Source organism: Leeia oryzae DSM 17879, assembly GCF_000376945.1.
Classification (GTDB): Bacteria; Pseudomonadota; Gammaproteobacteria; order Burkholderiales; family Leeiaceae; genus Leeia; species Leeia oryzae.
Genome location: NZ_AQXU01000025.1, coordinates 630726 through 746068, shown reverse-complemented (window position 1 = coordinate 746068; position 115343 = coordinate 630726). Strand labels below are relative to the sequence as shown.

Here is a 115343-nt window from a genome sequence, read left to right as displayed (position 1 = left end):
TGCTTGCCTAGTCGCCAGGGAAAACATTGTGTCTCAAAAAAAATCCATGGTAAACCTGGCGGCGGCAGAGTATTCGGCTGGAAATTATCGCCGTGCCCTGCACCTTTATCGGCAACTGTCTGAAAAAATTGGTCAGAAATTCTTTAATGCGAATATTCAAATCTGTGAGCTTAGACTGTCAGCGCTAGGCCGCCGGGATTGCCAAAGCATGCCGCTGAAAGAGATGAAGGTTGCATGCGTTATGGACGAATTTACCTTCCATAGCTATAACCCTGAATGTAATCTGTTTCAGCTTAGCCCTGATCATGTTATCAGAGAGCTGGAGGCATTTAACCCGGATTTACTGTTTATCGAGTCTGCATGGCGCGGCAAGGATAATGCCTGGGATCGTAAAATTGGTACGTTAAGCGAGGAGCTTCGGTCTGCCCTGCTGTGGTGTAAGCAACGCAGTATACCAACTGTCTTTTGGAACAAAGAAGACCCCATTCATTTTGAAACCTTCCTGACAACTGCGCAGCAGTTTGATTATGTGTTTACTACCGATATCGACTGTATCGCCCGCTACAAGGCTGCGTTGGGACACGAGCGTGTTTATCTGCTTCCATTTGCTTGCCAGCCAGAAACACATAATCCGATTGAGTGCTATTCGCGCAAGGATGCGTTCAGCTTTGCTGGTGCTTACTATGTCCGTTATCCAGAACGCACCAGAGATCTGGAAAACTATATTAAAGAGTTCCCCGGGTTCAAGCCGCTGGAGATATATGACCGGAACTTCGGAAAAGACGATGTTAATTATCAATTCCCTGCCGAGTATCAGCCATTTATTGTAGGCACACTGCCATTCAATGAAATTGACAAGGCCTACAAAGGCTACCGCTACGCAATTAATCTTAATTCGATCAAGCAGTCGCAGACCATGTTTGCTCGCCGTGTTTACGAGCTGCTAGGTTCCAACACGGTTACAGTGAGCAATTTCTCGCGGGGTGTACGCACCCTGTTTGGGGATTTGGTTGTATGTAGTGATAGTGGTAAAGAAATCATCAAGCAGTTGCAGGCCATGGACGGGGAGGCAGAGCAAAAATTCCGTTTGGCTGGTTTACGTAAGGTCATGCTTGAGCACACCTACCGGCATCGGTTGGCCTATATTGCAGGTATTGCGCTGGGCAGCCGCCCGTCAGATGACTGCCCGCAATTACTAGCACTTGCAGAAGTTAATTCGCTTGTACAGTACCAGTGTATTTTGGATAACTTCAAGCGACAGACCTACCCGAAACGACAACTTCTCTTGGTCACTTCCATTGATTTATCGGTTGAGTTGCCTGACGGGCAGGATGAAGGTCAAGTCCGAGTGCTTAGCGCCACGGATGCAAGCCAACTTAATCTTGGCGATGTTGCTGATGCAGATCAATGGCTGGCGCCACTTAGCGCCGCAGATTACTACGGCAAGAACTATCTGCTTGATCTTGCCATTGCTACTTGCTATGCCAAAGCAGATGTTATTGGCAAGGCCGCACAGTACTGCTTACAGGCATCCGGCATCACGCTGGAAGGCGAAGGTCAGACCTATCAGCACGGGGTGAAGATTCCCCGCCGAGGAAGTCTGGTGCGAGCAACACAGCAAATGCTGGATACACCGCTGCCAGATTGGCTCGCTCAGGCTGGACAGGGTAACTGGGATACCCTCGGGTTGGCGATCGACCCTTTCAATTATTGTCGCGATGGGCAGCAAGCAAGCATGCTGGAAAGCGTGACAGACCGGGTAGATGATTTACCTTTGGATCAGGGGCTGAGCATTGTTGAAATCTTGCAGGCGGCAGAGCAGATTGCCCCGGCTGAATTTGATGAAGCCCGTCTGCCCAAATGGAGTGCCAGCAAACTTCATGCATTATGCACACTATCTAACCATCCTCACCTGTCTTTTAGACTGGAAGCAAGCGGACTAATAATAGAGTCTAACTTACCGGATGGTAAGCATGAGTATGTCTATGCGCGTGAGGATATACCAGTCAAACAGTTGCCGGCTGTAGGTACACTGGAGACCTTTCTTGATACTACCCCCGGTTTGAATATCCAATATGTGTTCCTGTGCCTGGATGCTGACAAGAAGAAGCTTGGCCATAGTATACATACGGCCAATCGCAACCATGCCGCAAAACTAGCAGATGGCACTGCATATGTACGTTTTGGCTGGCGAGTCTATGGCAGCGGAGTGGCAACGGTCAGAAACCTGCTGTGGGGGCATCGCAAACAGGCGCCTGCAAGGCTGCTGGGGCGAAGCAATACCCTGCTACTGACCAATCATTACCCAAGCTATGAAGACCTGTACCGTAACGGTTTTGTCCATAGCAGGGTGAAAGCCTATGCCGAGCATGGTGTGCAGGTGGATGTCTTCCGCTTGCGCCCGGATGACTCAGTCAGCTATCACGAATTTCAGAATATAGATGTAGTAACCGGCAACCAGCAAGCGTTACGCATGCAGCTGGCGACGGGCAAATATCGCAATATCCTGGTGCATTTTCTGTCGCCAGACATGTGGCAGGTACTGAAAGAATTCCCCCATATCAAGAAAACTATCTGGCTACATGGTGCGGAGATTCAGCCTTGGCATCGTCGCGACTTTAATTTTGAGAGTGAGCAGAATCGCAATAAACGGGCTCGGGAGAGTGAACTGCGGATGGCCTTTTGGCGCGAAATGCTGCAACCCTTCCCTGAGAATGTGAAACTGGTATTCGTATCAAAATATCTTGCTGAGACAGTCTTTAAAGACCTGGGCCTTTGTATACCTGAAGACCACTACACCATCATTCATAACCCAATAGATACCGATCTATTTTCGTACCTGCCAAAGCCGGTAGAACAACGTAAGAAAATTCTTTCCATTCGACCTTATGCTTCAAAGATATATGCCAATGATTTGAGCGTAGCCGCCATCTTGCAACTGGCCAAGCAGCCCTTTTTTAATGAGCTGGAGTTTAGGCTGATTGGGGATGGCAAACTGTTTGAAGAAACCCTGGCTCCTTTGCGGGAGTTCTCAAATGTCATCATTGAGCGTCGTTTTTTGAGCCAGACTGAAATTGCCGATCTGCACAAAGAATATGGCATATTTTTGGTCCCTTCCCGCACCGATACGCAAGGGGTTTCTCGTGATGAAGCAATGGCCTCCGGGTTGGTGCCTGTGACCAATGCGGTAGCAGCAATTCCGGAGTTTGTAGATGATAGTTGTGGAGTACTTGCAGCAGGTGAAGATGCTACAGGTTTGGCAAATGGAATTGTTGATCTTCATGCTGATCCAGGATTATTTTCGGCTATGTCAAATAAGGCTTTTAAACGAGTTACGAGTCAAAGTGAGAAGAAGTACATTATTTCAAAAGAATTGATGCTCATTGCAAAACATTAATAATGCTTGCCAATAAAGCGAGATGCAAAATGAATTTTGATTTTCCATGGCTTACCAAAATTCCTAATGAAGGTAAAATGCTATTCTCATTAGAGGTTCAAAGAAATTGTGAGTTGGATATTAGCTTTGACTGTACTTGGTCTGATTCAACTCTTGGTTCAAATCTATTGTTGGTAATTAGAGGTGGCGAACTTAACCATGAAGAAGCAAAAAATCTTGGTTTTTTACCATCAAATTATGGATATTACAAATATATAAAACAGAATATTATTAATGGTCATGTTTGTGTAAATTTTCAAATATCATCTGCCGTTAAAGAAATATGGCTTGTCCCTTTTTGTACCAAAGAGCCTGTTTATATAAAAGAACTGAAATCAAAATATAATCAATATGTAAATATTAAAGTACAGTTAGTATCTTTGATAGATAAGAAGCAAGTTCTAGTGATGGCACCTGATGAATTTATAGCGATTAATGCAAATTTATTGAAATATGGATGTAGTGCGGATTGTTGTATTCACTTCAATAAATGGTTTAACTCAATGGATGGTTTTGCGTCACGCTGGGGTGAACATTTGGGGCGGGATAGCATAATGCTGCAAAGTGCGGAGGAGTCTTTTCCAGCCATATTACATAGAGGTCAACCTGCATTATTAAAGATACCAAAAGATATTTCTGAATGGATGTATGAGATAGGCGATAAATCAAGAAATATGATCTCTAAAGCAAGGCGGTTTGGTTATTATTATAAAGATGTTGATCCATCGGATGTTGGACAAGGTATTTATGAAGTAAGAACTTCTGACCCAATGCGACAAGGTAGGAGTATTCCAGAGTATTTTTATACTAACCCTCCAAAGTTTGTTATTGACAGAAGTAAGGTTTCTTGTAGGCATCATGATGAATTATTTATAGGGATTTTTTTGGGTGAACAACTAGTCTCTTATATAACTATATTTGTTTTTGGCCAGTTGGCCGAGGTAAATCATATTCTTTGTCATAGTGATCACCTAGGCAAAGGCGTGATGAATTACAATTTGTATTGCGCTGTAAACTGTTTGATTAAAAATAATCCAGAAGTGAAGTATCTAAATTATTTGTATGTTAGCAATTCAAAAAAAAATGGCGTTGATCTTTTTAAGAAAAGCATGGGTTTTAAATCTCAAAAATTATTTATTTATGATGGAAGGTTTGATCTGGCAGGATTTGAGACATCGGTTACCCATTTGAATGTTAATGCAGCCAATAAAGAGCAGAAAGCATATAAAAAAGAAATAATAAAAAAATATAAACCTAATGCAACCTATCCGGTGGTATCTGGCGAAATTACATCAATTAATGAGATATCTGAAAAGCTAACTATAGATGCTAGTCATATCATATTTCTGGAAAATCCAGCTCCTAGTGATTTTGTAAAATTCTGGTCGTCAGGAATTCGAAATATAGCTAGCGAAATTTCTGTAGGTGCTTTCATTGCTATACACTTTCCAAAGGAAATTCCATTGAATGATAAACATGGGATAGCAGACTATCTAACTCGTAGGTTTAAAGCTAATCCAAATATTGAGATCGAAGGTTTGCGTTGTGGTTTCAAAGGGAGTGCATTCCGCTTGGTAGCTCTTTTTGATTGTGTAGGATGGGGTGATGATAACAGTTTGCTTGTGCTTGAAAAAGTATAAGTGTGATTGTTCTTGAATTTATGTGCTTCATAAGTTTATAAAGTGCATAGATTATTAAAAATTTAATTTTCTAGAGATGCTATGATAGGCCGCCTTGATAATGATTTCTTAGATAAGATTGATGATTTATTTAAAAAAGTTGATTTTTTAAATGAAACTGATGAATTTATTTTTGATGTGATAGTGAAAGCATATGAGTATTGCTTTTTGAATGGTGGAGGGAGTACTTATCTATTTAAAATATGCCAGATCTATACTAGAAGATATAAAGGAATACATAAGGATGTTGAAAGAATTTCTTTAATAGCGCTGCGTAATAATGATCACCCTGATGCTGTAGTATATTATTGCCTGGCGGTAATTCATAATTATGGCCGCGAAGAGGCCATGGAGAAATTGGCTGAGGCGCAAAATTATTGCACCAATAAAAACACTAAGGCTTTGATATTGGTTTTTGAGGCTACATTGTATTGGCGTAATGGGGATTTTGGAAAATATGTGTCATTACTGAAAACTTTCTTTAATGAAAAAGACCAAAATTTTAATCCTTATATGGCAATACCTTGCTCCACTGTTTGGTTGAATGGAGAGTCACCAAAGAATTTGGTAATTGATAAGAGTGGGAAATTGTATCAATGTTTTGAAAATTCTAATCATAAAGAAATTATAAATTGTAATGATAGTGTCGACTATATCGTCTCTATTTCTTGTGATTCGAAGTATTTTGAGATATATAATAAATATATCATTGAATCGTTAAGTTTTACTGGTGATAATTTTATTTGCTTTGTTACTATATCTGATACTCTTTCGTCTGTTCCAAATGGTTATGACAATCGTTTTGTGTTTAATCAATTGGATTTGGAGCGTTCAGGTAATATTGGTCCTATTTCTTCTGCCTTGAGATATTTAGCAGCTAGCAAAGTGAGGAATTTTTCTGATAAACCGATTGTAGTAATGGATTTCGATTGTGTCATTAAGGGTTCACTTATTCCCTTGATTGAGGCTCATAAAGATAAGACTATGGCATTGCGCTTTTTAGAGAAGCAACAATGTTTGCCTTGGCAGCACATAACGGCTGGATTTGGGATTTTTTACTGTAATGAAATTTCTAATGAATTTCTTTCAACTATAGAAGCTTTTCTTTATCATAGTTTAACATTAGATGGTGAGCAATGGTGGGTTGACCAGAACTCTCTAGAAGTAGCGGGACGCTTTGTTAGCATGAATAAGGTTTCTAATTTATTTCATGACCTTCCTATGTATACTGTAATACCAACTGGTAGTCAAAACTCAAAATTGACACGTTTATCAAATGCACTTCAATCTATTAAATTTGAAAATTGATAGTATATGAAATATTTTGTTAAGATTAAATAATTTAAATTTGGGTGTTTTTTAATTTATTAAAATAGATGTATATAGGCTATTGACGAAAATTCCTATAAATATCTTTTGTTAAGATTTCTTGATTATATACATATACCCTGCCCTAGGATTTTTTTGGTTTGAAGAATAAATATGCACTCCTCACGGTTGATACTGAGGCATTGCCTAGTCGGGCAACTGATGATTATGTCAAACGTTTAATGTGGGGCGAGTTTTCTCTTGGAAGTGCTGGAGTGCGCGAGTTAGTTACTATTGGCACCGAATTCAATATTAAGCATGTGTTCTTTGTTGATTTTTGTGGGGTGTATGATCGCATTGAGGAAGTCGCCAGTGTTGTACGCTGGCTTGGAAAGAATGATCAGGATGTGCAACTCCATGCCCATCCTGAAGTACTACCAGCCGAGTTTTGGTTGACTCATGGTTATTCTTTTTATACAGAATATTTTGGTAATTCAGCAGATATTGAAAGAACAGCATTTTTTTTAAAATATTTTGGAAATGTGATTAGTGCAATCACGGGCAAGCCAGTGACGTCGTTTCGGGCGGGTTCATTTCGCTGGAATGGCGCAACAATTGCTGCCATGGCTAAGTCTGGATTTTTGCTCTCATTCAATAATTCAATGCGTGCCTTTACTAATAAGCGCAGTCCTTTTGCTCTGCCGAGCAATTCGCCTTATATATGGTCAAACGGCATTATTGAGGTACCGGTAAGCGAGCATTTTTTGCCTGCTGTTGAAGGTAAACCTGAAAAATGGGTTAGCTTGACTTACCCGGAGTCAGCCTATTTTCGTTATGCAGATTACCGTGGTAACGCGATAGACAGGCTGTTGGGTCGCATGCCTGATTATGCCGTATTCCTGTTGCACTCTTGGTCCATGCTGCATAGGGATGAAAACGGCCATGCATATTATAAAGATGACCAGCGGCTAGAGGGCTATCGCAAGCTGCTGGCAAAAGTAAGCAAGGATTATGATGTGATTACAACCCGTGAATTTCTCGATTTGCATGCGAGGGGGAAAATCAAGACCTGTCAAACAGTGGATATTGCACAGGCAGAATGGCCAGCATGAAACAACGCTATGCAATGATTACCATCGATACCGAAGCGTTACCGAAGCGCGCGGCAGCGGACCATGTTACCCGCTTGATGTGGGGGAAACATGCTAACGGTACAGCGGGCATTGGCGAGATGTGCGCTATTGGGGATGAGTTTAGTATCAAGCAGGTATTTTTTGTTGACCAGTGCGGTGCCTATGATCATCTGGATGAAACTACTGAGGTTGTGCGCTGGCTGGATGAGGCAGGACAGGATGTGCAGCTGCACACGCATCCGGAATATCTGCCGGATAGTTTCTGGGCGGGGCATGGGCTGGAAAATCGCCCTTCTTACATGAATCAATATGCGGACGACGGTCGGGCAGATTTTGTGATCCGGCATTTTGCCGGCTTGATCCAGCAAGTGACGGGTAAGCCGCTATTGGCGCACAGGGCCGGGTCTTTTCGTTGGAATGCGAGTGCTATCCGTGCCTTGAAGACTGCCGGGATCCCGCTGTCTTTCAATAATTCGATGTGCGCGGTGCATGCAGGGCAGTGCGGCTTTAGCGTACCTACCAACTTGCCGTTCTGCTGGTCTAACGGGGTGATTGAAATCCCGATGACGGAGAAGAAGATTTTGCCCAAGGTGGGTAAACCAGAGTGGTGGGCACGATTAACGTATCCCGAATCCAGCTATTTCCGCTTCCGCCCCTGGTGGGGCAAGTTATTGCTGGATACCTTGAGCGGCAGCCCCGGGTTTGCCGTGTTTCTGCTGCATTCGTGGTCATTGCTGCATTGGGATGAGCACGGCCATGCCATGTACAAGGATGACGAACGGCTGGAAGGGTATCGCAAACTGTTGGCGCGGCTGAGCAAAGACTACGATGTGATAACCAGCGCCGATTTCCTGGATTTGCAAGCGCGTGGACGTATCCAGTTGGCTACGACGGTTGATTTGGCACTCGCGGAGCTGAGTGCGACAGGCGGCATCGGGGGGTGAGGGTGGTGACCAGGTTTCTGTATTCCTTGTTTGGCGAGCCGTGGCTGGCCTTTAGCCGCGTACTGACTGTGAAACTGCTGGACTGGCGCCTGCGGCGTCCGGCGCCGCGCACCCCGATGCAGGCTACGGCGGGCAGCATACTGTATGTGCCGGCCAGTGCCTTGCCTTACCACATCAGTGGCTATACCACGCGTACACATGAGGTAATTCGTGCTTTGCGTGCCGCCGGGGCGACGGTGCATGTACTGACCAGGCCAGGCTACCCCTGGGACCGCAAGGACCGTCTGCGTGATGCGTCGGGTTGCTGTACCGAGAGGGATGATGTGTCGTATCAGCATGCTGCGGCGCCTCTGAATAACCGTCCCGTGCTGCAGTATGCACTACAGGCGTCGAAAGTGATTGCCGAGTTTGCCTTGAAACACCGTGTTGCGGTTATCCATGCAGCCTCCAATCATGTGAATGCTTTGCCTGCACTGCTAGCAGCACGCCGGTTGGGGCTTCCTTTTCAGTATGAAATGCGTGGTTTGTGGGAGCTGAGCCGCATCTCGCGTACACCCGCGTATGAGGGGTCTCAGGCGTATTTACAAGGCTTGCAGCTTGAGGGTTTGGTGGCTTGTCATGCAGATCGGCTATTTGTGATTTCAGAGCAACTGGGCAAGTTTGCACAGGAAAACTGGGGGGTTGACCCTGCACGCATGGCATTGCTGCCCAACTGTGTTGATCCGCAGCGGTTTCGGCCAAGTGATACGGATAAAGTGGTCCCATACACGCTGGCGTATGCCGGGTCTTTGCTGGGTTATGAGGGGCTGGATACCTTGATTGATGCGGTTGCGCTTGTGCTGCGTGCTGGTTGTCCAGTTAGCCTGGAGATAATGGGGGATGGCGAGGTACGTGGGCAGCTGGAGGCCCAGGTGCAGCGGTTGGGTTTGACGCAGCAGGTTCGCTTTTTGGGCAAGCTGCCGCCAGAAGCCAGTCGTAAGCGTCTGGAGCAGTGCGCTGTAGTTTGCATTCCTCGTAAGCCTTTCAAAGTGTGCCAGATTGTTACCCCAATCAAGCTGGTCGAAGCGCTTGCTATCGGCAAACCGGTTATCGTACCGGATTTACCTGTGTTCCGTGACGAGATGGGGCACCATCCGGCTGGCTGGTTTTTTCGGGCCGGAGACGCAGAAGACCTGGCCCGGGTTATTTTGTCTGCATTTTCTGACCCTGCTGCGCTAAGAGACCTAGGGAACTTGGCGCGTGATAATGCGCTGAAACGACGATGTTGGCATGAATTTGTGGCAAGTCTATTGCCAGTAAAACAAGGTGAAGAAGCATGATTGGCAGCGCTATACGTAAACTGGGTTCTTGGGTGTATGCGTTCCCGCAGTTGACTGAGGATGTGGCACAGCCAGGCCGATATGGTCAGTTAAAAATTGCGTTGGTGACAGACTATTTTACAGCGGACTGTTTGTCTGCCGAATGTCGGGTTCGTGTGATGACGCCGTCCAATTTCCGTACGGTGCTGGATGAGTGGCAACCGGATCTGGTGTTTGTAGAGTCTACTTTTCATGGCGTGAGCGGGGAGTGGCGCTATGAATTGGCCAGGCAATCGAAGCTGATGCGGCTAAGTCAGCCCAAAGCAATTTTTCATTTGATCGAATACGCCAAAAACAAAGGTATTCCCACGGTATTCTGGAACAAGGATGATGGGGCATTTTTTGAGGCGTTTATCGATGTAGCCAAGGCATTTGATTTTGTTTTTACAACTGACCAAGCGTGCATTTTGCGTTATCGGCAGCAATTACCTGCGCATGTACCGGTAGATACGCTGGCCATGCCATATCAGCCGGCTTTTCATCAGTTTACCGGCTTTAATTTCACTCGGAACGAGGTGTGTTTTACCGGTAGTTATTACCGGAGAATCCTCAATGAGCGACGCCGATTTCTGGATATGGTATTTGATACTTGTGCAGCAGCAGATGTATGGCTGAATGTGTTTGACAGGAATCATCATCGCTTGTCGCGCCATTTTGAGTTCCGCTTTCCTAAAAGTACGCGCCTGCGTTTGCATTCTAGTGTGGCGCATCGTGATACCGCCCAAGTGTACAAGACGCATACGATGTCGCTGAATGTCAATTCGGTGACAGATTCCGATACCATGTGCTCGCGGCGCTTGCTGGAGATTCTGGCCTGTGGCGGTATTGCGGTGACTAACCCTGGCCTTGCGGTAGAAAAGCACTTTGGCGATTTTTGCCATGTTATCCGTAATCACGCCGAAGCACTGGAACTATTTTCCCGCTTGCGGCACGGTCCGTCCCCCATTGATCTGGAACGTGCGGCAGCCGGTGCTGCGTATGTAAAGCAGCATCACACATGGTCCCATCGGCTGGAACAAATTTGTGCCGCCGTTAACATTTAGCACTTTAGGCTGAAATGCTCTTATTCATTTCTTATTTGTCTCAAGGGGTATTCCTTGTTGTCGTCGCGTATTTTGCTGTCTACGTGTTGCTGGAGCTGCGTGTCCTGCTGATTTCTAGAAAAGTCGAAAAGCGCCAGCTCACTGAGATATCAATGGCCTCAGTGGATGTTGCCAGCAATGTTTTACCTCGAGTCAGTGTATTGTTGCCAATTTGCAATGAAGCGGATGTTGTCGAGCGTTTAATAGATGCGGCCTGCCGGTTGCGGTATCCGGCGGGCTTGCTGGAAATACTGGTACTGGATGATTCCAGCGATACAACGTCCATCCTTGCCGATGCCAAGGTCGCGGCTTATGCCCGTGAGAGGGGCAATATTCGTCTGATCCGGCGGCAGAATCGGGAAGGATATAAGGCTGGCAATCTGGTCCATGGCATTCAGCAAGCCACCGGAGATTTTTATGCCATTTTTGATGCGGATTTTGTGCCGCCGGCAGATTTCCTGCTGAAAACCATTCCATGCTTTGCTGATTCGAGTCTGGGTTTTCTTCAGACCGGTATTGGTTATGAAAACAGCGATGTATCTTTCCTGACACGCTTTCAGGCCATGGAAATGGGACATCAGCAATATGTCACTGTTGGTCTTTGCGAGGATGGTGACATGGCTTCGCTCAGTGGTAGTTCGTGTGTATGGCGTAAAACCTGTGTCGAACAACTGGGGGGCTGGAATGCATCAACCATTACCGAAGATGTGGATCTGGGGTATCGGGCCCAGTTAGAAAAGTGGAAGTATGCCTATCTGCGTACAGTGATTTCCATGTCGGTCCTGCCAGAAACCATCAGTGCATTCCGTATTCAGCGAGAGCGATGGGGGCGCGGTCTGATTCATAGCGCGTTCAAGCATGTACGGCAGATGTTCAGGCAGGAAATGCCGCTGCTAAAGCGCCTGCATGCTATCTCGATGATGTTTTCTGCTGCGTTGCTGGCTTCAATTTATGTCCTCATTGTGCTGAGTTTACCTTTGAGTTATCTGGTGCATGTAGAAGGTGCTGGCTTGCATTGGCTGATGCTGGTGTTCTCGGTGCTGGTTGCTGTGTGGGCGCTGGATAATGTCTTTGCGGCGCAAAAAAGTGCCAGTATCAAGCGCAGGCGGCGTATTTGGCATACTTTTTGGGATACTTATCGTTATGTAGCCATGTTTTTACCCATGGCTTGGTATTATTTTGTGGGTGGCGTGCGTGCGCTTTTAGGCGTCTACGATGAGTTCAATCGAACACCAAAAGGCAAAACGGCTTACCGTGCAGCAATGCCGGCCATCAATACGGTATTACTGGCTGGGGAGGCTATTACGTTCTGTTATTCATTACTGGCAATAGCTGTTGCTACATGGAAAAAGAACTATTTGTTTATTCCATTTAACATCAATGCATGCCTGGGTTTTGCAATGGTTCTTTACTGGTCTTGGCAAGAAAGGCTGCGGCATGAAGAAGACTGACCGTTCACATCGTACCATTTTGATTACCGGAGCGACGAGTGCGATCGGATCTGCCTTGGCTCAGGAGTATGCGCAAGCAGGAGTGATGCTGCATCTGCAGGGGCGTAACGGTGTCAAGCTAGCCGAGGTTGCTGATCGCTGTCGCTTACAAGGTGCGCAGGTTGCTACGCGGCAATTGGATGTTAGGGATTTTCCGGCTCTGGGAGAATGGTTGCAATCTCTGGATGCGCTGGATCTTGCCATTATCAATGCCGGAGTCAATACGCATATCGGTCCTGGCAGTGAGCCGGAGCCATGGGATGCAGTCGAGGTGTTGCTGGAAGTAAATTTGAAGGCTGCCATGTTTACTGCACAGGCTGTAATACCTGCCATGCGCCGCCGAGGGGTTGGGCAAATTGCATTTCTGAGTTCGCTAGCGGGTTATTTTGGCCTGCCGGTAACGCCAGCGTATTCTGCCAGCAAGGCCGGGGTGAAGGCCTATGGAGAAGCCTTGCGTGGCTGGCTGGCGCCAGATGGGATATTCGTCAATGTAATCATGCCGGGCTATGTAAAGTCTCCCATGTGCGATGCCATGCCGGGCCCTAAACCATTTTTGTGGACGCCACAGCGTGCGGCACGCACTATCCGACTTGGTTTACGGCGTAATCAGGCGCGTATCAGTTTTCCTTTTCCCTTGAATCTTGGATCGTGGTTTCTGGCTGTGCTGCCTGCTGGGTTGTCGTCCAGGATTGTACGGATGGTGGGTTATGGTCATTGAAGCATCTCTTGGGGGGGTGATTGCCGCTGCTTTCACATTGTTGCTGGCATCCTTTGCTATTGAGCAGCTACTTGTACCGCGTCCGACACTACTTAGGCCCTGGCCTGCTTATGGTCTGCATGCAGGGTTGATCATGTTGGCACAGGCACTACTTGTATTGTTGCTGGGTCGTCCATGGTTTGCTGCTGCAGCTGTTGCGGCGTTTATTCTGCTGCTGGTGCAGGTGAATAATGCCAAGATGCACTCATTGCGCGAAGCTTTTGTGTTTCAGGACTATGAATACTTTACCGATGCCATTTTGCACCCACGACTTTATATTCCGTTTCTGGGCTGGTGGAAGTTTCTTGCCGCCGTTGTTGGTTTCGCTCTGGCGGTTGTGGTAGGTCTGTATGGGGAGGATGTGCCCGCACATCGTTTTGACTGGCATGGACAGTTGGGGGGTGTTGCATTGCTGCTGCTAAGCAGTATGCTGTTGTTGTGGCTGGGCAAGCGTCAGCACCTGCCGGTAAGTTTGCAGCCTGAGCAGGATATTTTTGCCCTTGGATTTCTTGCCTGTTTGTGGCGTTACGCCGAGGCTGAGCGAGTACCACCACAAGCCTCTTCGCCATTCAGTAAGCTTGAGCAACCAACGGGCAATACCGTGTTGCCCCATTTGGTTGCAGTACAAAGCGAGTCTTTTTTTGATGCTCGACGGTTATTTTCTGGTATACGGGCGGATGTCTTGCAGGCATATGACCTCCTTAAGCAGGATGCGGCCTCACATGGTGCCTTGCAAGTACCTGCCTGGGGGGCCAATACAGTGCGCTCTGAATTTGCTTTTCTGAGTGGTATTGAGGCTGAGCAATTGGGTGTGCATCGCTTCAATCCCTATCGAACAGTTGCTGCTGGCTGGGGTGTGGCATCGCTAGCCAGTTACCTGAAGCAGCTGGGGTATCGTACGGTATGTATTCACCCTTATCCAGCCAGTTTTTATCGTCGTGATCGTGTGTATCCGCGTTTTGGCTTTGATGAGTTCCTGGATATCCGCCATTTTGACGAATCCATGCGCGCTGGCCCTTATACCGGGGATATGGCAGTTGCGGACAGAATTGCAGCCATTTTAGGTGAGGCTAAGCAGCCTGTGTTCATATTTGCGATTACCATGGAAAACCATGGACCATTGCATCTTGAGCAGCAAACCGAGGCTGATATTTCTGCCTTATATCATGCAGCGCCACCTGCCGGGTGTGAGGACCTTACCATTTATCTACGCCATTTACGCAATGCAGACCGCATGATCCACTCTCTCCGGCAAACATTGGCGCAATGTCCGCAACCGGCCAGCCTCTGCTGGTATGGAGACCATGTTCCTATCATGCCTGCCGTGTATCAGGTTTTCGGTGTGCCAGACGGGGCGGTAGAGTATGTGTTGTGGGCAAATCGTACTGTGCAGTGTCAAAAAGTGGAAGCAGAAGGGAAAACAGCCCAATCGCTTGCGCGGGACTGGCTGCAAATGCTTGGATTGGCCTAATGAAGCGATTTGTTTTGAGCGGGTCGTTAGTTATTGAGTTCGCATTTCCCAACTGATTCAGCGGATCATGTTGTTGATAGTGTGAGATGGATGGCTCAGCATGATATATGTTGAGTGTAGGTAAAATATCCATTTGAAAACGTGTTTAAAGCCAGCTGATAAACTGGGCTGCTTGTTAATTTTTGAATGCCAATTGCATATGAAGAAATCGTTTGTTGACATCGTAAAGCGTCGTGTAGATCTTAAGTTTGACGCAGGGCATGCGCTTGGCTGGCTTCCAGGAGAAGGTATTGTCGAGATATTTCTGAATGCTATCTCTTTTTACTTTCCATCAGGAGAGAAGTTCTTTATCGATTCTGTTTCTCATTATAAGCACAAAATCCATGATCCTGTTTTGAAGGATCAGGTACATCGGTTTATTTATCAAGAAGCGATGCATACCAGTGTACATAATCGTTGCAACAAAGTACTACTTGAAATATATCCAAATGGAACTAAATTGGATCGTATTGGGACATTTGTTCTAAATAAATTCAGGTTTTTTTTACCACGCTCATTTCAACTGGCCATTAGCTGCGCTATAGAGCATTACACTGCCATATTGGCTGACAGTTTGTTCCATTATCTTGATTACATCATCGAGAGAGCTCAACCCGAGTTTACGAAACTCTGGGCGTGGCATGCAGTAGAAGAAACTGAACACAAAGCGGTGTGTTTTGATGTATATAGTCATCATGTTGGCCGTGGCTTTTTTGCATATCTAATGCGCGTCATTGCGATGCTGCTGGTGACCTTTTTGGGCACGATTGTTGTGGCCACAGGCGTTATCTTGATTAAGCGTGGTCGCACTGTATCGCCGGCTCCTCTCTCTCATAGCGTTGAACCCGCCCCCAATGTAAAGCCAAATACGGTTTCATTAGTGAAGTCATTGATTCCTTGGCGGCTGTGGCTAGACTATTTTAGGCCATCATTTCATCCGTGGGATCACGATAACAGCCACTATATTGAACTCTGGAAGCAGCGTTTTCCGGGTTTTGGCATTGTTTCTAGCTTGCGGGTTGATGAGAAGTAGACAACTATCTGCGGTCGTTGGCTTTTAGTTCACAATCGAAGGATTTTGATTGTTCCAAGGTTTGGCATATAGGGTCTAAAATCAGCTTATGTGCTTTCCTGACTTCTGACTTTAGGTGAAATTAAAGGTACTGCGTTTTTTACATATCTCAAAAGGCGCTCAAGACTTTGCTCAACACTTTCAGTATTAGTATGTAGTACCAGGTCAGGCGAAAGCGGCTCCTCATAAGGGGCATTGACTCCTGTAAAGTTTGATAGAGTCCCTTCCCTTGATTTACGGTAAAGTCCTTTAGGGTCACGTGTTTCGCATGTCTGTAGGTCTGCGGCAACATAAATTTCATGAAAGCTTGTTTGTTGCGCTGCCTGCCTTGCCAAAAGGCGATGGTGACGATATGGTGAAATAAATGAGGTAATGCAGACCAGTCCAGCATCAGCAAACAGTGCTGCTACCTCGCCTACACGGCGTATATTCTCAGCCCGATCTGTAGGCGAAAAGCCAAGATTAGCATTTAGCCCATGTCGTATATTGTCACCATCTAGCGTGTAACAAGCATAGCCTTGTGCCAGCAGATGCGCTTCCAGGCCCATTGCTAGGGTTGATTTACCAGAGGCAGAAAGACCTGTTAGCCAAATAACTGCGCCAGAATGGCCATAGCGGCGTTGTCTATCATCGTAGCTTACATTGTGGTTTACCTGAGTAAGGTCAGACAGTAGACGGGTTTCAGTATCAGAACTTGGCGTCAACATTTCCATTTCCTTATAAAACTGAGCTTATCAGTATGGAAGCAGACTGTATAACACTGGTTGCTGAATGATTGTCGATCCTGGTATATTAATTTTTTTTAAAACATTACCTGATTTTTTATCTATCTCTAATATATGAGAAGGAGGCGTTTGGAGTTCTTCATTTAAACGATCCTGAAATTGGCTACAACCTACAAACACCTTGGTATCTGTGACATATAATCCACGACACCAGAATTTATCCGTTTCATTGACATGACTCGATAGATCAATTGTGCGATAACCTTCGCGTTGAAAGTCTTCGATTTTACTGATATTTGAGTAGAGGCGTAATTTGTAAGCCGAGGTTTCTGTAATCCAGAACTCATCATTCCAAAACACTCCATCATGAGGACGATCGAGGTTCTCAATTACAAACCGGCCTGTCTCTAGGTGAAGTACGGCACCTTTGCCACTGGCATTTAGATTACCCAAGGTCAAAAAGGTTTGACCAAAAGCCATTGATATGTGATTGAAATGACATAGATCTGGCGCATTTGGATTACGGACTTTTACAAGATCAAGTACGCGATCAGATGTTTCCCACAAGAACTTTCTACCAAGAAATCGACCATCAAGAGAAATTTCATCAAGCGAATCCATAAATGAATTTGCTAAAAGCAAAATATTACGAGAAGTATCGAAGTGAAGGGCATGAAGATCTGCATTTGCTGCTTTGCCTAATAGCCATTCTGGTTGCTGTAGTTGCCAAATTTCAAAAAAATTAAATTTATCAGCAGAGTTTTCAACCCTGTATGCTTTGACAGAAAATGAGTTACAGACATAAATGCACCCATCATGGATGACACCACCACGAAAGCCTCGCCTGCTGAATGGAAAAGATTCTTGCGTTGGATACTCTTGTTGATCGCCACTAATTAAGTTAACCAGAATAAACCCTTGGGTATTTTTAACGCGCGAATCAACGGGAAGGATTATTCGCATTTTAAAGTCATTCTAAAAATACTTTAATAAAATAAATTCTATTTGCTATAAAGTTTTAAAACTTGACTCTGAACATAATAAGATTATTGGAGTCAGTATCAAAATTATGCCACTGTTTCTGAAATTTATCCTTAAACAAATTTTGCATTTTAGGTTACAAGTTGTTGAGTGTATCACCAGGGTCAAATAATCATGTGTGTATCGCAGCTCACGCAAGCGATGGTGATGAAAAAAAAGGGACAGAAGGCGCTGACAGCCAACTGTCCCTCTGAGGAGATCACAGCCAAAAGTAAATAACGTCTTTCCGGATCACTACCTGCCGGATCAGTGTTTGCGCGGTTTCAGATGCGCCAGCCAGCGGCGCTCTGCCAGCTTGAACAAGCCCAGCACGGCAAACGTCAGTACCAGATAGATCAGTCCGGTAAAAATGAAGGCCTCGAACGGGGCGTAGTAGCGGGCATACACGGCCCGGCCCACGCCGGTCAGGTCTACCAGTGTCACGGCACTGGCAATGGCAGAGCCTTGCAGCATCAGGATTACTTCGTTGCTGTAGGACTGCAGGATGCGGCGCATGGCGGCAGGCAGAATGACAAAGCGCATGCGGGTGATCCACGACATGCCCATGGCCTTGGCAGCCTCGATTTCACCGGTCGAGGTGTTCTTGATGGCGCCGGAGATGATCTCGGTGGTGTAGGCGCAGGTATTGAGGGTAAATGCAAAGCAGGCGCAGAAGTAGGGTTCACGGAACAGCAGCCAGAAGCTGTTGCCGGCGTTCCACTGGTCTTGCATCCATTTGAACTGGCCAAAGCCGTAATAGGTAACCAGCAGCTGGACCAGCATGGGCGTGCTGCGGAAGAAATAGGTATACCCGCCGATCAGCTGGGTCAGGTAAGGGACATTGACCGCACGGATGATGCCCAAGGGCAGGGCAAAGATCATGCCGAACAGCAGTGCAATGCCTACCAGTTCCAGTGTGACCCATAATCCGTCCAGGAACATGGGCAGGCTGGCGAGAATGATGCCTGGCTGAAAATCCATTTTATAGGGCTCCGAAAATGACACCGGCGCTGTAACGTTTTTCCAGCTTCTTGAGCAGGACGCCCGAGGCGTACGATAACAGCATGTATAGCAGGCAGACGATCATGTAAAAGATGAACGGCTGGCGGGTAGAGCGCCCGGCCTGATCGGCCAGCCAGGTCATGTCGGTAAGACCGATCATCGACACGATGGCGGTGCTTTTCAGCAAGACCAGCCAGTTGTTCGATAGGCCCGGCAAGGCAAACCGCAGCATTTGCGGGGTGAGAATGCGGAAAAACACCCGGGTGCGTGACAGGCCATAGGCAATGCCGGCTTCGATCTGGCCTGCCGGGACGGCCATGAAGGCGCCGCGGAAGGTTTCGCCAAAGTAGGCGCCAAAGATGAATCCGATGGTCACGATACCCGCCCAGAACGGACTGAACTCGAACGGGGCCAACCCGGCCTTGACGGCCAGATGGTTGATGAGGATCTGCCCGCCAAAGAAGACCAGCAGCATCAGGACAATATCCGGAATGCCCCGGATAATGGTGGTATAGCAGGTGGCTGCCCAACGTAACGGTGCGATTGGCGACAGCTTGGCAGAAGCCGTCATCAGCCCGAAAATGATGGCACACGTTAACGACAGCAACGACAGTTGCAGTGTCAGTATTGCGCCGGTAAGGATGGAGCCTAGATAGTCATACCACATTGTGGTTTCCGTTTATGCGTGGGTGGAACAGATAGCCAGCGACGGGGCGGGTGTGATGGCCAGCCTGTGGCGATCACACCCGCAAGGCCGTATTAGCCTTTTGGCCAGATGTCGTAAGAGAAGTATTTCTTGCGGATCTTGTCGTAGGTTCCGTTTTTGTGCAGGGCTTCTACGGCAGCGTCCAGCTGTTTGCGCAGGTCTTCGTCATCCTTGCGCACGGCAATGGCAGCGCCTTCGCCAAACCATTTCGGATCCAGCAATGGCTTGCCGGCCATCTTGTAACCGGCACCGTCTTTGGATTTCAGGAAGGTGTCATGCTCGATAGACCCGAACAGCACGGCGTCCAGACGGCCGGAAGTCAGATCCATGTAAACCTGGTCCAGGGTCTGGTACGGTGTCACGGTAGCGCCGGCCGGTTTGTAGAAGGCATCGGCATAGTTCTGGAAGATGGTGGCTGACTGTACCCCGATGCGCTTGCCTTTCATGGCGGCAGGGGAATCCACGTTCATGTTGGAATCTTTGCGTACCAGGAAGAACGCTGGCGTGTTGTAGTAAGGACGTGTGAACGATACCTTCTGCTTGCGCTCTTCGGTAGATGACATGGAGGAGATGATGGTGTCAAAGCGCTGCGCCAGGAGGCCAGGAATCATGCCGTCCCAGTCCTGGATGACATAGGTACAGTTGGCTTTCAGGTACGAGCAGATCGCATCGGATAGATCTTTGTCGAAACCGACGATTTTCTTGTCTGCCGTCAGTTCATTGAACGGAGGGTAAGCGGCTTCGATCCCCACGCGGATGTTTTTCCAGTCTTTTGCATTGGCAGAGCCACTGACGACAGCCATAGCCAGTAACGATAGGGTTAACAGTTTCTTCACGACACTCTCTCCTGGTTGTTGATGAAACATAAAACGCTACATGTTGCAGTTGTGAAGCGAGTTGCTTAAGCGCTCAGCAGGTAGCCCGAGCGCTTAATTTCCATTCCGGTGACCATGGCAATGGTGCTGCCTTTGCGAACAAAGCGATTGTTCTCGCGGGAGTACAGCATGCCGCTGTTGCTGGTCTTGATCGTGACCCGCTCGCCGGTGGCCGGGTTGACCAGATCGGCGATGATGTCGCCGGGAGACAGCACGTCGCCCGGATTGGCCTTGAAGGCCAGAATGCCGCCCATCGGCGCGATGATGTCTTCTGCGCCTGCCAGTGGCGTGCTGAGTGGCGCCGGGTGCGAGCCTTGGGCCGCATGTCCTTCGATAACACCGATTTCACGGAACCAGCCCATCAGCCCGGTGGCGTCGGCACTGGCCACGTCGTCGTACACATCGGCTTGTCCGCGCAGTTCGACGGTGGTGGCAAAGCAGCCTTCCGGTAGCGGGAACTGCTGGCCATAGCGTTGCTGCAGGCGGTCCCACGGGATGTTGCAGGCCTCGTCGAAGGACTGTCCGCCGCTGTCTTCGGCCAGCAGGAGCAGCTGGGCGCCAATATGGCGGGACAGCGCAGCGGCTTTGACTTCGCCGGACGGCGTGGTGTAGAGGTGGACCACGGCTTCCAGATCGCAGTGCAGATCCAGCACGATGTCGGCATCAAACGCCAGTGACATCAGGGTATGGCGCAAGGCATCGAGCTCAGTGACCGGCGGTTTGGCATTCAGGGCCGCCTGCATGGCCTCGCGGATGATGCGCTGGTTGGCTTTGGCATCCTGCCCCAGCTTGTTCGCCAGTGCGTCCGCAATCTGGCTGTAGAGGTCCGGATAGTGGCGGTTGAAGTTCTGGCCGCTGTTGATCTCGAAACGCCCTACGCCGCCATGCAGCAAACCCTGTGACAGCCCGATCGGGTTGGCGCTGGGTACCACGATGATCTCGCCACGGATGGCGCCTTGCTGCTCAGCCTGTTGCAGCTGTTCGATCAGGTGCCAGGACACCAGCTGTCCGGGGAGTTCGTCGGCATGCAAGCCGGCCTGCACGTACACTTTCAACCCTAGTCCTGGCTGGCCGAAGTGATAGCTCGTCACCTGGCGTTGGGTGCCTGGGGTATCACTGAGCAGCGGGTGATTTTTCTGTTCCATGAACGAACTATCCTTTGCGCTACCAACGTGCAAAATGCAACAAACGGTAACTTGTAAATATCAATGGTACAGATGTTCTATTTTTTATGTAAATTTGTCAAATGGTAAATTCACAAAGAAATAAAAACAAATGTATCGGCTTAGAACACGCGGGTAATCGTTTGGTCTCGTGCCAGCACTGGCAGGGGGTAGACCGTGGCGGGTGATACTGAACAGGGGTGATTCGCGCTGGTCGGAGCGTGCTTAAGCCCCCATGCCAGCCGGAGGCCGGCATGGGGGACAAGCGGGGTTATACCCGTTCGATGATCATGGCAATGCCCTGACCCACCCCAATACACATGGTACACAGGGCGTAGCGGCCCTTGACCCGGTGCAGCTGATTGACGGCGGTGATGACCAGACGTGCCCCGCTGGCCCCCAGCGGGTGGCCAATGGCGATGGCGCCGCCATTGGGGTTTACGCGCGGGTCGTTATCCGCCAGCCCATGGTCACGCGTCACGGCCAGTGCCTGGGCGGCAAAGGCCTCGTTCAGCTCGATGACGTCCATCTGCGCCAGCGACAAGCGTGCCTTGGCCAGGACCTTGTGGATGGCGGGCGCCGGCCCAAAACCCATGAACCGTGGCGCGACCCCCGCCGTGGCAGTCGCGAGGATACGTGCCTTGGGCGTCAGCGCGTGCATTTGCAATGCCCCTTCGGAACACAGCAGCAGTGCAGCAGCCCCGTCATTGATGCCGGAGGCGTTACCGGCTGTCACGGTACCGTCCGGGCGGACTACGCCTTTGAGTTTGGCCAGCCCGGCCAGCTGGGTATCGTGGCGCGGGTGTTCGTCTTCCTGCAACACAAGCGGGTCGCCCTTGGGGCGATGGACCTGTACCGGGATTAGCTCTTCCTTGAAGAATCCGGCCCGATGGGCGGCAGCCGTCTTTTGCTGGCTGCGCAGGGCAAACAGGTCCTGGTCTTCGCGGCTGATCTGAAAACGGGCCGCGACATGCTCGGCGGTTTCCGGCATGGTATCTACCCCGAACATCTCCTTGAATGCCGGGTTGATGAAACGCCACCCCATGGTGGTGTCTTCCAGCTTCTGGCTGCGGGCAAACGGCGTGTCGGCTTTGCCCATGACGAACGGCGCGCGCGACATGCTTTCAACACCGCCGGCAATCATCAGGCTGGCGTCGCCACACTTGATCTGCCGCGCGGCGATGCTGATGGCGTCCAGGCTGGAGCCGCACAGGCGGTTGATCGTGGTGGCGGTGACGCTGTCCGGCAGACCTGCCAATAGCAGCGACATGCGGGCGACATTGCGGTTGTCTTCGCCCGCCTGGTTGGCGCAGCCGTAGACCACGTCTTCAACCTGGGTCCAGTCCACTTGCGGGTGGCGCTCCATCAGCGCCATCAGCGGCAGGGCACCCAGGTCATCTGCACGGATACCCGCCAGTGCGCCGCCATAGCGGCCAAACGGGGTACGGATGCCATCGACAATATATGCGTTTTCCATGGGGAGTCTCAGTGTGCGGGTTGGTACGTCAGGGTGACGCCGGTCAGGCGCTGCAGGTCGTCAAAGGTCAGGCCGTCGGCCAGTTCCCGGACGAGCAGTTGGCCCTGATGGATATCGATGATCGCCAGGTCGGTATACAGGCGGTCCACACAGCCGATGCCGGTCAGCGGGTACTCGCAGGTGTCGACCAGTTTGCAGTCGCCGGTCTTGGTCAGAAAATCCATCATCACATAGACTTTTTTGGCACCGATGGCCAGGTCCATGGCGCCGCCCACGGCCGGAATGGCATCCGGAGCACCGGTATGCCAGTTGGCCAGATCACCGCGCCGCGATACCTGGAAGGCCCCCAGCACGCAGATGTCCAGATGGCCACCGCGCATCATGGCAAACGAGTCGCCGTGATGAAAATAACAACCCCCCGGTTGCAGGGTAACCGGTTCTTTGCCGGCGTTGATCAGGTCCGGGTCAATGTCTGCCGGCAAGGGGGCTGGCCCCATGCCCAGAATGCCGTTTTCGCTGTGCAGGATGATTTCCCGGTCGGGCGGCAGGAAGTTGGCGACCCGGGTCGGCAAGCCGATACCCAGGTTCACATAGGCCCCTTCTGGAATATCCAGGGCCACTTTTTGGGCGATCTGATCGCGATTCCATTTGTTCATGATGTTCCTCACGCAGCAGATGCGGCTGGCTGGTGCTGGATGCGTACCAGCCGTTGCACAAAGATGCCCGGGGTGACAACGCTCTCCGGGTCCAGCTCGCCCAAGGAGACAATCTGGTTTACCTGGGCAATGGTGCAGTCTGCGGCCATGGCCATGATGGGGCCAAAGTTGCGCGCCGCCTTGCGATAGGTGAGGTTGCCCCAGCGGTCTCCCTTGTGGGCCTTGATCAGCGCAAAATCGGCCTTGATGGGGTACTCCAGCACGTAATCCTTGCCGTCGATATGACGGGTTTCTTTGCCCTCGGCCAGCAGCGTGCCAAACCCGGTCGGGGTAAAAATGGCGCCCAGCCCGGCCCCGGCAGCCTGGATGCGCACGGCCAGATTGCCCTGTGGCACCAGTTCCAGCTCGATCTGGCCAGCGCGGTACAGGCTGTCAAACACGTGCGAATCGCTTTGCCGCGGAAAAGAGCAGATGATCTTGCGCACACGGCCTGCCTTTAGCAGGGCGGCCAGCCCGATGTCGCCATTGCCGGCATTGTTGTTGACGATGGTCAGGTCACGGGCCCCCTGATGGATCAGGGCATCAATCAGCTCGGCCGGCTGGCCGGCGGTCCCGAACCCGCCAATCATCACCGTGGCCCCATCAAAAATGCCGGCGACGCTTTCTTCGAGGGTCGCGACTGTCTTGTTGATCATGTCGAATGCACCTTGCCGGAAGTTATTTCAGGGAACCGCTCAGGAACTGGCCCAGGCGTCCGCTTTTGGTTTGGGTAAACATCTCGGCTGGCGTGCCGCGGTCATCTACCACCCCTTGGTGCAGGAAGACCACTTCGGAAGACACCTCGCGGGCAAACCCCATCTCGTGGGTGACCACCAGCATGGTGCGGCCGGCCTTGGCCAGATCCTTCATCACCGCCAAGACTTCGCCGACCAGTTCCGGGTCCAGCGCTGAGGTGGGTTCATCAAACAGCAGGGCATCGGGCTGGACTGCCAGGGCACGGGCAATGGCGACCCGCTGTTGTTGCCCGCCCGACAGATGTGCCGGGTAGGCATTGGCCACCCGCGCCGGGTCCAGCTTGACCTGTTCCAGCATCTCGATGGCCATGGCGTGCGCTTCTTCCTTGCTGCGGTTTTGGACCCGCATCGGTGCCAGCATGATGTTTTCCAGCACCGTCAGGTGCGACCAGAGGTTGAAGTGCTGGAACACCATCGCCAGTTTGGTGCGCATGCGCTCCAGCTGCTTGCGGTCGGCCGACTGCTGCCCCACGTGTGACGGAACCAGACGCATCTGTTCGCCGTTAACACGGATATGGCCGGACTGCGGGTTTTCCAGCAGGTTGGTACAGCGCAGCAAGGTGCTTTTGCCAGAGCCGCTGGAGCCGATGATGCTGATCACATCGCCACGCTTGGCGGACAGGGAAATGCCTTTCAGCACCTCGTGCTGGCCGTAGCTTTTGTGGATGTCTTCAAGTTCTAGAACGTGCATGGGGATTCCTGTACCGGAGAAAAAGGTCACTGGACGGCATGGATGCCCCCTTGGCCGTGGACGGCACAAGGAGGCTGGGGTGCGATTACAGCAGTTCTTTCAGGGATTCTTCCAGAATGTGCAGCGCTTCGTCAGCGATGGCCTTGTCGACCGTCAATGGCGGCATCAGGCGCAGGGTACTGCTGCCGCAAGACAGCAGGATCAGGCCATTCTGATACGCCTGGTTCAGCAGGCGATCGATGAGTTCTTTGGCCGGTTTGCGGCTGTGGCGGTCTTCAATCAGCTCGATGCCGATCATTAGCCCCTTGCCGCGGATTTCGCCAATCACGTCCGGATGACGCGCCTGCATCTCGCGCAGTTTGCCCATCAGGTATTCGCCCATCTCGGCGGCGTTTTTCACCAGACCGTTGCGGATCAGGTTCAGGGTGGTCGATGCCGCAGCGCAGCTGATCGGGTTGCCGCCATAGGTGTTGCCGTGCGCACCGCGTTGCCATTTTTCCATGATGGCGCGTTTGGCCACCACCAGACCGATCGGCAGGCCGGAGCCCATGCCTTTGGCCATGGTGACGATGTCCGGTTTCACGCCCCAGTGTTCGCAGGCAAACATTTTGCCGGTACGGCCGGCACCAGACTGCACTTCGTCAGCAATCAGCAGGATGCCGTACTTGTCGCACAGGGCACGCAAGCCAGGCAGGAAGCTCTCTGGCGGTACCAGATAACCGCCTTCACCCTGAATCGGCTCGACCAGAATGCCGGCCACTTCGGTCGGCGGCACATTGCTCTGGAACAGCACGTTTTCGATATAGTCCAGCACGGCCTTACCCTGATCTTCACCGGCCAGCAATGGGCGGTACTGGTTTGGATACGGGACGTGCGTCACGCCGGGCATGCCCGGGAAGAACCCTTTTTGCTGGGTGTATTTGCTGGCGGTAAACATCAGCGATCCCATGGTACGGCCATGGAACCCCCCCAGAAAACCGATAAAGCGCTGACGGCCGGTGACGTAACGGGCCAGTTTCAGGGCGCCTTCCACGGCTTCGGTACCGGAGTTGCAGAAGAAAGACATGGCCGGCTCGCCAAAAGGTGCAATTTCGGCCACGATCTCGCCCAGACGTACCTGTTCTTCGTGCCAGTAGTCAGACGAAATGTGCAGGAACTTCTCGCTGGTGGACTTGATGGCGTTGACCACGTCCGGATGGCTATGGCCGGTAGAGCACACGGCAATGCCGGCGGCAAAGTCGATAAACCGGTTGCCATCCACGTCCCAGATTTCCACGTCCTTGCCGTGGCTCATCACGAACGGATAATCACGCGGGTAGGATGGAGACACCACTTGTTTGTCACGTTCGATCAGGGCCAGTGCTTTCGGGCCTGGCAAGGCGGTTTTGATGTGTTCGCTTTTCATGTGTTTCTCGCTTTTGGAGGTGGCAGGCCTTGGCGGCCTGCCTTGTCATGGTGATGAAGTATCCGGATCAGGGCGCAATATGGGTTTGTGACTGTTCACGCATGTATTGCGGCAGGTAATAGAAAGACGCAATCGCCTTGCCGGTATTGCCGGACCCTTTCCAGCCGCCAAACGGCTGGTAGCCTGGCCAGGCTCCTGTGGTGGCCCCTTGCGGCCGGTTGGCGTAGGTCACCCCGGCTTCGACGTTGTCAAAGAACCAGCTGACTTCATCGTCGCCGCCAAAGAAGCCGGCGGTCAGGCCAAAGTCACTGTCGTTCATTTGTGCCATGGCCTCGTCACGGTTGGCTACGCGGCCCAGCATCACCACCGGCAGGAACATCTCTTCTTTCCATAGCGGGTGGTCCAGCGGTGCTTCCGCCAGGGTCGGGGCGCAGAACAGCCCGTTGGCAAACTCCCCGTGTTTCAGCTGCTCGCCACCGGCCAGAACCTTGCTGCCGTGCTGGTTCAGCTGGTCGCTGTAGCGGGCATAGTTGGCATAGCCGCCACGGGTGGTCACCGGGCCGATCCAGGTTTCCTGCTGCTGCGGGCTGCCGATCTTGATGTTTGCCATCGCCGCCTTGATCTTGTCGATCAGGGCATCAGCAACCGAATCTTCAACGTAAACACGGGAGAGAGCCGAGCACTTCTGGCCAGACATGCCAAAGGCCGAGCGGATGATCCCTTGTGCGGCGACGTCCAGATTCGCTTTGGCGGTGACCATGGCGGCATTCTTGCCCCCCATTTCGGCAATGCACGGGCGAGGGACGGCACGGGCCAACTGCATTCTGGCGATATGCATGCCGACCTTGTAAGAGCCGGTAAAGGTCACGCCATCCACGTCCTTGTGGCCGGTCAGTGCGTCGCCGATCTGGCTGCCATGGCCGACCAGGTAGTTGAATACCCCGGCGGGGATGCCGGCATCGCGAATGCACTCGGCCAGCAGCACGCCGGACCACGGGGTTTCCACGGAACCCTTCAGGACCACGGTATTGCCGGTGGCCAGTGCCGCGGCAGTCGGGCCACCAGCCAGCGCAAACGGGAAGTTGAACGGCGCTACCACGGCCCAGACGCCGTAAGGCTTCATGACGCTCCGGTTATGGCTCTTGAAGTCCGGCAACGGGTCGTCCGGCAGTTTGCGGTCGTAACCCTGGTGCGACTCCATGTCTGCTGCGTACAGGTCAAAGAACTCGGCGACTTCGGCGACTTCGCCCAGGGCTTCCATACGGTTCTTGCCGACTTCATAAGAAACTGCGGCGGCAATTTCGTACAGGCGGTTTTCTACATTGCGCGCCACTTTGCGCAGCAGTTCCACCCGTACTTGCCAAGGCGTATTGCGCCAGGTTCTGGAGGCCTTTTTGGCCGCAGCCACGGCGGCGTCTACGTCCGCCGCCTGCGCCAGAGAAAAATGCCCCAGTATCCGCTGCTGGTTGGCCGGGTCGAAGGTGGTGATCTTGTCTTCCTTCATGACCGTCTTGCCGTCAATGTACAGACCATGCGGCTGTGCCAGTGCGGGTGCCAGTGCCTCAACCGCCTGGTCGAAATGCGTATGCAGTGCCAGAGGCGGTGCAAACATGGTGGAATAGGTCAGTTTAAATCCGCTCATTTCAGACAGCCTCCGGTAAACCAAAAATATGGGTTTCACAATCCTCGACCAGCTGTTCCAGCAGATCAAGTGCAACATCCAGCTGGTCCTGGGTAATGACCAGTGGCGGTGCAAGGATAATCAGGTTGCTGCGGGTGGCAAACGAGACGCCTTTGGCGCGCCCCTTGTCGACCAGATTCCGTAGCAGGGAAGAATTCACCCCCCAGGGCACCAGTGCCTCTTTGGTGGTTTTGTTGCCAATCAGCTCGATGACGGCAAAGAGGCCATCCCCGCGGATATCGCCAATGATGTCGAGGCGTTCTTTCATAGCCTGCAGGCGCTGTTTCAGATAACCGCCCAAGACGCGGGAACGCTCGATCAGGTTTTCTTCCTGATAACTCTCGACGGCTGCCAGACCGGCGGCACAGCACAGCGGGTGCCCGCCGTAGGTCAGACCGGTGTACAGCATCTGGGTATCCAGTTTCTTGCAGATGGCTTCGGACACCACCACGGCGCCTAGCGGCAGGTGTGCCCCGGTCAGGCCTTTGGCCAGCGTCATCATGTCCGGCTGGTTTTCTTCGCCAAAATGTTGCCAGGCAAACCACTGGCCGGTGCGGCCGAATCCGCTCATCACTTCATCCGCAATCAGCGGGATATTGTGCTTGCGGGTAATGGCCCGCAAGGTTTTCCAGTATTCGGGCGGGGCAATGATGCCGTTGGTGCCGGCGCTGGGTTCCATGACCACGGCGGCTACGCTGGCCGGGCTTTCCCAGTTCAGCACATCTTCAATATAAGTGGCGCAGCGGGTATGGCAACTGCCGTACTGCAGGCCCATCGGGCAGCGGTAGCAATAAGGGGGCGGTACGTGTACCACGCCGTTCATGCCCTGGGCCTGATGAATGCTGCGCGGGTCGCCGGACATGGCGCTGGTCGCTGGCGAGGCACCATGGTAAGAGCGGTAACGGGTGATGACCTTGCCGTTTGGCTTGCCACTGGCCCAGCGGGCAAACTTGACGGCATTTTCGTTGGCATCCGCGCCACCCAGGGTAAAGAATACCCGGCCATTCTTGAAACCGCTGACTTCCAGCAGTTTTTCGGCCAGGTCCGCACGGCTTTTGGCACCCCATTCAGAGGTAATGAAACAGAGTTCATCCGCCTGTTTCTTGATGGCCTCGACAATGCGCGGGTGCTGATGCCCAAGGTGGTTGGATTCCGCCAGGCTGCTCATGTCCAGATAGGTCTGGCCATGCTCGTCCTGAAACACGGCGCCCTTGCCGCTGACAATGGTCGGCGCATTCCAGTTTTGCTGCACGCACCATGTGTGCATGACGACATCTTTTTCATGAGCCACGACATCTCCCTTTCTGCGTGTGCCTTATCGTGCTTTAGTATTCATTTGTAGCCATTGGAATGATGATATAACGAATGTTTTATTTATACAAATATTATTTCAAATGTTTTATTTTGTTTCATGCGCCATGAAGCGGATCGATCAGCTTCATCCACCCATCCTCGGCGCACAGGCATGAAAAAACGCCATGCCTTGCGGGCATGGCGTCACAGGGCGCACGACACATGTGCCGGTGATCAGCTCTTTGACAACCCCAGATAACGGTTGAGTACGTTGCGGGTGACCTGCTCGACCATGGCATCCTGTTTCAGCAGGCCGGCTACCCATTCGCAACTGCCGGCATGGAAGACTTCCCCCTTGCCCTGCGGGAAATTCACGATCATGCCCGCACCGCGTTTGACCTTGTCCATGCTGGCCTCACTGACATAGCCGTACAGGGTTTCTGCCACAAACTTGCAGTCGTCGTCTTTCAGGAACTGGTCCGGCGAAGTGATGTCGGCACTTTCTTCGATCAGCGAAGCCATGCCCAGCGCCAGAATCTGCAGCGATTCCGGTGCACCGGCTCCCGGGGCCGGTTCTGGCAGCCCGTTCTTGATCACGTAATCCAGCCCGTCTACTTCATAGCCAAACACATGGCTGTCTGCGCCCAGCAAATCGCCGTAATAAATGCCGGTGCCGGCAAACGCCCAGTGTTCCGGCCGGTAGACCGGAAACCCGCGCACGCCACGCACCGCGCAGCCTCCCCAGCCGACATACACGCCGTTGGTGGCATTCAGGCCGAAGGTACTGGACCCCGGACGGCTGATCTCCGGCGCCTCCCACGAGTTGGTGGTACGGCTCGGGTTGCTGCGGAACATCGGGTCTTCCGCCCGGGCACGGTATTTGTAGCAGGTCTGCTGGGTACCGTCGTCGCTCAGGCGCGTTTGCCACATGAAGTTGCCGGCAAAACGGGCAATATGGCCGCCATTGGCCACATACGCGTCAATGGCATCGCGCATTTCCCAGGTCCAGTATTCGTCGTGCCCCACACACACCACGCAGTCGTAACCGTCGAGAATCTCCGGATGGAACTGCAGTTCGTGCTGGCTGCACAGGTCGATCTGGTAGCCGGCCCGCTCGGCCCAGCGGAAAAAGTGGCTGTCGTAAGACGCCCAGCCCGAGGACGCGTATTTCTTGGAGAACCCGTTGGCGTACGCCCATTCCATGTGCGGGTAGCGGGGGAGTGTTTTGGGCGGCAGCGTTTTTTCCAGCGGAACGCGTGGCGACCCGGCCGGCAGCCGCACAAACCCGCGGGCAAACGGCCGCTGGGTACTGACCAGCGGCGAAAACTGGTTACGCTCCGGGCCGGTAATGCCCTCGTAGTGGTTGGAACCACCCCAGGTGTTATAGGCCGTCCAGGTACCGGTGGCGGCAACCTGCAAGATGCGGCCTGCGTGCTGCCCGGCTGCTGGTCTTACGATGAACAGATGGTCACAGCTGACGTCGTTCCCCTGCTTGCCCGTGGCCGTCAGGGTGATACGGTAGGCGCCAGAAGTCCAACTGTCCGGGATCTGGAATTCGAGCGATGTCTCCCAGCCGCAACCGGTGACCGAACACTGGTCTGGCGTTTCTTGCCAGCCGCAGTCGATATTGGCATGCGACAGCACCGGCACTTCTTGCGCGCCGTCACGGATGATGACCATATGGCATTTGGCAGCGGTTGCGCTGATTTTTAGTTGCACCGTTGCCCCGGCGGTATAGGTATAGGCATCGGTGTAGCACCAGATTTCACCTTTCTCGCCATCCATGCCCGGATATTCGTAATAATGACTGAAGACGGCTGCGCGGCGCTGTTCGGCGGTGAGTCCGAAATCCGGAAAGATATCGGTTTCTGAATGCATGATGACCCCTGATGAGATTGGATGGTGTCACGCCCCATGCCGGCCCGCTGGGCAGGGCCTCATGATTGGCGTGATGGCATGCATGAAAATATATCATATGTTTAATTTAATTATATAAGTAAACGTATGTATAATTTAGGGCATGGGCAAGTGCACCAAACAGACGTTAGAAAATAATTTCTAAACAAGCGTGCATCTCGGGTGCCAGATCATCGCGGACTACCCGTATAATGATGCCCTACGGCAAGCAGGGGGTCCGCCATGGCAAATGCATGGCACCCCGGACAGGGACGCACAGGTTAACGGAACAGGGAAGGGTAGGTCGTGGACAAAGAACAACTGGAAAAGCTGATCGAAGAGCGCTTCGTGTCGCTGACGCCAAAGCTCAAGACGGCAGCCCGTTACGTGATGGATTCCCCGACCGAAATCGCCATGCAGTCCATGCGGACCGTCGCCGCTAATGCCGGTCTGCAGCCCGCTTCCATGCTGCGTTTTGCCCGTGAGCTTGGCTTTAACAACTACGAAGATTTCCGCAGCATTTACATGCGCTGGCTGTCCACCCACGAAACCACTTTCGTGAAGCGCGCGGTGGATTTGCGGCAGCGTTCGGCCAGCTCGGGTGAAGACCAGCTGCTGGCCGATATCTACAATACCGAAATGACCAACCTGGACCAGACCTTGGGCCAGCGTAATGCGGAAGCCTTCCGCCAGGCCGTGTCGGCACTGGAAAAAGCCAAGCACATTTATATCCTCGGGCTTAGAAGTTTTTTTCCGGCAGCTTACTATCTGCAGTACGTCTGCAGCCTGTTCTGTGACAACACCACCTTGCTGACCGGCATCGGCGGTACGTTTGCCGATGAGCTCAGACGCATCGACAAAGATGACGTCCTGGTGGCGTTCAGCTTTGCACCGTATTCGTCTACAGCCGTACGTGCGACCGAATTCGTGCGCGAGCAAGGGGCAACCACCATCGCCATTACCGATAGCGCGGTGTCTCCTATTGCACTGGATACCAATATCACCCTGCTGGCACCTAACGCCAGCCCGTCGCTGTTCCCGTCCATTCTGCCAGCCATGGCCGTGGCCCAGGCGCTGGCCGCCTTGCTGATCTCGGTCGGTGGTGACGAAAAACTGGCATCCATTGCCCGCAGCGAAGCCCAGCTGAACCGCTTTAACGTGTACACCAAAAATTAAGGCGTTCTGTTTTTATGGATGATTGGTATAGCATGAAAAGTCAGGTAAGTTTTGCGCTTGCGGAAAGTCAACATGGGTAAATTGACAGTAACCAGCCTTGGTCGGCCAATCTATTTGAAGGTCAATGCAGAGAATCTAAGTGACCAGCTTGAGGGTCAGGTAAAAATATCTCCTAGTTGTACATTGCTACAGGTGGCTGATAACTTGCTGGAAGCAAGAGCATCAATCAGACTGGAAGGATATAAATCTCTGGTTGATGATGGGAAGTTTTCCCCGAATTTTTTCATTTTTTGCGAGCTTTACCAGCAATTTAAAACAGATAGAGCACTTCTGAAAGAAGAGCTTCAGCAGCAGTATCTGATTTCAGCATGCAAAGTACCAGTATTTGCAATGTGTGTACAAAAGGCGTATGAACTAGCATCGCTACTAGGAATTCACGGAATAAATATCACGCCGATTCCTCCACGAGAGTAGGAGCTTGTTCCAAGTACATTCTGATAGTTATCATTACAGTCAGGTAATAAAAAACCCGCCAGACAGGCAATGTCTGGCGGGTTTTTTGCATCTGCAAGCGCAGCGCCTGCGATAGGCAGACTCAGGCGCGCTGGGTCAGAATCTCGACGGCGGGCAGCACTTTGCCTTCCAGGAACTCCAGGAACGCACCACCACCGGTAGAGATGTAAGACACCTCATCGGTAATGCCATACTTGGAAACCGCGGCCAGCGTATCGCCACCCCCGGCAATCGAGAACGCCTTGCTGGCGGCAATGGCTTTTGCCAGGGTTTTGGTACCGTTGCCAAACTGGTCAAATTCAAACACGCCTACCGGGCCGTTCCAGACCACGGTACCGGCCTTGGCCACGATGTCAGCCAATACCACAGAAGAATCCGGACCAATATCCAGAATCATGTCGTCAGCCGTTACGTCGGCCAATGGCTTTACCGTCGCGGTGGCGGTCGGGCTGAATTCGCTGGCTACCACTACATCGGTCGGTAGCGGTACATCGCCACCGCGGGCGCGCAGTTTGCTGATCACCGCCCGTGCGGCATCCAGCAGGTCCGGTTCCGCCAGGGATTTTCCAATGGCGTGGCCTTCGGCCAGCAAGAAGGTGTTGGCAATGCCGCCGCCCACAATCAGCTGGTCTACCTTGTCGGCCAGGGATTCCAGAATGGTCAGCTTGGTCGATACCTTGGAGCCGGCCACAATGGCCACCAGCGGACGTGCCGGTTGAGCCAGGGCTTTGCCCAGCGCATCCAGCTCGTTGGCCAGCAAGACGCCAGCGCAAGCGACCGGTGCAAATTTGGCCACCGCATGGGTAGAGGCTTCTGCACGGTGTGCGGTACCGAAGGCATCGTTCACAAAAATGTCGCACAGGCTGGCATAGGCCTGGCCCAGTTCATCACTGTTCTTTTTCTCGCCCTTGTTGCAGCGGACGTTTTCCAGCATCACCACGTCGCCAGCGGCAACCGTCAGGCCCTTGGCTTGCCAGTCGGCAACCAGTGCCACCGGTTTGCCCAGTAGTTCGCTCAGGCGAGCCACCACAGGGGCCAGTGTATCTTCTGCCTTGATTTCGCCTTCGGTCGGACGGCCCAGATGGGTCATCAGGATAACGGCAGCGCCCTTGGCCAGCGCGTGTTCGATGGATGGCAAGGATGCGCGGATGCGGGTATCGTCACCGATCACGCCGTCTTTCACGGGGACGTTCATGTCCACGCGGATCAGAACGCGTTTGCCGCCCAGATCCTGTTCGGTCAGTTTTTTGAATTGCATGTGATGCTCCTGTGGGATGAGGCCTGCACGCCCGGCCTTGTGACCGGCGTACTTTTACAGGGGGGATATGTAACCGAGCCCTGTCGGAACAGGGCTCGGTGAAGTTCAATTATACAGAAGCCAGTGCCTTGGCGGCGTCCAGCATGCGGCAAGAATAGCCCCACTCGTTGTCGTACCAGGCCGATACTTTCAACAGGTTGCCGTCTACTACCTTGGTCAGCGTGGCATCAAAGGTAGAAGACGCCGGGGTGTGGTTGAAGTCCACCGATACCAGCGGCAGGTCGGTGTAGTCCAGGATACCTTTCATCGGGCCGTTGGCGGCATTGGCCATCAGCTGGTTCACTTCTTCCTTGGTGGTATCGCGTGACAGGATCACGGACAAATCTACCATGGAGACGTTAATAGTAGGCACGCGTACGGCAAACCCGTCCAGACGGCCGTTCAGCTCAGGCAGCACCAAGCCAACCGCTGCGGCAGCACCGGTTTTGGTCGGGATCATGCTCATGGTGGCAGAACGGGCACGGCGCAGGTCTTTGTGGCGCACGTCGGTCAGTACCTGGTCATTGGTATAGGCATGAATGGTGGTCATCACGCCTTTCTGGATGCCGATGCCTTCGTGCAGTACTTTGGCGACCGGTGCCAGGCAGTTGGTGGTGCAAGATGCGTTAGACACCACGGTATGTTCCGGGCGCAGCACGTGTTCGTTCACGCCCATCACGATGGTGGCGTCCACGTCTTTGTCGCCAGGGGCAGAGATCAGCACTTTACGGGCGCCCGCGTCCAGATGCACCTTGGCCTTGGCTTTGCTGGTAAAGGCGCCGGTACATTCCAGCACCACGTCCACGCCCAGCTCGCCCCATGGCAGTTCTGCCGGGTTGCGGGTGCTGAAGAAACGGATGTTTTCGTCGTTGATTCGCATCCAGTTGCCGTCGGCATCGGCCTTGACGTCAAACGGGAAGCGGCCGTGCACGGTATCGAACTTGGTCAGGTGGGCGTTGGTGGCCAAATCGCCGGATGCGTTAATGGCAACCAGCTTGAACTCGCTGCGACGGTTGGTTTCGTACAGGGCACGCAGAACGTTGCGACCAATGCGACCGTAGCCGTTAATGGCGATGCGAATCATGGGGGAAGACTCCTTGTTACATTAATGTTCACGAATGGGGTTTGCGGGCAACCAGGGTTGGGGGCGGTTGCACGCAAAACACCATCAGCCACGGGCCGGGCTGATGGTGGCTAAGCCTGCTGCTGGATGCTGCAATTACAGAACGCTTTTTACGGTCTTCACCACGTTCTCGGTGGTAAAGCCAAACTGCTTGAACAGTTCACCGGCCGGGGCAGACTCACCAAAGGTGGTCATGCCGACCACGGCGCCTTCCAGACCCACGTACTTGTACCAGTAGTCGGCAATGCCGGCTTCGACGGCTACGCGCGGCGTACCTTTCGGCAGTACGCTGTTGCGGTAGTCGGCATCTTGCTGGTCAAACATGAAGGTCGATGGCAGCGACACCACGCGGGTGTGGATGCCTTCTGCGGCCAGTGCGTCGTGCGCCTTGATCGCCAGTTCCACTTCGGAACCGGTGGCAATCAGTACCGCTTGCAGCTTGCCTTGCTCGGCCTTGATCACGTAACCGCCCTTGCGGATGTTGGCCAGCTGTGTGGCATCCTTTTTCAGGTACGGCAGGTTCTGGCGGCTGAAGATCAGGCTGGTCGGGGTTTTCTTGTGTTCGACAGCCACTTGCCAGGCCACCAGTGATTCGGCGGTATCCGCCGGACGCCATACATCGTGGTTCGGAATCAGGCGCAGGGTGGCGGTCTGTTCTACTGGCTGGTGGGTCGGGCCGTCTTCACCCAGACCGATGGAGTCATGGGTAAATACGAAGATCGGGTTGATCTTCATCAGCGAGGCCATGCGCAGGGCATTGCGTGCGTATTCAGAGAACATCAGGAAGGTGCCGCCAAACGGACGGTAGCCGCTGTACAGGGTGATACCGTTCATGATGGCGGCCATACCGAACTCGCGTACCCCGTAGTGCAGGTAGTTGCCGGCCTGGTCCACTTTCACGCTTTGTGCGCCTTTCCAGTTGGTCAGGTTGGAGCCGGCCAGGTCGGCAGAACCGCCCAGCAGTTCCGGCAGCTTGGCAGTCAGCACCTGAATGGCGTTTTGGCTGGCCTTGCGGGTGGCAATGGTTTCGGCTTTGTCGTCAATCAGTTGCAGTTGTTCCGCCACGTAGTTGCCAAAGTCGGCTGGCAGTTCGCCTTTGACGCGACGGCTGAATTCGGCAGCCAGTGCCGGGTAGGCTGACTGGTAGGCGGCAAACAGGGTGTTCCATGCGCTTTCCAGGGCCGCGCCTTTTTCTTTGGCGCTCCAGGCGGCGTAGATGTCGGCCGGTACTTCAAACGGGGCATGATCCCAGCCAATGGCCGCACGGGTGGCCACGATTTCGTCTTTACCCAGCGGTGCGCCGTGGCTGTCGTGGGTACCTTGCTTGTTAGGTGAACCTTTGCCGATCACGGTCTGGCAGCAGATCAGGGTTGGCTTGTCGCTGGCCTTGGCGGCTTCGATGGCAGCCAGAACCGCGTCGGTATTGTGGCCGTCCACTTTCGGGATCACGTGCCAGCCGTAAGCTTCAAAGCGTTTTGGCGTATCGTCGGTGAACCAGCCTTCGACGTGACCGTCAATGGAGATACCGTTGTCGTCGTAGAACACCACCAGTTTGGACAGGTTCAAGGTGCCGGCCAGCGAGCAGACTTCGTGGGAGATGCCTTCCATCAGGCAACCGTCACCCACAAATACGTAGGTGTGGTGGTCTACCACCGGGAAGCCGTCACGGTTGAATTCTGCGGCCAGCAGTTTTTCGGCCAGTGCCATACCAACGGCGTTGGCGATGCCCTGACCCAGCGGGCCAGTGGTGGTTTCCACGCCCGGGGTGTAGCCGTATTCCGGATGGCCAGGGGTTTTGCTGTGCAGCTGGCGGAAGTGTTTCAGGTCGTCGATCGAGACATCGTAGCCGGACAGATGCAGCAGGGAATAGATCAGCATCGAGCCGTGGCCGTTACTGAGCACAAAACGGTCACGGTTTGGCCAGTGCGGGTTGGCCGGGTTGTGGCGCAGGTTGTCATGCCACAGGGCAACGGCGATGTCGGCCATGCCCATCGGGGCGCCCGGATGACCGGAGTTGGCTTGCTGGACGGCGTCCATAGACAGGGCACGGATGGCATTTGCGAGGGAGCTACGATTTACCATGAAACACATTCCTTATAACGGCATCTGCCATGCCGCAGGGTGGGGGCACAAAAAAATTTCCCAATTATCGCGTATGGTGGGGGTAACGGGCAAGCCAAACGGCGATGAACCGATTGAATTCTTTGAACTTTTTAGGGCTATTTGTTTAGTAAAAGGGGCTTGGCCGACGATTAGCATGTGCTTTGTGCATGAGCGTACAGCTACTGGCATCGCCTAAACAAAAATGGCAGAAAAAAACCCGACCCAAACGGGCCGGGTGAAAACGCCGCGAGCGCGACGTGGAGAACACGGTAAGAAACGCGGGTTAGCGCAGGGCGCCCACGCAACGGGCGGTCGGCACCTTAGGTGTCGGTACGCTGACCGACGGGTGACAAACAGTCAGAGATACGCATCAGTTGATGCTGAATCTGCTCCGTCAGGTCGGATGAGTCTTTGGCCAGGCATGGCACGTCGATACTGCATGACCGCACCGGGCGCTTCAAGACATACAAACGACAGAATAAAAAACAAAGCGCAACCCGCTCGGGTTGCGCTTTGCATGCGACTGATTACTCTACATGTTCACCGTGCAGCACGATGTCCAGACCTTCACGCTCTTCGTCGGTCTCGACACGCAGGCCGATGACCACATCGATCAGCTTGAGCAGGACATAGGTTGCTACCAGGGTGTAACCCGCAGTTGCCAGTGTGGCTTCCAGCTGGATCCAGACTTGCTGGCCTACGGTGTTGGTGTAGGCGCTACCGATGATTTCCTTGCTGGCAAACACACCAGTCAGGATGGCACCCAGTATACCGCCCACGCCGTGCACGCCAAACGCATCCAGCGAGTCATCGTAGCCGATCAGGTGTTTCAGGCTGGTGGCGCCCCAGTAACATACCAGGCCGGCAATCAGACCCAGTGCCAGTGCGGCGCCTGGTCCAACGTAACCGGATGCCGGGGTGATGGCAACCAGACCGGCCACTGCACCAGAGGCAATGCCCAGTACGGATGGTTTGCCCTTGGCCAGCCATTCGGCAAAGATCCAGCTCAGTGCAGCAGCCGCAGCGGCAATCTGGGTAGCAACCATGGCCATGGCGGCACGGCCGTCGGCACCCAGCCAGCTACCGGCGTTGAAGCCGAACCAGCCTACCCACAGCATGGACGCGCCGATCAGGGTCAGCACCAGGTTGTGCGGTGGCATGGCTTCCTTGCCAAAACCGACGCGTTTGCCCAGTACCAGTGCCGAGACCAGACCTGCGACACCGGCGTTGATGTGCACCACGGTACCACCAGCGAAGTCCAGCGCGCCTTTGGAGAACAGCCAGCCGCCGGCTTGCCATACCCAGTGACAGATAGGCGAGTACACCACCACAGACCACAGCACAGAGAACAGCAGCATGGCAGAGAATTTCATGCGCTCCGCAAAGGCACCAGTAATCAGGGCCGGGGTGATGATGGCAAAGGTCATCTGGAACATCATGAACAGGATTTCCGGAATGGTGTAATGCGTACCGGCGCCGTCTGTCCACAAGGTATCAAACTTGATGCCAGACAGCATGACCTTGTCAAAGCCACCGACAAAGCTGTTGCCCGGTGCAAAGGCCAGCGAGTAACCGACTACCATCCAGACAATGGTAATGGCGCACGCAATGGCGAAGCTTTGCATCAGGGTGGCCAGCACGTTTTTCTTGCGGACCATGCCGCCGTAGAACAGGGCCAGACCCGGAATGGTCATGAAAAGTACCAGTGCGGAAGAAATCAGCATCCAGGACGTATCGCCGCGATCGAGCGTGACGGCTGGTGCAGCGGCTGCACTGGCAGGTGCTTCTGCGGCAGCAGAGGCTGGGGTTTCAGGCTTGGCCGCAGAGGCGGTGGCTTCCGTGGCCGTGGCGGTCACAGACGCAGGTGCTTCGGCAGAGGCCGGGTCTTCTGCAAATGCTGGCACTGCAAACAGCAGTGCGCCGCATAACATGAGTTTGCTTAACAACTTGTGCATGGGGTATCTCCCTGATAGTCGGGCTTATAGTGCGTCTGCACCGGTTTCACCGGTACGGATACGAACCACTTGTTGCAGATCGAAAACAAAAATCTTGCCGTCGCCAATCTTGCCGGTGCGTGCCGCCTTCTCAATGGCTTCCACCGCCTGATCCAGCACGTCGTCATCAACGGCCAGCTCTACTTTTACCTTGGGTAAAAAGTCCACGACGTACTCTGCCCCACGGTAGAGTTCGGTATGACCTTTTTGACGACCAAACCCTTTGACCTCGGTCACGGTTAAGCCTTGCACACCCATGGCTGACAAGGCTTCACGAACCTCGTCTAGCTTGAATGGCTTGATAATCGCAGTAACAAACTTCATGGCGTTTCCTTATCAAGTAGTATTCCCAACCTTTTGATCACTGGTTAGCTGCAAAAGGTGCTCGACTCTCTCTGAATCTTGCGAATGACCCGGGATTGGGGATGAAAAGTACAAAACCGGTATCAACACCCGGATAGTTAGCAGAAACCGTGCCAGCTACGTAAAAGCACGTATTTATTGCGTATGACACGCAATAAGTAGGGGGTGAGACTGGATTCGCCCCATTATGGTGCGCCCGAAAATGAGGACTGCACAGATGTTGTGCGCTCCGGCTGATGAATGGAAAGCCGTCAGGAATCAGCAGAAAATCCGCATTTATGCGTGCTGTGGCACTATGGATTGGCGCTGAATCACGTACAATATTCTTATCTGTATGACTGATATGTCCATGCCCCGAAAGGAACCACCATGCTAGGCGATAAACTGAGAGACGAACTGAGCGCAAAATTTTCTGAAATGCTGGCCAACAGCCCGGCCAAAGACCTGGAAAAAAACGCCAAGGCCATGCTGGCGGGCACGTTCTCCAAACTGGATCTGGTCACCCGTGAAGAATTTGACGTGCAGGCCCAGGTACTGGCCCGCACCCGCGAGCAACTGGCCGCGCTGGAAGCCCGCCTGGCCGCACTGGAAGGCAATGCGGCACCGGCTGCACCATCCGCCACCGATACCGCCAGCGGATCTTGAGTTTGTCGCCTGACCGGTATCTCGATGGCCTGACGGTCTATACCGTAGGCGGGGCCGTGCGCGACCGCCTGCTCGGACTGCCGGTAAAAGACCGGGATTACGTGATTGTCGGCACAACCGCCGACGATATGGTGCGTCGCGGCTTTAAGCCGGTGGGCAAAGACTTCCCGGTTTTCCTGCATCCGCAGACGCACGAAGAATATGCACTGGCCCGTACCGAGCGCAAGCAGGGCCGCGGCTATACCGGCTTTGTGGTGCACGCGACGCCGGAGGTGACGCTGGAAGAAGACCTGGCGCGCCGTGACCTGACCATCAATGCCATAGCCGAAGCGGCGGACGGCCGCCTGATTGATCCCTATCACGGAGTTGCCGACCTGAAGGCGGGCGTTTTGCGCCATGTCAGCCAGGCATTTGTCGAAGACCCGGTGCGGATCCTGCGGCTGGCACGCTTTGCCGGCCGCTTCGGTTTTACGGTGGCCCCCGACACCCTGCAACTGATGCAGCAGATGGTTGCGGATGGCGAGGTGGATCATCTGGTGGCCGAACGGGTCTGGCAGGAGTGGGCCAAAGGACTGATGTCCGATAACCCGGCGCGCATGATCGAGGTATTACAGCAGTGTGGTGCGCTGGCGCGCCTGGCGCCCGAGCTCGCCGCCCTTTTTGGCGTGCCGCAACCGGCCAGCCATCATCCGGAAGTCGATACCGGTCTGCACATCCTGCTCTGCATGCAGCGGGCGGCGTGCCTGGAAGCCAATCTCGCGGTCCGCTGGGCCGTGCTGCTGCACGATCTGGGCAAGGGGGTAACGCCAGAAGATGAATGGCCCCGACACGTAAAGCATGAAGTCACCGGCATGCCGCTGGTGGATGCCATTTGCCAGCGCTACCGGGTGCCGGGCGATTGCCGGGACCTGGCCGTGATGACCTGCCGCGAGCATCTGAATATTCACCGTTTTGCCGAGCTGCGTGCAGCCACCAAACTGGACGTGCTGGAGCGCTGTGATGCCTTCCGCAAACCCCAGCGTTTTGCCGATCTGCTGCTGGCCTGCAAATGTGATGCCCAAGGCCGGACCGGGTTCGAGTTCAGCCCGTACTCCCAGCGCAACAACTGGCTGCAGGTACTGGCCGCCGCGCAAAGCGTGAACAGTGGCGAGATTGCGCAGCAATGCAAAGACCCAACCCACATCAAGGAAAGCATCCGTTTGGCCCGGCTGGATGCCATCAAGCAATTGTCGCTGGATGTCTGAACGGCGACACTCAGCGTCCCGCGCTTTCGTCCGACGCTGACCGGCTTTGGGTGCCGGGCTCCCGACGGGTGTCCGGGTCTGATACAGTTGACGCTATATATAACAGTGCGGACATGTATCGAGATGGACCAGATGAATTTCCACGACTATCCACATCAGCAAGAAGCCATTGGCCAGCTGAACGACATGTACGATGGCACCCTCCCGGCTATGCTGGCGGTGCAAACCTTCCGTAACATTCATCGCCTGTTTCCGGTGCGACGGGTCACCGCCAGTCCGCAACCCAAACGGCTACCAACAGCATCGTATGCCTTGCCGGAGATCGTTTTTGTTTCCCGCCAGCGGCAGTGGACGCTGGAAGACTACCTGCACGAAAATCGTGTCACCGGTCTGCTGGTGCTGCAAAACGGGAAAATCGTCAAGGAACACTATGGGCAGGGCAATACCGACCAGACCCGCTGGATGTCCATGTCGGTAGCAAAGTCGATCACCTCGACGCTGGCGGGTGTGGCGCTCAAGGAAGGCAAGATCGGTAGCCTGGACGATCAGGTCATCCGTTACCTGCCGGCACTGCAAGGTACTGGTTATGATGGCGTGTCGCTACGGCAAGTGCTGACCATGTCGTCCGGCGTACGCTGGAACGAAACCTATACCGATGCCACGTCCGACCGACGAGCCATGCTGACCAGGCAGCTCGGCCAGCAGGCGGGCAGTATTCTGCAATACATGGGGACGCTACCCAGACAAGCCCGGCCCGGAAGCGTCACCAATTATAATACTGGCGAAACCCAGATCCTCGGCGCCATCGTCGAGGCTGCTACGGGCCAGCATCTGGCCGATTATCTCTGCGAGCACATCTGGCAGCCTTATGGCATGGCCGATGACGCCAGCTGGTGGCTGGATAGTCCGGAGGGCGCAGAAATCGGCGGCAGCGGTTTTTCTGCCACCTTGCGCGATTACGGACGCTTCGGTTTGTACTGTCTGGAAAACGGATGCATCAACGGGCAGGAAACCCTGCCTGTTGGCTGGATGCAGGAAGCTGGCGGCCCGCGGGTGCAGATGCCGGGCCGCGGTCCCTACGGTTATATGTGGTGGGGACCGAGGACACCGCAGTCCACCGCTCAGCAGGCCTATCTGGGCAAAGGCATTTTCGGACAATATCTGTATATCAACCCGACCGCCAATCTGGTGATTGTGGTCTGGTCTGCCAGGGCCAAACCCGTAGAGTCAGAAGTCATCGACGATGGCGATTTTTTTGAGGCGGTGGTCAAGGCCTGCCCACCGCATGGCGACTGATCAGAGAATGATCGGTTCCGGTTCTAGCTGCACGCCAAATTTTTGCCGGACGGATGCCATGATCGCTTCGGCCAGGGCTTTGACTTCAGCGCCAGTCGCGCCGCCACGGTTCACCAATACCAGAGCCTGCTTATCATAGACGCCGGCATTGCCCATGTTTTTGCCTTTCCAGCCGCACTGGTCTATCAGCCAGCCAGCCGCCAGTTTGACCCGTCCTTCTCCGGCCGGGTAGCGTACCAGCGCCGGGAACTGCTCGCTTAACAGATCGGCTTGGGCTTGGGCCACGACCGGGTTCTTGAAAAAGCTGCCGGCATTGCCGATGACGGCGGGGTCGGGCAGCTTGCGCTGGCGGATATGGATGACGGCCTGTGCTACCTGTGCGGGTGTCGGCTGCCGGATGCCGGTGTTCGCCAGTTCGCGTTCGATCTCGCCGTAGCCCGTCTTGACGTCGGGTGTTTTGCTGAGCCGGAAACAGACCGAGACAATCACGGCGTTATCCTTGAGGGCGTGCTTGAAGACACTGTCACGGTACCCAAAGGCGCAGGCTTCCCGATCCAGGGTAAACAGATGACCGTCATCCTTGGACCATGCCGTCAGGGATTCAAAACAGTCTTTCAGCTCCACCCCGTAGGCGCCAATATTCTGGATCGGCGCCGCGCCGACCGTACCGGGGATCAAAGACAGGTTTTCGAGGCCGTACCAGCCATTGGCCAGCGTCCACTGCACAAACGCGTGCCAGTTTTCTCCGGCTGCCGCTTCGATCCAGACATGGTCGTCATTTTCCCGGACCAGTGTTTTGCCTTCCATCACCATGCGCACCACGACCCCGGGGTAGTCCTGTGTGGGTAACAGGTTACTGCCGCCCCCAATCACCAGCCAGGGCTGGGTGGACAATACCGGGTGGGCCTTCAGTTCGTCCAGCTGCGTGGCCGCCTCGATGGTGGCCAGCCAGCGTGCCTTGGCCGGAATGCCAAAGGTATGGTAACGGGCCAGGGAGCAGTATTCTTGCAAAGTCAGGGTCATGATGGCGCAGCGGGAAGATTGGGTCAGCCGCTATTGTACCTATGGATGTCTTGAATAAGTAGCCAGTGTCGTCATGAACCGGAAGTGGCAGACGCCATCTCGCGGGAGTGACCTGCCGTGCGGATGGCTTTCCGGCTGACGTGCTGCAATGACACCAGCAGCAGGACCGCCGCAATGCCGAGCCCCAGGACCAGTGCCGCCCACAGGCCGCGCACGCCCATGCGCTCCCAGTCTTTCGAGATGGAGAACCATTCCGGATGCAACCCGATCCAGTAACCGATCGGCAAGGCAATGCACCAGAAAGCAATGATCATGGCGATCATGGGCAGGGCAGAAATCTTGTAGCCACGCAAGGCAGAGGCTGCACATACCTGAGTTGCATCAAAAAACTGGAAACTGGCCGAAAAGATCAGCAGTCCGCCTGCAATGGCTTGCACGGTGTGATCCGGGCTGTAATAGCCAATGATGGTTTTCCCCAGTGTCAGCATGATGGTGCATGAGCACAAGGCGCAGCACAGGCCCATGACCAGCCCGATCTTGCTGCTGTAACGTGCACCGGCCGGGTTATTGGCGCCCAGCTGCTGGCCGATACGCACGGTCATTGCCATACCGATACCCATGGGGAACATGAAGGTCAGCGCACTCATGTTGAGCATGATCTGATGACCGCCAATACTGGCTGCACCCAAGCTGGCCACCATCAGGGTCGAGCCAGAAAAAGCCGATACTTCAACCAGATAGGCGCCGCCAGTCGGAAAACCCAGCTTGCACATTTGCCAGATGACATGCCAGTCCAGATGCCAATGCCGCATCAGCGGGCGAAAGGCCTGGTAGCGGGCCGATTTCATGGTGTAGACCTGCATGACAATCGCGGTGATGGTCATGATGATGCCACTGGCCCAGCCGCACCCGGCCCCCCCCATGGCAGGCACCCCGAAATGACCATAGATGAAGACCAGGTTCAGCGGGATGTTCAAGGCCAGTCCGATCAACCCAATCACCATGATGGGGCGGGAGTGCGAGACGGATGAGGAATAAAAACCTTGCGAACGGAACAGCAGCCCGAATGGCGTCCCGATGGCAATTCCCTTTAGAAACAGCATGGTAGGTTCGATGATGGTCGGGTCGGCGCCTGTCCAGACCAGAATGGGCCGGGCATTGAACAGCATCAGGGCACCCAGCAGACCGACGCTGAACGACAGCAGCAAGCCGTGCTGCGACAGGCTGGAAATCGACTTGTAATCTTTGGCGCCAAATGCATGCGCGACCATCGGCCCGACGGCACTGACGATGCCAAGCAAAGAGAAAAACACAATGACCCAAACGCCGCTGCCTAAGGACGCAGCAGCCAGGTCATTGGCACTGACCTGACCCGCCATGATGGTATCGATCACCGCCATGAGCATGTGGGCAATCTGGGCGATGATGATGGGTCCGGCCAGCCGGGACAAGGATTTGACTTCGGTTGCGAAGCGGGAATGGGCAATATTTTTCACCATGACGTTATACCGCAGAACGGAATGCACTTCAACATCCTGTCAAATTCCTTGAAAATTCATCCGTTAAATTACGTAGTACCATCCGGCTTTATGGCATGCTTTTAGCCCGAAAACGGGCTTGTAAGCCTCTTGTTTGCTTGTGCCGGGGCATTTTTGGCCAAATCCCCGGGACAAATCGAGCCGAAGAAAACGCTTGATAGCTTCGGGAAAACGGCGTAATAATTTTCCCCGTTGGCTGTCACCGTGCAAAACATGGTCCAGCATCAACCCCCATCAACATTGAAAAAACTGACTTGGCAACTTCGTTTGCAGCTTGAAGTTGCTAAAGTTCGAGGAGAGAGTATGTTCACCAAGTCAAAACTGGTTATTGCTGTTGCTTCTGCTTGTGCATTCGCTGGTGTTGCCCATGCTGACGTAGTGGTTAAACTGGGTCAGGTTAGCCCGATGAGCGGTCAGATCGCTCACTTGGGTAAAGACAACGAAGCCGGTGCAAAACTGGCAATCGAAGACGCAAACGCCAAGAAAATCAAAATCGGTGGCCAGGTTGTTACCTTTGAACTGGTGTCTGAAGATGATGCAGCCGATCCTAAAACTGCTACTGTTGTTGCCCAGAAACTGGTTGACGCTGGCGTGAAAGGTGTTGTTGGTCACTTGAACTCTGGTACTTCCATTCCAGCTTCAAAAATCTACAACGACGCAGGCATTCCACAGATTTCTCCTTCTGCTACCAACCCTAAATACACCCTGCAAGGTTTCAAAACTACCTTCCGCGTAGTAGCGAACGACGTTCAGCAAGGTGGCGCGATGGGTAAATTCGCAACACAAGAACTGAAAGCAAAAACAGTTGCGATTATCGATGACCGCACCGCTTACGGCCAAGGTCTGGCAGACGAAGTTGAAAAAGCAGTGAAAGCAACAGGCGGTAAAGTGGTTGCCCGTGAATACGGTACCGACAAAACCACCGACTGGATGGCGATTCTGACTTCCGTTAAAGCGAAAAAACCAGACGTCGTACTGTACGGCGGTATGGACGCAACTGCTGGTCCTCTGCTGCAACAAATGAAACGCCTGGGCATCAACGCAGGTTTCGTGGTGGGTGATGGCGCATGTACACCAGCAATGATCCAGTTGGCTGGCGACGGCATGAGCAAAAACGCATACTGTACCGAAGCTGGTGTGCCTCGTGACCAAATGCCAAAAGGCAAGGACTTCGAGAAACGCTTCAAAGCCAAGTTCGGTATGGACATCCAGATCTACGCACCGTACGAATACGATGCGATGACTGCAATCATCACCGCTATGCAAGCTGCTAACTCTACCGATCCTAAAGTGTACCTGCCAAAACTGGCTGCCATCAAAATGAACGGCGTAACAGGCCCGATCCAGTTTGATGCAAAAGGTGACATCAAAGGTGGTGCTGTGACTGTTAAACAGTTCGACGGCAAAGGCTGGAACGATGTGAAAGTTGTTCGCTAAGCCAAGCATGTGTTGTAAATGAAACCCCCGTGGGCTTGCCCATGGGGGTTTTTTCTTTGGTCCGTGGTATTTAAATGGGTTCCATCCGGACTATCTCATGAATGATTCGTGCACAGCCTGGTGCTAAAGTAAATCCCAGTGCCCCGTGACCAACATTCAATAGCAGGTTATGAATTTTGCTTTTTTGAACCATAGGAACAGATGTTGGCGTAGATGGCCTGAGGCCTGCCCAAGCATTAACATGTGAGGTGTTGCAGACATCAGGGAAGAGGTCATTTACCGATTGGACCATGGTATCAATCCGCTCCGCCGGAATGTCCAGCTCGAACCCGGTAAGTTCTGCCATGGCCGCAACTCTCAGTTGGCCATTTAACGTGGTAAAAACCGTTTTCTTTCCCAGGTCCGTAATGCTGGTTGAAGGGGCTTTTTGAGGGTTGATGAGCGGCAAGGTAATGCTATAACCTTTGATGGGATAAATAGGGAGATATATGCCAAGCTTACTTGCCATGGCAGGTGCTTGTACACCTGTTGCCAGAACGAACAGATCGGCCTCTATATCGCCTGCTGAGGTATGAATTGCCCGGATTTTATTTGACCGAACTTCAAATCCGGTAACCGTTGTACCAAATTTCCTGTTGCTTCCCATTTGTTTCAATGCATGATCCAATGCGACGCACAGTTCGTGACAATCTCCCATGCTTTCACTTTCAGTCCAGATGCCACCGATAAACTGCGACTGGTAACCAGCCAATGCAGGTTCAAGGTCTATACATTCAGCTGCTCCCAGAATCTGCTGATCACATCCCAGTGTTCTCTGAAAAGCGACCTGTTTTCTTTGTTTGTCAAAACTTGGCCTATCCGGGCAAAGTACCAGTTTGCCATTTTTTTTGTATCCAAATGGCAAGTTATCTTCTGCTATCCAGCGAGAGAGTATCTCCCGGCTGATGGCCGAGAGTGTCAGAAGTGCTTCCGTGCCCGCACGTACCTGCGTTGAAGTGCATGCTTTCAGGAACTGCATGCACCATGCCCATTGTCGCCAGTCGGCCCTTAGCCGGAGCCGAAAGGGTGAATGCGCGTCAAGCAGCAGGGAAGGGAGGCTGCGCAAGGTGGCAGGTGAGGCAAACGGCTCAACATAGCTGTAGCTTAGTTGTGCACCATTGGCAAAACTGGTCAATTTACCCGGTGCGTCCTGCTCTTCAACAAGCGTCACCTGATAACCCTCTTTGGCTAACATATAGGCGGTAGAACAGCCTACGATACCCGCACCAATCACACATACATGCTTCATGGGCTGGTGTCTCATGATGATGTGATGCGCTGATAGGCCAGCAAAGCCGTTGCAAGATCAGCCAGCCCGATACCTACCGTCTTAAAGACGATGATGTCTTCTGCGGCGTCTCTCCAGCTGGCGTTTGCTGCATAGAGTTCTGTGAGGTCGGTAATCTTGTCTGGCGTTAGGGAACCATTGCGAAGGCCATGTACTACTTCACCAGCTTCCAGGAGGCTTTGCGGTTTCCATTCCACAATCACTTTGCGTGCACGTTGCAGCAGGACATCATCCAGTTCGCTGCCATCGGGTGCGCTGGTGCCGATGGCAGAAATCAGTGCGCCGGGTTTGACAAGGTTGCCATCAAAAACCGCTTGTTTTGAACGAGTTGCCGTCACAATAATCTCGGCATCGTGTACCGCGCCGTTGCTATCGCAGTAATGAACATGACTACCGGTTTTGTCAGCAATCATGTTGCACCAACCCTGATCCACGTTGGGGTCAACGATGGCAATCTCCTCAAACTTGAATTGGCCAATTAATGCTTCGAGCTGTGACTTGCCCTGTAGGCCACACCCAAATAGGGCAAGTTTGCGGGGTAAGGGAAGAGCTGCTTTGCGGGCAATCAGTGCCGTCATCGCGGCCGTACGGTATCGGGTAAGTTCATTGGCCGCCATGACGGCGAGCGGCTTATTCTGGCGCGTATCAAACAATGTCATGAGAAAGCTGAATTGCCCACCCACGGTTGGATAAATTTTGGTACCTGCCACATGCCTGCTGGCCCAGATGGCACCCATGGTGCTGAGTTTGACGTCTGTGCAGGCAGAGCGTTGTCTTGCATGAATGGAGGCTTGGCCTTGTGACAGGTCTGCCAAGGCTTCATCCAGAACGTGCATTACCGATGGAAAGTCCAGTACCGAATTGATCGCCTGGTCGTTCAGGAGTGGGTATGTCATGTTGTCTTCCTTTGTGTTCCGTTCTGCATATTCAATTCAGTGTGTATCATCCAGCCCGGACGGATACTGTTGATGCCAGGTTGTAGCCTGTTGATAGGCATGCCCTGCCTGCAGTATCCGCGGCTCTTGCAATGCACTGCCAATGAATTGGATGGAAACGGGTAGTCCCGCTTTTGAGAAGCCGGCAGGTACGGCCAGTGAGCACAAATTCAGCAGATTCACAAACCGTCCGAGCCGGGAAAGCGGGGTTGCCAGTTCATCGACTTCGTTTACCGGGATGGCAGAAATTGCGTTGGTTGGGAATACGCATAGGTCAATATCGCGCATGGCGGCCTGCATTGCCGAAATGGCAAACATCCTTTGTTTTAGCAAGTCTAAATAGTGCGCCACAGAGGTTTGCCGGCCGAGTAATATGCGTCGTTTGACATGCGGGTCAAACAGGTCATTGGGTTGTTCAAAGTAGCCCCCCAATTTTGCATAACCCTCAGCGCTCATTAATGCGCCCCCTAACTGCATGGCGTCTGCAAGGCTGTTGGGCAGCGGCTTATCGATCAGTTGCATGCCCAGTTGCTGCAGCTTTTCAAGGGCTGTATCGTAGATTTCTAATACGTCCATATCGACATATTGTCGCTCCGCGTCCGGAAGCACCCAGACGCGCAGCCCCGTCGGGTTCATGTCCAGATCATTGGCCAGTTGCCGAACAGGCGCCTGACAGGTGTATGGATCTAAAGTATCCGGTCCACTGATGATGTCGAGTAAGAGGGCGCAGTCTTTCACTGTGCGTGTGATCGGGCCAACCGTATCATGGGTCGGGCAAAGTTCGATGAGTCCATGGCGGCTGATCAGCCCTGCGGTCGGCTTCAGCCCGACCAGATTACATAACCCTGCCGGTATTCTGACGGACCCGCCCGTATCTGAGCCCATGGCCGCGGCGGCCATGCCGGCGGCGACAGCAACTGCCGAGCCGCTACTTGATCCGCCAGGAATGCGGTGCGTTGTCATGTCCCATGGGTTCCATGGCGTTCCCATTGCCTCATTCGTTCCCCAGCCGCCAAAAGCGTACTCAACGGTGTGTGTTTTACCGAGGATAATGGCGCCAGCCGCTTTTAATCGGGAGATCACTGTCGCATCTGTTTGGGGATGTCTGGCAGGAATGGCTTTTGATCCACCGGTTGTGGGTTTTCCTTGTATGTCAAAGAGGTCTTTGATCGCGACAGGGATGCCGTGCAGTGCGCCCAGCCACTTGCCACGCTGGGCTTGCTGGTCTCTTAACCTCGCTGTATTGAGTGCCTCATCGCTGTAGACGTCAATGTAGGCATGCAATTGCTTATCAAGCCGTTGGGTACGCTCAATGTATTGCATGACCATCTGTTCGCTGGTGAGCTGCCCTGCCCGAATGTGATTTGCGATCTCATCGATCGACAGGAACGCACTGGTCTTGTGCTGCGTATTCATGATTGATCCTTCGTGCTGCCATAAACGGTATTTGTATAACGACAAGACGTGGAGAGGTATGAGCATTCCATGCTGCTCTCCGGTTGTTTGCCTGTCAGCCTGTTATTGCAAATGTGCCAACAGGGCGTGTACGCTTGTTTTTACACATGATGATGCTTGATGAACGACAGCGTTAGGATAGGCCAAGGCCATCTTTTTCCATTGAAGTTACTTGAGAAAAAATAGAATGGATACGACATGAGTGCGACACATAGGGCTGATCAGGTTGCCGACGTTTCCGGCAGTGCTGAAGATGCCAAGCCGCTGATACGCAGGCTGGATGCTGCGCATCTGGGCAATGCCACTGATACTGGCCATATTGTTGAACTACGGGTAGGAATTTTGTTATGGCCACAATTCCCGTTGCTGTCTCTCGCAGGCTTGTGCGATGCACTACGGCATGCCGCCGATGTCGGGGACCAGAGTCGCCAGATACGGTGTTCATGGAAGATTATCGGGCTGGAAGGGCAGATGGTGACCTCTAGCTGCGGTGTCGAGATTCCCGTTCAGGCCTCCATCACCGAGCCGTTGGAAGTGGATTATGTTGCGGTCATCGGGGGATTATTACCGGCTATGAAGTCGGCAGATGGACGTTATGTACAGTTTCTGCAAAAGCTGGCAAAAGCAAATATGCCATTGATCGGTATATGTACAGGCAGTTTTGTATTGGCTTATGCAGGTCTCATGAAAGACAAGACCGCATGCGTGCATGCTTATCATGTAGGCGATTGGCGCGCTGCATTTCCTGAACTAAAGTATGTGACCAATTGTGATTATCACTTTGATGGCGATCGCGTTACATGTGCCGGAGGCATGTCGATCGTAGAGTTGGCGGCCGAGCTGATCAGGTTGCACTGCGGGCCGGATCGTGCGGCAAAGGTGATCCACCAGATGACCGTGACCCATCGGCGTTCCGGCTCTCTGATTTCTCGCAAGCATGCACTGGGTTATGCATCGACAGACAATGAAAAATTGCAGGCGGCCATCATTTTGATGGAGAAGAATATTGCAATTCCTCTGGAAATCTCGGTGATTGCCAGACTTTTGCATACGAGCAGTCGACAGCTGGAAAGGATTTTCTGGGCAGAGACTGAATGCTCTCCCTCCGACTTTTACCGCAAGCTTCGATTGAAATATGGTTGCTGGCTGATTACCACGAGCGACATGCCTATCAGCACTATCGCCTATGAGTGCGGATTTTCCGATGCGGCGCACTTTATCCGGCATTTCAGAAAACTCTATGGTACGCCGCCTGGGCAACTACGTAAGCGAAACAAGGCGGAATTACCCGCTTGAACAGCCAAGATACGGGTTGCATGACCTGGTACTTAAACCCGATTGTCGGTGATACTCTAAAAACTCTCTGGAAGAGCTTGTCGTATACGTTCTATTTTTTCTCTAGCATCTACAATGTAAAAACTCCTCGGTGCTCTAATCTTGGCGCATGTCTTTCGTAGCAATGTTGTGTATGTCTGCGTATGACTATCGGTGAATTAACCTTACTGCCTCACCATCCAGTATGGATAACGGCAGTGAAAGCACGAGGAGAGAAACAATGTTTAAACATTCCAGATTAGCTGTCACCGCAATGATTGCATTGGCGGGTTTGGCCCATGCAGATATTGTTGTGAAGTTGGGCCAAGTGAGCCCGATGACCGGTCCGATTGCGTATTTAGGCAAAGATAGCGAGGCAGGTGCCAAGCTGGCAATTGAAGATGCCAATGCAAAGAAGATCAAGATTGCTGGTCAAACCGTAAAATTTGAGCTGGTCTCGGAAGACGATGCAGGCGATCCCAAAACCGGGAATGTCGTGGCGCAGAAACTGGTGGATGCCGGGGTCAAGGGGGTGATTGGCCATATGAATTCCGGGACAACGATTCCAGCGTCCAAAATTTATAATGCGGCAGGGATTCCCCAAATTTCCCCTTCTGCAACCAATCCAAAATATACCTTGCAAGGGTTCAAAACAGCGTTCCGGGTGGTCGCTAACGATATTCAGCAAGGGGGTGCTATTGGTAACTTCACTGTTCAGGAATTGAAAGCGAAAAACGTTGCGATTATCGATGATCGTACGGCATACGGACAAGGGCTTGCGGATGAAGTGGAAAAAGCCATTAAAGCCGCAGGTGGAAAAGTGGCTGCGCGCGAGTTTGGCACGGATAAAACCACTGACTGGATGCCGATTCTAACGTCTGTGAAGGCCAAAAATGTGGATGCTGTCATTTATGCGGGTATGGACGCAACCGCTGCCCCCATGCTGCAACAGTTGCGCCGGCTGGGTATCAAGGCCCCGTATATCGGTGGGGATGGTGTTTGTTCGCAAAGCATGCTGGATCTGGCAAAGGATGTCATTAATAAAGAGGTTTACTGTACAGAAGCCGGTTTACCGCGGGACAAAATGCCAAAAGGGCGTGAGTTCGAGAAACGGTTCAAAACCCGTTTCGGCATGGATGTGTTGTTGAATTCACCCTATGAATACGATGCGACGATGGCAATCATTGCCGCCATGCAGCAAGCGGATTCTTTTGACCCGAAAGTCTATTTGCCCAAACTGGCGACGTTGAAAATGGTCGGCGTGACCGGTCCGATCGAGTTTGATGCAAAAGGTGACCTGAAAGGTGGTGCGGTGTCTGTCAAACAGTTTGACGGGAAAAACTGGAGTGTTCTTAAAGTCGTTCGCTGATATTTGTTTGGCTCTCTTGAAAAGATGGGTTGTTATGCCTAGCCCCTGATGAAACTATCAGGGGCTTTTTTTCATTCAAGAGGCTGAGTCGGTTCTTTTACGGATAATTTCTTTCCCGCCTGCGTTATCTCACGACTTTTATCCTGTTGTTGCTACTGCGTAAAATTCTAACGCTGATGCTGGTAGTGATCATACATGTCTTAGCTCATGCAGGTCATTGCCCATTTGGGAGTGTTAGCCGGATCGTTGGAGCATTTTCACTTCTTGACGCTTTTGCATCGGGTACAGAATACCAGAGAGAACACATTACTCCTTCTGCATAACAGAGGCGGGTGATGACCATAAGGATAAAACATGTTTACAAAGAATAAACTGGCTGTTGCGGCAGCTATTGCATGTGCATGGGCGGGTGTTGCCCACGCCGATATCGTGGTGAAGCTGGGTCAGGCAAGTCCGCTCAGTGGCCAGATTGCCCACATCGGCAAGGATGATGAGGCTGGCGCACAACTGGCAATTGAAGATGCGAACGCCAAGAAAATCAAAATCGGTGGCCAGGTTGTCAAGTTTGAGCTGGTGTCTGAAGATGACGGCGCAGATCCAAGAACCGCTACCGTTGTCGCGCAGAAACTGGTCGATGCCGGTGTGAAAGGCGTGGTCGGTCACCAAGGTTCTGGTACCTCTATCCCTGCCTCCCGGATTTATAGCGATGCCGGCATTCCGCAGATTTCTCCTTCGGCCACCAACCCGCGCTATACCATGCAAGGTTTCAAGACTACATTCCGCGTAGTGGCGAATGATGTTCAGCAAGGTACCGCGATGGGCAAGTTTGCTGCGCAGAACCTGAAGGCCAAAACCGTGGCCATCATTGATGACCGTACCGCTTACGGCCAGGGGCTGGCGGACGAAATCGAAAAAGCCGTTAAAGCCGCAGGTGGCAAAGTGGTTTCCCGCGAGTACGGTACTGACAAAACGACCGACTGGATGGCGGTGCTGACCTCGGTCAAGGGCAAGAAGCCTGACGTGGTGCTGTACGGCGGCATGGATGCAACGGCTGGCCCGATGCTGCAACAGATGCGTCGTCTGGGCATGAACATGCCTTACATCACCGGTGACGGTGCTTGCGGCCCTACCATGATCAAGCTGGCGGGTTCCGGCATGACCAAGGATACCTACTGTACCGAAGCTGGCCTGCCACGCAGCCAGATGCCAAAAGGCAAGGATTTCGAGAAGCGTTTCAAGGCACGCTTTAACATGGATATCCAGAACTACTCACCGTATGCTTACGATGCGATGACGGCAATCATTACCGCCATGCAGCAGGCCAATTCGACCGATGCCAAAGTGTTCCTGCCAAAACTGGCCGCCATCAAGATGAATGGCGTGACCGGGCAGATCCAGTTTGATGCGCATGGCGACATCAAGGGCGGCGCCATTACCGTCAAGCAGTTTGACGCCGGTAGCTGGAAAGACCTGAAAGTCGTGCGCTAATCCACCGGAAGGTGCGTACGCTTAAAGCCCTTGTACCTGTCTGGTACAAGGGCTTTTTTGATGCTGATACTTTACAGAGCGCCGGGTTTCTCCCTATAGTGGGCAGATGGCGATCTCTCTCAAGAACATTCGTTACTTCATTGCAGTGGCTGAGGCCGAGTCCATTACCGGGGCTACACAGTCGCTGAACATTTCCCAGTCGGTCGTCACCGAGGCGATCAAATCCCTGGAAGGCGATCTGGGGGCCACCCTGTTCCAGCGTCATGCGCGTGGCATGGTACTGACGCATGCAGGGCATCAGTTTCTGCGCCATGCACACCAGATCATGGCATCTGTCCGTAACGCACGGCAGGCACTGTCGGCACGTCCCGATACCATGTCCGGCACCCTGAATGTGGGGGTGACCAGTCTGGTGACAGGGTACTATCTACCCTATCTGTTAGACCGATACCGCCGCATCTTCCCGCAAGTGGATGTGCGTGTGGTAGAAGACCAGCGCGACTATCTGGAGCATCTGCTGGTCAACGGCGAGCTGGATGTGGCGGTGTTGATGGTGTCTCAGCTGGAGAACCGGCAGGCACTGGAGTCCGAGGCGCTGGTTACGTCACCCTGGCGGTTGTGGTTGCCTGCCAATCATCCGCTGACGGAAGAAAAAACCATTTCCATCAAGGATTTGGCCGACGAGCGCTTCATCATGTTGCGGCTGGACGAGCTGGAAAACACCAGCCATGCCTACTGGCGTGCGGCGGGAATTCGCCCCAGAACCGGGACACGTACGGCCTCGGTGGAAGCCGTACGTAGCCTGGTAGCGACAGGCGCAGGGGTTTCTGTGTTGCCGGATTTGCTCTATCGCCCCTGGACACTGGAAGGCGATCGCCTGGAAGTACGGGCAATTGCCGAGGAGCTGCCGACACTGGCGCTGGGCGTTGCCTGGCGGCGGGGGTCCATTTCTTCTGAAGCTACCCAGAATTTTCTGATCGTTGCACGCGAACATAGCCGTGCCCATGGGCGTTCCTGAGCCTTTTTGCTGCCTTTCCCTCTCCAAATACCTGATAAATAAGTGATATCGGTTTTTCAGATAATTTATATCTGAATTACGTTCTGGTGCAATCTCAAATTTGTTCACTACAATAAAAACATCCAATTGGAATGTAGTGGATATGTAGTTGCATGCAAACCAAGTGTTTCCTGATCAGGTCCTCGGAGGGAGTCAAAAGATGAGCCACATAAAATTACGTCAAAGTGTTTTGGTCGTCGCAACCGCGCTGGTTGCCAGTTCTGCCATGTCTGCCGGCATGACCAAGGTGGGCGCTGGTGAAGGGCGTCTGGATATCATCGCCTGGCCTGGGTATATCGAGCGTGGCGAGTCTGACAAGAATTATGACTGGGTAACCGGTTTCGAGCAGGCTAGCGGCTGTAAGGTGAACGTGAAAACCGCAGGTACCTCGGACGAGATGGTGTCCCTGATGAACCAGGGCGGTTATGACCTGGTAACGGCATCCGGCGATGCCAGCCTGCGTCTGGTGTATGGCAAAAAAGTGCAAGAAATCAATACCTCACTGATTCCTTCCTGGAAGAACGTCGACAAGCGTTTGCAGAATGCGCCATGGCATACCGTGGCCGGCAAGCATTATGGCGTGCCTTACCAATGGGGGCCGAACGTGCTGATGTACAGCACCAAAGTATTCCCTAAAGCGCCAACGTCATGGTCGGTGGTGTTCGAGCCGCAAAACCTGCCGGACGGCAAGCCAAACAAAGGCCGTGTACAAGCCTACGACGGCGCCATCTACATTGCCGACGCGGCACTGTACCTGATGAAGAAAAATCCGAAGCTGGGCATCAAAGACCCGTACGAACTGAACGAAACCCAGTATGCGGCCGTGTTGAAGTTGCTGCGCCAGCAAAAAACGCTGACCCATCGCTACTGGCATGACGTTACCGTGCAAATGAACGACTTCAAAAACGAAGGGGTTGCTGCTTCCGGTGCATGGCCGTATCAGGTTAATGCACTGAAAGGCGAGAAACAGCCGATTGATTCGGTGATTCCGGCAGAAGGTGCTACTGGCTGGGCAGATACCACCATGATGCATGCCGATGCCAAGCATCCGAACTGTGCATACAAGTGGATGGACTGGTCGCTGAACAACAAGCTGCAATCTGCACTGGCCGAATGGTTTGGCTCTTTGCCAGCGGCACCAGCTGCCTGTAACGAAAAAGCCCCTGGCGGGTCTGCTTTCTGTAAAGACAACGGCTTTGACCGGTTTGCCCAGATCCGTTTCTGGAAAACGCCACAGGCCAAATGTACCACCCAGTCTAGCTGCGTACCGTATAGCCGCTGGACTCAGGACTACATCGCCATCATGGGCGGCCGTTAAGCGCCACATGGCAGGGTGAAGGACGTCCTGGCCTGCTGCAAGGCGGGCCGGACGGTGGTAGATCAACGGCACGTTCCGTGCCGCTGAGGCTGTTTTTTCTCTTCTCGTGGCGCTGCCACGAGCCAGCATAAAGGATTCGACGCATGACGTTCGCGGTCGAGTTTACACAAGTAAGCCGTATCTTTGGTCAGACCCGCGCCGTAGACAATGTCTCGGTACAAGTGCGGGAAGGCGAATTTTTTTCCATGCTGGGCCCGAGTGGCTCCGGCAAGACCACGTCCTTGCGGCTGATTGCCGGGTTTGAACAACCCAGCACGGGCAGCATCCGCATTTTTGGTCAGGAAGCGGCCGGGGTGCCGCCGTACGAGCGCGACGTGAACACGGTGTTTCAGGACTATGCGCTGTTTCCGCACATGAATATCCGCGATAACGTGGCCTACGGTTTGATGGTCAAGGGCATCGGCAAAACCGAACGCGAGCGCAAAGCAGAAGAAGCATTGGAGATGGTGGCGTTGCCGGGCTATGGGGACCGCAAGCCAGGCCAGCTATCGGGTGGCCAGCGTCAGCGGGTGGCCCTGGCACGTGCGCTGGTGAACCAGCCACGCGTGCTGCTGCTGGACGAACCGTTGGGCGCGCTGGATCTGAAACTGCGCGAGCAGATGCAGGTCGAGCTGAAAACCCTGCACCGCAAACTGGGCATTACTTTTATCTATGTGACGCATGACCAGGGCGAGGCCTTGTCGATGTCTGACCGGGTGGCGGTATTTAACAATGGCCGTATCGAGCAGGTCGACGCCCCCAAACTGTTGTACACACGTCCGAAAACCACGTTTGTCGCGGATTTTGTCGGGACCGCCAACGTGATCACCGGTGCGCTGGCAGAACGCATCACCGGCCAGACGCAGCCGTTCTCCATCCGGCCGGAACATATCAGTTTTGCCACTACTGGCGAATTGCCGGCCGATCGTCTGGGCGTGGCTGGTGAAGTGGCCGATGTGCAATACCACGGTGCCACCAGCCGGGTCGAGGTGCAGGTCGAGCAGAAACTGTTTGCGGTGATGGTGGCCAATCAGGACGCCGATGACCATGCCCTGCCAGTCATCGGTTCTCAGGTGCAACTCTCATGGCCGGTGTCCGCCATGGTGATGTTGCAGGCAGGATAAGAGGTCCGTGATGAGTACATTATCCATGCGCCAGCACGGGGTGTTGCGATCTTTCTCCAACCTGCTGTACCGCCGCAGCAACCTGTATCTGTTGCTGTTGCTGGTGCCGCCGCTGTTGTGGTTTGGCGTGGTGTATCTGGGGTCGTTGTTCGCCCTGCTGGGGCAAAGCTTTTATACCTTTGACGATTTCACCATGAGCGTGTTGCCGGAGTTTACCCTGGCCAACTACAAGAACCTGTTTGAAATTGCCAACGCCGACATCGTACTGCGTACCTTCTTCATGGCGGTAGCGGTCACGATTGCGTCTATCTTTCTGGCGTTCCCGATGGCGTACTACATGGCGCGTTATGCGTCCGGCGTCGAAAAAGGGTTTTTCTATGTGGCGGTGATGCTGCCGATGTGGGCCAGTTATATCGTCAAAGCCTATGGCTGGACGGTGATTCTGGCCAAGGGCGGCATCGTGTACTGGGTGATTGACCGGCTGGGCCTAACCCAGGGGCTGGAGGCATTTCTGGCCTTGCCGTATGTGGGGGGCAATACTTTGTCTACTTCCCATATCGGCCGATTCATGGTGTTTACCTATATCTGGCTGCCATTCATGATCCTGCCGATCCAGGCCGCGCTGGAGCGCGTTCCGCCCAGCCTGTTGCAAGCCTCGGCCGATCTGGGGGCCAGACCGGCGCAGACCTTCCGCAACGTGTTGTTGCCTCTGGCCATTCCCGGGGTGATTGCCGGCTCCATTTTCACCTTCTCGCTGACGCTGGGCGACTACATCATTCCGCAGCTGATCGGCCCCTCCGGGCTGTTCATCGGCACCATGGTGTACACCATGCAGGGGTCGATCGGCAATATTCCGATGGCGGCCGCATTTACGGTGGTGCCGATTGTCCTGATCGGGATTTATCTGAATCTGGCCAAAAGACTGGGGGCTTTCGATGCGCTTTAAGCGTTCTGTTGATACCGGTCAGCCACGTGCGCCGCACTGGCTCAAAGGGCTGGCCTATGGCGGGTTGGTGTTCTTGCACTTCCCGATCCTGATGATTGTGATTTACGCCTTTAATACCGAAGAAAGCGCGTTCAGCTTCCCGATCAAGGGCTGGACCCTGCGCTGGTTTGCTGAAGCCGCTGCCCGCCAGGATGTGCTGGATGCCGTGTGGCTGTCGCTGAAGGTGGCTGCCTGTGCAACGGTGCTGGCGATGATTCTGGGTACCATGGCCGCTGCCGCGCTGTATCGCCGGGTATTTTTTGGCAAAGACGCCATCACCATGATGCTGATCATCCCGATTGCACTACCGGGGATCATTACCGGTATTGCCTTGCTGGCGGCCTTCAAGATGCTGGGGCTGGAACCCAACTTCTGGACCATCGTGATCGGTCACGCCACCTTCTGCGTGGTGATGGTCTACAACAACGTGGTGGCTCGTTTCCGGCGCATTCCGCACAGCCTGGTCGAGGCGTCGATGGATCTGGGCGCGGACGGGTTCATGACCTTCCGCCGCGTGGTGCTGCCGCAGATTGCCACGGCCTTGCTGGCAGGCGGTATTCTGGCCTTTGCCTTGTCATTTGACGAACTGATCGTGACTACCTTTACCGCCGGTCACGAGAAGACGTTGCCGATCTGGTTGCTGAACCAGCTGACCAGACCGCGGGATGCACCCGTTACCAACGTGGTGGCGATGCTGATCATGCTGATTACCACCGTCCCGATTTTGCTGGCGTACTACCTGACCAAGGGAACCGAGTCGGTTGCCGGCAGCAGCAAGTAAGCAGGCCCGTATAACAAAGAGTGTTGTTCTCACCAACCGTTTTAACTCCGCAGGAGCGTTTGACATGAATGGTGTTCAATTTCCAACCCAGCTGTTGATCAATGGCCAGCTGGTGACCGGTGAAGGTGATCATGAAGATGTGCTGAACCCGTCGACGGGTGAAGTGCTGTGCAAGGTGCCGGAGGCCTCTCTTGAGCAGGTGCAGGCGGCGGTGGCCTCTGCAGAAGCGGCCTTTAATGCCTGGGCAAGAACTTCGCCAAAAGACCGTAGCAACATGATGCTGAAACTGGCCGATGCCATTGAAGCGCGCGGGGAGGAGTTTGCCCGTCTGGAATCGCTGAACTGCGGCAAACCTTACCTGGCGGCCCTGAATGACGAAATCCCGGCGGTAGCCGATGTGTTCCGCTTCTTTGCCGGTGCCGTACGCAACCTGACCGGCCCGGTGGCGGGCGAATATCTGAGCGGCCACACCAGCATGATCCGCCGTGATCCGCTGGGCGTGATTGCCTCGATCGCCCCTTGGAACTATCCGCTGATGATGGCGGCCTGGAAGATCGGCCCGGCCATTGCCACCGGTAACACCGTGGTGATCAAGCCTTCCGAGCAAACCCCGCTGACCACCTTGCGTCTGGGCCAGCTGATGGCCGAGATTTTCCCGCAGGGCGTGGTCAACGTAGTGACTGGCCGTGGCGAATCGGTCGGAGCGCCGCTGATTGCCCAGCCGCAAGTCCGCATGGTGTCGCTGACCGGTGATGTATCAACCGGGCAGAAGATTCTGGAAATTGCCGGCAAGAGCCTCAAGCGTACCCATCTGGAACTGGGCGGCAAGGCACCGGTCATTGTGTTTAACGATGCCGATCTGGAAGAAGTGGTCGCAGGTATCCGTACCTTCGGTTACTACAACGCCGGTCAGGACTGTACCGCTGCTTGCCGCATTTATGCCGGCAAGGGCATTTATGAAAAACTGGTGGCTGACTTGTCCAGCGCCGTGTCCAGTATCAAGTATGGCGAGCAGGAAGACGCCGGCGTTGAAATGGGCCCGCTGATTTCCGAGCGCCAGCGTAACCGGGTCGCCAGCTTTGTCGAGCGTGCAGCACAGCAGTCACATGTGGAAATTACCGCTGGTGGCAAGGTGGGTGGTGCGCGCGGCTTCTTCTACGAGCCAACCGTGGTGGCTGGCGCCTTGCAGAACGACGAGATTGTCCGCCGTGAAGTCTTTGGCCCTGTGGTCTCGGTGACCCGCTTTGACGATGAAGCCGATGCGGTGAAATGGGCGAATGATTCCGACTACGGACTGGCCAGTTCTGTCTGGACCAAGGATGTCAGCAAGGCCATGAACGTGGCCTCCCAGCTGCAGTATGGTTGTACCTGGGTCAATACCCACTTCATGCTGACCACCGAGATGCCACACGGCGGGATGAAGAAATCCGGTTACGGCAAGGATATGTCGATCTATGCACTGGAAGACTATACCTGTGTCCGCCATGTCATGATCAAATTGTAAGCGTTGTAGCTGTGGTTGTAGCTGTGGTTGTAGCAGTTGAGTAGTGACGTAGGGCTTTCCTCGAGCAAAATTACGGCCACAGGCAACTGTGGCCGCTTTTTTTGTCTGCGGGTAGCGTGGATCAGTCCGGATGAGCCAGATGGCAGCGGGCTTCGTGCTCCTGGCTTTGCGTGCTGATCTGCTTCAATACTTGCGGTTGCAGGCAGGCCGATGATGCCGATGGACAGCGGTCCTTGAAGTAGCACCCAGTTGGTAGCACCCGGTTACTTGGCAGTTCCACATTTTCCGGCACGGCGGATTCATCCTGCACGCTTTCCAGCGTGGGCACAGAAGCCAGTAGCAACTGAGTATACGGATGGGCCGGATGTTCCAGGACCTGGGCGGCATCACCGATTTCGACAATCTGCCCCAGATACATCACGGCCACCCGGTTGCACATATGCCGGACGACCGAGACATTGTGTGAAATCAGGATGAAGGTGAGTTGCCGGCTGCGCTGCAGTTCGGCCAGCAGGTTGAGTATCTGTGCCTGTACCGAGATATCCAGTGCAGAGGTTGGCTCATCCAGTACGATGATGTCGGGTTCTGCTGCCAGCGCGCGTGCAATGGCAATCCGTTGCCGCTGGCCGCCGGAGAATTCATGCGGGAATCGGTCAATGTATTCTGGCCGGATACCGACCTGAGCAGCCAGTTGCTGTGCCAGCTCACGCATGGCGGCCTTGTCCACTTTGCGGTTGGCGGCTGCAAATACCGGTTCGGTGATGATTTTCCAGACCGGCAATCGGGGGTTGAGCGATGATTGCGGATCTTGAAACACGATTTGCATGCCGCCTTTGCCGTTGCTCTTGCCGGAAGACAGCGTCATTTCACCCTGAGTGGGCTGCAATAAGCCGATCAGCACTTGGGCCATGGTACTTTTTCCGCAACCGGACTCACCAACAATGCCGAGTGTTTCTCCCTTCGCAATCTCCAGCGAGATACCGTTCAAGGCATGCACGTGCTGCCGCGGGCGACCCCGCCAGTCCGGATTGACCGGGAATCGGACCTGAATGTCCTTCAGGCTCAAGACAGGCATGGTAGTCATACGGCAAGTTCCTCCTGGAGGGCGGGGTGCCAGCACGCCACCTGATGTGTAGTGGCTTCATGGATGCTGGTCAGAACCGGTTTCTGGTTGCATTTGTCAGACCGAGACGGGCAGCGGGATGCAAAAGCGCAGCCAGCGGGCAAGCGGGACAAGTCCGGGACGTTGCCCGGGATGGCTTGTAACTGGCTGCCGGGGGTAGCAAGTTCCGGCAGGGCGGCCATCAGCCCGCGGGTATAGGGGTGCCGGGGCGCATGCAGGACCTGCCGCGTGCTACCTGCTTCTACCAGACTGCCTGCGTACATGACATAGACGCGGTCGCAAAACTGCGATACCACGGCCATGTCATGGGTGATAAACAGAATGGCCGTTTTCAGTTCTCGTGCCTTGGCTTTTAACAGCATCAAGACCTGTTTTTGTACCGTAACATCCAGCGCCGTGGTGGGCTCATCGGCAATGATCAGCCTCGGGTTGCACGAAAACGCCAGTGCAATCAGCACCCGCTGGCGCATGCCGCCAGAGAGTTCGAACGGGTAACGTTGCAGCGTGCTTTCCGGGTCGGCAATGTGCATGTCCTTTAGCAGGCTAATGGCGAGCTGTCTGGCGGCATCATTATCCAGCCTGCGATGCAGGCGGATGACATCCGTCATCTGGATGCCGATTTTCCGGGTGGGGTTCAGCGCCGTCATCGGCTCCTGAAAAATCATCGCCACGTCGCCACCGCGCAGCGTACGCATGGTTTTTTCCGATGCGTGGATGATGTCGGTACCCAGAATGGAAATATCCCCCTGGGTGACGCGATAGCTGCCTTCGGGCAGCAGTTTCATGGCCATCATCGACGTCACCGATTTGCCAGAGCCGGATTCACCGACCACCCCGACAATTTCCCCTTCGTTGACGTGGAGTGAAACCCCGTTCAGCGCTTTGACTGCGCCTTTGTACACCGGGAACTCGATGCTCAGGTCGTTAATCGACAATACCGGGTTCTGTGTCATGATTATTTGCCCTTCTGCTTGGGGTCCAGAATGTCGCGAATCCCGTCACCAAACAGGTTAAAACCGGTCGCGGTGATCAGGATGGCCAAGCCGGGAAAGCCGGAGTACCACCATTGGTCGAGTACATAATTGCGACCGGTGGCGACCATAGCCCCCCATTCGGCCGTGGGTTGTTGCGCCCCCAGGCCAATAAAACCCAGTGCGGCTGCCATCAGGATGGTGCCGCCAATATCCAGCGTGGCTTGTACGATCAGCGGTGGCAGGGCATTGCGGATGACGTGCCAGCTGACAATGTGCCAGCGGCTGGCGCCGAAGGTGCGGGCGGCTTTGACATAGCCCATTTCGCGAATGCCGAGCGCTTGTCCGCGGGCCAGTCGCACATAGTAGGGAATGCGCACCACCGCAATGGCGAGCATGGCGTTAAACAGGCTGGCGCCCAGCGCCGCGGCGAGCGCCATGGTTAGCACCAGTGATGGTACGGACAACATTACATCCATCAAACGCATGATGACCCGGTCAGTCCGGCCACCCACCACGCCAGAGAAACAGCCAATCAGTGCACCGATCACGCCGGAGACAGCCACGACAAACAGGCCGACACTGATCGACTGGCGGCTGCCGAAAATGATCCGGCTATAGATGTCTCGTCCCACTTCATCGGTTCCGAACCAGTGCTCAGCCGAGGGGGGCAACAGCCGGTACATCAGGTCAATCGCATTCGGGTCGTGCGTTGCCAACCATGGGGCAAACAGCATCATGGCCAGCATGAACAGGATGATAAAGAGGCCGGCCACCGTCAGCGGGCTTTTCTTCACCTTGTAGAAAAAATACCCCAAGCCGGATGCGGCGGCCGGCTGGATGTCTGGCGCTGTTGGCAGGGTTTGTTCTGTCATGGCATTCATGATCAGCTTACCTCGGAAATGCGTGGATCAATCAGCATGTACAGCATGTCCACAATCAGGTTAACAATGACATAAGCGAAGGACACCACCACGGCAAATCCCATCACTGCCGGGAAGTCCAGCGCCTGGATAGAGTTCACCACGTAGGCGCCCATGCCTGGCCAGGCAAAGACGGTTTCGGTCAGTACCGCGCCGTACAATAGATCGCCCAGTGCCAGGCCGATGACCGTCACCGACGGTATCAGAGCGTTGGGCAGGGCATGATGCAGGATGACGCCCCATTTGGAGGTGCCATTGGCTTTGGCGGTACGGATATAGTCTTCCTGCAATTGTTCCAGCATGGCCGAGCGGATTTGCCGGGCCACCACACCCAGATGCACAAACCCGAGGGTAAATGCCGGTAACAGAATATGTTTGAGCGCGCTCACAAAGGCGGCTTTGTCACCTTGGAGTAGAGTATCAATCAGGTAAAACCCGGTCATGGCGGCGGGTGGCGTTAGTCCTTCGTCAATCCGGCCACCACCCGGTAGCAAGCCCAGTTTGCCGTAAAACACCACGATGACCCCCAAGCCCAGCCAGAATGCGGGCGTGGATATCCCGGTGACGGCCAGTGTCCTGACGACCTGATCGATGGGTTTGTCTTTATAGACCGCCGAGATCACCCCCAGCGGAATGCCCAGCGCACTGGCAAACAGCAAGGCTACCAGCGAGAGTTCCAGCGTGGCCGGAAAGAAGGCCTTCAGGTCTTCCAGTACCGGTCGGGTGGTACGGATGGAAGTGCCCAGATCACCGGTAGCCAACCCTTTGAGATAGGTACCGTACTGGATGTAGAGGGGCTGGTTTAGCCCCAGTTGCTCGCGAATATTCTGGACGATTTCTTCCGAGGCTTTATCACCGGCAATCAGACGTGCGGGGTCTCCCGGAATCAGATGCGAAATGGCAAAGGTGATAAAAGACACCCCCAGTACAACCAGTAACAACCCGAGCAACCGTTTTTTTATCATGCGCAGAAATGCCATAACCGCCTCATGCTATATGTCATGCTGGTGTGCGCTGGCGGACAAACTGCCCGCCAGCGCATCCGGCCAATAAATCAGCGTTTAACCATGGTGTCGATGTTGAAGACACTTTCCAGCATCGGGTTGAATGCGAAGCCTTTTACATTGGCCCGCAAACCTACCTGATAGTTTTTCTGGAACAGGTACACATAGCCGGCCTCATTGATGACGATCTTCTGGGCTTGCTGGTACAGCTTGGTACGCTCCTTCTGGTCTGTCAGGGACGCGGCCTGACGCACCAGCTTATCGACTGTCGGGTTGTTGTAGTATGAACGGTTACCTGGCAAACCCTCTTTTTCAGAGTCGAACCAGTAGTTCATGAACATGTACGGATCGGCAAAGTCCGGGCTCCAGTTACCGATGGCGATATCGTAGTCACCTTTGCCGACGCGTTCACGCATGGTGGCATTGGCCAGGTTTTCCAGTTTCACCTTCACACCCAGGGCACCCAGAGTTGCCTGGGTACTGATGGCAATCGGTTCCCAGTTCGGGTCTTTGGACGAATAGACAAAGTTCAGGGTCGCGCCTTTGCCGGTTGAACCATCAATCAGCTGTTTGGCCTTGGCCAGATTGAGACTGTACTGCATGGCTTTCGGATCAAACCCCCACATGCCTTCCGGAATGGCGCCGCGCATCTGTTTGGCGTTACCTTTCAACACCCCTTTGATGATGCCGCTGTAATCCGTGGCATACGAAATGGCACGACGCATGTTGACATCACTCATCGGTCCTTTCTTGTTGTTGAGGTACAGGTAGGTCACCCGCAAAGACGGGAAGGCGGCTACCGTGACGCCCGGTTTTTTGCTGATGGACGCCAGTTGGTCTTCAGGCAGGTCTTCTGCCACATCGAGATCGCCGTTTTCCAGTTGCAGGCGACGGCTGGACGCATCACCAATGATTTTTACGACCACTTGTTTTAGTGACGGTTTGGTGCCAGCGTAGTAAGGGTTGGGTTCCAGTATCAGCGACTGGCCTTTTTGCCAGCTTACCAGTCGGAACGGACCGGAACCTGCAGTGGCTTTGGCCAGATAGGCGGTGCCCTGTTTTTCTACCACTGCCGGGTTGACGATGCTGGCACCGTTATTGGCCAGCGTGTACAAGAACGGCGAATAGGGTTTGGTCAGGGTGAACTTGACGGTGTCCGGGCTGCTGACGTCCACTTTCATGTCGCTCGGGAAGGCTTCGGACGGACCCTGGCCGGCTTTGAGCATGCGTTCGAACGAGTACTTCACGGCATCGGCGGTCACGGCGCTGCCATCGTCAAACTTCTGGCCTTTTTTCAGCTTGAATTCCCAGGTCAGCCCATCTGCAGACGAGGTCCAGCCACTGGCCAGGTCGCCCTCTACCTGCGTGGTGCCTTTACCACCCACTACCTTGTAACGGATCAGTCGCTGGTAGGCCGGGTACGTCACGGTCCAGTCGTTGTTATCAATGGTAATGGCCGGGTCCAGCGTTTGCGGGTCTGCAGCCTTGCCAATCACCAGCGTGCCTGCGGGTGTGGCTGCCAGTGCCTGCGATGAAATCAGGCCGGCACTGACGATGGCACTGGCCATGGCACAAAGTTTGAAAGTGGTGGTCATTTTGCGGATGACGGGATGTGAAGCAGTCATGGGACACTCTCCTGAGTACACTTGGTTGAATACAGCGAACAACTACAGTGAAGAACTACTTTTTAGCAACGGGTAAGAAGCGGCATCCGGCAGTTCGTAATGCCACCACTCGGATTTAATGTTCATGAAACCGGCCGCCCGCATGATGCCCAGCAACAGCAGACGGTTGCGCTGAATGGCCGGCGCATGACCGGGATGAAAATGATGCGATTTTTCTTCCATGGCATCAAAATGCGTGCCCATGTCCAGATCCTGACCGTGCTCGTCCACCAGCGTGACATCCAGCGCAATGCCGCGGCTGTGGTTGGAGCCGATATGAATATCGGCCACGTAGTCCGGATTGGGCAGGAAGTCCCACAATTGCTTGTGGTCATCCGGACAGCGGTAGGCATCAAAGATCTTGATCTTGTAACCGGCCTGGTCTGCCAGCGTAATGGCCACTTGCAGTGCGGCGGCGGCAGTCGGGTGCAGGTAGCATTTGCTGTTCTTGTAAATCACCCGTCCCAGCATGTTGTCGGCGGTGGCGTAGGCGATCTGCTGAATCACGTCATACGTGTCAGGGGTAATTTCCACTAGCTTGGCATGTGTCGTCATGGTGTGGTTCTTTATGCTAAAGGTCGAATTGACCGAGTTCTTTTTGCAAGGCTTTGTTTTCCTGCAAGCGCTGCTCCAGGTCCGGGCCAGTAGCTTTCACCACGCCAGAGACCAGCAGGTTAAACAGCACGGTCAGGGGGGCCAGAGAATCCCAAAACTGGCCAACATCCACATTGATCTGCAGTAAATCCACCGGGTAGTCTCTGGCCCAGGTGCAGTAATATTCGGTGATCAGCGCCATGTTCAGGTTGCGTTTGCAGGCCGCCGCACACAGTTTTTTGGTAATGCTGGAATAGGCGCGAAAGTCAGTGAGGATAAGGTAAGGGTTTTCAAAGCCGGAATTCAGACACTCGACATAGGTACCAGACAAGCCGTCCGCATAAAAGACATTGGGACGGATGTACTCCAGATGGCTGAAAAAGGCATTGGAGATGCCGCGGGTGGATTGAATGCCCAGTACAAACACGGCATCGGCTGCCACGATCCGGTCGACAACATGCTGGAATTCCGGGCTGCGGGCAAGCTGGTACACATGCTCGATGGCTTGCAGTTCCAGTTTGAGCGAGCGGCCCAGTACATCCTCTTCTTCATCCTGATTGCGAAAAGAGCCCAGGCGGTCGGTCATCAGCCAGGTCTGGCCGGTGCCGCGCAGTGACTGCTTCAGATCATCCAGATTCTGGAAGCCGATCTGCCGTAGAAAGCGACCGACGGAAATGCCGGTGGTATTGGTTTGCCTGGCAATGCTGTCTGCCGTTTCAAACGGAATTTGCAGCATATTGGCCAGCAGATAGCTGGCAATGCGTTTGCCTGTAGGGGTGAACTGGGTAAAGCTGCTTTCCAGCAATTCGGTCAGCTTTTCACTGCTCATGAGCAATTCTCCCCTTGGATGAATGTTACTTATTTATCTTTTTAACTTTATTTGTTATTAAGATAACATCATTGGCCGCGGAAAGAAAAGGGTCTTGTACCCTTTCTGGCTATTTATTTTTCACACACGGGGCAGGCGGGCCGACAAATCACGAGCTGTGGTTATCGGGGTGGCGGTGGTTGGCGCTTTGTCAGTACCGGATGAAATACGGAATACCCGCCAGCACAAGGCCGATCAGGATCAATACCCAGAGCTGGGTGACAAAGTAGGGGTAAATCATCAGGGCCAGGCCGCATAACATGGGCACACTGGCCCGCTGCTTGCGACCATACAGAAAGAACCCGAGGCCGATCGAGCTGACAATCAGGCCGACAAACAGGAGGGAGGCGCTCATGCGGGCAATGTCCGTAATGCAGGAAGCCCTATGATAAAACACTCTACAAAGGCCCGCCAGCCAAGGTCAGCACAGGGCTGATGCTGGCTGGCGGGTGTGGAGTAATGCTTAGTGGCCACCACCACCGCCAGAGGTACCGGCGATGGGTTTGGTCAGCCAGATGACGCCGATCAGTAGCAGAAACAGCAAACCAAAACTATGGAAGACGTCAATCGTCGCCATCATGAAGGATTGCTGGGTAATCATCTGATCCAGCTGTTTGTAGGCGCCTTGCAAGGGCAGGCCGGCCGTTTGCAACGTATCCAGCACACCGGAGGTGACCGGATTAAACGCGGTCATGTTCTCGGTCAGCCGGGCGTGGTGGAAGCTCGCCCGGTGGTCCCATGCCGTCACTGCGATGGCGGTGGCAAAACTGCCGGCCAGTGTCCGGAAGAAGTTCGACAAACCCGCGGCGGCGGCCATCCGGTGCGGTGGCAAACCCGACATGATGATGGTGTTGATCGGCACAAAGAAGCAGGCAACCCCGATCCCCTGCAGCAAGCGCGGCATGAACATGTGCCGGAAGTCGGTATCCAGCGAGAAGCTGGCAAACCAGAACATGGTGACGGCAAACACGATAAAGGCAAAAGACGCCACCAGGCGCAGGTTCAGCCGGGCAATGTTCTTGCCGATGATGGGCGAGAACACAAATGCCAGAATCCCTACCGGTGCCGTTGCCAAGCCCGCCCAGGTCGAGGTGTAACCCATGACTGTCTGCAGGTACAGCGGGAACAGCACGGTACTGCCAAAGAAGCAGAACATCCCCAGCGACAGGGCCAGTACGCCGTAACGGAAGTTATGGCTCTTGAACAGCGACAGGTCTACCACCGGGTGCTCATCCGTCAGTTCCCAGGCTACAAAGAAACTGAGCGCCACGGCGGCAATGATGGCCAGCGTCAGGATGAAGGGCGAATTGAACCAGTCATTGTCGCTACCGTTATCCAGCATCAGCTGCAAGCTGCCCACGCCGACGAACAGCAGCACCAGGCCGACCACATCAATCGGTTTTTTCACCCGCGGGGTTTCGCGGTGGCGGATCAGCGACCAGGTGGCAATGGCCGAGAAAATACCGATCGGGGCATTTATGAAGAAGATCCATGGCCAGCTGAGATTATCGGTCAGCCAGCCCCCCAGTAACGGACCAAAAATGGGGGCCACAATCACCGTCATCGCCCACAGGGCCAATGCCACCCCTTTTTTCTCGGGCGGATAATTGGACAGCAGCAAGGTTTGCGATAGCGGGACCATCGGTCCGGATACCAGACCCTGCATGAAGCGGAAAAACACCAGCATCGGCAATGAGGTGGCAAAACCGCACAGCATGGAAGTCAGCGTAAACAGCAGCACCGAGATCACGAACATCCGCACCTGGCCAAAGCGCTGTGCCAGCCAGCCGGTCAGCGGCACGGCTATGGCACTGGCCAGACCATAAGAACTGATCACCCAGGTGCCCTGGTTGCTGCTGACCGCCAGGTTGCCGGCAATGTGCGGAATCGCCACGTTGGTAATGGTGGTGTCCAGTACCTCCATGAAGGTACCGAGCGCAACCGCCAGCGTAAACAGGGCGAGCGGTGCGCCGTGAAGGCGGGGCTGTTCCTCGTGGGCAGCCTGAGCAGCGGCAGTCATGGGTTTACCCTTTCTGTCCTGCGTGGCGGGCAACTAGCGCATCTGCTTCTTTGCTGGCCGCCTGGTATTCGGCATCATAGACCGGGGTCTGGTAGACCGATGCGCCAGAGGCCACCGCAGACAGCAGCTTGCCGTCCCGCTGGTGGGTATCTACTTTGACCACGGTCGACAAACCTACCCGCAGCGGGTGTGCCTGTAATTCTTTCGGGTTCAGAGCAATCCGCACCGGTACGCGCTGCACCACCTTGATCCAGTTGCCGGTGGCATTCTGGGCGGGCAGCAGTGAGAAGGCCGCACCTGTACCGGCCGAGAAACCCATCACCTTGCCGTGATAGGTCACGCTGGATCCATAAATGTCGGTGGTGATTTCAGCAGGCTGGCCAATCCGCAGGTTGCGCAGTTCTTTTTCCTTGAAGTTGGCGTCCACCCACAGGTGGTCCAGCGGCACAATAGACAACAAGCTGGCGCCGGGGGTAATGCGCTGGCCGACCTGTACACTGCGTTTGGCCACAAAACCGCTTACTGGTGCGACCAAGGCATTGCGGCGAGCCGCCAGCCAGGCCTGGATAAAGGTGGCACGGGCACGCTGAACGCTGGGGTGATTCACAACAGAGGTGCCGTCAATGGCACTGTGGGCAACGGCGGCCTGCTTTTGTGCAACCAGCAACTGGCTTTGCAATTGGGCCACGCTGTCTTTGGCATGTGCGACTTCCTCACCGGTAATGGCCTGGTCTGCCAGTAGCGGCAAACGGCGCGCCAGATCGGCGTCGGCTTTTTTCAGGTCGATCTGTTTCTGCACTACCAGCGAATCGGCCGCGCTGGCATTGGCAAACTGCTGTTTGACCTGGCGAACGGATTCACCCAGCTTGGCGCGGGCATCCTCCAGCGCCACGGCTGCGTCTGATGCGTCCAGCTGAACCAGGGTTTGCCCGGCTTTCACCTGCTGGGTTTCATCCACGTTAATACTCACAACCGTACCCGCTACCTGAGGCGTCAGGGTGATCAGGTTACCGCCCACATAGGCGTCATCGGTTTCTTCTTCCTGGCTGCCCACCAGCACATACCAGGCGGTGTAGCCAATGCCGGCCAGCACGAACAGGCTGGTCAGCAGGGTCAGAATGCGTTTGCGTTTGCCATTGCCGGCTGGTGCTGTCTCAACAGTTGGGGTGGCGTTCTGTGTCATTGTGCGTCTCCGTTGGCTGGGTGGGCATCGGCAAGATAGCCACCCCCTAATGCTTTATAAAGATTGATCTGTGCGCTGATGCGTTGCTGCTGCAGTTGCAGCAGGGCGGCCTGCTGGCTGATGACGCTCATTTCGCCCTGCAACACTTGCCGTGCATCGGCCAGTTGCTGCTTCTGGCGGGCGCGGGTCAGGTTCAGCTGGGTTTGCGAGGCCCCCAGCGCGGCATTGACGGCCTGTTGCTGGCGACTCAGCCCTTGCAGGCTGGTCACGGTCTCGCTGACTTCTTTCAGGGCATCTACGACGGTCTGGTTGTACTGGCCAACGGCGACTTCTGTCTGCGCCCGGCTGCTGGCCAGATTGGCTTTCAGTTGGCCCATATCGAAAATCGGCAGATGAATGGCCGGGGCAATACTGGCGATCTGGCTGGAGCTGCTCAGTAGCTTGTCGAGGTCAATTGATGAAAAACCGACCAGCGCTGACAGGGTGATGCTGGGGTAAAAACGCGATTTGGCCACGGCCTCTTGCGACAGGCCCGCTTCTACCCGCCAGCGGGCCGCATCGATTTCCGGCCGACGGGCAATCAGGTCCACACCCAAGCTGGCCGGGATGCCGCTGTCCACGTTTGGCAAGCGGGTAGCTTGCAGGTCGGGCAGCGTGTTCATGCCGGTCAGGGCACGCAGCTGTACTCTGGCCAATTGCATGCCGGTTTTCAGGATTTCTGCCTGCTGCTGCAGGTTGGCACGGCGTTCATCGGTCTGGCGAATCACGTCCTGTGTATCCAGCCCCTGGCGAATGCGGGCTTGCTGCAGTCTGGCCAGTTGCTGTTGCTTGCCAATCTGCTGTTCAACCAGCGCCAGCTGGGCACTGGCCGATTGATAGGCGTAATACTGCTGTGTCACCGCTGTGGTCACGATCAGCTCGGCTGCAGCCTGTTCGGCCTTGGCCGCCGCTACCTGGCCAATTGCGGCCTGCAGGCTGGCTTTCTGTGTGCCCCACCAGTCCAGGTCATAATTGAAATCCAGCGTAGCGCGACCCTGATTCACGTAATGGCCTGCATACGGTGGCGGGATCATGCCATTGGCGGTTTCCAGTTCTTTGGATACCGAGGCATTGCCAATCAGGGTCGGACGACGGCTGACGTCGGTCAGGCTCATGGCGGCTTCTGCGGCGTGCAGGCGGGCTTTGGCAGTATCCAGTGTCGGTGCGCCTTGGCGGGCTGTTTCTACCAGCTGGTTTAGCTGGCTGTCGCCAAATACTTGCCACCAGCGCGCATCCGGCCAGCCGCTTTGCTTCAGCGCCAGCTCAGAGGTCAGTTGTACCCGGTTTGGGTCGATGGGCTGCAGGTGGTCACCCTGGGGCGGAATGGCGACGCAGCCCGCCAGCGCCAGCATCAAGGGCAGGATGCTCAGCTTGCAAACGAGAGAGGTTGATCTATTCATAAACGGATAATCCAGTTTTCAATTATCAAGTCAGACCAAATCCATGGTCTGTACAGCCGGTTACATATCGGGTAATGCCAGCAACTGCTTCTTCAGGATTCGGATCAGGGTCTGCTTTTCTTCATCCGTGATGGCTTCACGCACCGGCTTCAGGTGTTCCCGCAACTTGGGCGCGGTACGGCGAATCAGCTCAGCGCCAGCATCCGACAGCTTCAGGTCAACCCGGCGACGGTCTTGCGCGCTCGGAAAGCGGGTAATGTAACCCTGTGCCACCAGTTCATCACAGATACGGGTCATGTTGGTACGTGACTCGCCGGTAATGGTGGCCAGATCAGACGGGTTCAAGGGCTCTCCCTCTGCCTTGAAAAACATCATCAAGGTCATCCAGCTGGTGGGGTTCAGTCCTTGCTCTTTCAGTGCGACCGACATGACGTCATGATAGCCGCGGGCCATGATCTGGGTCAGCCGCATGGCGGTAATGTCCATCACCGATTGTGGCGGCATGCCTAGTCGTTCTGCGACTTTGGCAACCCCTTCCTCAATCTGGGAAATGGCGGTCGAACTACAACTTAGGTGCACGATTTTACTGTTCATGCATGAATAGTACAGTTTTCAACTAAATTTGGCAAGGGTGAATTTGTGTCAACCCCATTGATCCGGTAGCCAAGCCATGGACATAATTCCTGTCACACACACCTGACAATATGCTTCGGATGTTCGTCGTTCTCTTGAAAGGATGCCAGATGAAGTTGCCCCTGCGTTATCTCTCCCTGGCGGTGGTGTTTGCCATCACCGGCTGTACCACGGTTGGTCACTACCAGCCGGATAAAACCTACCAGATCACCATCCTCCACACCAACGACCACCACGGCCATTTCTGGAAAAACAGCGATGGCGAGTACGGCATGGCCGCACGCAAAACAGTGATCGACCAGATCCGGGCAGAGGTCAAGGCCAAGGGAGGGCAGACCTTGCTGCTGGATGGCGGGGACGTGAATACCGGGGTGCCGGAATCCGACCTGCAGGATGCCGAGCCAGATTTCAAAGGCATGAACCAGCTGGGCTACGATGCCATGGCGGTGGGGAATCACGAATTTGATAACCCGCCTGCGGTCTTGGCCAAACAGCAGCACTGGGCCAGTTTCCCGCTGCTGTCCGCCAATATCTACAAGCACGACCAGCGCATGTTCCAGCCCTACAAGATTTTCAACCTGGATGGTGTCAAGGTCGCGGTACTGGGCCTGACGACCAACGATACTGCCAAGATGGTCGACCCGGCCAACATCACGGATGTCACCTTCCGCAAGCCGGCCGACGAAGCTGCCTCACTGGTGCCGGAACTGCGGACCAAGGCCGATATCGTGATTGCATCGACCCATATGGGGCATTACCCCGATGGCCAGCATGGCAGCAATGCCGAGGGTGATGTGGAGATGGCCCGGCAGGTGAGCGGGCTGGACCTGATTGTCGGCGGCCACAGCCAGAACCCGGTGTGCATGCAAGCCGAGAACGTCCGCAATGAGGCCTATGTCCCCGGCCAGCCGTGCGCGCCGGACCGCCAGAATGGCGCCTGGATTGTGCAGGCCCATGAATGGGGCAAGTATGTCGGGCGGGCTGATTTCGAGTTCAGGAACGGTCAGTTCAATCTAGTCAGCTATCAGCTGATCCCGATTAACCTGAAGAAGACCGTCAAGGGTGACGACGGCAAAGACAAAAAGGTGGTGTACACCAGCGAGATCAAGGAAGACCCAGCCATGCTGGCATTCCTGACCCCGTACCAGGAAAAGGGCCGTGCGTCACTGGATGTGGTGGTAGGCGAAACCGATGGTAAGCTGGAAGGGGACCGTGCGGTGGTGCGCAAGATGCCGACTAACCTGGGTGTGATGATTGCCACCGCCATGATGCAAAAGACCAAGGCGGATCTGGCGCTGATGAATGCCGGCGGGGTACGGGATTCCCTGCCGGCAGGCAAGCTGACCTATAAAGACGTGCTGAAAGTGCATCCGTTCGGAAATACGCTGGTGTACGTGGACCTGAGCGGGCAAGAGCTGCTGGCCTATCTCGGTGCCGCAGCCAAAATGACCGCAGGTTCCGGTGCCTTTCCCCAGTTTGCCGGGGTCAAGCTGGTGCTGGCGCAGGGCGAGGTCAAACAGGCCTCGATCAATGCGCAACCGATCGACCCGGCCAAAACCTATCGTCTGGCCCTGAACAACTTCACGGCGGCAGGGGGCGACGGGTATCCCAAGCTCTCGAATCACCCCGGTTATGTGAATACCGGGTTTGTGGATGCAGATGTGCTAAAAGGGTTTATCCAGAGTGCCGGCGTGGTGCACGCGGCCAGTTATAACCCGGCAGATGTCGTGCGTGAATAACGCTCGTTGTTAACCCTGATCAGGCGTGGGGCAGATGACCGTCCCGCGCCAGATGCTGCAGGTCATCCATGACCGGCACAATGGCCAGCAGCAGGAGCAGAACGGCCAGCGGCACCGTCATGACAAAACCGAGATGCTTAAAGCCGATGGCACCCGCCAGCCCGCCAATGAAAAACAGCCCCACCATCGAAGACAACAGGCGCAGTTTGTCGCGGTTGGCCAAGACACGCGGCTCTGCCGGATTGGGGTGCGGCCGGTTCAGGTAAAACAGTTTGCCCAGTTCGATGCCGATGTCCGTGACCATCCCCGTCACGTGGGTGGTGCGGATTTCCGACTTGGAGACTTTGGTGATCAGTGCGTTTTGCTGACCCATCATGAAGCACAGCAGCATGACCGTCATCGGTGTCACAAACCAGGTTTTGTGTTCCAGATAGCCGCCCAGAAAACCGAATATCAGCAGCAGGACCGCCTCGAAAAACAGGGGCAAGGCATATTCGCTATGCAAGCCTTTCCGTCGTGCCCAGTTGACCACCCAGGCGGTGTTGGCGGCACCAGCGACAAATGCCAGCAGCGAAAACAGGCCCGCCAGCGCCAGCATGAACTGGCCCAGGGCCAGATTGTCTGCCAGGCCGGAAATGATGCCCGACATGTGGGAGGTGTACTGCTGCACGGCCAGGTAGCCGCCGGCATTGGCCGCTCCGGCAATAAAGGCCAGAAAGCGGGCAAGGCGGACATTGGATAACCGGTTACGGTTCCTGCCGGTGAGTTTGCGCAAATACCGAATGGTCATGGCTCGGAAGTTTTCTGGATGTGCGTCAGATCAAGTATCGATACACCCCGTCATTGTCGGGGCAGACCAAGATCATAATCCATTCACGAGCGGGATTGATACCTTGCAGCAAGGAAATGTGCAGAAATTGACCGGATCACAGGTAAGCAAGATGACCTGCGACCCGATGCACACAGCGGGATCAGGACGCGGCGCGGGTATCTGCCGTCTTGTTTTCGCGGACTTTGCGGATAAACATGATCGAGGCAATGTATACCAGCACGCATAGCGCAACCTCAATGCCCGCCAGAATCTGTGACAAGCCTTTGTCCGACCAGGCCCGCATGACCCCTTCAGTGAAATACAGCAGGATGAACATGGTCATCCACTTGTGGGTGTAGATGCGTCCGAGCAGAATGCCCCGAAGCGGGATCAGCAGCGGCAGCACTTTTAGCACCAGCAGCGAGCCGCCGGGTTTGATCGGGGCCAGCCATAATTCCCATGCCAGGCACAGGAAGATCAGGCCAAAGAGGCCGATATTTGTCAGCAGATAAGCAAATCGCATCAGAATCAGTTTCTAAAAAGTTTAACGGTGGTTTCGGCAACGCGCTTGCCCAGGGCAAACGCCAACTGCTGTTCTTGCGCGGACAATACCGCCGTATTACTGGTGCCGGACACATGGCTGGCACCATACGGCGTGCCGCCGGTGCTGGTGGAGGTTAGCGCCGGTTCGGTAAACGGAACGCCGACCAGCAGCATGCCATGGTGCAGCAGTGGCAGCATCATGCTGAGCAGCGTGCTTTCCTGCCCGCCGTGCTGGGTGCTGCTGCTGGTAAAGACCGCCGCCGGTTTGCCGCTCAGGGTGCCATTCAGCCAGATGCCGCTGGTACCGTCCAGAAAATACTTCATCGGGGCCGCCATCATGCCAAAGCGGGTCGGGCTGCCCAGAATCAGGCCGTTGCAGGCTTTCAGGTCGTCCAGCGTGGCGTAAGGCGCGCCATGGTCGGGTACCGCCGGCTCGGTGGCCTCGCAAACCGGTGACACTTTGGGAACGGTACGCAACCGGGCAGAGGCGCCCGGTACGCTATCGACCCCGCGTGCCACATGCTGGGCCAGCGCCTTTACAGAACCATGCACGCTGTAATACAGAACCAGGACTTCCTGCATCAGACTTGCCTTATCGGATAAAATGAAGGGTATTATAACGAACCTTAGCCACTTCACGTGTGATCATGTCTCAAACTATGAAAAGCCGCCTGGCGGACCTGGCCGGATTTACCCGCTTTATCGGCGGACGGATGGTGGAAAACCGCTGCCTGCAGGTGGCGGGCAGTCTCAGCTTTACCACGCTGCTGGCCCTGGTGCCCTTCATTACCATTGCGTTGGCCGTGCTGGCTCCGTTCGATGTGTTCAACGGTGTGGGCAACCAGTTCAAAGCTTTCCTGTTATCCAATCTGGTGCCGGATACGGCCAGCCGCATCATCACGGTCTACATGCGGCAGTTTACTGACAATGCCGAGCGCCTGACGGTGATGGGGATCATTGTGCTGGCACTGACCGCCATCATGATGATTTCGACGGTGGACAAAGCCTTTACCGCCATCTGGCAGATCAAGCACCAGCGCCCGTTATGGCAGCGCTTGATGTTGTACTGGACGATTCTGACCGTCATGCCGATGGTGATCGGCCTGACCATGACCATGGTCAATGACCTGTTCAACCTGCTGCCTGACCTAAAGCGGTCGCTCAACTGGGTAGAAGATATCCTCACCTGGCTGCTACGCACGGTGATGGCCATCATTTCGTTTGTTTTGCTGTTCCGCTTTGCGCCAAACCGCCAGGTGCCCTGGAAACACACCCTGATTGGCGGTACGTTTACCGGCATCGCCTTCGAACTGATGCGGCTCGGATTTCATTTCTACGTGAAAAAGCTGGCCAGCTACAAGCTGGTCTATGGTGCGTTTGCCAGCCTGCCGATATTTCTGGCCTGGCTGTATCTGTTGTGGAGTTTGCTACTGGTCGGTGCCACCATCACCGCCAGCCTGTCTTACTGGCATGGGCATGCCTGGAAACTGCGGCAAAGCCCGGGGCGTGATCTGTATGATGCATTACGAATTCTGGGGCACATGGATGATGCGCACCAGATCGCAAGGGACGTGACACCTGAAGAATTGCACAAAAAGCTGCATGTTGGCCTGGGTGATGTATTGAACATGCTGAGCAAGCTGGAAACTCACGGCTGGGTGAAGCGGCTGGCGCACAACAAGGGCTGGATTCTGGGGCAGGACCTCGACAAGGTGATGCTGCTGGACCTTTACCGTGTGCTGATATGGGATACGCGCATGCTGGACCCGGTGCTGTTGCGACATGATGCGCTGGCTGAAGCGCTACGGGTTCCGGTATCCCGTCTGGAGGCCGAGCTTGTCAGACCGGTTAGCAGTCTGACGCGTGATCCGGAATTGCAGAAGCCCACCATCCTCGATAACGTGAGCGACCCGATCGTACAAACCTGACCATTGCCGGCAGGAGGCAGATGCCTGGCCAACATGACCAGGCATCTGCCAGTACGATCAAGCCACACGGTGGCTGATTGCATTGGCATCGCTATCAAAGTAAGGCATTTCCATCAGCGCTTCGACTTCTGCCGGGGTAATGAACTCAAACTGGTCCACACACAGGCCTTGCGTCATCCGGCGCACAGACCTGACCGTCAGCGTGTAAGGGCCGCGCAGGATCTCAAACTCGCGTAACGGTGCAAAAAACCCTGCTGGCGCCAGAATGCTGGCCGGTTGGCGCAGCTCCTGCACTGCCGGTAGCAATAGACCTGGTTCAAACTGTGTACCGGTGGCATGGATGACCGGACGGATCATGATGGTCTCTGCTTCGGGGGCCAGTAGTTGCAGGCCGATTTCCACATGCTCTTCCAGCCTGACCCAGCGTACGGCGGCCACATTCCATTTGTCACCAGTGTCTGATTTCAGAATCACGATCCGGCCGACCGAGATCAGGCCGATATCTTCCGAGATCAGTTGCAGCGCATAGCCACCGGCACTGACATTGATGACCTTCCACAATGAATGGGTCTCTTCGGAGACCGCAATCGACCCGGGAGAGGGGGACGGAATAAAGTCCGGAATCACATCCGAGAGGTCATCAAAGTCGGTCGACGGGGCAGGTTGCACCTTGGAAGAGGTTAGCACGCGATGCACCGTGGACAGCTCGGACACCAGAATCACGGTGGCATTGTTGCGCATCCGGTTGAACACCCGTTTGGGCGCAATGCCCCAGCTGCGGATCAGTCGCCGCAGCAGGTCGATGTGCTGGGTGGCACGATAATAGGTATTGGATGAAGCCGCCACTTTCTCCAGCGGTGCCAGCTCCCGGTACATGCGGCGTACCAAGTCAAAACAGTTCAGCAGCAGGGTATGGTGCCCGGTCAGTTCCTGCGGACGCTGGCCCATGAATTGCGGTGCGTTATCTTCATCCAGTTTGATCAGGAAAAATCCGGAAGGATCGAAGAGTTCCTCAACCGATTGCAGTACCGCATGGTTGGCAAGTTTTTGCAGCCAGTCCCTGACCTGTTCAATTTCACCATGCAGCAGCGAGTACGGGTCGCATAAGCCCAGCAGCAGCGTTTCTTTGTACAGCGGCACAATGTGTAACGGTTCTTCTCTGGGCAGCTCATCCAGCAATTTGTGCTGGAGCGCAAAATAAAACAGGGTATGGCAGTCCAGCCAGATGCCTTCCGGCAGCGGGTAGTAGGCCTGATAGCATAAAATCAGTAGCCGCTGTTCCAGGTCCATGATGCGGGCGATCAGGCGGGCCGTCTGGCGGTTACTCATGCCGAAGCGGCGGTTGACTTCCTCGATCAGTGACAGCTTGAAGGCGAAGCCCAGCTCGATAAACAGGTCACGGGCAAATTTCCAGGCACTGCTGGCGCGCGGATTGTTGGTGACTGTCGAGGATTTGTAAATCAGTTGCAGCGCCGGCAGATGCATATTGATGGATTGCAGGAACAACTCGTTGAGTTGCAGGCGGAGATCTCTGTCAATCCTGGTCCGGTTAAGCGTAAACAGGGCGTCGTGCAGGTTTCTGGACAAATCCAGGGGTTGGGCATGGGGCTGGGAGATCAGCCAGTCGTGAAGCTTTTCTTTGGACGTAAAATGCCCGGCCACTTGGGTGGAAAAATCTTCTTTGGGTAAGCGGAGATTGGCAAGTGTTGCGGTCATTGTACTCAGTCACTCTGTCTTGTTAGATTTTTCACGGCGAATCTGGCAATGCTATATTCATAGTCTGTATTTAACAGAAATACAAGAAATTCCGGCAAAATCTTCCAACTTATTTCACTGTCTGCACCAGACAAAACCCTTGGCAAAATGCGCAATAAAAAGGGGCATCACCATGATAGTGTGCCCCTTGTCATGGGTCGCAACATCCCTTATCCGACAAACGGAAGCGGTTTCTGGATTACCGGTCAGCTGCTTTGGTCGGCCAGTTCTGACAGCAAGGTTTTTTGTGCGGCGCGCTCGTGACCGCGGCGAGCCGCTTTCTGACGATAGCTGCCATCGGCCTGCATGTCCCAGGTCTGCTGGTTGTCGTTCAGATAAATCATGAGCCCTTCGCGAATCACCCGGCGCTTGAGCTTGCTGTCCAGAATCGGGAATGCCACCTCGATCCGACGGAACAGGTTGCGGTGCATCCAGTCGGCGGATGACAGCATCAGGGTTTCCTGCTTGTCATTCAGGAAGTAGAAAATCCGCGTATGTTCCAGAAAGCGGCCGACGATCGAGCGTACCCGGATATTCTCCGACAAGCCTTCGACCCCCGGGCGCAGGGCACATACGCCCCGTATGATCAGGTCAATTTCGACGCCCGCCTGCGATGCCTGATACAGGGCATGAATCACCTGCGGCTCCAGCAGCGCGTTCATTTTGGCGATGATGCGGGCTTTGCGGCCAGCCTTGGCAATCTTGATCTCGTTCTCAATCGACTTGATCAGCTGTGGTTGCAAGCTAAAGGGTGACTGCCACAGCACTTTCAGCTTACCGGCCTTGCCCAGACCGGTCAGCTGGGTAAAGACGTCCGAGACATCGGTACCGATGTGTTCATTACATGTCAGCAGACCGAAATCGGTATAGAACTTGGTGGTACGCGGGTGATAGTTACCGGTGCCAAGGTGAACATAGCGCTTCAGTCCTTTGGCCTCCCGGCGCACCACCATCAGCATCTTGGCGTGAGTTTTGTAGCCCACCACCCCATAGACGACATGGGCACCGGCATCTTCCAGCCGGTCAGCCCAGTTGATGTTGGCTTCTTCGTCAAATCGTGCCATCAGCTCGACCACGACGGTTACTTCCTTGCCCCGGCGGGCGGCTTCTATCAGCGCTTCCATCAGGACCGAGTCCGTCCCGGTGCGGTACACGGTCATCTTGATGGCCACCACTTGCGGGTCAATCGCGGCCTGCTGCAAGAAGTTGATCACCGGCGCAAACGACTGGAACGGGTGATGCAGCAGGATGTCGTTCTTGGCAATTGCTTCGAAAATCTCCGGCCGTTTCTGCAGTGCAACCGGCAGGCTGGGGCGGAACCCGGGGAATTTCAGGTCTGGCCGGTTGACCAGGTCCGGTACCTGCATCATGCGGACCAGGTTCACCGGCCCATCGACCCGGTACAGATCCTGGGTCGTCAGCTTGAACTGATCCAGCAGGAATGTCTCGATATGCTGAGGGCAATTGTCTGCCATTTCCAGACGCACGGCTTCACCAAACTGTCGGTGCGACAATTCATCCTGCAGGGCTTCGCGCAGGTCGGTCAGGTCTTCTTCATCCACGGCCAGATCGGCATCCCGTGTGGCCCGGAACTGGTAGCATCCCAGTACGGTCATGCCGGAAAACAGTTCGTTGACGTGCGCATGCAGGATGGATGACAGGAACACAAAGCCGTTCGGCACACCGGACACGCTGCTTGGCAGCGGGATGATGCGGGGTAGGGCGCGGGGTGCTTGCACAATGGCAATGCCGGAATTCCGGCCAAACGCATCCCGGCCTTCGAGTTCGACGGCAAAATTCAGGCTCTTGTTCAGCACACGCGGGAAAGGATGCGAGGGGTCCAGCCCGATGGGCGTGAGCACCGGCATGACTTCACGGAAAAAATAGTCTTTTACCCAGGCTTGCTGGGCTTCGTTCCAGGTGGGCCGGCGCAGGAAATGCACGCCTTCTTGTGCCAGGGCGGGCAGGACGATTTCCCGCAGTACCAGGTACTGATGGGCTACCAGTGCATGCAGCCGTTCGCTGATTTCAGCCAGCAGCTGTTCGGCACTGTAGCCATCCGGGCCGCTCAAACCAGGCTGTAGCCTGGCCCGCTGCTGCAGGCCCGGAATGCGTACTTCAAACAGTTCGTCCAGATTGCTGCTGACGATACACAGAAACTTCAGTCGTTCCAGCAAGGGGTTGTCCGGGTCTTCAGCTTGTGCGAGTACCCTGCGGTTAAACTCGATCAGGCCCAGTTCCCGGTTTAACAAATGCTCAGAACGAATTTTGAAAGTCATGTGTATCGTTTTCTTCTGTTTGTACGGGTGTGGTGCTGCAAATGCAATTATGCAGACGGTGGTACGTACCCGGTTGGTGCTTCGGCGCCATCGCCAAAGAAGTAAGCTTCCAGCTGGCCGGTCAGGTATTGGCGGGCACGGCTGTCAGCCAGATTCAGACGGTTCTCGTTGATCAGCATGGTTTGGTGGCGAACCCAGGCTTGCCAGGCTTCTTTGGATACGTTTTCAAAGACGCGTTTACCCAGATCACCCGGGATCGGCGGGAAATCCAGACCTTCAGCTTCTTTGCCCAGTTTGACGCAATGTACGGTTCTACCCATGTTGACTTCCTTTTCTTTCAAATTTACAACAATATTGTTACAGATATTTGACATGTCTCAAGCAATGTTGCGGCGGTTGCCCGCCGCGATACGGCGCTAGAGCGTCTTGAAAAATACTTTGGATCGCCGCTGATAATTGTAGAGATCCTGTTTCTTGGCCGGCAGTTCGCTGACCGGTGCCGGTTCAAATCCCCGCTCGAAGAACCAGTGGGCCGTGCGAGTGGTTAGCACAAACAGTTGCTGCAACCCCAGTTCTCTGGCCCGTTTTTCTACATACGACAGCAACAAGTCACCATAGCCGCTCGAACGGAATGTCGGATCCACCACCAGGCATGCCAGTTCACCGACGTTTTCTTCCGGGAAGGTGTACAGCGCCACACAGCCGACAATGCGGCCATCGTGCTCCAGCACGGCAAAACGGTCGATTTCCTGTTCCAGTAGTTCGCGGCTGCGCTTGACCAGCACGCCTTCGGCTTCTAGCGGCTGGATCAGCTGCAATACGCCACCCACGTCATCAATGCTGGCAGAGCGCAAGCGTTCCAGGCGCTGCCGGGTAATGAGGGTACCGACCCCTTCATGGGTGAATAGTTCCATCAGCAGCGCGCCTTCTACAAAGCGCCCCACCATGTGTACCCGTTCTATGCCTTGTTCGCATGCCTTGATGGCGGCCGGCAGGTAGCAGCCAATGTCATCGAAGACCGACGTGCGTGCACGCAGGAATTTCTTGGCTTCCTGCGAGGTGACTTCCAGACGGACCTCGCCGTCGCTATCTTTCAGGCCGGGTTCGTCCATGAAGAAAATCAGCTTGTCCGCCTTGAGCGCCGTGGCCACGGTGCACGCGGCATCTTCCACCGTCAGGTTGAAGATTTCGCCGGTTGGTGAGTAGCCGATCGGTGAAATCAGGACAATCTCCCCCATGTCCAGACGCCTGCTGATGGTTTCCGTATTGACCTTGCGGACCTCGCCACTGTGCATCATGTCGATGCCGTCACGTACGCCCAGCGGCTGGGCAATCAGGAAGTTACCCCCCGCGACCTGAATGGCCGCATTGGCCATTGGTGTGGCGGCCAGTGCCATGGAGAGCGAGGCTTCGATTTCGGCCCGCACCACGCCGACGGATTCTTTCACACACTGCATGGTCACCGGGTCGGTAATGCGAATGCCGTTATGGTACTGAACCGGCAGTTCCTTGTCGGCCAGACGCTCGTTGACTTGCGGACGCACCCCATGCACCAGGACCAGCCGTACACCCAGGCTGGTGAGCAGGTTGAAGTCGTGCGTCATGGTGGCAAACTGGCCACCCGCCACCACATCTCCGCCGAACGCCACCACAAATGTTCGTCCTCGGAAAGCGCGGATATACGGTGCGGCTTCACGAAACCAATGGACAAACGGGGCGGGGGATTCCGACCGGGTCATGCGGGGTTCTCCTTGTCAGTTAACAGTGACTGCGTTGTTAGTGGCCAATGCCGCATTGTAGCGTATTGGCTGAATGGAATCGGGTTCAGGCGTGGCGGGATGGCCAAATCCTGATATGCCTCAAAAATCTCCCCACAGGGTTTGCAGGGCGGCCAATGCTGCCAGGGCGGCCGTTTCGGTGCGCAGCACGCGCGGTCCCAGTGTCAGTGTTTGCCAGCCACGGGCAAGCGCTTCCTGATGTTCCTCCTCGGTCAGCCCGCCTTCAGGTCCCGCCAGCAGGCACGCTTGCTGATGTCGCGGCAGGTCTTGCAAGCGCTGCTGGCTACCCGGCATCAGGATCAGGCCCGGCGCATCGGCATCGGTCTTGTGCTGGTGAATCCACGACAGATAAGGTTGGGCCTCACGCACTTCCGGAATGGTATTGCGGCCACATTGCTCGCAGGCCGCAATGACCACCTGACGCCAGTGCTCATGCTTTTTGGCCCAGCGGTCTGCCGGCAGTTTCACGATGCTGCGGCGGGTCATCAGCGGCTGGATATATGCAACGCCCAGCTCCACCGCCTTCTGTAGCGTGTAATCCATCCGGTCGCCACTGGAAATGCCCTGTGCCAACCCGACTTGCAGCAGGGATTCTCGTTCCAACAGCAGATGCTCGCCAATAAGGACTTCGCTGGCCTTGTTGCCCACCGACACGACTTCTGCGGCGTATTCGCCGCCTTGTCCGTTAAAGAGGCGTATTTCATCACCCGGCGAGAGTCGCAGCACTTGAACGTGCCGGTGAACCTGATCAGGCAAACGCAATGTAGCGCCAGGGGTGAGGACAAGGTCGCAATAGAAACGAGGCATGGCAGATGAGGGTATGAGAAGTCAAATATCCTGCCAGTATAAGGCAGTATCGCGCGCATCGAAAAACCTTTCTTGGATTTCCCGCCTGACAAAGGCGGCCAGCAGGGGAGATTGGCGCGTACAGTAGGCGGTGCGTGTGTCGGCCCCATGCTGGTAAAGGAATAAATTTGGGGTGCAATGCAATATTTTTAATGAAATAAGGTACTATTGTTGATATGAATACGGATGACATGACGGCAGGTTTCTTGCCGGCCAACTGTCGCGCAATTAGAACAACACTCTGTATAACGACCGGTCCATATGACTGACAACGTCCGACAGATAGGCTCCCCTTCCCCCCTGATATCGCCTTTTGTCTGTTTTGTCTTGAGGAAATATTAGGCATGATTGCCCCAGAACGTTATTTGCCCGCGGTATGCCAACTGGTGCGCGAAGTCGCGCATCGTGAAATCATGCCCCGTTTTTTGACGACCGATTACGCCAAGAAAATCGACGGCAGCCTGCTGACCGAGGCCGATATTGCCGCCCAGAATGCGCTGATCGAAGGCCTGAGCCGGATCATTCCTTTTCCGGTGCTGGGCGAGGAAATGACCAAGGAAGAGCAGCAGCGTCTGTGGCAGGCGGGCGGGTCGGGGCTATGGTGTATCGATCCGATTGACGGCACCACCAACTTTATCCACGGCTTACCGTACTTTGCGACCTCAATTGCCCTGCTGCAGAATGGCAAAACCGTGCTGGGCGTAATTTATAATCCCGTTACCGATGAGCTGTTTGCGGCAGCCAAGGGTCATGGAGCTACGCTCAACGGCAAGTCGTTGCCGCTCAAGAAACACGTGCCGCGCATGAGCGATGCCATTGCCGGGGTAGAGATCAAATGGCTGGCCGGTAAACTGCCGGCACGCCTGATGAGCGTTTCCCCTTACGGCAGCCAGCGCAACATGGGGGCTTCCACCCTGGACTGGTGTTACACCGCGGCCGGTCGATTCGACCTCTATCTGCATGGCGGACAGAAGCTGTGGGATTACGCGGCAGGCAACCTGATTCTGGAAGAAGCGGGCGGCTGCATGTCTACCCTCACGGAAGACAACTTCTGGTGTGATCAGGTGTGGACGCGCTCGGTAGTGGCGGCGCTGAATCCGGACCTGTTTGCGGTCTGGAAGAAGTGGGTCTGGGCCAACCGCTAAACAAATCTGCGCCTCTCTTTTGCCTTGGTTTGACCGTTTTGATGAACCGGGGATTGGTTACGCTGTCCGCCGGGGTCACAATGTCTGTTCGACAATACACGGCAAGCGAGAGACGACATGAAGAAATCCCTGTGGTTGACCATCGGCCTGATGCTGGCCGGTCTGGCGCATGCAGAAGAGTATCAATGCAAGGTGTACTGCACCGAGCCGTCCGGATCAACCTATGTGACGGTTGAGGCTGACAGCGACGATGACGCTGCGCAAATCGTCGACAAGGCATCAGACCAGATTTGTCAGGAGGCCGGGTTCTCGGCCTCGACATCCTCCACCATGAGTGCATCCCAGTGCCAGTAACCGGTGCCTGAAACCCCATCAATGAAAAACGCCCGTCTCATCACCATGAGACGGGCGTTTTTCATGCAAGTCCGGCAGGCCAAGACTTACTGTTTGTTGCGTACCTTGGCAATCAGCTGTTCCAGTACCTTGTACAGGTCTGCTTCGCTGCCGGCATCTGCCACCGAGGTCATGTATTTGCCACCGACCACAAAGGTTGGCACGGCATTGATGCCGTAGTCACGGGTGTACTGTGGTGACAGGCGGGCATAAGTTTGGGAAGAGAAAGACTTGTAGGTCTTCATGAAGTTCTTGGCGTTGATGCCTGGCTGTTTGGCAATCCAGTCATTGAGCACGCTTTCGTCACGCAGCTCGACATTGTCCTTGTGAATGGCGTTGAAGATTGGCATGTTCAGTTTGTCATCCAGCTTCAGGGTCTGAACAGTTGCGTACAGCTGGGCGTGAACCTGCATGCCGCTATTCCAGGCAGCATGGATGCGACGGAACTGCACGTCAGCTGGCAGCTTCTTCACCCAAGTCTCCAGTGAAGGTTCCAGATGGTAGCAGTGCGGGCAGCCGTACCAGAAGAATTCGATCACTTCCACTTTACCCGGTGTTTGTACCGGCATAGGCTTTGGCAGGGCTTGCCATTGTGCGGCTTGCGCAACACTGGCCCCAAGCAAGACGGCTGCACCCAAAAGAAGACGTTTAAACCAGCGTTGCATAATACTTGTCCTTATATTGAATATAAACCACAGACCACGGGTGGCGGCCTGTAGTTCCCTGATGGTCCTACTTAAGATTGATCACTGACGGGTTAATGCCATTCTGCTGCAGTAGCGCTTTCACTTTGTCAGCTTCTTCCGGCGTGTTGAACGGGCCGACCATCACCCGGTGCCACAATCCTTTGCCGGCAATATCCTTGGAGCGAACCGTGGCCTCTACACCAAGAATGGCCAGTTTGGCTTTCAGATTATCGGCGTCGGTCTCATTCTGGAATGACCCCACCTGAAAAATCGATTTGGCGGGCCTGACGTCTGCCGGTTTGTCGGCTGCAGGCTGATCCGTGCGGGCATCGGTTTTGTCTGCTTTGGCCGGTGCCGGGTTGTCTGCGGGGGCTGGTGCTGCTTTGTCCGCGGGTTTGGCGGGAGCATCCGTGCCTGGCAGAATGTCAAAGAAGTCATATTTGCCTTTGGTGCCGCTGGCGGGGACATCTTCAGGCGCATCGCCATTGCTGACGCCGTTGGCATTCGGTTTGGGCAGGGCGGATGCCGTTGGTTCGGGTTGCTTGAGTCCCGGCGTTGGTGAGAGCATCATCTTCTTGTTGACGAAGTAAACTACCCCAACCGAAATAATGACCCCCAGTATCAGGCCGATAACGATCCCGGTAAACAGGCCGCCTCCACCTTGCTTGTTGCCTGCGTTTCCACCCGGTTTGACCCTGGGGCTATTCTTATGATCCCGGCTCATCGCCACTCCACACTGATGCTTGGTTCAAATGCAACTGACAAATATTCAAATTTCAAGTTATTCCGGATATTACACCACATGCCTGGCCCATGACATCTTGTAGCGCATGAAAGGTCGCCGACACCAGATGGCCCGCTTCTTCATGGCTCAGACAATAGGGCGGCATCCAGTACACGGTATTGCCCATCGGGCGCAGCAGCAGCTCCCGTTTCAGCCCGGCCGCAAACAGCTGCTGGGCAAAGCCGATGGGTGCGTCTTCTACTTCAAAGGCCCAGATCATCCCGGCACCGGTGGTACCCGCCTGGCGGAAATCGCGCACATACGGCAATGCTTTCAGGGCGGCGGCCAACGTGTTGATATGGTCCGCCGTGGCCCGGTTTCGTGCCAGAACGTCGTCCTGATCAAACAGGTCCAGTGTGGCCAGTGCCGCACTGCATGCCAGCGGGTTGCCAGTATACGAGTGCGAGTGCAAAAAGCCTTTGGTCACCTCATCATGATAGAACGCTTGATAGACCGAATCGGTGCACATCACCACCGATAATGGCAGGAACCCGCCAGTAATGCCTTTGGAAAGGCAGATCAGGTCTGGCCAGATGCCAGCCTGCTCGCAGGCAAAAAAACTGCCGGTGCGGCCAAAGCCAACGGCAATTTCGTCACAAATCAGATGTACCTGATACTGGTCACATAGTTCGCGGGCCCGGCGCAGATACTGGGGCGAGTACATCGCCATGCCAGCGGCCCCTTGCACCAGCGGCTCCACAATCAGTGCGGCGGTAGTGGCATGGTGTGCGGCCAGATGGGCTTCCAGCGCTGCAGCGGCCTTGGCCGCCTGCATGTCAGCATTTTCATGTACACCGGCCTTGCGGGTGTCTGGCGACGGCACTTCGGCCGAAGGTTTTACCAGAGCAGCGTAGGTATCTTTGAAAATGGCCACATCCGTGACAGACAGCGAACCAATGGTTTCGCCGTGGTAGCTGTCGGACAAGTGGATAAACCCGGTTTTCTCCGGTTTGCCGGTATTGCGCCAATAATGAAAACTCATCTTCAAGGCAATTTCGGTGGCCGATGCGCCGTCAGACCCATAAAACGCATGCCCAAGTGTGCCGCCGGTACGTGCCGACAACCGTTCTGATAGTTCAATCACCGGGGCGTGGGTAAAACCGGCGAGCATCACATGTTCCAGCTGGTCCAGTTGTGCCTTGATGCGGGTTTTGATGTGCGGATGCCCATGTCCGAACAGGTTGACCCACCAGCTGGATACCGAATCCAGGTACCGATTGCCTTCAAAGTCGTACAGCCAGGCGCCTTCGCCTTTGGCTATCGGAATCAGCGGAAAGGTTTCGTGGCGCTTCATCTGGGTACAAGGATGCCAGACCGCTTTCAGGCTACGGTCAATCCACGTGTTATTTTGCATATCGGAATCGTCTTTGAAATTGAGGCTGTGCAGGTGAGGGGCGATACAGCTTTAGCTCCCCATCCGCATTAGCTTTTGTCGGACAGGATTGCCTCGGTCAGTTTTTCCCGCAGACCGGCTGGCATGCTGAACGTGTTTCTGTCCCAGCCTTCCAGTGTCAATACTCGGTCCAGGCAGGCTTCCAGCTCTGCGTGGGCCAGGGCGGTAGACTGGGCGATTTCCTGGTGTACTTTACCTTCGGTATCCAGCAGGCTGGGTTTGGACATGCAGCTTAGCTGGTAATCAAATACCTGCCGGAGGTGCCCTAAGGCTTCACAGACTTGCGCAGGGCAGGCGCATTGGTAGATGAGCGCTTCTTCGCGGATACGCGCCAGTGCGTCATCAGAAAACTGTTTGTTTAACATAGGGTTGTCTCCTTGGCGGCGTGTCTGCCAACCGGTGTCTCATTCAGGAAAAGCACAGGCCAGCATGCGTTTGCTGGAAAACTGACGGGTTTCCCTACTGATCGGATCTTCAAATGTAATGGAGCGGGCCAGGAGTTGCAATGGGTGATCAAAATCCTCGCCCTTGTCTGGCAATACCCGAGGGTAAAACGGGTCGTTCAGGATGGGGATACCCAGGCCGGCCAGATGTACGCGCAACTGGTGTTTGCGGCCGGTGTGGGGTTCCAGCTGGTACAGCGCCAGATTCCCCATCCGGCGCATCAGCGAGATGCGCGTTTCGCTGTTGGGTTCCCCCTGTACTTCCTTCATGGTGAAGAAGGCATCTCCAGCTACCATCAGGCTACGGTGTACCAGCGGCAAGGCCAGATCGTCCCGAAACGGTGCGACGGCTTCATAGGTCTTGGCGATCGTGCGGCGCTCGAACAGGGTTTGATACGCCCCGCGGCTGGCCGGATTCAGGCAGAACAGCACCACCCCGGCCGTTTCCCGGTCCAGCCGGTGAATGGGGGTGAGCTGCGGCAAATCCAGCTGCTTGCGCAAGCGAATCAGCAGGGTTTCCTGCAGGTAGCGACCGGACGGGATCATCGGCAGAAAATGCGGCTTGTCGACCACCAGCAAATGTTCGTCCCGGAACAGTACCTCGGCTTCAAACGGGATAGGGTGTTCCGCCTCTACCTCGCGGTAATACCAGATACGGCTGCCGGTCCGGTAGGGTGTGTGCGGGGTGATCGCCTGCCCATGCTCGTCAACCAGCTCCTGTTTTTGCATGCGCATGCGCAGCGTTTCCTCGCCGACATGCGGAAAACGCTGTACCAGAAACGTGAACAGGTCTGGCCACTGGCCTTCGGGCAGCCACAAATAACTCGGGGCAATACCGTCACGGATGGGAAGAGGAGCTTTCAAGGTTGGACTTTGATCGGGGGTTACAGGCTTCAATAGTTGCCATTCTAATCCAATCCGCTGCCGGATGCTGAACCTGCAGGCAGTTTGGTGTCTGAAAACGCCGTTTTCAGGGCAATTTGCGCTATAAACAAAAATTCTTTACATATCCCCTCTTGAAAAGCATGGACCCCACCCATATCATTAGCACTCGCAAGGGTTGAGTGCCAAAATCGTTGGTGCCCCCGAGAACACTAATCGCTAACGAGCGTTTTTTCTCGTTTATCATCAAGGAGTTATTATATGAAGATTCGTCCGTTGCACGACCGTGTGATCGTTAAACGTCTGGAAGCCGAAGAGAAAACCTCCTCTGGTATCGTATTGCCAGGCAATGCTGCAGAAAAACCTGACATGGGTGAAGTGCTGGCTGTTGGCGCAGGCAAAATCCAGGAAAACGGCTCTGTCCGTGCGATGACCCTGAAAGTGGGCGACAAAGTGATTTTCGGCAAATACAGCGGCCAGTCTGTCAAGGTTGACGGCGAAGAACTGCTGGTAATGCGCGAAGAAGACGTAATGGGCGTTGTTGAAGGCTAATCTGCCTCCCCTCATTACAACCGGATTTTAACGAATACATATTTGGAGTTAAGCAAACATGGCTGCAAAACAAGTCAAGTTTCATGATGATGCACGTTCTAAAATGGTGGCTGGCGTAAACATTCTGGCCGATGCTGTTAAAGTGACCCTGGGCCCTAAAGGCCGTAACGTGGTGCTGGACCGTTCTTTCGGTGCACCTACCATCACTAAAGACGGTGTGTCTGTTGCCAAAGAAATCGAACTGAAAGACAAGTTCGAAAACATGGGCGCTCAGCTGGTGAAAGAAGTGGCTTCCAAGACTTCTGACGTTGCAGGTGACGGTACCACTACCGCTACCGTACTGGCACAAGCCATTCTGCAAGAAGGCATGAAATACGTTACTGCCGGTTTCAACCCGACCGACCTGAAACGCGGTATCGACAAGGCTGTTGTTGCACTGGTTGAAGAACTGCGCAAAATCGCCAAGCCAACCACGACTTCCAAAGAAATCGCTCAAGTTGGTTCTATCTCTGCAAACTCTGATACAGACGTTGGCGAAATCATCGCTACCGCCATGGACAAAGTGGGCAAAGAAGGCGTGATCACCGTTGAAGACGGCAAATCACTGAACAACGAACTGGACGTGGTTGAAGGTATGCAGTTTGACCGTGGCTACCTGTCACCATACTTCATCAACAACCCAGAAAAACAGATCGCTGCACTGGACAATCCGTTCGTGCTGCTGTTCGACAAGAAAATCAGCAACATCCGTGACCTGCTGCCAGTACTGGAGCAAGTGGCCAAGTCTGGCCGTCCACTGCTGATCATCGCAGAAGACGTAGAAGGCGAAGCCCTGGCAACGCTGGTGGTGAACACCATGCGCGGTATCCTGAAAGTGGTTGCTGTTAAAGCACCAGGTTTCGGTGACCGTCGTAAAGCCATGCTGGAAGACATCGCTATCCTGACCGGTGGTGTTGTGATCGCTGAAGAAGTGGGCCTGACCCTGGACAAAGTGACTCTGGACCAACTGGGCCAGGCAAAACGCATCGAAGTGGGCAAAGAACTGACCACCATCATTGATGGCGTGGGTTCTGCCGATGCTATCCAGGCACGCGTTGGCCAGATCGATCGTCAGATCGAAGAATCTACCAGCGACTACGATCGTGAAAAACTGCAAGAGCGCAAAGCCAAACTGGCTGGCGGTGTTGCCGTGATCAAGGTTGGTGCAGCGACCGAAGTTGAAATGAAAGAGAAAAAAGCACGTGTTGAAGATGCATTGCATGCAACCCGCGCTGCTGTTGAAGAAGGTATTGTTGCAGGTGGTGGCGTTGCGCTGCTGCGTGCACGTGCCAACATCGGCAAGGTAGAAACCAGCAACAACGATCAAGAGCAAGGCGTGAAGATTGTGCTGAAAGCCATCGAAGCACCTCTGCGCCAGATCGTTGCCAACGCAGGTGACGAGCCATCTGTCGTCATCGCCAAGGTACTGGAAGGTACCGGTAACTTCGGTTACAACGCGGCTACCGGCGAATACGGCGACATGGTTGCCAGCGGTGTTCTGGATCCAGCAAAAGTTACCCGCTCAGCACTGCAATACGCAGCGTCTGTTGCTGGTCTGATGCTGACCACCGACTGCATGATTGCTGAACTGCCAGAAGACAAGCCAGCAATGCCAGGCGGCATGGGTGGTATGGGCGGCATGGACGGCATGATGTAATTTGCCGGACTACACGTCCCCGGGGTGCGCTTGCGCCCCGGCACAAAAAACCCCGGATCATGGTCCGGGGTTTTTTATTGTGGCACGGCAAATGCCGGTTTGTGCGGCTCAGTTAAACAGGGCTTCCGGCGGGCAGGGTTTGCCAAACAGATAGCCCTGGAACTGTTCGCAGCCGCTTTCGAGCAGGTACTGATGCTGACCGTCCGTTTCAACGCCTTCGGCGATGACATCCATGCCCAGGTTTTTACCCAGTGTCACGATGGTGTTTACAATTGCCCGGTCATTCTTGTCGTTGAAAATGTCCCTGACAAAAGAACGGTCGATTTTGAGCTGCGTAAACGGCAGGTGCTTCAGATAGTTCAGTGACGAATACCCGGTCCCAAAGTCATCCAGTGAGAAACCGATCCCGATCTCTCTGAGACTGTTCATCTTGGTAATGGTCAGGTGGATATCCTTGAGCAGCAGGCTTTCCGTAATTTCCAGTTTTAAGCGGTTCGGATCCGCGTTGTACATCTTCAGTGCTGCAAATACCTGGTCGGTAAATGCCACATCATGAAATTGTCGGGCGCAGATATTGACCGCAACAGTCAGGTGCGCGGTTTCCGGACGTTTCCCCCATTCGGCCAGCTGGCGGCAGGCTGTTTCCAGAATCCATTGGCCCAGCGGGATGATCAAGCCGGTTTCTTCGGCCAGCGGAATGAACTCCATCGGCGGCACCATGCCGTATTTGGGGTGATTCCAGCGGATCAGCGCTTCTACGCCGCTGATGCGCTTATCCGCCTGTACCTGAGGCTGGTAATGCAGTACAAACTGCTTTTCTACCAGGGCTTCACGCAGGTCGGTTTCCATTTCGGCACGTGCCGTGACAATGGTTTGCATGGCGGGGTCGAAAAAGCGGAAGGTGTTCCGACCGGCAGCCTTGGCATGGTACATGGCCAGATCAGCGTGCTTGAGCAGTTCTTCGGCAGACAGCCGTATATGCGAGGATAACAGGCAGATACCGATGCTGGGGGTGCTGTGATGCAGTTCGTTTTTCAACAGGTAGGGCTGATTGAGGGATTCCAGTATTTTCTGGGCCACAATCTCGACTTGTGCCCGTATCGGCAACGTATGGTCGTGCAGTTGTTCCAGCAGAATAATGAACTCGTCACCCCCCAGCCGTGCTACGGTATCGCCCTGGCGGAGTGACTCTGTCAGGCGGCTGGCTACTTGCCTGAGCAGCAAATCGCCTACGTCATGGCCTCGGGTATCATTGATGGTCTTGAAGTTATCCAGGTCAACAAACAACAGGGCTGCGGCCGGTGCCCCCTCTTCCAGATTGATGATGGCCTGCCGCAAGCGGTCGATCAGCAAGCGACGGTTCGGTAACTGGGTGAGCGGATCATAGAAGGCCAGGCTGCGGATTTCCTCTTCTGCCCGTTTGCGTTCGGTAATGTCCAGCAAGGTGTACACGTAGTGCGTGGTGACATCCGCCTCGTTCTTTACCGCCGATAGGGTCAGCCCAATCGGGAATTCCTCGCCGTTCTTCCTGTGGGTCCATAATTCTCCCTGCCAGGTGCCAGTACTGGCCACGGCGGCCAGAATCGACACCGGTTCATCGGGTTCGGTTGCGTCGACATGGAACAGATGCGGCGGGTGACCCACCACGTCTTCTGCCGTAAAGCCGGTAATGCGGGTAAACGCGCTGTTCACCCGCAAAATCACCAGATGGGCATCTGTAATCACGATCCCTTCCTGGGATTCAAATGCGGTTGCCGCAATACGCAGTTCTTCTTCCTGTTGCATCGTCTTCAGGCGGGCGGCCTCAACGGCGGTATAGGCGGCGGCATTATCGAGCGCAATGGCGCCATACGCGCACATGGTCCGGAAAATCGCCCGTTCCCGTTCGCCGTATGCATACGCGCGCTGCGACTGTACCGTCATGACCCCGAGCAGCCGGTCCCCGACCTCCAGTGGCGAAAACAGCATGCTGAGTGTTTCCACGGTACCTGGCGTGGTTTTCAGGTTAGAGTCGCTCGGCTTGTTGTGAATGATGATTTCCTGCCGTTCGCGGGCGCAGCGTGCGGTGAGCGAGATGGGGTCATCAATCTTGAAAGTGGTACGGGGATAGGGCTTGCCATTATCCACTCCGAATGCGACCGTGAGCGAGTCGCCCGCCGGGTCGACCAGACAGATCACGAAGGAAGTCGTATCCAGCAAACCATCGGCATGGCCTTTCAGGGTAGAAAACACCGCATTGGCATCCAGACTGGCGGTAATTTCCTGGCCGATATGCCCGAGTGTTTCCAGGGTCGTGTTGGTTTCCTGCAGCGTCTGTGCCAACTTTTTGTGGTACTCGGCATCCGAACGGGCTTCTTCTACATGCTTGCGGGTTTCCATGGCCAGCGCGCGTTTCTGCGCATCGGCAATTTTGCTGGACTCTCTGGCCGCTACCGACATCAGGTAAGACTGATAAGCCGACTGGTAATCGTGACAGGTGGCGTACGTCTTGGCCAGCTGGTGGTACAGGTCTTCCGGAATGTTGTAGCCACTCAGGTTTTCGGCCATTTTGACGGCCTGGTGCAGATAGTGCAACGAAGCCGTCGGAGCATCGCTGCCCTCTGGGCTGGCGGTTTGCATATGCTCGCAAACCTCAGCCATGACCCGAAGTGACTTGATCTGCTCGCTGATGTTGCCTTTAGACGCAGCCAGTTCGATGGCATTCTGCGCACTCTGGTAAGCAAGATCCGGGTGCCCCGTCCGCAGCAGCGCCTGTGCCTTGCCCCGATGGACTTTCATCAGCAGGTCGGCATCTTTATACCAGCTGATGCTTTGCGTCAGCTGGTCAAACCATTGTAACGCCTCTGCCTCATCCGACATGTCCAGCGCCAGCTGACCCAGATTGACCTGCACCAGTTCGTGGTTATGCGAGCCAGCCATCCCCTTCATGTTGGAGAGTGCCTCGGTCAGGAAGCGCTTGGCTTCTTCAAAGCGCCCCAACAGACGCAAGACATCGCCGACTTGCAGCAGACAAATGCCGATGATGCCCGGCCAATTGGCCGAACGGGCAATGGACAGGGCCCGTTCACCCCATAACAGGGCGGTGTCCAGGTCGCCAAGCGTGGCAAATTCCTCGGCTGCATTGGCGGCGCAGACAATCGCCTGCCGGATTTGCCCCGTATCGATACCAGTGTGGTGGGCATCCAGATCAAACTTGATGGCTGCCGCCGGGTCATCGGTAAACGCCGAGGCGTTGGCGTTAGCGACCGAGATCCAGGTTTGCACTGCTTCGTGATAGTGTGACGGGTCAGAAAAACGGGTATCCAGTTCATGCCTGACCATCGCGGGGTCGTTAAAGGCCAGTTGGGCCAGGTGCCAGGCTTCCGCCAGTGCAATTCGGGTCGTGTCGCCCGATTGGGCAAAGAACGACTTGGCCCGGGCCAGACATTGATCGGTTTTCGGCTGGTCGCCTCGGTCGATATAGAGCTGGGTCAACAGCCAGTAGGCATCTCCCAGCCCAATGGCGTCCCCTATCGCTTCGTAGCCTTTCACTGCGGCGGTCAGCGTTTGTTCTGCCTCATCCAGCCTTGCAAACAGCAGGTGAATGGCCCCCTTCACCAGAGTCAGACGAATGCCATAGCCCTTACGGTCTATCGAGCCCACAGGCAACTGGCGTAACAGGGCTTCTGCTTCGTCCGCAAAAGCCAAGGCTTTATGACAGTCACGCTGGTGATGAAACCATGCCAACGCCGTCAGTACATGAATTCGTTCGGCACCCTCTAAGCGGGTTAAAAAGACTTCTTGCGCCACAACATTGTCGTTGAGCACAAAAATGGGGATATACGAGCCGGCATATTTTTGTAATGTTTTCATGCTGCTTCAATCTCGCTAGAAGCCTCATTATAGACATAAATCCAGAGAGATTTTCTGCAAAAAAGACAAGGGCCGGATGAATCCGGCCCTTGTCTGGTACAGTCTTTTGCAACGTACTGATTAGTCTCGACTATTACCGGTCAGTGACAAAATCAGGAACAGCAGGTTCTGGAACAGGTTGTAGATATCCAGATAAATGGCCAGCGCGGCAGAGATATAGTTAGTCTCGCCACCATTCACTACACGGCTTACATCAAACAGGATATACAGGCTGAACACCACTACCATGGCAGCAGAAATGGTCAGCGACAGGGCCGGAATCTTCAGCCAGATATTGGCCAGGCTGGCGACAATGGCGACGATCAGGCCAATGAACAGGAACTTGCCCAAAAAGCTGAAATCCTTTTTGGTCACGGTGGCCAGGGTCGACAACGCCAGGAAGGTCACGCCTGTGCCGCCGGCAGCCAGTGCGATGCTTTGTGCACCGTTCGGAAAGCGCAAGGCAAACTGCAGCAACTGGGACAGCCACAAGCCCATGAAGAACGTAAAGCCCAGCAAGACCACTACGCCCATGGCAGTATGTTTGGTGCGTTCAATCAAGAACATGGAACCGAAAGCAACGCCCATGAAAACCAGCAGGCCAGCCATGGGTGACAGGCCAAAATGCATTTGAATACCCAGCAAGGCACCGGCTACGGTTGGCAGCATGGACAAGCCCAGCAGCCAGTAGGTATTACGCAGCACTTTGTTGCGGCTGGCAACATCCAGTGAGCCGACACGGCTGGCCGGAATGTCATATGTTTGCATCTTGCGATCTCCTCAAAAATACAGATTGCGGTTAAATCCAACCGCCATGTGACTAAGAGTAACTGTAGTCGGATAAAGTTTCCAGTATTTGCTGCAAACGGCAGGTAAATGCTTATGCGGTCTGGAATACCCGAGTCTGGTTTCGTCCCAGTTTTTTCGCCTGGTATAGCGCACGGTCTGCCTGGTTCAATAATTCATCCAAAGTCACCGTTTGCGTATCCAGCGTGGTCAGCCCTATCGATACCGTCAGTTTGATATCTGAGGGCAAACCCTCGGTTTTCAACATGGCAAACCCGGTTCTGATCCTTTCCGCAATTTCCTGCGCCTCGGTCGACGACGTATCGGGCAATAAAATGGCAAATTCCTCGCCGCCTATCCGGGCAATGACGTCCTGGTCGCGTAACGAGATGCGGAAATATGCTGCTACTGCAGTCAGTACCTGATCCCCCGCCTGATGGCCGTACTGGTCATTAATGGATTTAAAATAATCAATATCCAGATACAAGAGGGAAAGTGACCGGTTGCTGCGCATTTGCCGGCTGATCTCTGCCTCGGCCAGGGTCCGGAAGTACCGGCGGTTGGCCAGACCGGTCAGGCTATCGGTGGTGGCCTGTTTTTCCAGCGCGTCTTGCGTCTGGTGATACTCAATGGCAATGCTGGTCAGGCTCGCAGCAAATTCGATGGATTCAAGGTCATCCTGCGTCGGGCTACAGGGCAGTGCATGGTAAATGGCAAAGGTACCCAGCACCCTTCCTCTGGAAGAAATCACCGGTTGAGACCAGCAGGCACCCAAACCGGCATTGGCTGCCAGGGTCTTGTAGTTGGCCCAATGTTCATGGGTCTGGATGTCTTCCACGATCACGCGCATGCCGGTAGCGGCTGCGGTACCGCAAGAACCCAAGCCAACGGCAATCGGCAAGCCATGAACAACCTGGTTATAAAAATCTGGCAAATTAGGTGCTGCGCCGGTCAGCAGATGTGTGTTGTCATCCGATACTAGCAAGATAGAGCACTGACGGCTGGGCTCTTCCGTCTCCAGACTTTCCACTACCGTCAGCAGGATTTTCTCCAGTGGTTCGTGCCGAGCGATCATTTCCAGAATGTTCAACCGGGCCATGCCACGCTGCCTAGATAACCAGCGTTCGGTAATGTCCCGGCCGACACCAATTACCCCCATGATCTGGTGGTTTTCATCGTAATAAGGCGTTTTGATATTTTCGATCAGGACCCGCCGACCATCCTTGAAGACATGCCAGCCTTCTGTCTTTAGCTGCTCGCCACTCTCCATGACCAGCTGGTCTTGCGCCTGGTACTCTCCGGCCTTGCCATCATCCACAACCTCATTATCATGCCGGCCAATGAGCTCTGCTTCAGACTTGCCGATAAACAATTCGAAAGCCCTGTTGCAACCGAGGTATCGGCTGTTTTTATCCTTGAAAAAAATCAGGTCGGGTATGGAGTCAATCAGACTCCGCAAGAAAAGGTTCTTAGACATTATTACCAATGCATTGTAGGGTGGGCATGCCGTATGGCCTCATCTTCAGCATAGAATCACAATGGGGCTTATGCAAGGGCAACCCCGGGCCGGTTTGCGTATATCGACGATTTTTTTGTGCCCTGCACCAAAGGGGGTGACGGAAAATTGCACAAGTTTTCCAGAAGCACTAGCTTTTATAAAAAAAAGCGTGTACTATTCGCACCTCTGTTGGTTAACACTGACAGAGCACAATTTAAATGGAAGCGTGGCAGAGCTGGTTTAATGCACCGGTCTTGAAAACCGACGGAGATTAACGTCTCCCGTGAGTTCGAATCTCACCGCTTCCGCCAAGATTGACGAAAAAGCCCTGAGAAATCAGGGCTTTTTTGTTTTCTAGCGCGGGTAATTAACGGCAACGCCATTGCAAATGGCGTGTGTATGGTTTTTGTCCGGAACACACCTCGTGCAATCCTTCTTCGTTCCCTTCTTTAGGATTCATGTCTAACCGCCATGCCAACAAGAAAATGAACCTCTTTGGTATCTCGTCCATCGCGCGGTATTACGTCTAAGCTTACTTGTCTTGGCGGCAGACCGTCTGGTATCAGGTCACACCCGGTTGATCATCATGCAAGGACGAATGGATTGATTATTATAGAACAATCGTTCTATAATAATCACATGAGAATTCTCCCCTTATGTATCCCGGCATCCCTTACGTTCCTCCCGCTGATTGGTCAGGTTCGGGCCGGTTTTCCATCGCCAGCGACAGAATATGAAGAGTCCCCTCTGAATATTCACCAGTGGCTGGTCCGGCATGAAGCGGCCACTTTCTTGCTGCGCTATGGCGGTGCGACGCTGGAAGCAGAACACATTTGTACCGGAGACGTGCTGGTGGTAGACCGCTCGCTGACGCCGGCGGTTGGAGACATGATTGTGGCCGTCTTGCACGGTGAAATGCGCGTGTTTACCTGGCGGGGCAAGACAAATCGTCATGAGGGCGAGGGCTGGCTGGTATGGGGGGTGATTACCGGCATTGCGCGTAAACGCCATCATCCCTAGCATCCTTGTTGGGCAGGGAGTAAGCCATGTTTGCACTGGTCGATTGCAATAACTTTTATGCGTCTTGCGAGCGGGTGTTTCGCCCGGACCTGGAGGGCCGGCCGATTGTTGTTTTGTCTAACAACGATGGCTGTGTCATTGCACGCAGCAAAGAGGCCAAGCAGCTAGGTATCCCGATGGGGGCACCCTTTTATCAGTACCGGGATCAACTGTACAAGCAACGAATTGCCGTGTTTTCCAGCAATTATGCGCTGTACGGAGACATGAGCAAGCGAGTCATGCACCTGCTTGCCGGGTTTGTACCCGATCAGGAAATCTACAGTATTGATGAATGCTTCCTGCAACTGGCAGGTTATCCGGCACCAGAGGCACTGGTCCGACAAATGCAGCAGCAGGTCAAACGCCAGACCGGTATTCCCGTCAGTATCGGTATAGGTTCCACCAAGACGCTGGCCAAGCTCGCCAACCATATTGCCAAGCAGTTTCCGGATACCCAGGGTATTTTCAGCTTCAGCCATTGCCCGTCACTGGGCATTCACAGCTACTTGTCCCGGTTGCCGGTCGGTGAGGTCTGGGGTATCGGTTTCAGGATGCAACGCAAACTGGAAGCGCTGGGTATTCATACCGCACTGGATCTCAAGCTTGCCGATCCGGAAGCAATGCGGCGCAAGTTTTCCATTGTCATCGAGCGCATTGTCAGAGAGTTGAACGGAGAAATGTGCATCGAGCTGGAGGATGTTGCCGACCCCAAAAAGCAAATCATGTCGACCCGATCGTTTAGCCAATCCTTGAGTGACCTGCCCGGGTTGCAGGCCGCTATCAGTTACCATGTCAGGCATGCCACCAAAAAACTACGGCAGCAGCATAGTCTGGCACACGGCTTGGTCGTCATGATACGTACCAACCGGTTTCGGGCGGAAGCCGGAGCCTATTATGTGTCCAGTACCCAACACTTCGACCTGCCAACAGATGACCCTATCCAGATCACCCAATACGCCATGCGCACACTGGCAGCCGCGTACCGCCCTGAGTTTGCATATCACAAGGCCGGTGTGATCCTGTTTTGCCTGCAACCCAAAATCAGCCGCCAACCAGACCTTTTCACAGACCAAAACCCCAAAAAAGAAGCATTATTCCAGACGGTGGACCAGATCAACCAGCGCTTTGGATGTGACACGCTAAAAACTGCCTTTGAAGCCGGTAAAACACACTGGAAAATGCGCCAGCACCTTCGCTCCCCACGCTATACCACCAGTTGGGAGGAGTTATATGAAGTGGCATAAAGAGATTGCATCCCCATGTCTACCCAGCATCTAACCGAGATGGCTACACCGGATTACCGTATCCCTTAAGCCGGAATTCGACGGTTATTTCCCTCCCACATCCTGCAAATCATAAGACATGTTTACCGCAGTTTCTTACAATGCGCATTTTTGATTTGCTCAACGGGTTTGTATTTCGTAAACGCATAATATTGCACGCTAAAATCGCCATGTGCGGTTGATGCTCTATCGGTATATGCATTCACATATATTTTTCGGGAAGCAGGCAAAGAGACTTCAATAAACAGAGGGGCATCTTCCTCTATTGAATAGCTTTCACATTGATCCGCAATCACCATCATCGTAGATGAAGGCAGGTTTGACTGAATCACGTCAACAATCTTTGGATATCTGGTTTTTCCTCTGAGCGGTATATCGAGCTTTATTTCTGCCGGATTGGTTTTATTGCCTTCAATAGAAAGGTTAGCCAGAGTATGTCCATCACGCATCCTGAAATGGCCAATTTGACGTGAAACGCCATCATCAGATGTTGTTTTAGGGGCCTTTGTTTGAAATTGAATGGATTGTATTTTGCTGTAGTCAGTCCATTCCACACCCTCCGACAGCAAGGTAAGCGTATTTTCAAGTGTGTTTTTGTCTACAGGCAGGCTGGCTGCTTGGGCATGTGCAAGACATGTAGACAAAAGTATGCCAGCCGTAAAGTAGATAAAATTGCCTAGCCATTTCCTATGAAGATGCATTTTTATGTATCCTGATTTTTTGGGGGTAGTAAATCATCGTGAATGGTTGTACGTAATTGTTTTTGTATGACTAATTTATTCGCGGTAGGAGCATTTGCCCTTTGACCAGATGACACATTGCACTTCAGGATTTTCTGTTTGGCATGCAGCAATGGCATTTCTGTTGGCAGCATCAGGAGTAGCACCAATGGCACCATAGACAAGTTCTGGCCTGCCTGGCTTATACAGAGGCACAGAAGTAGCACCACAGGTATTTTTATAGCTGATAATGATTTTGCATCCGGATCGGTTGCAAGATTCTAGTGCTCCTGCTTCTGCATTTTGAAGAGTTTGGTAATTATCAGAATGTCCACCGCCATTGCCATTAAGTAAATCAGCTGCGATGGCACCATAGTAGTCGCGAGGTTGGTGTTGCTTGAGAGTATCTTGCCCTGGGTAGTAGTTTGCTCCACCACCACTTTGGCATATACCAAGTTCAGCATTGAAATAGCCATCGTCGCATAGGCTATCTGCAAAACAGGATAGGTTGATTAGGTAGAGCAAAAGGCTAATGAACGGGAATTTCATCATCAAGTCCGACTTATTCGAGGTAGGAGCAAGCAGCTTTTGTCCAAATGACGCAACGAACATTTGAATTTGCTTCTTTGCATTTGGAGATGGCATTAAGACTCGCTGCCCCTGGGGTTTCGCCTATGGCGCCATAAATAAGACCTTGTACATCCGGGGTGTACAGAGGAACCGCGGTAGCAGCACACGTGTTTTTGTAGCTGATGATAATTTGACACTCTTTCAGACCGCAGAAATTAAGAGCTGAGATTTCTGCGGCATTGCTGGTCCGATAGTTAAATGAATGTCCGTCACTTTTGCCATTGACCACATCGGCGGCGATGGCTCCATAGTAGTCGCGGGGTTGATACGTTCTGGCAGTTTTTTGCCCAGGGTAGTAGTTTGCGCCCCCGCCACTTTGGCATATGCCAAGTTCAGCATTGAAATAGCCATCACCACACAAACTATCTGCAAAACAGTATGAGCTGATTAAACAGAACAAAAAACTGCAGATCGAGTATTTCATTACCAAGTCCAAACTTATTCACGATAGGAGCATTTTCCTTTAGACCACATCAGACATTGCACGCCAGGATTAAGGTGCTCACATTCGGTAAAGGCATTTTGTTCAGCTTCTGCGGGGGTGTTGCCAACGCCACCAACCACGTGATTAGGACTACCGATTGGTGTTTTTGCAGCTACCATAGAGCCACAGGCATTTTTATAGCTGATGATAATCTGGCAGCCAGACAGGCCACATGTTTCTAATGCGCCAGATTGTGCTGCACCCTGTGCTTGAAAGTTATCGGCATGACCACTGCTTTTGCCGTCTACAACATCGGCTGCAATAGCACCATAGTAGTCACGGGGTTGGCTTTGTAGAACAGAGCCAGCTGGATGGGGTACATGTGAACCATCTGGGTAGTAGCAAATGCCATCAAGAATGTTAATTTGCCCACTTCCTGGGCAGTACGCATCCGCAAAAGCAATATGGGTAAACATACAGAGTAATAAAGTAATCTGTTTCATATTCATGCCTTTATAGGGGAAGGAGTGGAAGTTGGGGGACTGTTGCCCCTTGCATTGCCAAGCTGGCCCGAGGAGAGGTTTGAATCACCGGCAGGCTGTACCGTAGTACCGATTTTCTCAATAGCACTCTGAAATAAGCGTTGATAGCCGGACATACCAGGCGCTGCACTAGTATCTGCATGCTTGCTGGCCGATGCTTTGTTGTTAGTTGAAATAGTGCTATGGCTTCCTGTTGGGTCTCCACCAGAATTTGGTTGATCGGCTGTTTTTCCTGGCGATCCTGCTACATCACCACCTTTTCCCCCTCCATTGAAGAGGCTATACCCCGAAAAACTTCCCCCAACCGTCGAATTAAAAAACTTCATCGTCATCGGGGGGACGGTGACCAGTAGTGTGGTCATGAGCAGGCCGATGCCGCCTTGCATTAAGGCAGTCTGCGACATGGAGGTGTAGCCGCCAGCACCACCGGCAAAGAGGCCGGCGATGGCGTTGCCGATATCTGCCAGGATAATGGCTTGTGCGTATTTTTCCGTGATTTCCAGCGCCCATCCAGAGACAATGGCGAGAATGGCCATGCTGAACAGGACGCCAAAGCAGTATTGGAGCCAGTTCCAGAAGATGCTGGCGGTTTTGTCGGTGAGCAGGCACAGGATGGAGAGCGGGCCAAAAATGATGCCCAGCGACAGGGCGATCTGGTTGAGCAGGCTCAGGGTGCCACCGACGATGGCGGGCGAGGCGCCGCCGATACCGCTGGCAAACAGGGCGGTGGTCAGGGATTCGGAAGCACTTTTCTTGTCTGCCAGCGAGTTCAGGGTGCTTTGCAGGCTGTTGATACCGGACAGGATGCGGTCAGTAGTTTTCAGGTTGTCGTCGACCAGGTCGTAAACATTGGTATGGGTGCCGGTGATCAGTTCGGTAATGCCGTCCCGCAGGCCATTGACGTTGGCAATGATGTCGCTGCTGGCCATGTGCATGCCGGTGGCGGCCAGCAGAACGATCAGGGCCTTGCCGGAGCGCATGACGAACCCCATCATCGGGGTGCGGCTTTGGCCGGAAATGATGCGATAGCCTTCAAAGACGAACCAGAGGGTCATGAACGACAAGGCAGCGGCATTGATGAGGTTCATCATGGTGCCGAGTGCCGTGTTGGTAAAGGCATTGATTTCGTTTTGCAGATGCTCGGCAATGATGGCAAAAAATGCGAGCGTGCCTTCGGTTTCAAACATGGTGTTTTCCCGTTACATGCCAAGGGCGGCTTTTAGGTCGACGGCTTTGCCATTGCCTCTGGCGATGTCTTGCACACTGTCGATCTGCTGTTGTTTGTATAGGGCCATGCGCTGTTTGTACATTTCTATGCTGAGGTGGATTTTGGCTAGATCCGCCTGGAGAATGCCGTTATAAGCTGCAAGGCGGATTTGCAGAACCTGCATTTCCCCGGGGGAGACGGTGCTGCCGGCGGCCAGCAAGCTTTCTACCGCCGCCTCGTGCTTTTGCACCATGAGCAGCTGTTTTTGCAGGTCATACATCATGGTGGCTTGCAGGTTGCGTACGGCTTCACAGCCTTTTGCGGTGGCGCCATTGTTCATCTGCGCTGTGGTCTGGCACGGGCTGTTCTTGTAGAGGTATTTTTGGGTGGCTTCGCCGCTACCGGCCTCGGTGCCGCCCTGGCCTGCGGCGCCAACCGCTTGATCCATGCCCAGTGTGCCGCCTACTTGCCCCAGAATGGTGCCGAACGGATTGCTGCGCAGATCGTTATATTGCTGCTGCATGCGGCCGATCTGGTCTTGCATCTGTTTGTATTGCTCACCCCAGGCTTTGACTTGTTCAACGGCCTGGGCAAGCGCGGCTGCATCAATGACGGGGACGCCGGCGGCGGCTTTGCCTGACATGCAGAGCATGCCGGTGAGACAAATCAGGATTTTGAGAAGCGATATCAGGTGTTTAAGACGACTTGGCATGATGTTTCCTTGCGAGATGTATTTAGGCGTCTGCCCGTGTTGCGGGTGTGGTGCTGTGCGTGTGGTCCTTGCCGGCACCTTTGCGGCGGGCAAAAAATGCGGGTAGCCATTCATCCGGTTCAGGCGCTTGCTGGGCATTTTTAACGTGCTCGGCAATGAGGTTTTGCATGATGTCGATGTTGTCTGTACTGGCGGAGATAACGGCCAGTGCATCGTCCATGCCACGCAGGTTTAACTGGCAGATGGCGGACTGATGTCCCTGCTTGACCAGGAAACACCGGCTCCGTTCGTCCAGGCTGGTGACCACCTGATATTCTGCCTCGGTCAGTTTCAGCCCATGCACGTAGTCGTTTCTGTCTGCATTCGGGTTGGGCAGCAGAATCATGGTGGCGGTCTGTTCGATCAGCGCTGCTGCAATGTCACTCTTTAACGCATCTTCAGGCGATTGCGTCGCAAAAATGCCCAGGCCGTTCTGTTTACGGATGGTCTTTTGTTTGTTTTTGGCAAACTCTTTCAGGCCGCCTTCGCCGTCCAGGATTTTCCAGAATTCGTCCATAACATAGATGAGCGGCCGTCCGTCGATCAGCTCTTCCAGCCGGTGCAACAGATAACTAATCACCGGGTTACGTACTTCCGGGTTGTCGATCATTTCGGTGTAATCAAAGCCGATGATGTTGGCACCTTCAAAGGAGATGGTGTCTACCGGGTTGTCAAATACCCAGCCCAATGCCCCTTGCGCGGTCCATTTGCGCAGCCGGGCAAACAGGCTGTCATCCCCCAGGTTAGGCAGGCTCATCTGCAAGTTGGTCATGCTTCTCAGATGGGGCGGGGTATCCAGAATGGCCCGGATGGCCCGCAGGATGTCTTCTTCTTCGCCCGGGGTGTAGCGGCTTTTGCCGCACAGCAGTTTGAGCAGGTCGGACAGGAACTGGACATTGGCTTCTGTAGGCTCGCACTGCAGCGGGTTAAAGCCGGTGGGCATGCCGTTATCCAGTGCCATGTAGCGGCCACCGCAGGCACGGACAAAAATTTCTGCCCCCCGGTCTTTGTCAAAGAAAAAGATGGTGGGTTTGGGCGAGTATTTCTGTACTTGTGATAACAGGAAGTTGATCAGGGCGGTTTTACCGGTCCCGGATTTACCGATGACCATGGTGTTGGCAATGGCTTTTTCGCCTAGCGAGTTTTCTGCCGGGTGGGTAGCATGAAAATTGAAGTAATAGGGTTGACCATTCAGGGTTTGCAGGATGGTGACGGCGTCCCCCCACGGGTTGTTGTGCTTTTTGCCGGATGCAAAATTGTGCAAGGGGCAAAGCCCCAGAAAATTCAGCGAGCTGACGTTGGCTTGGCGGGTGCGATATTTCCAGTTACCAGGCAGCTGGGCATAGAAACTGGCGGCAATGGCAATGTCTTCTTTGGCCGAGACAAAGCCGGCATTCGACAATTCGGCCCGGGCCAGCGGCAGGTTTAAGGCGACTTGCTCTTGGGAGTCGCCAAACAGGGCCAGCGTAAAGTGATACTGCCCCAGCACAAAGTTGCCGGAGCTGAGCTGGTCCATGGCGATATCCAGGTCGGTAATCTGGCTGACAGCTTTGTCGCCCGACGAGATCATCATGCCTTTGGTGCGCTCCAATGCCTTGAGGGCATCATATTTGCTCAGCGGGCTAAAGCTGTGCGTGATCACGTATTCAAAATCAAGATATTTCAAGCCATTAAGAATGCCGGGCCAGGTGGTGTCGGCATATTCCTTGATATTGAGCATGGCACCAAAGTGGTCGGTTCCGTCCGCCGTGCGGATGACAAAATCGCCGGTCTTGTTGCTAAACAAGTGGCGGCTGGTGGGCAGGTAGTCGCAGACCGGGGCTTTCAGGACGGGGACCGGGTCATCACAGCGGTTCAGCAAATAGCTAAAGAACTCCAGGGTTTCAGAAAAGATGACCCCGTTTGCCGCTTCATACATCCCTAGCCGGTAGGGGGCGTAATCCCGCAGGACGGCTTCCAGGTTGGTGCCCAGTTCACTGATTTGCCGGATAGCACCATCCTGCTGCTTTTGCAGGATGTCGATGCGGCTGGCTTTCTCTGCAAACCGTTTACCATTGACGACGGGCCGGTAAATCATGGTCAGGTACATTTCGTTCTGCATGATTTTCTGGCCGGACAGGCTCTGGTAGTAACTGTCGTTAAGTTGCTGGTTAAACCGCTCTGCAAACCGGCCAGGCAGTTGCGCCGTACGCCGGCGACGTATGTCATGTACCCAAAAGGCCACGTTGACATAATCCGGGGCACGCATGGCTTGCAGCAGCCGATTGAAGGTATTGTTCTTGTGTTCCAGATCCCATTCATCACGGCCCACAAACGGCAAGCCGCCCAGATGCCAGGTCATGAGATAGTCGCCGCCGGTTGTCTTGACCACATAGGGGCTGACATGGGCGCTGAGTGTGACAAATTCTCGAATACTGGCATCAGGTGTAAACATGGTGTTTTTACGTTCGTGGTTAAGGTTTATACAAGACGCCAAACAGGCATCTCAAATAGCGTGTAACAAGAAAAATCGTTATCCAGACATATCAATTCACGTCATTTCAACGCCTGCTGTGGTCCCTGGCCCAGGTTTTTGACCCGGCAGGGACCACAGCAGCACACCCGCTATTTGCGGGGTGGGCGCTCCCGGTACTGGTTGGGACTAAATACCCACAACCCTTCGAGCAGATGCTTGTTGCGGACTTTCAGGGCAAATTGCATTTTCAGCCCCCACAGATGGAAGATCTGCTCATCGTGCCGTGCAATTTGCCGCATGACGAAAATGACGGGTGGCAGTAATCCGATCAGCAGGATGTTGATATAGGCCGCCAGCGCCAGACAGATGGAGGTACCGATAAAAAATGGCATATACGGTACACCCATGAACATGGTGGGGCGTGTGCATCCTCTGAACAGGGTATGTCTCTGCATGGTGCGTGTCCCGGGGCGGTTTATTTGCCGTCAAACGAGGTGAACCAGCTGGCAAACTGGGCTGCTGCGCCAATCACGACTCCCCCCAGAATCACTGGCATCACATCGGTCACCCGTTTGTGATTAAACGCAATCTGGTAGCCAGCAAAAATGAAGGCAATGGTCACCACCGTGACCGAAATGGCGGTCAGGATGCCATTGATGTCATCAAAGAACCCTTTGACGTCAGCCTGCAAGCCGGTGACCCCACCCGCTCCGGCAAAGGCGTTCAGCGAGAGCATGGTCATGAAGACGGCGAGCAGTGAGGCATAAGACAGATAGCGATGTTTGGTGGTTTGTTGCGTTTGCATAATGAACTCCCTGTGATCAAGGTTTAAAAATGATGCTGCTAACGTTAGCGCTGCATGTGATGCAGCTGTTTCAAAAAACAAATTTCTCGTCTTTGGGCGGCATGTTTGCCTCCCGGGCATCGTTAGGTGACGAGGCGCCCGTTTCTTGTACGGTTGGCCGAAGTGTCGCGCCGGTGCGTGGCGTTGCTGCGCGCTTGGCCGGCTTGGCGGGAATGACCGGTATGACAGTGGTGCCGGCATCGGCCAGCGCAAGCGGCTGCTGACGCATGCTGTTATATATTTTTTGCACGTAACCCTCCCGAAAACCGGTCATGAAATTACCCGAGTAGTAACAACTGAAGGCTTTGCCCCAATCCTGGGCCGCACGGTCGTAGCAATCCTTTAATATTCTTGTGCCTGCCTGCAGGTTGGGGCAGGGTTCAAAGGCTTTGGCAAACGAGGCTAAGCCGTATTTCTGCAAGTTAAACCGGTTGACCTGCGCCACGCCCAGCGAAAAGTTGTAACCCTTGGCGGCCAGCATGTCGGATGTGGCCACTGCCTCTGACAGATTGCGGGGTTGGCGTGCCAGTCGTCCGCCCACCACGCCAATGGCAAACGGGTTCTGGCTGGACTCCACGTGGACAACGTGCTGCATGATCTCCATCGGGACCGACAGGTTTGGGCAGTCAAACATTTAATCTCGCCTTGTCTGTCATTCAATCAGAGCTTCGACATCACCGTTGCTGCGCTCATACAGACGTGCACGCTGGAAAAGCCGGTTGTCGATGTAGACATCGGCCACTTGCGGATTCGGATGAAAGACTTGCCAGACGATGCGGTGATATCGGTACACCGTGGTGTATCCGCCTTCACATTTCCCCCAGCTACTGCCGGCATGCAGTTTGTCACTGCAAACAGAATACGCCTTGGGTTTTTCGGTGCTGACGCAGGCAAGGGCGGTAGGCGGGGTATCACCATCCTTGTTAAAGGCATTCCAGTAACCGGTTGCGGGCGCGTTAAAGGAGATCGTGCCGGTACCTGCTTGCAGATAGCGACCCGTCATGCCGTTGGTACGGGAATCAATGGTGCCGGCAGGACAAAGGGCGTAGTGGTCCTGACGCATCTGGAAGTAGGTGCCTTTGGCTTTGGCACTGTCGCAGGACGGGATAAACGGGTCTTCCTGCGTCAACTGGTGATACAGCTCATTGATATCCGGCCGGCATTCGGCGACTGACGTTGGCCCATTCGGGTTGGCAAGGCACAGGACCAGCCTGCAGCCGCTATTGGCGTCCTGATAGTCGGCATGGCTGATGCACGGAAAGGTCAGCGTCAAGAGCAGGGTCGCCAGACTAAGGAAAGCGTAAATATGTCTTTTCATGGGTAGGTACCTGAATTGAGGAGTAGATTACTGGGTCATGCGCAAGCGTTTTTCCGGGTCATAGTCGATACCGGTGATATAGCGCTTGCCACCATGCGACGCGATATGTACCACCATGTCGATGGTGAGCATCAGCAAGCGCTTGATGACTTCAAATTCCAGCCCGGCACCTTCGGGCGAGGCCTTGATCATCAGGGCAAGCTGATCCCAGGCTTGCGAAGTGCTGCCGGCATGGCAACTGGTAATCGAACCCGGGTGCCCGGAGGCACAGTTACGGACAAAATAGAAGGATTCATCGCCACGCAACTCTGCAAGGATGATGCGATCCGGCTTCATGCGCAGGCAGGCTTCCATGCAGCTTTTGGCTGTGACGCTGGTAGTGCTTTGTCCGCCTTTTGAATACAGCAGATGCACAACGTTAGGGTGGGGAATGAACAACTCCCGGGCATCTTCAATGGTGACCAGCCGTTCTTCATGCGGGATATGCTCCACGAGCGATTTCATGAAGGTAGTTTTGCCACTGCCGGTAGCGCCAGCAACCACAATATTCTTTTTGTAGAGGACCGCCTGGCTGAAGAATTCTGCATATCGCTTGAGCTCTTTGAGTTCCAGTAGCTCCCGGTCATGGCTGGAGACAGTCGTGGAACTGTCCAGTATCTGGTCGAAAAAACCATCTTTTTTGTACTGCGCCAGGGAGCGGTTATGCTTGGCCGGCAGACGGATGGTGATGGAGACCTTGCCCGCATCACAGGCGGGCGGGATGACAAACTGTGCCCGTTGCCCGGTCGGAAACGTCAGGGATACCACCGGGTCTGTTTCCGTAATACGCTGGCCGGTTTTGCTTTCATTGACCACCGCTGTGCAAAAGTGCCGGGCCCGGTCAAACGTAAGCTGCTCCGCGCGAACCTTTTTCCAGCCATCGCGTGTTTCCAGATACAGTTCTCCGGGACGGTTAATGCAGATTTCGGTAACGTCCGGGTTGTTCAGGTATTCTGAAATTCCTAATACCTGATACTGGTAGTTGAGAAAGTCTGACGAGACTTTGGAAAGCGTGTCGGTTGCCATCATTCTTCCAGCACTGACGTAAAATCAATATCTTGCGCGGTATAGATATTGAGAAGCTCACCCTGGTGGATGGTAATGGTGGGAGCGCGATTGATGGTTTGCGCCAAGACTTTTTCCGGAATCTTGGACAGGGTTTCTACGGTCTTGCTGTCAAACGGTTCTTCGGTGACGGTCACTTTGCCCGTAGAGGTGTCTACATAGGATTTTTGTATTTTCGGGCCATGAACAATGGCCTGGTAGTTGAACACGTCTCCAATCATGCTCACCATGATGGCCGCGCCAAGGCGGGCTCCCCAGTGGGCGTCATAGTCGCCGGGGTGGCCCGCACCGCCCAGATTGTCTATCCCTGGGCTGGTCAAATGGATGTCCAACCCCGTTGGTGTAATAACCCGGTCCCAGATGACGGCAAGTCGGTCGTAGGATTTGTCGGAACCGCCCCCGTACTGGCCAAGAATCTTGGAGCCTCTGGGGATAAGCTGTGTTTTGCCGTTGACGGAATAGACGGGTTCTGTGGTCACGCACGCGGTAAACCCTTGTAAATCAGAAATGATTTTGCTTTCCAGCACGCAGCGGATATAGCTGCCTTTGACCAATAACGTATCGGCATTTTTCAGGCGTGTAGCACGTTGAGTATTACCCGACTGTGCAACCGGTTGCATGGCTGGATCAAACAGGGCGGTTGTGTCGCCTGACATGGGCGTTCTGGTCAAATTGTCAGACAGGGCTGTATTGCTGTTTGTTACCCCGACCGGACTGCCTGAGCCCAAGCGTCTTTCGGTCAGCGTGGGCATGTGCGCAAAGACACGGCCTGGCAGGGCTGTTGGCTGCTTTAAACCCGGGTTGTGTGAGACGGGTAGTACGGGAATCGCGGGTAGCGCAGCATTTTCAATATCAATTGATGGTTGTTCTTTGCCAGAGGTGGCCGCTATTGATGAGGGGGCTGGCAGATTGGTGCCTGCTTCAAGGTCCGGTATGGCAGGCAGCTTAACCCCTTGCGGCAGAGGGCGCTCTGGTATGACCAGATCCTGCTTTTGCGCCTCTTGCTCGATCACTTTAGGGGCTTTTTTGCCAATGCTTTTGAACATGGAAACTGCCAAGGTAAGGCCAATGATGCCGATTACCCCCAGAAACAGCATGGCTTTTTTGTTGAGCCGCCGTGACATGCCGGAATCCAGTCTGGGAATATTCTTATCCAGGTCGGGTAGTGCGATGGATGGTTCTGACGGTAGTTCTGGCATGGCAGGGTGGGCTTCGTCATGTGGGTGTTGGTAATTCATGTCAGTTCCTGCGAAGACCTACGACATCTTTGCCATGGCGCAATACCAGATACGGATAGGTGCCATGAATGATGATGGTGTTGTTTTGCACACTGGTATTGATAAGGTGTTCGGTGGTGTTGTCTTGTTCTCGGGCGAATACGCTCGGGAACTCGGTGAGTGCAGGCATTTGGATATAGGTGAAATGCTGGTCGTCATATACCTTGACGGGCACCATCCATGCAGCGGATTTGCCTGCTGAAAATTCATAATGCGTGTTGTAGTTACGCAGCCCGGAAATGCGAGTGCTAGCTTCAGCCCGATTGGCGTCAGTAACGACGTGGGAGGATGCTGTTGTCTCTTGTTGAAGCGGTGCATCCGGGTAATCAAAGCGGATTTTGTAATTCACGCCATCTTTTTTGGCGGCGGCCAGACTTTTCCAGCTTTTGCTGACAATGCGCAAATCAAACAGGTACACCCGTTTGCTGGTACGCACGTACATATTGGTATCAGACTGAAGGTCTTTGGGTTTAAGGTAGATAACATTGTCGCGGCGGACCATCTCCCAGCCTGTCGAAAAGCCGGAACCAAAGTCCTTGATCTCGTCTTTGGCATCGAGTTCGATTTGTGTCGCAATTCCAAGCCCGGCATTGATGGCATACACCTGATCAGGCTGGTAGGTGTAGGTAACAACGGGCTCTGCGGCTGCATGCCCCATGATAAAGACGCCGCTTGCCAGGAAGCACAGTGAATGCCGGTAACGGCCATACTGGCGCATCATGGCGTCACCCCAGGCATGGCGGGTGCATTGACGGTTGCCGAAGTCACGGGTGTTGCGGCTGGCTGGGTTTGCGGCGGTGTCGGAGCTAATTGCAATGCGCTGACATTGATGCTGGTGCTATCCGGGTCTACCCGGTAGGAAGTTACCCTGAAGCCGAGTGGGTTTTCTACCCTGAGCTCTTCTTTCATTTTCAGATTATTACTGTACTCGAAGGCAATGCTGGCAATTTTGCTGTCCGCAGACTCAATGCGGGCGGCTTGCTTGTTGATGACCAAACGATCAAAACGTACCTCTGCAGAGGTCGGTGGTTTCCCGCTTTCTGCCCCTTTCAGGATGATGGTTTTGATGCGTATGCGCAGTGATTTGCTTTGTCCGTAAATGGTGTCAGGGTTCAGCGGATTATTGCTGTTAAACAGGGCGATATACTCGGATGCAACACTGGATGCCGACATGGCATTGACGATATTCCAGTCTCTTCTGCCGATCAGATCCCAGTCGTATGATTCTCTGGCGGTCACAAAACGGGCCACATTACTTTTGTTAATGGCTTCGCTGCTAGTGATGCTGGCATTGTGGAAATCATCGTTCAATCTGGCAATGCTGCTGCTACCGGTAAAGGGGTCGGCCATCACCAGATAGGGGATCTTCTCTTTTAGCGGCAACACAAACATGTAACCCATGGCCAGTATTACGGCAAGTCCGGAGGCTGCGCCAGCAACTATCCATGCGCGTTGCTCACTTTTCTGGATGGTGTCAGACAAGGTGATTTCAAAATTTCTGGCATCTTTTACCAGTTTGCGGATGTGTGTGGTGTCGTGCTTGTTATGTAATTTCATGGCATTGAAGGCTTGCTGTCCGAAGTAGTAGTGACAGAAATGGTGTTGTTTGCTGTCTGCTCAATGCGGATGCCCTGAGTACGGTAAATGGCCTGCAAGGCAGCCAGTGCTTCCGCCAGTGTTGCCGTACGGATTTCACCTGCCTGCTTGTTCAGACTGAAATCTGACGTGTGCTGATAAGACAGTGTGGTGCCGGTATCCATCGCCCATCGGCCCAGCAGGTTCTTCAGGGTTTTGTCGATAGGTAATGCGTAATAGCGATATGGATGCGTTAACGGAATTTCCTGGATGTCTTTCGCATACTCGTTAACGGGGGCCCAGT

Annotated in this window: 103 protein-coding genes, 1 tRNA gene and 1 pseudogene (2 of these 105 cut by a window edge); 37 read left to right on the top strand and 68 right to left on the bottom strand. The window is 54.2% G+C overall.

Going from position 1 to position 115343, the window contains the following annotated elements:
- The 12 genes from wecC to F552_RS19720 form a co-directional block, all read left to right on the top strand.
- Positions 1-11: the end of a UDP-N-acetyl-D-mannosamine dehydrogenase gene (wecC, locus tag F552_RS0116975; RefSeq protein ID WP_018152970.1), read on the top strand. It extends 1252 nt beyond the left edge of the window; the window shows 11 of its 1263 coding nt (coding positions 1253-1263); its start codon lies beyond the left edge, outside the window; its stop codon occupies positions 9-11.
- A gap of 17 nt (positions 12-28) precedes the next feature.
- Entirely contained in the window at positions 29-3397 is a 3369-nt protein-coding gene (locus F552_RS19725; protein ID WP_051078339.1) for a glycosyltransferase family protein, read from the top strand.
- A 29-nt stretch (positions 3398-3426) separates the two neighbouring features.
- Positions 3427-5076 (top strand): hypothetical protein, encoded by a 1650-nt coding sequence (locus F552_RS0116965; RefSeq protein ID WP_156802358.1) that lies wholly within the window; start codon positions 3427-3429, stop codon positions 5074-5076.
- 81 nt (positions 5077-5157) lie between these two features.
- Positions 5158-6423 carry a hypothetical protein gene (locus tag F552_RS0116960; RefSeq protein ID WP_018152967.1) on the top strand — a complete coding sequence of 422 codons (1266 nt, stop codon included), beginning with the start codon at positions 5158-5160 and terminating at the stop codon, positions 6421-6423.
- Between the two features lie 161 nt (positions 6424-6584).
- Positions 6585-7535: a polysaccharide deacetylase family protein gene (locus tag F552_RS0116955; RefSeq protein ID WP_026182849.1), complete on the top strand. Its 951-nt coding sequence runs from the start codon at positions 6585-6587 to the stop codon at positions 7533-7535.
- Positions 7532-8500: a polysaccharide deacetylase family protein gene (locus tag F552_RS0116950; RefSeq protein WP_033375953.1), complete on the top strand. Its 969-nt coding sequence runs from the start codon at positions 7532-7534 to the stop codon at positions 8498-8500. The genes F552_RS0116955 and F552_RS0116950 overlap by 4 nt, the downstream gene beginning before the upstream one ends.
- 5 nt (positions 8501-8505) lie before the next feature.
- The gene (locus F552_RS0116945; protein ID WP_033375951.1) at positions 8506-9819 is read left to right on the top strand and encodes a glycosyltransferase family 4 protein; all 1314 of its coding nucleotides are present in this window, start codon (positions 8506-8508) and stop codon (positions 9817-9819) included.
- Positions 9816-10901 (top strand): CgeB family protein, encoded by a 1086-nt coding sequence (locus tag F552_RS0116940; protein ID WP_018152962.1) that lies wholly within the window; start codon positions 9816-9818, stop codon positions 10899-10901. The genes F552_RS0116945 and F552_RS0116940 overlap by 4 nt, the downstream gene beginning before the upstream one ends.
- 14 nt (positions 10902-10915) lie before the next feature.
- Positions 10916-12391: a glycosyltransferase gene (locus tag F552_RS0116935; RefSeq protein WP_018152961.1), complete on the top strand. Its 1476-nt coding sequence runs from the start codon at positions 10916-10918 to the stop codon at positions 12389-12391.
- Entirely contained in the window at positions 12378-13148 is a 771-nt protein-coding gene (locus tag F552_RS0116930) for an SDR family NAD(P)-dependent oxidoreductase (protein WP_018152960.1), read from the top strand. The genes F552_RS0116935 and F552_RS0116930 overlap by 14 nt, the downstream gene beginning before the upstream one ends.
- Before the next feature lie 133 nt (positions 13149-13281).
- The gene (locus tag F552_RS0116925) at positions 13282-14658 is read left to right on the top strand and encodes an LTA synthase family protein (RefSeq protein ID WP_211208306.1); all 1377 of its coding nucleotides are present in this window, start codon (positions 13282-13284) and stop codon (positions 14656-14658) included.
- A gap of 199 nt (positions 14659-14857) precedes the next feature.
- On the top strand, positions 14858-15730 hold the full coding sequence (locus F552_RS19720; protein WP_018152958.1) for a metal-dependent hydrolase: 873 nt from the start codon (positions 14858-14860) through the stop codon (positions 15728-15730).
- A gap of 86 nt (positions 15731-15816) precedes the next feature.
- Here the strand turns inward: F552_RS19720 and cysC are convergent, their stop codons facing one another.
- The 14 genes from cysC to F552_RS0116845 form a co-directional block, all read right to left on the bottom strand.
- On the bottom strand, positions 15817-16476 hold the full coding sequence (gene cysC / locus F552_RS20415; RefSeq protein ID WP_083917542.1) for an adenylyl-sulfate kinase: 660 nt from the start codon (positions 16474-16476) through the stop codon (positions 15817-15819).
- Positions 16477-16503: 27 nt separating this feature from the next.
- Positions 16504-17457: a hypothetical protein gene (locus F552_RS20600; RefSeq protein WP_018152956.1), complete on the bottom strand. Its 954-nt coding sequence runs from the start codon at positions 17455-17457 to the stop codon at positions 16504-16506.
- A 324-nt stretch (positions 17458-17781) separates the two neighbouring features.
- Positions 17782-18495 (bottom strand): ABC transporter permease, encoded by a 714-nt coding sequence (locus tag F552_RS0116900; protein ID WP_018152955.1) that lies wholly within the window; start codon positions 18493-18495, stop codon positions 17782-17784.
- Position 18496: 1 nt separating this feature from the next.
- Positions 18497-19183, bottom strand: coding sequence for an ABC transporter permease (locus tag F552_RS0116895; RefSeq protein ID WP_018152954.1), 687 nt, complete (start codon positions 19181-19183; stop codon positions 18497-18499).
- A 92-nt stretch (positions 19184-19275) separates the two neighbouring features.
- On the bottom strand, positions 19276-20058 hold the full coding sequence (locus tag F552_RS0116890; RefSeq protein WP_026182847.1) for a transporter substrate-binding domain-containing protein: 783 nt from the start codon (positions 20056-20058) through the stop codon (positions 19276-19278).
- A 65-nt stretch (positions 20059-20123) separates the two neighbouring features.
- Positions 20124-21242, bottom strand: a complete 1119-nt coding sequence (locus F552_RS0116885; RefSeq protein ID WP_018152952.1) for a succinylglutamate desuccinylase/aspartoacylase family protein — start codon at positions 21240-21242, stop codon at positions 20124-20126.
- Between the two features lie 289 nt (positions 21243-21531).
- Positions 21532-22737 (bottom strand): 3-oxoadipyl-CoA thiolase, encoded by a 1206-nt coding sequence (gene pcaF, locus F552_RS0116880; RefSeq protein WP_018152951.1) that lies wholly within the window; start codon positions 22735-22737, stop codon positions 21532-21534.
- An 8-nt stretch (positions 22738-22745) separates the two neighbouring features.
- Positions 22746-23393 carry a 3-oxoacid CoA-transferase subunit B gene (locus F552_RS0116875; RefSeq protein WP_018152950.1) on the bottom strand — a complete coding sequence of 216 codons (648 nt, stop codon included), beginning with the start codon at positions 23391-23393 and terminating at the stop codon, positions 22746-22748.
- 8 nt (positions 23394-23401) lie between these two features.
- Entirely contained in the window at positions 23402-24088 is a 687-nt protein-coding gene (locus tag F552_RS0116870; protein ID WP_018152949.1) for a 3-oxoacid CoA-transferase subunit A, read from the bottom strand.
- A 22-nt stretch (positions 24089-24110) separates the two neighbouring features.
- Positions 24111-24878, bottom strand: coding sequence for an ATP-binding cassette domain-containing protein (locus F552_RS0116865; RefSeq protein WP_018152948.1), 768 nt, complete (start codon positions 24876-24878; stop codon positions 24111-24113).
- 85 nt (positions 24879-24963) lie between these two features.
- Complete coding sequence (locus tag F552_RS0116860; RefSeq protein WP_018152947.1) at positions 24964-26283, bottom strand: acetyl ornithine aminotransferase family protein; 1320 nt, start codon at positions 26281-26283, stop codon at positions 24964-24966.
- 67 nt (positions 26284-26350) lie between these two features.
- Positions 26351-27925 carry an aldehyde dehydrogenase family protein gene (locus F552_RS0116855; protein WP_018152946.1) on the bottom strand — a complete coding sequence of 525 codons (1575 nt, stop codon included), beginning with the start codon at positions 27923-27925 and terminating at the stop codon, positions 26351-26353.
- Between the two features lies 1 nt (position 27926).
- Positions 27927-29255 carry an aminotransferase family protein gene (locus F552_RS19715; RefSeq protein ID WP_051078338.1) on the bottom strand — a complete coding sequence of 443 codons (1329 nt, stop codon included), beginning with the start codon at positions 29253-29255 and terminating at the stop codon, positions 27927-27929.
- 236 nt (positions 29256-29491) lie between these two features.
- Positions 29492-31135, bottom strand: coding sequence for a N,N-dimethylformamidase beta subunit family domain-containing protein (locus F552_RS0116845; RefSeq protein WP_018152944.1), 1644 nt, complete (start codon positions 31133-31135; stop codon positions 29492-29494).
- A 324-nt stretch (positions 31136-31459) separates the two neighbouring features.
- On the opposite strand from F552_RS0116845, the gene F552_RS0116840 reads away from it, so the two are divergent.
- Entirely contained in the window at positions 31460-32329 is an 870-nt protein-coding gene (locus F552_RS0116840) for a MurR/RpiR family transcriptional regulator (RefSeq protein ID WP_018152943.1), read from the top strand.
- 72 nt (positions 32330-32401) lie between these two features.
- Positions 32402-32803 carry a hypothetical protein gene (locus F552_RS0116835; protein WP_018152942.1) on the top strand — a complete coding sequence of 134 codons (402 nt, stop codon included), beginning with the start codon at positions 32402-32404 and terminating at the stop codon, positions 32801-32803.
- 121 nt (positions 32804-32924) lie between these two features.
- Here F552_RS0116835 and F552_RS0116830 read toward each other — a convergent pair whose 3' ends face one another.
- The 3 genes from F552_RS0116830 to tkt form a co-directional block, all read right to left on the bottom strand.
- Positions 32925-34100, bottom strand: a complete 1176-nt coding sequence (locus tag F552_RS0116830; RefSeq protein WP_018152941.1) for a phosphoglycerate kinase — start codon at positions 34098-34100, stop codon at positions 32925-32927.
- A 109-nt stretch (positions 34101-34209) separates the two neighbouring features.
- A complete protein-coding gene (gene gap, locus F552_RS0116825; protein WP_018152940.1) occupies positions 34210-35223 on the bottom strand; it encodes a type I glyceraldehyde-3-phosphate dehydrogenase in 1014 nt (337 codons plus the stop codon).
- A gap of 135 nt (positions 35224-35358) precedes the next feature.
- Positions 35359-37344, bottom strand: coding sequence for a transketolase (gene tkt / locus F552_RS0116820; RefSeq protein WP_018152939.1), 1986 nt, complete (start codon positions 37342-37344; stop codon positions 35359-35361).
- Between tkt and F552_RS20595 the strand changes: the two genes are divergently transcribed.
- Positions 37343-37561, top strand: coding sequence for a hypothetical protein (locus F552_RS20595; RefSeq protein WP_156802357.1), 219 nt, complete (start codon positions 37343-37345; stop codon positions 37559-37561). The two genes, tkt and F552_RS20595, sit on opposite strands and share 2 nt — an antisense overlap.
- A gap of 331 nt (positions 37562-37892) precedes the next feature.
- Here F552_RS20595 and F552_RS0116810 read toward each other — a convergent pair whose 3' ends face one another.
- Both F552_RS0116810 and glnK read right to left on the bottom strand, forming a co-directional pair.
- Positions 37893-39320: an ammonium transporter gene (locus F552_RS0116810; RefSeq protein ID WP_018152937.1), complete on the bottom strand. Its 1428-nt coding sequence runs from the start codon at positions 39318-39320 to the stop codon at positions 37893-37895.
- Positions 39321-39344: 24 nt separating this feature from the next.
- Positions 39345-39683: a P-II family nitrogen regulator gene (gene glnK / locus F552_RS0116805; protein ID WP_018152936.1), complete on the bottom strand. Its 339-nt coding sequence runs from the start codon at positions 39681-39683 to the stop codon at positions 39345-39347.
- A 408-nt stretch (positions 39684-40091) separates the two neighbouring features.
- On the opposite strand from glnK, the gene F552_RS0116800 reads away from it, so the two are divergent.
- The 3 genes from F552_RS0116800 (at position 40092) to F552_RS0116790 (ending at position 42907) form a co-directional block, all read left to right on the top strand.
- Positions 40092-40367 carry an accessory factor UbiK family protein gene (locus F552_RS0116800; protein WP_018152935.1) on the top strand — a complete coding sequence of 92 codons (276 nt, stop codon included), beginning with the start codon at positions 40092-40094 and terminating at the stop codon, positions 40365-40367.
- 29 nt (positions 40368-40396) lie between these two features.
- Positions 40397-41611 carry a multifunctional CCA addition/repair protein gene (locus F552_RS0116795; RefSeq protein WP_026182846.1) on the top strand — a complete coding sequence of 405 codons (1215 nt, stop codon included), beginning with the start codon at positions 40397-40399 and terminating at the stop codon, positions 41609-41611.
- Between the two features lie 123 nt (positions 41612-41734).
- On the top strand, positions 41735-42907 hold the full coding sequence (locus F552_RS0116790) for a serine hydrolase domain-containing protein (protein ID WP_018152933.1): 1173 nt from the start codon (positions 41735-41737) through the stop codon (positions 42905-42907).
- On the opposite strand, the gene murB is transcribed toward F552_RS0116790, so the two are convergent.
- The gene (murB, locus tag F552_RS0116785; protein ID WP_018152932.1) at positions 42908-43930 is read right to left on the bottom strand and encodes a UDP-N-acetylmuramate dehydrogenase; all 1023 of its coding nucleotides are present in this window, start codon (positions 43928-43930) and stop codon (positions 42908-42910) included. It abuts the gene before it with no gap.
- A gap of 71 nt (positions 43931-44001) precedes the next feature.
- The gene (locus F552_RS0116780; protein WP_018152931.1) at positions 44002-45429 is read right to left on the bottom strand and encodes an MATE family efflux transporter; all 1428 of its coding nucleotides are present in this window, start codon (positions 45427-45429) and stop codon (positions 44002-44004) included.
- 342 nt (positions 45430-45771) lie between these two features.
- Here F552_RS0116780 and F552_RS0116775 point away from each other — a divergent pair, with 342 nt between their 5' ends.
- Complete coding sequence (locus tag F552_RS0116775) at positions 45772-46905, top strand: branched-chain amino acid ABC transporter substrate-binding protein (RefSeq protein ID WP_018152930.1); 1134 nt, start codon at positions 45772-45774, stop codon at positions 46903-46905.
- Positions 46906-46975: 70 nt separating this feature from the next.
- On the opposite strand, the gene F552_RS0116770 is transcribed toward F552_RS0116775, so the two are convergent.
- Genes F552_RS0116770 through F552_RS0116760 form a run of 3 tightly spaced genes read right to left on the bottom strand, consistent with a single transcriptional unit; the run spans position 46976 to position 50583 of the window.
- Positions 46976-48193 carry a D-amino acid dehydrogenase gene (locus F552_RS0116770; RefSeq protein ID WP_018152929.1) on the bottom strand — a complete coding sequence of 406 codons (1218 nt, stop codon included), beginning with the start codon at positions 48191-48193 and terminating at the stop codon, positions 46976-46978.
- 11 nt (positions 48194-48204) lie between these two features.
- On the bottom strand, positions 48205-49128 hold the full coding sequence (locus F552_RS0116765; RefSeq protein ID WP_018152928.1) for an ornithine cyclodeaminase family protein: 924 nt from the start codon (positions 49126-49128) through the stop codon (positions 48205-48207).
- A 36-nt stretch (positions 49129-49164) separates the two neighbouring features.
- Positions 49165-50583, bottom strand: coding sequence for an amidase (locus tag F552_RS0116760; protein WP_018152927.1), 1419 nt, complete (start codon positions 50581-50583; stop codon positions 49165-49167).
- A gap of 237 nt (positions 50584-50820) precedes the next feature.
- Here F552_RS0116760 and F552_RS0116755 point away from each other — a divergent pair, with 237 nt between their 5' ends.
- From F552_RS0116755 to F552_RS0116715, 9 genes are all read left to right on the top strand, one after another.
- On the top strand, positions 50821-51918 hold the full coding sequence (locus F552_RS0116755) for a GlxA family transcriptional regulator (RefSeq protein ID WP_018152926.1): 1098 nt from the start codon (positions 50821-50823) through the stop codon (positions 51916-51918).
- 259 nt (positions 51919-52177) lie between these two features.
- The gene (locus F552_RS0116750; RefSeq protein WP_026182844.1) at positions 52178-53305 is read left to right on the top strand and encodes a branched-chain amino acid ABC transporter substrate-binding protein; all 1128 of its coding nucleotides are present in this window, start codon (positions 52178-52180) and stop codon (positions 53303-53305) included.
- Between the two features lie 354 nt (positions 53306-53659).
- Entirely contained in the window at positions 53660-54793 is a 1134-nt protein-coding gene (locus tag F552_RS0116745) for a branched-chain amino acid ABC transporter substrate-binding protein (protein WP_018152924.1), read from the top strand.
- A gap of 106 nt (positions 54794-54899) precedes the next feature.
- The gene (locus F552_RS0116740) at positions 54900-55811 is read left to right on the top strand and encodes a LysR family transcriptional regulator (RefSeq protein ID WP_018152923.1); all 912 of its coding nucleotides are present in this window, start codon (positions 54900-54902) and stop codon (positions 55809-55811) included.
- 199 nt (positions 55812-56010) lie between these two features.
- Complete coding sequence (locus tag F552_RS0116735) at positions 56011-57168, top strand: ABC transporter substrate-binding protein (RefSeq protein ID WP_211208304.1); 1158 nt, start codon at positions 56011-56013, stop codon at positions 57166-57168.
- Between the two features lie 143 nt (positions 57169-57311).
- Positions 57312-58331 (top strand): ABC transporter ATP-binding protein, encoded by a 1020-nt coding sequence (locus F552_RS0116730; protein WP_018152921.1) that lies wholly within the window; start codon positions 57312-57314, stop codon positions 58329-58331.
- Positions 58332-58341: 10 nt separating this feature from the next.
- Positions 58342-59277: an ABC transporter permease gene (locus tag F552_RS0116725; RefSeq protein WP_026182842.1), complete on the top strand. Its 936-nt coding sequence runs from the start codon at positions 58342-58344 to the stop codon at positions 59275-59277.
- Positions 59267-60097 (top strand): ABC transporter permease, encoded by an 831-nt coding sequence (locus F552_RS0116720; protein ID WP_018152919.1) that lies wholly within the window; start codon positions 59267-59269, stop codon positions 60095-60097. The genes F552_RS0116725 and F552_RS0116720 overlap by 11 nt, the downstream gene beginning before the upstream one ends.
- A 64-nt stretch (positions 60098-60161) precedes the next feature.
- Positions 60162-61601 (top strand): gamma-aminobutyraldehyde dehydrogenase, encoded by a 1440-nt coding sequence (locus tag F552_RS0116715; protein ID WP_018152918.1) that lies wholly within the window; start codon positions 60162-60164, stop codon positions 61599-61601.
- A gap of 121 nt (positions 61602-61722) precedes the next feature.
- Here F552_RS0116715 and F552_RS0116710 read toward each other — a convergent pair whose 3' ends face one another.
- From F552_RS0116710 to F552_RS19710, 12 genes are all read right to left on the bottom strand, one after another.
- A complete protein-coding gene (locus F552_RS0116710; protein WP_018152917.1) occupies positions 61723-62685 on the bottom strand; it encodes an oligopeptide/dipeptide ABC transporter ATP-binding protein in 963 nt (320 codons plus the stop codon).
- Complete coding sequence (locus F552_RS0116705; protein WP_018152916.1) at positions 62682-63677, bottom strand: ABC transporter ATP-binding protein; 996 nt, start codon at positions 63675-63677, stop codon at positions 62682-62684. Before F552_RS0116705 ends, F552_RS0116710 begins: the two co-directional genes overlap by 4 nt.
- Before the next feature lie 2 nt (positions 63678-63679).
- Positions 63680-64579, bottom strand: coding sequence for a D,D-dipeptide ABC transporter permease (gene ddpC, locus F552_RS0116700; RefSeq protein WP_018152915.1), 900 nt, complete (start codon positions 64577-64579; stop codon positions 63680-63682).
- Between the two features lie 2 nt (positions 64580-64581).
- Positions 64582-65583, bottom strand: coding sequence for an ABC transporter permease (locus F552_RS0116695; protein ID WP_211208303.1), 1002 nt, complete (start codon positions 65581-65583; stop codon positions 64582-64584).
- Positions 65584-65672: 89 nt separating this feature from the next.
- Complete coding sequence (locus tag F552_RS0116690) at positions 65673-67247, bottom strand: ABC transporter substrate-binding protein (RefSeq protein ID WP_018152913.1); 1575 nt, start codon at positions 67245-67247, stop codon at positions 65673-65675.
- Positions 67248-67289: 42 nt separating this feature from the next.
- Complete coding sequence (ddpX, locus tag F552_RS0116685) at positions 67290-67841, bottom strand: D-alanyl-D-alanine dipeptidase (RefSeq protein WP_018152912.1); 552 nt, start codon at positions 67839-67841, stop codon at positions 67290-67292.
- A gap of 16 nt (positions 67842-67857) precedes the next feature.
- Positions 67858-68709, bottom strand: a complete 852-nt coding sequence (locus tag F552_RS0116680) for a MurR/RpiR family transcriptional regulator (RefSeq protein ID WP_018152911.1) — start codon at positions 68707-68709, stop codon at positions 67858-67860.
- Positions 68710-68899: 190 nt separating this feature from the next.
- A complete protein-coding gene (locus tag F552_RS0116675) occupies positions 68900-69103 on the bottom strand; it encodes a hypothetical protein (protein ID WP_018152910.1) in 204 nt (67 codons plus the stop codon).
- Between the two features lie 108 nt (positions 69104-69211).
- The gene (locus F552_RS0116670; RefSeq protein ID WP_018152909.1) at positions 69212-70768 is read right to left on the bottom strand and encodes a DHA2 family efflux MFS transporter permease subunit; all 1557 of its coding nucleotides are present in this window, start codon (positions 70766-70768) and stop codon (positions 69212-69214) included.
- Between the two features lie 4 nt (positions 70769-70772).
- A complete protein-coding gene (locus F552_RS0116665; RefSeq protein ID WP_018152908.1) occupies positions 70773-71951 on the bottom strand; it encodes an HlyD family secretion protein in 1179 nt (392 codons plus the stop codon).
- On the bottom strand, positions 71948-73390 hold the full coding sequence (locus tag F552_RS0116660; RefSeq protein ID WP_018152907.1) for an efflux transporter outer membrane subunit: 1443 nt from the start codon (positions 73388-73390) through the stop codon (positions 71948-71950). The genes F552_RS0116665 and F552_RS0116660 overlap by 4 nt, the downstream gene beginning before the upstream one ends.
- 60 nt (positions 73391-73450) lie before the next feature.
- Positions 73451-73984, bottom strand: coding sequence for a MarR family winged helix-turn-helix transcriptional regulator (locus tag F552_RS19710; protein ID WP_083917540.1), 534 nt, complete (start codon positions 73982-73984; stop codon positions 73451-73453).
- Positions 73985-74133: 149 nt separating this feature from the next.
- On the opposite strand from F552_RS19710, the gene ushA reads away from it, so the two are divergent.
- Positions 74134-75762: a bifunctional UDP-sugar hydrolase/5'-nucleotidase UshA gene (gene ushA / locus F552_RS0116650; RefSeq protein ID WP_018152905.1), complete on the top strand. Its 1629-nt coding sequence runs from the start codon at positions 74134-74136 to the stop codon at positions 75760-75762.
- Between the two features lie 55 nt (positions 75763-75817).
- Here ushA and F552_RS19705 read toward each other — a convergent pair.
- The 3 genes and pseudogenes from F552_RS19705 to wrbA form a co-directional block, all read right to left on the bottom strand.
- Positions 75818-76552, bottom strand: a pseudogene (locus F552_RS19705) (YoaK family protein); the annotation flags it as partial.
- A gap of 181 nt (positions 76553-76733) precedes the next feature.
- Complete coding sequence (locus F552_RS19700) at positions 76734-77096, bottom strand: DUF2069 domain-containing protein (RefSeq protein WP_018152903.1); 363 nt, start codon at positions 77094-77096, stop codon at positions 76734-76736.
- Between the two features lie 5 nt (positions 77097-77101).
- Positions 77102-77698, bottom strand: a complete 597-nt coding sequence (gene wrbA / locus F552_RS0116635) for an NAD(P)H:quinone oxidoreductase (RefSeq protein ID WP_018152902.1) — start codon at positions 77696-77698, stop codon at positions 77102-77104.
- Between the two features lie 65 nt (positions 77699-77763).
- Between wrbA and F552_RS0116630 the strand changes: the two genes are divergently transcribed.
- Positions 77764-79044: a YihY family inner membrane protein gene (locus F552_RS0116630; RefSeq protein ID WP_033375940.1), complete on the top strand. Its 1281-nt coding sequence runs from the start codon at positions 77764-77766 to the stop codon at positions 79042-79044.
- 57 nt (positions 79045-79101) lie between these two features.
- On the opposite strand, the gene F552_RS0116625 is transcribed toward F552_RS0116630, so the two are convergent.
- From F552_RS0116625 to F552_RS0116605, 5 genes are all read right to left on the bottom strand, one after another.
- On the bottom strand, positions 79102-80760 hold the full coding sequence (locus F552_RS0116625; protein WP_018152900.1) for a cyclic-di-GMP receptor FimW-related protein: 1659 nt from the start codon (positions 80758-80760) through the stop codon (positions 79102-79104).
- 245 nt (positions 80761-81005) lie between these two features.
- Complete coding sequence (ppk1, locus tag F552_RS0116620) at positions 81006-83078, bottom strand: polyphosphate kinase 1 (protein ID WP_018152899.1); 2073 nt, start codon at positions 83076-83078, stop codon at positions 81006-81008.
- A gap of 47 nt (positions 83079-83125) precedes the next feature.
- Positions 83126-83398, bottom strand: coding sequence for an oxidative damage protection protein (locus tag F552_RS0116615; RefSeq protein WP_018152898.1), 273 nt, complete (start codon positions 83396-83398; stop codon positions 83126-83128).
- Positions 83399-83494: 96 nt separating this feature from the next.
- Complete coding sequence (gene argA, locus F552_RS0116610) at positions 83495-84817, bottom strand: amino-acid N-acetyltransferase (protein ID WP_018152897.1); 1323 nt, start codon at positions 84815-84817, stop codon at positions 83495-83497.
- Between the two features lie 120 nt (positions 84818-84937).
- Positions 84938-85663, bottom strand: a complete 726-nt coding sequence (locus F552_RS0116605; protein ID WP_026182837.1) for a 16S rRNA (uracil(1498)-N(3))-methyltransferase — start codon at positions 85661-85663, stop codon at positions 84938-84940.
- 383 nt (positions 85664-86046) lie between these two features.
- On the opposite strand from F552_RS0116605, the gene F552_RS0116600 reads away from it, so the two are divergent.
- Positions 86047-86847 (top strand): inositol monophosphatase family protein, encoded by an 801-nt coding sequence (locus F552_RS0116600; protein WP_018152895.1) that lies wholly within the window; start codon positions 86047-86049, stop codon positions 86845-86847.
- A 117-nt stretch (positions 86848-86964) separates the two neighbouring features.
- Positions 86965-87201: a hypothetical protein gene (locus F552_RS0116595; RefSeq protein ID WP_018152894.1), complete on the top strand. Its 237-nt coding sequence runs from the start codon at positions 86965-86967 to the stop codon at positions 87199-87201.
- 86 nt (positions 87202-87287) lie between these two features.
- Here the strand turns inward: F552_RS0116595 and F552_RS0116590 are convergent, their stop codons facing one another.
- The 5 genes from F552_RS0116590 to F552_RS0116570 all read right to left on the bottom strand — a co-directional run bounded on the left by F552_RS0116590 (position 87288) and on the right by F552_RS0116570 (position 91410).
- The gene (locus tag F552_RS0116590; RefSeq protein ID WP_018152893.1) at positions 87288-87905 is read right to left on the bottom strand and encodes a thiol:disulfide interchange protein DsbA/DsbL; all 618 of its coding nucleotides are present in this window, start codon (positions 87903-87905) and stop codon (positions 87288-87290) included.
- Positions 87906-87972: 67 nt separating this feature from the next.
- On the bottom strand, positions 87973-88650 hold the full coding sequence (locus tag F552_RS20215) for an SPOR domain-containing protein (RefSeq protein WP_018152892.1): 678 nt from the start codon (positions 88648-88650) through the stop codon (positions 87973-87975).
- 52 nt (positions 88651-88702) lie between these two features.
- Positions 88703-90064, bottom strand: coding sequence for an adenosylmethionine--8-amino-7-oxononanoate transaminase (gene bioA / locus F552_RS0116580; RefSeq protein ID WP_018152891.1), 1362 nt, complete (start codon positions 90062-90064; stop codon positions 88703-88705).
- Between the two features lie 68 nt (positions 90065-90132).
- Complete coding sequence (locus F552_RS0116575; RefSeq protein WP_018152890.1) at positions 90133-90468, bottom strand: hypothetical protein; 336 nt, start codon at positions 90466-90468, stop codon at positions 90133-90135.
- Between the two features lie 39 nt (positions 90469-90507).
- Positions 90508-91410, bottom strand: a complete 903-nt coding sequence (locus F552_RS0116570; protein WP_026182835.1) for an RluA family pseudouridine synthase — start codon at positions 91408-91410, stop codon at positions 90508-90510.
- Between the two features lie 279 nt (positions 91411-91689).
- On the opposite strand from F552_RS0116570, the gene F552_RS0116560 reads away from it, so the two are divergent.
- Complete coding sequence (locus F552_RS0116560) at positions 91690-91980, top strand: co-chaperone GroES (RefSeq protein WP_018152887.1); 291 nt, start codon at positions 91690-91692, stop codon at positions 91978-91980.
- A 58-nt stretch (positions 91981-92038) separates the two neighbouring features.
- Positions 92039-93676 (top strand): chaperonin GroEL, encoded by a 1638-nt coding sequence (groL, locus tag F552_RS0116555; RefSeq protein WP_018152886.1) that lies wholly within the window; start codon positions 92039-92041, stop codon positions 93674-93676.
- Between the two features lie 108 nt (positions 93677-93784).
- Here the strand turns inward: groL and F552_RS20210 are convergent, their stop codons facing one another.
- The 3 genes from F552_RS20210 to F552_RS19685 form a co-directional block, all read right to left on the bottom strand.
- A complete protein-coding gene (locus F552_RS20210; protein WP_018152885.1) occupies positions 93785-97528 on the bottom strand; it encodes an EAL domain-containing protein in 3744 nt (1247 codons plus the stop codon).
- 120 nt (positions 97529-97648) lie between these two features.
- A complete protein-coding gene (locus tag F552_RS0116545; RefSeq protein ID WP_018152884.1) occupies positions 97649-98335 on the bottom strand; it encodes a Bax inhibitor-1/YccA family protein in 687 nt (228 codons plus the stop codon).
- A gap of 112 nt (positions 98336-98447) precedes the next feature.
- Complete coding sequence (locus F552_RS19685; RefSeq protein ID WP_018152883.1) at positions 98448-99830, bottom strand: GGDEF domain-containing protein; 1383 nt, start codon at positions 99828-99830, stop codon at positions 98448-98450.
- A 241-nt stretch (positions 99831-100071) separates the two neighbouring features.
- Here F552_RS19685 and F552_RS0116535 point away from each other — a divergent pair.
- The 3 genes from F552_RS0116535 (at position 100072) to F552_RS0116525 (ending at position 102154) form a co-directional block, all read left to right on the top strand.
- A tRNA-Ser gene (locus F552_RS0116535) sits at positions 100072-100162 on the top strand.
- A gap of 328 nt (positions 100163-100490) precedes the next feature.
- The gene (locus F552_RS0116530; RefSeq protein ID WP_018152882.1) at positions 100491-100871 is read left to right on the top strand and encodes a LexA family protein; all 381 of its coding nucleotides are present in this window, start codon (positions 100491-100493) and stop codon (positions 100869-100871) included.
- 26 nt (positions 100872-100897) lie between these two features.
- A complete protein-coding gene (locus F552_RS0116525) occupies positions 100898-102154 on the top strand; it encodes a Y-family DNA polymerase (protein ID WP_018152881.1) in 1257 nt (418 codons plus the stop codon).
- Positions 102155-102276: 122 nt separating this feature from the next.
- Here F552_RS0116525 and F552_RS0116520 read toward each other — a convergent pair whose 3' ends face one another.
- From F552_RS0116520 to F552_RS19670, 16 genes are all read right to left on the bottom strand, one after another.
- The gene (locus F552_RS0116520; protein ID WP_018152880.1) at positions 102277-102894 is read right to left on the bottom strand and encodes a hypothetical protein; all 618 of its coding nucleotides are present in this window, start codon (positions 102892-102894) and stop codon (positions 102277-102279) included.
- Positions 102895-102969: 75 nt separating this feature from the next.
- Entirely contained in the window at positions 102970-103524 is a 555-nt protein-coding gene (locus tag F552_RS20410; protein ID WP_169333613.1) for a DUF4189 domain-containing protein, read from the bottom strand.
- Positions 103475-103966 (bottom strand): DUF4189 domain-containing protein, encoded by a 492-nt coding sequence (locus F552_RS20405; protein WP_083917538.1) that lies wholly within the window; start codon positions 103964-103966, stop codon positions 103475-103477. Before F552_RS20405 ends, F552_RS20410 begins: the two co-directional genes overlap by 50 nt.
- Before the next feature lie 14 nt (positions 103967-103980).
- Positions 103981-104469: a DUF4189 domain-containing protein gene (locus F552_RS20205; RefSeq protein ID WP_051078337.1), complete on the bottom strand. Its 489-nt coding sequence runs from the start codon at positions 104467-104469 to the stop codon at positions 103981-103983.
- Positions 104470-104471: 2 nt separating this feature from the next.
- Positions 104472-105695, bottom strand: a complete 1224-nt coding sequence (locus tag F552_RS0116500; RefSeq protein ID WP_018152876.1) for a TrbL/VirB6 family protein — start codon at positions 105693-105695, stop codon at positions 104472-104474.
- Positions 105696-105707: 12 nt separating this feature from the next.
- On the bottom strand, positions 105708-106427 hold the full coding sequence (locus F552_RS0116495) for a type IV secretion system protein (RefSeq protein WP_026182831.1): 720 nt from the start codon (positions 106425-106427) through the stop codon (positions 105708-105710).
- A gap of 22 nt (positions 106428-106449) precedes the next feature.
- Positions 106450-108900 (bottom strand): VirB4 family type IV secretion/conjugal transfer ATPase, encoded by a 2451-nt coding sequence (locus F552_RS0116490; RefSeq protein WP_018152874.1) that lies wholly within the window; start codon positions 108898-108900, stop codon positions 106450-106452.
- Between the two features lie 170 nt (positions 108901-109070).
- Entirely contained in the window at positions 109071-109376 is a 306-nt protein-coding gene (locus F552_RS0116485; protein ID WP_033375691.1) for a VirB3 family type IV secretion system protein, read from the bottom strand.
- Between the two features lie 20 nt (positions 109377-109396).
- Complete coding sequence (locus F552_RS19675; RefSeq protein WP_018152872.1) at positions 109397-109726, bottom strand: TrbC/VirB2 family protein; 330 nt, start codon at positions 109724-109726, stop codon at positions 109397-109399.
- Positions 109727-109796: 70 nt separating this feature from the next.
- Positions 109797-110399, bottom strand: a complete 603-nt coding sequence (locus F552_RS0116475) for a lytic transglycosylase domain-containing protein (protein WP_018152871.1) — start codon at positions 110397-110399, stop codon at positions 109797-109799.
- 18 nt (positions 110400-110417) lie between these two features.
- Positions 110418-111083: a hypothetical protein gene (locus tag F552_RS0116470; protein WP_018152870.1), complete on the bottom strand. Its 666-nt coding sequence runs from the start codon at positions 111081-111083 to the stop codon at positions 110418-110420.
- A gap of 27 nt (positions 111084-111110) precedes the next feature.
- Positions 111111-112151 carry a P-type DNA transfer ATPase VirB11 gene (gene virB11, locus F552_RS0116465; RefSeq protein ID WP_018152869.1) on the bottom strand — a complete coding sequence of 347 codons (1041 nt, stop codon included), beginning with the start codon at positions 112149-112151 and terminating at the stop codon, positions 111111-111113.
- Entirely contained in the window at positions 112148-113425 is a 1278-nt protein-coding gene (locus tag F552_RS0116460; RefSeq protein ID WP_018152868.1) for a TrbI/VirB10 family protein, read from the bottom strand. The genes virB11 and F552_RS0116460 overlap by 4 nt, the downstream gene beginning before the upstream one ends.
- A 1-nt stretch (position 113426) precedes the next feature.
- On the bottom strand, positions 113427-114185 hold the full coding sequence (locus tag F552_RS0116455; protein WP_018152867.1) for a TrbG/VirB9 family P-type conjugative transfer protein: 759 nt from the start codon (positions 114183-114185) through the stop codon (positions 113427-113429).
- Positions 114182-115021, bottom strand: coding sequence for a VirB8 family type IV secretion system protein (locus tag F552_RS0116450; protein ID WP_018152866.1), 840 nt, complete (start codon positions 115019-115021; stop codon positions 114182-114184). The genes F552_RS0116455 and F552_RS0116450 overlap by 4 nt, the downstream gene beginning before the upstream one ends.
- Positions 115018-115343, bottom strand: partial view of a hypothetical protein gene (locus F552_RS19670; protein WP_018152865.1) — the 3' portion only. It continues 82 nt past the right edge of the window; 326 of the gene's 408 nt are visible here — the last part of the coding sequence; its start codon lies off the right edge, out of view; its stop codon occupies positions 115018-115020. The genes F552_RS0116450 and F552_RS19670 overlap by 4 nt, the downstream gene beginning before the upstream one ends.

What these genes read in the sequence shown, in the direction of transcription:
- F552_RS0116595 (WP_018152894.1), top strand. Translation starts at nt 86,965, where the DNA reads ATGAAGAAATCCCTGTGGTTGACCATCGGCCTGATGCTGGCCGGTCTG.
- F552_RS0116695 (WP_211208303.1), bottom strand. Translation starts at nt 65,583, where the DNA reads ATGATAAAAAAACGGTTGCTCGGGTTGTTACTGGTTGTACTGGGGGTG.
- F552_RS0116560 (WP_018152887.1), top strand. Translation starts at nt 91,690, where the DNA reads ATGAAGATTCGTCCGTTGCACGACCGTGTGATCGTTAAACGTCTGGAA.
- F552_RS0116630 (WP_033375940.1), top strand. Translation starts at nt 77,764, where the DNA reads ATGTCTCAAACTATGAAAAGCCGCCTGGCGGACCTGGCCGGATTTACC.
- murB (WP_018152932.1), bottom strand. Translation starts at nt 43,930, where the DNA reads ATGACCCTGACTTTGCAAGAATACTGCTCCCTGGCCCGTTACCATACC.
- F552_RS20600 (WP_018152956.1), bottom strand. Translation starts at nt 17,457, where the DNA reads ATGCGAATAATCCTTCCCGTTGATTCGCGCGTTAAAAATACCCAAGGG.
- F552_RS0116755 (WP_018152926.1), top strand. Translation starts at nt 50,821, where the DNA reads ATGAGTGCGACACATAGGGCTGATCAGGTTGCCGACGTTTCCGGCAGT.
- F552_RS0116690 (WP_018152913.1), bottom strand. Translation starts at nt 67,247, where the DNA reads ATGACTGCTTCACATCCCGTCATCCGCAAAATGACCACCACTTTCAAA.
- F552_RS20410 (WP_169333613.1), bottom strand. Translation starts at nt 103,524, where the DNA reads ATGTTCGTTGCGTCATTTGGACAAAAGCTGCTTGCTCCTACCTCGAAT.
- ppk1 (WP_018152899.1), bottom strand. Translation starts at nt 83,078, where the DNA reads ATGACTTTCAAAATTCGTTCTGAGCATTTGTTAAACCGGGAACTGGGC.
- F552_RS0116940 (WP_018152962.1), top strand. Translation starts at nt 9,816, where the DNA reads ATGATTGGCAGCGCTATACGTAAACTGGGTTCTTGGGTGTATGCGTTC.
- ddpC (WP_018152915.1), bottom strand. Translation starts at nt 64,579, where the DNA reads ATGAATGCCATGACAGAACAAACCCTGCCAACAGCGCCAGACATCCAG.
- ushA (WP_018152905.1), top strand. Translation starts at nt 74,134, where the DNA reads ATGAAGTTGCCCCTGCGTTATCTCTCCCTGGCGGTGGTGTTTGCCATC.
- F552_RS0116455 (WP_018152867.1), bottom strand. Translation starts at nt 114,185, where the DNA reads ATGATGCGCCAGTATGGCCGTTACCGGCATTCACTGTGCTTCCTGGCA.
- F552_RS0116855 (WP_018152946.1), bottom strand. Translation starts at nt 27,925, where the DNA reads ATGAGCGGATTTAAACTGACCTATTCCACCATGTTTGCACCGCCTCTG.
- F552_RS20215 (WP_018152892.1), bottom strand. Translation starts at nt 88,650, where the DNA reads ATGAGCCGGGATCATAAGAATAGCCCCAGGGTCAAACCGGGTGGAAAC.
- F552_RS0116775 (WP_018152930.1), top strand. Translation starts at nt 45,772, where the DNA reads ATGTTCACCAAGTCAAAACTGGTTATTGCTGTTGCTTCTGCTTGTGCA.
- F552_RS0116680 (WP_018152911.1), bottom strand. Translation starts at nt 68,709, where the DNA reads ATGAGCAGTGAAAAGCTGACCGAATTGCTGGAAAGCAGCTTTACCCAG.
- F552_RS0116745 (WP_018152924.1), top strand. Translation starts at nt 53,660, where the DNA reads ATGTTTACAAAGAATAAACTGGCTGTTGCGGCAGCTATTGCATGTGCA.
- F552_RS0116845 (WP_018152944.1), bottom strand. Translation starts at nt 31,135, where the DNA reads ATGCATTCAGAAACCGATATCTTTCCGGATTTCGGACTCACCGCCGAA.
- F552_RS0116740 (WP_018152923.1), top strand. Translation starts at nt 54,900, where the DNA reads ATGGCGATCTCTCTCAAGAACATTCGTTACTTCATTGCAGTGGCTGAG.
- F552_RS0116865 (WP_018152948.1), bottom strand. Translation starts at nt 24,878, where the DNA reads ATGCACGTTCTAGAACTTGAAGACATCCACAAAAGCTACGGCCAGCAC.
- F552_RS0116450 (WP_018152866.1), bottom strand. Translation starts at nt 115,021, where the DNA reads ATGAAATTACATAACAAGCACGACACCACACACATCCGCAAACTGGTA.
- F552_RS0116780 (WP_018152931.1), bottom strand. Translation starts at nt 45,429, where the DNA reads ATGGTGAAAAATATTGCCCATTCCCGCTTCGCAACCGAAGTCAAATCC.
- cysC (WP_083917542.1), bottom strand. Translation starts at nt 16,476, where the DNA reads ATGTTGACGCCAAGTTCTGATACTGAAACCCGTCTACTGTCTGACCTT.
- F552_RS0116900 (WP_018152955.1), bottom strand. Translation starts at nt 18,495, where the DNA reads ATGGATTTTCAGCCAGGCATCATTCTCGCCAGCCTGCCCATGTTCCTG.
- F552_RS0116520 (WP_018152880.1), bottom strand. Translation starts at nt 102,894, where the DNA reads ATGCATCTTCATAGGAAATGGCTAGGCAATTTTATCTACTTTACGGCT.
- F552_RS0116965 (WP_156802358.1), top strand. Translation starts at nt 3,427, where the DNA reads ATGAATTTTGATTTTCCATGGCTTACCAAAATTCCTAATGAAGGTAAA.
- F552_RS0116765 (WP_018152928.1), bottom strand. Translation starts at nt 49,128, where the DNA reads ATGACATACCCACTCCTGAACGACCAGGCGATCAATTCGGTACTGGAC.
- tkt (WP_018152939.1), bottom strand. Translation starts at nt 37,344, where the DNA reads ATGGTAAATCGTAGCTCCCTCGCAAATGCCATCCGTGCCCTGTCTATG.
- F552_RS0116705 (WP_018152916.1), bottom strand. Translation starts at nt 63,677, where the DNA reads ATGACACAGAACCCGGTATTGTCGATTAACGACCTGAGCATCGAGTTC.
- F552_RS19720 (WP_018152958.1), top strand. Translation starts at nt 14,858, where the DNA reads ATGAAGAAATCGTTTGTTGACATCGTAAAGCGTCGTGTAGATCTTAAG.
- F552_RS0116500 (WP_018152876.1), bottom strand. Translation starts at nt 105,695, where the DNA reads ATGTTTGAAACCGAAGGCACGCTCGCATTTTTTGCCATCATTGCCGAG.
- F552_RS0116730 (WP_018152921.1), top strand. Translation starts at nt 57,312, where the DNA reads ATGACGTTCGCGGTCGAGTTTACACAAGTAAGCCGTATCTTTGGTCAG.
- F552_RS0116670 (WP_018152909.1), bottom strand. Translation starts at nt 70,768, where the DNA reads ATGACTGCCGCTGCTCAGGCTGCCCACGAGGAACAGCCCCGCCTTCAC.
- F552_RS0116875 (WP_018152950.1), bottom strand. Translation starts at nt 23,393, where the DNA reads ATGAACAAATGGAATCGCGATCAGATCGCCCAAAAAGTGGCCCTGGAT.
- F552_RS0116715 (WP_018152918.1), top strand. Translation starts at nt 60,162, where the DNA reads ATGAATGGTGTTCAATTTCCAACCCAGCTGTTGATCAATGGCCAGCTG.
- virB11 (WP_018152869.1), bottom strand. Translation starts at nt 112,151, where the DNA reads ATGATGGCAACCGACACGCTTTCCAAAGTCTCGTCAGACTTTCTCAAC.
- wrbA (WP_018152902.1), bottom strand. Translation starts at nt 77,698, where the DNA reads ATGCAGGAAGTCCTGGTTCTGTATTACAGCGTGCATGGTTCTGTAAAG.
- F552_RS0116575 (WP_018152890.1), bottom strand. Translation starts at nt 90,468, where the DNA reads ATGTTAAACAAACAGTTTTCTGATGACGCACTGGCGCGTATCCGCGAA.
- F552_RS20595 (WP_156802357.1), top strand. Translation starts at nt 37,343, where the DNA reads ATGAAACACATTCCTTATAACGGCATCTGCCATGCCGCAGGGTGGGGG.
- F552_RS0116870 (WP_018152949.1), bottom strand. Translation starts at nt 24,088, where the DNA reads ATGATCAACAAGACAGTCGCGACCCTCGAAGAAAGCGTCGCCGGCATT.
- argA (WP_018152897.1), bottom strand. Translation starts at nt 84,817, where the DNA reads ATGACCCGGTCGGAATCCCCCGCCCCGTTTGTCCATTGGTTTCGTGAA.
- F552_RS0116660 (WP_018152907.1), bottom strand. Translation starts at nt 73,390, where the DNA reads ATGAATAGATCAACCTCTCTCGTTTGCAAGCTGAGCATCCTGCCCTTG.
- F552_RS0116725 (WP_026182842.1), top strand. Translation starts at nt 58,342, where the DNA reads ATGAGTACATTATCCATGCGCCAGCACGGGGTGTTGCGATCTTTCTCC.
- F552_RS0116525 (WP_018152881.1), top strand. Translation starts at nt 100,898, where the DNA reads ATGTTTGCACTGGTCGATTGCAATAACTTTTATGCGTCTTGCGAGCGG.
- F552_RS0116800 (WP_018152935.1), top strand. Translation starts at nt 40,092, where the DNA reads ATGCTAGGCGATAAACTGAGAGACGAACTGAGCGCAAAATTTTCTGAA.
- pcaF (WP_018152951.1), bottom strand. Translation starts at nt 22,737, where the DNA reads ATGGAAAACGCATATATTGTCGATGGCATCCGTACCCCGTTTGGCCGC.
- F552_RS0116895 (WP_018152954.1), bottom strand. Translation starts at nt 19,183, where the DNA reads ATGTGGTATGACTATCTAGGCTCCATCCTTACCGGCGCAATACTGACA.
- ddpX (WP_018152912.1), bottom strand. Translation starts at nt 67,841, where the DNA reads ATGACGACACATGCCAAGCTAGTGGAAATTACCCCTGACACGTATGAC.
- F552_RS0116770 (WP_018152929.1), bottom strand. Translation starts at nt 48,193, where the DNA reads ATGAAGCATGTATGTGTGATTGGTGCGGGTATCGTAGGCTGTTCTACC.
- F552_RS0116615 (WP_018152898.1), bottom strand. Translation starts at nt 83,398, where the DNA reads ATGGGTAGAACCGTACATTGCGTCAAACTGGGCAAAGAAGCTGAAGGT.
- F552_RS0116925 (WP_211208306.1), top strand. Translation starts at nt 13,282, where the DNA reads ATGTTGGCACAGGCACTACTTGTATTGTTGCTGGGTCGTCCATGGTTT.
- F552_RS0116710 (WP_018152917.1), bottom strand. Translation starts at nt 62,685, where the DNA reads ATGACTACCATGCCTGTCTTGAGCCTGAAGGACATTCAGGTCCGATTC.
- F552_RS0116625 (WP_018152900.1), bottom strand. Translation starts at nt 80,760, where the DNA reads ATGACCGCAACACTTGCCAATCTCCGCTTACCCAAAGAAGATTTTTCC.
- F552_RS19675 (WP_018152872.1), bottom strand. Translation starts at nt 109,726, where the DNA reads ATGCAAACGCAACAAACCACCAAACATCGCTATCTGTCTTATGCCTCA.
- F552_RS0116950 (WP_033375953.1), top strand. Translation starts at nt 7,532, where the DNA reads ATGAAACAACGCTATGCAATGATTACCATCGATACCGAAGCGTTACCG.
- F552_RS0116860 (WP_018152947.1), bottom strand. Translation starts at nt 26,283, where the DNA reads ATGAAAAGCGAACACATCAAAACCGCCTTGCCAGGCCCGAAAGCACTG.
- F552_RS19685 (WP_018152883.1), bottom strand. Translation starts at nt 99,830, where the DNA reads ATGTCTAAGAACCTTTTCTTGCGGAGTCTGATTGACTCCATACCCGAC.
- F552_RS0116790 (WP_018152933.1), top strand. Translation starts at nt 41,735, where the DNA reads ATGGACCAGATGAATTTCCACGACTATCCACATCAGCAAGAAGCCATT.
- F552_RS19710 (WP_083917540.1), bottom strand. Translation starts at nt 73,984, where the DNA reads ATGAACAGTAAAATCGTGCACCTAAGTTGTAGTTCGACCGCCATTTCC.
- F552_RS0116675 (WP_018152910.1), bottom strand. Translation starts at nt 69,103, where the DNA reads ATGAGCGCCTCCCTCCTGTTTGTCGGCCTGATTGTCAGCTCGATCGGC.
- gap (WP_018152940.1), bottom strand. Translation starts at nt 35,223, where the DNA reads ATGATTCGCATCGCCATTAACGGCTACGGTCGCATTGGTCGCAACGTT.
- F552_RS0116665 (WP_018152908.1), bottom strand. Translation starts at nt 71,951, where the DNA reads ATGACACAGAACGCCACCCCAACTGTTGAGACAGCACCAGCCGGCAAT.
- F552_RS19700 (WP_018152903.1), bottom strand. Translation starts at nt 77,096, where the DNA reads ATGCGATTTGCTTATCTGCTGACAAATATCGGCCTCTTTGGCCTGATC.
- bioA (WP_018152891.1), bottom strand. Translation starts at nt 90,064, where the DNA reads ATGCAAAATAACACGTGGATTGACCGTAGCCTGAAAGCGGTCTGGCAT.
- F552_RS0116760 (WP_018152927.1), bottom strand. Translation starts at nt 50,583, where the DNA reads ATGAATACGCAGCACAAGACCAGTGCGTTCCTGTCGATCGATGAGATC.
- F552_RS0116930 (WP_018152960.1), top strand. Translation starts at nt 12,378, where the DNA reads ATGAAGAAGACTGACCGTTCACATCGTACCATTTTGATTACCGGAGCG.
- F552_RS0116530 (WP_018152882.1), top strand. Translation starts at nt 100,491, where the DNA reads ATGAGAATTCTCCCCTTATGTATCCCGGCATCCCTTACGTTCCTCCCG.
- F552_RS0116835 (WP_018152942.1), top strand. Translation starts at nt 32,402, where the DNA reads ATGGGTAAATTGACAGTAACCAGCCTTGGTCGGCCAATCTATTTGAAG.
- F552_RS0116735 (WP_211208304.1), top strand. Translation starts at nt 56,011, where the DNA reads ATGAGCCACATAAAATTACGTCAAAGTGTTTTGGTCGTCGCAACCGCG.
- groL (WP_018152886.1), top strand. Translation starts at nt 92,039, where the DNA reads ATGGCTGCAAAACAAGTCAAGTTTCATGATGATGCACGTTCTAAAATG.
- F552_RS0116960 (WP_018152967.1), top strand. Translation starts at nt 5,158, where the DNA reads ATGATAGGCCGCCTTGATAATGATTTCTTAGATAAGATTGATGATTTA.
- F552_RS0116935 (WP_018152961.1), top strand. Translation starts at nt 10,916, where the DNA reads ATGCTCTTATTCATTTCTTATTTGTCTCAAGGGGTATTCCTTGTTGTC.
- F552_RS0116720 (WP_018152919.1), top strand. Translation starts at nt 59,267, where the DNA reads ATGCGCTTTAAGCGTTCTGTTGATACCGGTCAGCCACGTGCGCCGCAC.
- F552_RS20405 (WP_083917538.1), bottom strand. Translation starts at nt 103,966, where the DNA reads ATGAAATACTCGATCTGCAGTTTTTTGTTCTGTTTAATCAGCTCATAC.
- F552_RS0116460 (WP_018152868.1), bottom strand. Translation starts at nt 113,425, where the DNA reads ATGAATTACCAACACCCACATGACGAAGCCCACCCTGCCATGCCAGAA.
- F552_RS20210 (WP_018152885.1), bottom strand. Translation starts at nt 97,528, where the DNA reads ATGAAAACATTACAAAAATATGCCGGCTCGTATATCCCCATTTTTGTG.
- F552_RS0116490 (WP_018152874.1), bottom strand. Translation starts at nt 108,900, where the DNA reads ATGTTTACACCTGATGCCAGTATTCGAGAATTTGTCACACTCAGCGCC.
- F552_RS20205 (WP_051078337.1), bottom strand. Translation starts at nt 104,469, where the DNA reads ATGAAACAGATTACTTTATTACTCTGTATGTTTACCCATATTGCTTTT.
- glnK (WP_018152936.1), bottom strand. Translation starts at nt 39,683, where the DNA reads ATGAAGTTTGTTACTGCGATTATCAAGCCATTCAAGCTAGACGAGGTT.
- F552_RS0116885 (WP_018152952.1), bottom strand. Translation starts at nt 21,242, where the DNA reads ATGGAACAGAAAAATCACCCGCTGCTCAGTGATACCCCAGGCACCCAA.
- F552_RS0116475 (WP_018152871.1), bottom strand. Translation starts at nt 110,399, where the DNA reads ATGTTTGACTGCCCAAACCTGTCGGTCCCGATGGAGATCATGCAGCAC.
- F552_RS0116830 (WP_018152941.1), bottom strand. Translation starts at nt 34,100, where the DNA reads ATGCAATTCAAAAAACTGACCGAACAGGATCTGGGCGGCAAACGCGTT.
- F552_RS0116600 (WP_018152895.1), top strand. Translation starts at nt 86,047, where the DNA reads ATGATTGCCCCAGAACGTTATTTGCCCGCGGTATGCCAACTGGTGCGC.
- F552_RS0116750 (WP_026182844.1), top strand. Translation starts at nt 52,178, where the DNA reads ATGTTTAAACATTCCAGATTAGCTGTCACCGCAATGATTGCATTGGCG.
- F552_RS0116590 (WP_018152893.1), bottom strand. Translation starts at nt 87,905, where the DNA reads ATGCAACGCTGGTTTAAACGTCTTCTTTTGGGTGCAGCCGTCTTGCTT.
- F552_RS0116470 (WP_018152870.1), bottom strand. Translation starts at nt 111,083, where the DNA reads ATGAAAAGACATATTTACGCTTTCCTTAGTCTGGCGACCCTGCTCTTG.
- F552_RS0116810 (WP_018152937.1), bottom strand. Translation starts at nt 39,320, where the DNA reads ATGCACAAGTTGTTAAGCAAACTCATGTTATGCGGCGCACTGCTGTTT.
- F552_RS0116485 (WP_033375691.1), bottom strand. Translation starts at nt 109,376, where the DNA reads ATGCAGAGACATACCCTGTTCAGAGGATGCACACGCCCCACCATGTTC.
- F552_RS0116545 (WP_018152884.1), bottom strand. Translation starts at nt 98,335, where the DNA reads ATGCAAACATATGACATTCCGGCCAGCCGTGTCGGCTCACTGGATGTT.
- F552_RS0116495 (WP_026182831.1), bottom strand. Translation starts at nt 106,427, where the DNA reads ATGCCAAGTCGTCTTAAACACCTGATATCGCTTCTCAAAATCCTGATT.
- F552_RS0116605 (WP_026182837.1), bottom strand. Translation starts at nt 85,663, where the DNA reads ATGCCTCGTTTCTATTGCGACCTTGTCCTCACCCCTGGCGCTACATTG.